Annotated in this window: 99 protein-coding genes (1 of these 99 running past the window's edge); 47 read left to right on the plus strand and 52 right to left on the minus strand. The window is 65.7% G+C overall.

From position 1 onward, the window contains the following. The 10 genes from AC3FKH_RS14505 to AC3FKH_RS14550 all read right to left on the minus strand — a co-directional run. On the minus strand, nucleotides 1-850 hold the 5' portion of the coding sequence (locus AC3FKH_RS14505; RefSeq protein ID WP_488676535.1) for a phosphotransferase. Its footprint begins 212 nt before the window's first position; the window shows 850 of its 1062 coding nt (coding positions 1-850); the start codon lies at nucleotides 848-850; its stop codon lies beyond the left edge, outside the window. Continuing rightward, nucleotides 843-2039 (minus strand): acyl-CoA dehydrogenase family protein, encoded by a 1197-nt coding sequence (locus AC3FKH_RS14510; protein WP_488676537.1) that lies wholly within the window; start codon nucleotides 2037-2039, stop codon nucleotides 843-845. The genes AC3FKH_RS14505 and AC3FKH_RS14510 overlap by 8 nt, the downstream gene beginning before the upstream one ends. Nucleotides 2040-2061: 22 nt before the next feature. Continuing rightward, a complete protein-coding gene (locus AC3FKH_RS14515; RefSeq protein WP_488676539.1) occupies nucleotides 2062-2853 on the minus strand; it encodes an SDR family NAD(P)-dependent oxidoreductase in 792 nt (263 codons plus the stop codon). A gap of 42 nt (nucleotides 2854-2895) precedes the next feature. Then, nucleotides 2896-4362, minus strand: a complete 1467-nt coding sequence (locus AC3FKH_RS14520) for an NAD(P)(+) transhydrogenase (Re/Si-specific) subunit beta (RefSeq protein ID WP_488676541.1) — start codon at nucleotides 4360-4362, stop codon at nucleotides 2896-2898. Continuing rightward, nucleotides 4359-4718, minus strand: a complete 360-nt coding sequence (locus tag AC3FKH_RS14525; protein ID WP_011295852.1) for an NAD(P) transhydrogenase subunit alpha part 2 — start codon at nucleotides 4716-4718, stop codon at nucleotides 4359-4361. Before AC3FKH_RS14525 ends, AC3FKH_RS14520 begins: the two co-directional genes overlap by 4 nt. A 10-nt stretch (nucleotides 4719-4728) precedes the next feature. Continuing rightward, nucleotides 4729-5847, minus strand: a complete 1119-nt coding sequence (locus tag AC3FKH_RS14530; protein ID WP_488676544.1) for a Re/Si-specific NAD(P)(+) transhydrogenase subunit alpha — start codon at nucleotides 5845-5847, stop codon at nucleotides 4729-4731. A gap of 99 nt (nucleotides 5848-5946) precedes the next feature. Then, the gene (locus tag AC3FKH_RS14535) at nucleotides 5947-6741 is read right to left on the minus strand and encodes a TauD/TfdA dioxygenase family protein (protein WP_488676789.1); all 795 of its coding nucleotides are present in this window, start codon (nucleotides 6739-6741) and stop codon (nucleotides 5947-5949) included. Between the two features lie 24 nt (nucleotides 6742-6765). Next, complete coding sequence (locus AC3FKH_RS14540) at nucleotides 6766-7737, minus strand: zinc-binding dehydrogenase (RefSeq protein WP_488676546.1); 972 nt, start codon at nucleotides 7735-7737, stop codon at nucleotides 6766-6768. A 63-nt stretch (nucleotides 7738-7800) separates the two neighbouring features. Further along, a complete protein-coding gene (locus AC3FKH_RS14545; protein WP_488676548.1) occupies nucleotides 7801-8166 on the minus strand; it encodes a hypothetical protein in 366 nt (121 codons plus the stop codon). After that, nucleotides 8156-8617, minus strand: a complete 462-nt coding sequence (locus tag AC3FKH_RS14550) for a hypothetical protein (RefSeq protein ID WP_488676550.1) — start codon at nucleotides 8615-8617, stop codon at nucleotides 8156-8158. Before AC3FKH_RS14550 ends, AC3FKH_RS14545 begins: the two co-directional genes overlap by 11 nt. 207 nt (nucleotides 8618-8824) lie before the next feature. Here AC3FKH_RS14550 and AC3FKH_RS14555 point away from each other — a divergent pair, with 207 nt between their 5' ends. From AC3FKH_RS14555 to AC3FKH_RS14590, 8 genes are all read left to right on the plus strand, one after another. Next, a complete protein-coding gene (locus tag AC3FKH_RS14555) occupies nucleotides 8825-9115 on the plus strand; it encodes a UxaA family hydrolase (protein WP_483712884.1) in 291 nt (96 codons plus the stop codon). A 5-nt stretch (nucleotides 9116-9120) separates the two neighbouring features. Then, nucleotides 9121-10275: a UxaA family hydrolase gene (locus AC3FKH_RS14560; RefSeq protein WP_488676551.1), complete on the plus strand. Its 1155-nt coding sequence runs from the start codon at nucleotides 9121-9123 to the stop codon at nucleotides 10273-10275. Nucleotides 10276-10281: 6 nt separating this feature from the next. Continuing rightward, entirely contained in the window at nucleotides 10282-10986 is a 705-nt protein-coding gene (locus tag AC3FKH_RS14565) for a GntR family transcriptional regulator (protein WP_488676553.1), read from the plus strand. Continuing rightward, complete coding sequence (locus AC3FKH_RS14570) at nucleotides 10983-12017, plus strand: Ldh family oxidoreductase (RefSeq protein WP_488676555.1); 1035 nt, start codon at nucleotides 10983-10985, stop codon at nucleotides 12015-12017. Before AC3FKH_RS14565 ends, AC3FKH_RS14570 begins: the two co-directional genes overlap by 4 nt. Before the next feature lie 99 nt (nucleotides 12018-12116). After that, nucleotides 12117-15686 (plus strand): indolepyruvate ferredoxin oxidoreductase family protein, encoded by a 3570-nt coding sequence (locus tag AC3FKH_RS14575; protein WP_488676557.1) that lies wholly within the window; start codon nucleotides 12117-12119, stop codon nucleotides 15684-15686. Between the two features lie 74 nt (nucleotides 15687-15760). Further along, on the plus strand, nucleotides 15761-16732 hold the full coding sequence (locus AC3FKH_RS14580; protein WP_488676559.1) for a tripartite tricarboxylate transporter substrate binding protein: 972 nt from the start codon (nucleotides 15761-15763) through the stop codon (nucleotides 16730-16732). A gap of 5 nt (nucleotides 16733-16737) precedes the next feature. Next, nucleotides 16738-16908, plus strand: coding sequence for a hypothetical protein (locus tag AC3FKH_RS14585; RefSeq protein WP_488676561.1), 171 nt, complete (start codon nucleotides 16738-16740; stop codon nucleotides 16906-16908). 120 nt (nucleotides 16909-17028) lie between these two features. Then, a complete protein-coding gene (locus AC3FKH_RS14590) occupies nucleotides 17029-18357 on the plus strand; it encodes an MFS transporter (protein ID WP_488676563.1) in 1329 nt (442 codons plus the stop codon). Between the two features lie 25 nt (nucleotides 18358-18382). On the opposite strand, the gene AC3FKH_RS14595 is transcribed toward AC3FKH_RS14590, so the two are convergent. Beyond that, nucleotides 18383-18733, minus strand: coding sequence for a type II toxin-antitoxin system ChpB family toxin (locus AC3FKH_RS14595; protein WP_488676565.1), 351 nt, complete (start codon nucleotides 18731-18733; stop codon nucleotides 18383-18385). Continuing rightward, nucleotides 18727-18978, minus strand: coding sequence for an AbrB/MazE/SpoVT family DNA-binding domain-containing protein (locus tag AC3FKH_RS14600; RefSeq protein ID WP_488676567.1), 252 nt, complete (start codon nucleotides 18976-18978; stop codon nucleotides 18727-18729). The genes AC3FKH_RS14595 and AC3FKH_RS14600 overlap by 7 nt, the downstream gene beginning before the upstream one ends. 241 nt (nucleotides 18979-19219) lie before the next feature. Here AC3FKH_RS14600 and hpnJ point away from each other — a divergent pair, with 241 nt between their 5' ends. Both hpnJ and AC3FKH_RS14610 read left to right on the plus strand, forming a co-directional pair. Further along, nucleotides 19220-20641, plus strand: coding sequence for a hopanoid biosynthesis associated radical SAM protein HpnJ (gene hpnJ, locus AC3FKH_RS14605; RefSeq protein ID WP_488676569.1), 1422 nt, complete (start codon nucleotides 19220-19222; stop codon nucleotides 20639-20641). A 39-nt stretch (nucleotides 20642-20680) separates the two neighbouring features. Then, nucleotides 20681-20845 (plus strand): hypothetical protein, encoded by a 165-nt coding sequence (locus tag AC3FKH_RS14610; protein ID WP_488676571.1) that lies wholly within the window; start codon nucleotides 20681-20683, stop codon nucleotides 20843-20845. A gap of 327 nt (nucleotides 20846-21172) precedes the next feature. Here AC3FKH_RS14610 and AC3FKH_RS14615 read toward each other — a convergent pair whose 3' ends face one another. The 5 genes from AC3FKH_RS14615 to AC3FKH_RS14635 all read right to left on the minus strand — a co-directional run bounded on the left by AC3FKH_RS14615 (nucleotide 21173) and on the right by AC3FKH_RS14635 (nucleotide 27550). After that, the gene (locus tag AC3FKH_RS14615; RefSeq protein ID WP_488676573.1) at nucleotides 21173-22594 is read right to left on the minus strand and encodes a multidrug effflux MFS transporter; all 1422 of its coding nucleotides are present in this window, start codon (nucleotides 22592-22594) and stop codon (nucleotides 21173-21175) included. A gap of 11 nt (nucleotides 22595-22605) precedes the next feature. After that, the gene (locus tag AC3FKH_RS14620) at nucleotides 22606-23703 is read right to left on the minus strand and encodes a CaiB/BaiF CoA transferase family protein (protein WP_488676575.1); all 1098 of its coding nucleotides are present in this window, start codon (nucleotides 23701-23703) and stop codon (nucleotides 22606-22608) included. Between the two features lie 15 nt (nucleotides 23704-23718). Beyond that, a complete protein-coding gene (locus tag AC3FKH_RS14625) occupies nucleotides 23719-24723 on the minus strand; it encodes a tripartite tricarboxylate transporter substrate binding protein (RefSeq protein WP_488676578.1) in 1005 nt (334 codons plus the stop codon). Between the two features lie 78 nt (nucleotides 24724-24801). Continuing rightward, nucleotides 24802-25983 carry an acyl-CoA dehydrogenase family protein gene (locus AC3FKH_RS14630; RefSeq protein ID WP_488676580.1) on the minus strand — a complete coding sequence of 394 codons (1182 nt, stop codon included), beginning with the start codon at nucleotides 25981-25983 and terminating at the stop codon, nucleotides 24802-24804. A 13-nt stretch (nucleotides 25984-25996) separates the two neighbouring features. Further along, on the minus strand, nucleotides 25997-27550 hold the full coding sequence (locus AC3FKH_RS14635) for an AMP-binding protein (protein ID WP_488676582.1): 1554 nt from the start codon (nucleotides 27548-27550) through the stop codon (nucleotides 25997-25999). A 114-nt stretch (nucleotides 27551-27664) separates the two neighbouring features. On the opposite strand from AC3FKH_RS14635, the gene AC3FKH_RS14640 reads away from it, so the two are divergent. Both AC3FKH_RS14640 and AC3FKH_RS14645 read left to right on the plus strand, forming a co-directional pair. After that, nucleotides 27665-28555 carry a LysR family transcriptional regulator gene (locus AC3FKH_RS14640; protein WP_488676584.1) on the plus strand — a complete coding sequence of 297 codons (891 nt, stop codon included), beginning with the start codon at nucleotides 27665-27667 and terminating at the stop codon, nucleotides 28553-28555. 87 nt (nucleotides 28556-28642) lie between these two features. Then, nucleotides 28643-29491: an IclR family transcriptional regulator domain-containing protein gene (locus AC3FKH_RS14645; protein ID WP_488676586.1), complete on the plus strand. Its 849-nt coding sequence runs from the start codon at nucleotides 28643-28645 to the stop codon at nucleotides 29489-29491. Between the two features lie 66 nt (nucleotides 29492-29557). On the opposite strand, the gene AC3FKH_RS14650 is transcribed toward AC3FKH_RS14645, so the two are convergent. The 6 genes from AC3FKH_RS14650 to AC3FKH_RS14675 all read right to left on the minus strand — a co-directional run bounded on the left by AC3FKH_RS14650 (nucleotide 29558) and on the right by AC3FKH_RS14675 (nucleotide 34050). Then, on the minus strand, nucleotides 29558-29959 hold the full coding sequence (locus AC3FKH_RS14650; protein WP_488676588.1) for a type II toxin-antitoxin system VapC family toxin: 402 nt from the start codon (nucleotides 29957-29959) through the stop codon (nucleotides 29558-29560). Next, entirely contained in the window at nucleotides 29956-30198 is a 243-nt protein-coding gene (locus AC3FKH_RS14655) for an antitoxin (RefSeq protein WP_488676590.1), read from the minus strand. The genes AC3FKH_RS14650 and AC3FKH_RS14655 overlap by 4 nt, the downstream gene beginning before the upstream one ends. Nucleotides 30199-30393: 195 nt before the next feature. Next, on the minus strand, nucleotides 30394-31176 hold the full coding sequence (locus AC3FKH_RS14660; RefSeq protein WP_488676592.1) for a flagellar brake protein: 783 nt from the start codon (nucleotides 31174-31176) through the stop codon (nucleotides 30394-30396). A gap of 213 nt (nucleotides 31177-31389) precedes the next feature. Then, on the minus strand, nucleotides 31390-31971 hold the full coding sequence (gene thpR, locus AC3FKH_RS14665; RefSeq protein ID WP_488676593.1) for an RNA 2',3'-cyclic phosphodiesterase: 582 nt from the start codon (nucleotides 31969-31971) through the stop codon (nucleotides 31390-31392). A gap of 19 nt (nucleotides 31972-31990) precedes the next feature. Then, nucleotides 31991-32524, minus strand: a complete 534-nt coding sequence (locus tag AC3FKH_RS14670; RefSeq protein WP_488676595.1) for a methylated-DNA--[protein]-cysteine S-methyltransferase — start codon at nucleotides 32522-32524, stop codon at nucleotides 31991-31993. Then, the gene (locus tag AC3FKH_RS14675) at nucleotides 32521-34050 is read right to left on the minus strand and encodes a DNA-3-methyladenine glycosylase 2 family protein (protein ID WP_488676596.1); all 1530 of its coding nucleotides are present in this window, start codon (nucleotides 34048-34050) and stop codon (nucleotides 32521-32523) included. Before AC3FKH_RS14675 ends, AC3FKH_RS14670 begins: the two co-directional genes overlap by 4 nt. 141 nt (nucleotides 34051-34191) lie before the next feature. On the opposite strand from AC3FKH_RS14675, the gene AC3FKH_RS14680 reads away from it, so the two are divergent. Together AC3FKH_RS14680 and AC3FKH_RS14685 are read left to right on the plus strand one after the other, a co-directional pair. After that, nucleotides 34192-37017, plus strand: coding sequence for a M16 family metallopeptidase (locus AC3FKH_RS14680; protein WP_488676598.1), 2826 nt, complete (start codon nucleotides 34192-34194; stop codon nucleotides 37015-37017). A gap of 140 nt (nucleotides 37018-37157) precedes the next feature. Beyond that, complete coding sequence (locus AC3FKH_RS14685; protein ID WP_483712850.1) at nucleotides 37158-37535, plus strand: PHA-granule associated protein 4; 378 nt, start codon at nucleotides 37158-37160, stop codon at nucleotides 37533-37535. A gap of 163 nt (nucleotides 37536-37698) precedes the next feature. On the opposite strand, the gene AC3FKH_RS14690 is transcribed toward AC3FKH_RS14685, so the two are convergent. The 3 genes from AC3FKH_RS14690 to AC3FKH_RS14700 form a co-directional block, all read right to left on the minus strand. Next, nucleotides 37699-38247: a hypothetical protein gene (locus AC3FKH_RS14690; RefSeq protein WP_488676601.1), complete on the minus strand. Its 549-nt coding sequence runs from the start codon at nucleotides 38245-38247 to the stop codon at nucleotides 37699-37701. Then, nucleotides 38247-39404: an acyl-CoA dehydrogenase family protein gene (locus AC3FKH_RS14695; protein ID WP_483712847.1), complete on the minus strand. Its 1158-nt coding sequence runs from the start codon at nucleotides 39402-39404 to the stop codon at nucleotides 38247-38249. Before AC3FKH_RS14695 ends, AC3FKH_RS14690 begins: the two co-directional genes overlap by 1 nt. A 110-nt stretch (nucleotides 39405-39514) precedes the next feature. Then, nucleotides 39515-41296, minus strand: a complete 1782-nt coding sequence (locus AC3FKH_RS14700; RefSeq protein ID WP_488676603.1) for an OPT/YSL family transporter — start codon at nucleotides 41294-41296, stop codon at nucleotides 39515-39517. Nucleotides 41297-41433: 137 nt separating this feature from the next. Here AC3FKH_RS14700 and AC3FKH_RS14705 point away from each other — a divergent pair, with 137 nt between their 5' ends. The 3 genes from AC3FKH_RS14705 to AC3FKH_RS14715 are packed head-to-tail and all read left to right on the plus strand — an operon-like array spanning nucleotide 41434 to nucleotide 43768. Continuing rightward, nucleotides 41434-43119 (plus strand): FAD-dependent oxidoreductase, encoded by a 1686-nt coding sequence (locus AC3FKH_RS14705; RefSeq protein ID WP_488676605.1) that lies wholly within the window; start codon nucleotides 41434-41436, stop codon nucleotides 43117-43119. Further along, nucleotides 43109-43282, plus strand: coding sequence for a hypothetical protein (locus tag AC3FKH_RS14710; RefSeq protein ID WP_483733392.1), 174 nt, complete (start codon nucleotides 43109-43111; stop codon nucleotides 43280-43282). The genes AC3FKH_RS14705 and AC3FKH_RS14710 overlap by 11 nt, the downstream gene beginning before the upstream one ends. A 27-nt stretch (nucleotides 43283-43309) precedes the next feature. After that, a complete protein-coding gene (locus tag AC3FKH_RS14715) occupies nucleotides 43310-43768 on the plus strand; it encodes a MarR family winged helix-turn-helix transcriptional regulator (protein WP_488676607.1) in 459 nt (152 codons plus the stop codon). Here AC3FKH_RS14715 and AC3FKH_RS14720 read toward each other — a convergent pair. Continuing rightward, nucleotides 43765-44220, minus strand: coding sequence for a YccF domain-containing protein (locus AC3FKH_RS14720; RefSeq protein WP_488676609.1), 456 nt, complete (start codon nucleotides 44218-44220; stop codon nucleotides 43765-43767). The genes AC3FKH_RS14715 and AC3FKH_RS14720 overlap by 4 nt on opposite strands. A 347-nt stretch (nucleotides 44221-44567) precedes the next feature. Between AC3FKH_RS14720 and AC3FKH_RS14725 the strand changes: the two genes are divergently transcribed. Continuing rightward, complete coding sequence (locus AC3FKH_RS14725) at nucleotides 44568-45500, plus strand: 2-hydroxyacid dehydrogenase (protein ID WP_488676610.1); 933 nt, start codon at nucleotides 44568-44570, stop codon at nucleotides 45498-45500. A gap of 13 nt (nucleotides 45501-45513) precedes the next feature. Here AC3FKH_RS14725 and AC3FKH_RS14730 read toward each other — a convergent pair whose 3' ends face one another. Genes AC3FKH_RS14730 through zwf form a run of 5 tightly spaced genes read right to left on the minus strand, consistent with a single transcriptional unit; the run spans nucleotide 45514 to nucleotide 50720 of the window. Next, complete coding sequence (locus tag AC3FKH_RS14730) at nucleotides 45514-46845, minus strand: sensor histidine kinase (protein ID WP_488676612.1); 1332 nt, start codon at nucleotides 46843-46845, stop codon at nucleotides 45514-45516. Beyond that, the gene (locus AC3FKH_RS14735; RefSeq protein WP_488676614.1) at nucleotides 46845-47543 is read right to left on the minus strand and encodes a response regulator; all 699 of its coding nucleotides are present in this window, start codon (nucleotides 47541-47543) and stop codon (nucleotides 46845-46847) included. The genes AC3FKH_RS14730 and AC3FKH_RS14735 overlap by 1 nt, the downstream gene beginning before the upstream one ends. A 3-nt stretch (nucleotides 47544-47546) precedes the next feature. Next, nucleotides 47547-48566: a glucokinase gene (locus AC3FKH_RS14740; RefSeq protein WP_488676616.1), complete on the minus strand. Its 1020-nt coding sequence runs from the start codon at nucleotides 48564-48566 to the stop codon at nucleotides 47547-47549. A gap of 8 nt (nucleotides 48567-48574) precedes the next feature. Further along, a complete protein-coding gene (gene pgl / locus AC3FKH_RS14745) occupies nucleotides 48575-49255 on the minus strand; it encodes a 6-phosphogluconolactonase (protein WP_488676617.1) in 681 nt (226 codons plus the stop codon). A gap of 16 nt (nucleotides 49256-49271) precedes the next feature. Continuing rightward, nucleotides 49272-50720, minus strand: a complete 1449-nt coding sequence (gene zwf / locus AC3FKH_RS14750; RefSeq protein WP_488676790.1) for a glucose-6-phosphate dehydrogenase — start codon at nucleotides 50718-50720, stop codon at nucleotides 49272-49274. 258 nt (nucleotides 50721-50978) lie between these two features. Between zwf and edd the strand changes: the two genes are divergently transcribed. Then, on the plus strand, nucleotides 50979-52814 hold the full coding sequence (gene edd / locus AC3FKH_RS14755) for a phosphogluconate dehydratase (RefSeq protein ID WP_488676618.1): 1836 nt from the start codon (nucleotides 50979-50981) through the stop codon (nucleotides 52812-52814). Here edd and AC3FKH_RS14760 read toward each other — a convergent pair. Both AC3FKH_RS14760 and AC3FKH_RS14765 read right to left on the minus strand, forming a co-directional pair. Beyond that, nucleotides 52811-53719: a mechanosensitive ion channel family protein gene (locus AC3FKH_RS14760; protein WP_488676620.1), complete on the minus strand. Its 909-nt coding sequence runs from the start codon at nucleotides 53717-53719 to the stop codon at nucleotides 52811-52813. The genes edd and AC3FKH_RS14760 overlap by 4 nt on opposite strands. Before the next feature lie 254 nt (nucleotides 53720-53973). After that, nucleotides 53974-55224 (minus strand): MFS transporter, encoded by a 1251-nt coding sequence (locus AC3FKH_RS14765; protein ID WP_488676621.1) that lies wholly within the window; start codon nucleotides 55222-55224, stop codon nucleotides 53974-53976. 180 nt (nucleotides 55225-55404) lie between these two features. Here AC3FKH_RS14765 and AC3FKH_RS14770 point away from each other — a divergent pair, with 180 nt between their 5' ends. Next, on the plus strand, nucleotides 55405-55809 hold the full coding sequence (locus AC3FKH_RS14770) for a TonB-dependent receptor domain-containing protein (protein WP_488676623.1): 405 nt from the start codon (nucleotides 55405-55407) through the stop codon (nucleotides 55807-55809). Here the strand turns inward: AC3FKH_RS14770 and AC3FKH_RS14775 are convergent. Continuing rightward, nucleotides 55784-57385, minus strand: coding sequence for a peptide chain release factor 3 (locus AC3FKH_RS14775; protein WP_488676625.1), 1602 nt, complete (start codon nucleotides 57383-57385; stop codon nucleotides 55784-55786). The two genes, AC3FKH_RS14770 and AC3FKH_RS14775, sit on opposite strands and share 26 nt — an antisense overlap. 120 nt (nucleotides 57386-57505) lie before the next feature. Continuing rightward, complete coding sequence (locus tag AC3FKH_RS14780) at nucleotides 57506-58429, minus strand: YihY/virulence factor BrkB family protein (protein WP_488676791.1); 924 nt, start codon at nucleotides 58427-58429, stop codon at nucleotides 57506-57508. A gap of 1127 nt (nucleotides 58430-59556) precedes the next feature. Between AC3FKH_RS14780 and AC3FKH_RS14785 the strand changes: the two genes are divergently transcribed. Beyond that, nucleotides 59557-59952: a hypothetical protein gene (locus AC3FKH_RS14785; RefSeq protein ID WP_488676627.1), complete on the plus strand. Its 396-nt coding sequence runs from the start codon at nucleotides 59557-59559 to the stop codon at nucleotides 59950-59952. 119 nt (nucleotides 59953-60071) lie between these two features. Here AC3FKH_RS14785 and AC3FKH_RS14790 read toward each other — a convergent pair whose 3' ends face one another. The 3 genes from AC3FKH_RS14790 to AC3FKH_RS14800 all read right to left on the minus strand — a co-directional run bounded on the left by AC3FKH_RS14790 (nucleotide 60072) and on the right by AC3FKH_RS14800 (nucleotide 63896). Continuing rightward, a complete protein-coding gene (locus AC3FKH_RS14790) occupies nucleotides 60072-61442 on the minus strand; it encodes a sigma 54-interacting transcriptional regulator (protein ID WP_488676629.1) in 1371 nt (456 codons plus the stop codon). 101 nt (nucleotides 61443-61543) lie between these two features. Then, nucleotides 61544-61855, minus strand: a complete 312-nt coding sequence (locus AC3FKH_RS14795) for a hypothetical protein (protein ID WP_488676631.1) — start codon at nucleotides 61853-61855, stop codon at nucleotides 61544-61546. A 682-nt stretch (nucleotides 61856-62537) separates the two neighbouring features. Further along, nucleotides 62538-63896, minus strand: coding sequence for an NCS2 family permease (locus AC3FKH_RS14800; protein ID WP_488676633.1), 1359 nt, complete (start codon nucleotides 63894-63896; stop codon nucleotides 62538-62540). 415 nt (nucleotides 63897-64311) lie between these two features. Here AC3FKH_RS14800 and AC3FKH_RS14805 point away from each other — a divergent pair, with 415 nt between their 5' ends. Both AC3FKH_RS14805 and AC3FKH_RS14810 read left to right on the plus strand, forming a co-directional pair. Next, nucleotides 64312-64515 (plus strand): cold-shock protein, encoded by a 204-nt coding sequence (locus AC3FKH_RS14805; protein WP_006159057.1) that lies wholly within the window; start codon nucleotides 64312-64314, stop codon nucleotides 64513-64515. Between the two features lie 1524 nt (nucleotides 64516-66039). Next, nucleotides 66040-67134, plus strand: coding sequence for a replication protein RepA (locus AC3FKH_RS14810; RefSeq protein WP_483712826.1), 1095 nt, complete (start codon nucleotides 66040-66042; stop codon nucleotides 67132-67134). A 92-nt stretch (nucleotides 67135-67226) separates the two neighbouring features. On the opposite strand, the gene AC3FKH_RS14815 is transcribed toward AC3FKH_RS14810, so the two are convergent. Then, nucleotides 67227-67430, minus strand: a complete 204-nt coding sequence (locus AC3FKH_RS14815; RefSeq protein WP_042880443.1) for a cold-shock protein — start codon at nucleotides 67428-67430, stop codon at nucleotides 67227-67229. Between the two features lie 377 nt (nucleotides 67431-67807). Here AC3FKH_RS14815 and AC3FKH_RS14820 point away from each other — a divergent pair, with 377 nt between their 5' ends. Next, entirely contained in the window at nucleotides 67808-68467 is a 660-nt protein-coding gene (locus tag AC3FKH_RS14820; protein WP_483712825.1) for an AAA family ATPase, read from the plus strand. 3 nt (nucleotides 68468-68470) lie between these two features. Continuing rightward, the gene (locus AC3FKH_RS14825) at nucleotides 68471-69481 is read left to right on the plus strand and encodes a ParB/RepB/Spo0J family partition protein (protein WP_488676635.1); all 1011 of its coding nucleotides are present in this window, start codon (nucleotides 68471-68473) and stop codon (nucleotides 69479-69481) included. A gap of 64 nt (nucleotides 69482-69545) precedes the next feature. Here the strand turns inward: AC3FKH_RS14825 and AC3FKH_RS14830 are convergent, their stop codons facing one another. Further along, complete coding sequence (locus tag AC3FKH_RS14830; RefSeq protein ID WP_488676636.1) at nucleotides 69546-71111, minus strand: phage integrase family protein; 1566 nt, start codon at nucleotides 71109-71111, stop codon at nucleotides 69546-69548. A 332-nt stretch (nucleotides 71112-71443) separates the two neighbouring features. Between AC3FKH_RS14830 and AC3FKH_RS14835 the strand changes: the two genes are divergently transcribed. From AC3FKH_RS14835 to AC3FKH_RS14845, 3 genes are all read left to right on the plus strand, one after another. After that, the gene (locus AC3FKH_RS14835; protein ID WP_488676638.1) at nucleotides 71444-72667 is read left to right on the plus strand and encodes an RtcB family protein; all 1224 of its coding nucleotides are present in this window, start codon (nucleotides 71444-71446) and stop codon (nucleotides 72665-72667) included. A gap of 191 nt (nucleotides 72668-72858) precedes the next feature. Beyond that, complete coding sequence (locus AC3FKH_RS14840; RefSeq protein WP_488676639.1) at nucleotides 72859-73965, plus strand: ligase-associated DNA damage response exonuclease; 1107 nt, start codon at nucleotides 72859-72861, stop codon at nucleotides 73963-73965. After that, a complete protein-coding gene (locus AC3FKH_RS14845; RefSeq protein ID WP_488676640.1) occupies nucleotides 73962-75662 on the plus strand; it encodes an ATP-dependent DNA ligase in 1701 nt (566 codons plus the stop codon). Before AC3FKH_RS14840 ends, AC3FKH_RS14845 begins: the two co-directional genes overlap by 4 nt. Here AC3FKH_RS14845 and AC3FKH_RS14850 read toward each other — a convergent pair. Then, nucleotides 75620-75808 carry a DUF1484 family protein gene (locus AC3FKH_RS14850; RefSeq protein ID WP_488676641.1) on the minus strand — a complete coding sequence of 63 codons (189 nt, stop codon included), beginning with the start codon at nucleotides 75806-75808 and terminating at the stop codon, nucleotides 75620-75622. The genes AC3FKH_RS14845 and AC3FKH_RS14850 overlap by 43 nt on opposite strands. A gap of 1570 nt (nucleotides 75809-77378) precedes the next feature. Between AC3FKH_RS14850 and AC3FKH_RS14855 the strand changes: the two genes are divergently transcribed. The 11 genes from AC3FKH_RS14855 (at nucleotide 77379) to AC3FKH_RS14905 (ending at nucleotide 91897) form a co-directional block, all read left to right on the plus strand. Further along, nucleotides 77379-78236 (plus strand): response regulator transcription factor, encoded by an 858-nt coding sequence (locus AC3FKH_RS14855; RefSeq protein WP_488676643.1) that lies wholly within the window; start codon nucleotides 77379-77381, stop codon nucleotides 78234-78236. Nucleotides 78237-78460: 224 nt separating this feature from the next. Further along, entirely contained in the window at nucleotides 78461-78931 is a 471-nt protein-coding gene (locus AC3FKH_RS14860) for a DNA-binding response regulator (RefSeq protein ID WP_488676644.1), read from the plus strand. Nucleotides 78932-79027: 96 nt separating this feature from the next. Further along, on the plus strand, nucleotides 79028-79306 hold the full coding sequence (locus tag AC3FKH_RS14865; RefSeq protein WP_488676792.1) for a hypothetical protein: 279 nt from the start codon (nucleotides 79028-79030) through the stop codon (nucleotides 79304-79306). A 594-nt stretch (nucleotides 79307-79900) separates the two neighbouring features. Continuing rightward, nucleotides 79901-80884: a DUF1839 family protein gene (locus AC3FKH_RS14870; RefSeq protein ID WP_488676793.1), complete on the plus strand. Its 984-nt coding sequence runs from the start codon at nucleotides 79901-79903 to the stop codon at nucleotides 80882-80884. Next, entirely contained in the window at nucleotides 80881-82998 is a 2118-nt protein-coding gene (locus tag AC3FKH_RS14875) for a glycoside hydrolase family 2 protein (protein ID WP_488676645.1), read from the plus strand. The genes AC3FKH_RS14870 and AC3FKH_RS14875 overlap by 4 nt, the downstream gene beginning before the upstream one ends. A 320-nt stretch (nucleotides 82999-83318) precedes the next feature. After that, nucleotides 83319-84041: a Crp/Fnr family transcriptional regulator gene (locus AC3FKH_RS14880; RefSeq protein ID WP_483712814.1), complete on the plus strand. Its 723-nt coding sequence runs from the start codon at nucleotides 83319-83321 to the stop codon at nucleotides 84039-84041. Between the two features lie 92 nt (nucleotides 84042-84133). Then, complete coding sequence (locus AC3FKH_RS14885) at nucleotides 84134-86545, plus strand: polysaccharide biosynthesis tyrosine autokinase (protein ID WP_488676646.1); 2412 nt, start codon at nucleotides 84134-84136, stop codon at nucleotides 86543-86545. A 309-nt stretch (nucleotides 86546-86854) separates the two neighbouring features. Further along, entirely contained in the window at nucleotides 86855-87106 is a 252-nt protein-coding gene (locus tag AC3FKH_RS14890; protein WP_483712812.1) for an acyl carrier protein, read from the plus strand. After that, nucleotides 87103-88302 carry an acyl-CoA dehydrogenase family protein gene (locus tag AC3FKH_RS14895; protein WP_488676648.1) on the plus strand — a complete coding sequence of 400 codons (1200 nt, stop codon included), beginning with the start codon at nucleotides 87103-87105 and terminating at the stop codon, nucleotides 88300-88302. The genes AC3FKH_RS14890 and AC3FKH_RS14895 overlap by 4 nt, the downstream gene beginning before the upstream one ends. A gap of 11 nt (nucleotides 88303-88313) precedes the next feature. Beyond that, nucleotides 88314-89318 (plus strand): amino acid--[acyl-carrier-protein] ligase, encoded by a 1005-nt coding sequence (locus AC3FKH_RS14900; RefSeq protein WP_488676649.1) that lies wholly within the window; start codon nucleotides 88314-88316, stop codon nucleotides 89316-89318. Nucleotides 89319-89338: 20 nt separating this feature from the next. Continuing rightward, nucleotides 89339-91897, plus strand: coding sequence for a beta-mannosidase (locus AC3FKH_RS14905; protein WP_488676650.1), 2559 nt, complete (start codon nucleotides 89339-89341; stop codon nucleotides 91895-91897). A 77-nt stretch (nucleotides 91898-91974) separates the two neighbouring features. On the opposite strand, the gene AC3FKH_RS14910 is transcribed toward AC3FKH_RS14905, so the two are convergent. Further along, the gene (locus tag AC3FKH_RS14910) at nucleotides 91975-93009 is read right to left on the minus strand and encodes a DUF1839 family protein (RefSeq protein ID WP_488676652.1); all 1035 of its coding nucleotides are present in this window, start codon (nucleotides 93007-93009) and stop codon (nucleotides 91975-91977) included. A gap of 257 nt (nucleotides 93010-93266) precedes the next feature. Between AC3FKH_RS14910 and AC3FKH_RS14915 the strand changes: the two genes are divergently transcribed. From AC3FKH_RS14915 to AC3FKH_RS14925, 3 genes are all read left to right on the plus strand, one after another. Continuing rightward, a complete protein-coding gene (locus tag AC3FKH_RS14915) occupies nucleotides 93267-94385 on the plus strand; it encodes an acyltransferase family protein (protein WP_488676654.1) in 1119 nt (372 codons plus the stop codon). A gap of 231 nt (nucleotides 94386-94616) precedes the next feature. Beyond that, nucleotides 94617-95234: a sugar transferase gene (locus tag AC3FKH_RS14920; RefSeq protein WP_488676656.1), complete on the plus strand. Its 618-nt coding sequence runs from the start codon at nucleotides 94617-94619 to the stop codon at nucleotides 95232-95234. A gap of 117 nt (nucleotides 95235-95351) precedes the next feature. Continuing rightward, a complete protein-coding gene (locus tag AC3FKH_RS14925; RefSeq protein WP_488676657.1) occupies nucleotides 95352-95993 on the plus strand; it encodes a phosphatase PAP2 family protein in 642 nt (213 codons plus the stop codon). A gap of 12 nt (nucleotides 95994-96005) precedes the next feature. Here the strand turns inward: AC3FKH_RS14925 and AC3FKH_RS14930 are convergent, their stop codons facing one another. From AC3FKH_RS14930 to AC3FKH_RS14945, 4 genes are all read right to left on the minus strand, one after another. Beyond that, a complete protein-coding gene (locus AC3FKH_RS14930) occupies nucleotides 96006-96674 on the minus strand; it encodes an acetyltransferase (RefSeq protein WP_488676658.1) in 669 nt (222 codons plus the stop codon). 90 nt (nucleotides 96675-96764) lie between these two features. Next, entirely contained in the window at nucleotides 96765-98993 is a 2229-nt protein-coding gene (locus tag AC3FKH_RS14935) for a polysaccharide biosynthesis tyrosine autokinase (protein WP_488676659.1), read from the minus strand. Then, nucleotides 98990-99454, minus strand: a complete 465-nt coding sequence (locus tag AC3FKH_RS14940; protein WP_488676660.1) for a low molecular weight protein-tyrosine-phosphatase — start codon at nucleotides 99452-99454, stop codon at nucleotides 98990-98992. The genes AC3FKH_RS14935 and AC3FKH_RS14940 overlap by 4 nt, the downstream gene beginning before the upstream one ends. Before the next feature lie 14 nt (nucleotides 99455-99468). Next, on the minus strand, nucleotides 99469-100623 hold the full coding sequence (locus AC3FKH_RS14945) for a polysaccharide biosynthesis/export family protein (RefSeq protein WP_488676794.1): 1155 nt from the start codon (nucleotides 100621-100623) through the stop codon (nucleotides 99469-99471). A 407-nt stretch (nucleotides 100624-101030) separates the two neighbouring features. Between AC3FKH_RS14945 and AC3FKH_RS14950 the strand changes: the two genes are divergently transcribed. From AC3FKH_RS14950 to AC3FKH_RS14965, 4 genes are all read left to right on the plus strand, one after another. After that, nucleotides 101031-102299, plus strand: a complete 1269-nt coding sequence (locus AC3FKH_RS14950; RefSeq protein WP_488676661.1) for an oligosaccharide flippase family protein — start codon at nucleotides 101031-101033, stop codon at nucleotides 102297-102299. Continuing rightward, nucleotides 102300-103505 (plus strand): glycosyltransferase family 4 protein, encoded by a 1206-nt coding sequence (locus tag AC3FKH_RS14955; protein ID WP_488676662.1) that lies wholly within the window; start codon nucleotides 102300-102302, stop codon nucleotides 103503-103505. 24 nt (nucleotides 103506-103529) lie between these two features. Next, nucleotides 103530-104864, plus strand: a complete 1335-nt coding sequence (locus AC3FKH_RS14960; protein WP_488676663.1) for a hypothetical protein — start codon at nucleotides 103530-103532, stop codon at nucleotides 104862-104864. A gap of 334 nt (nucleotides 104865-105198) precedes the next feature. After that, complete coding sequence (locus tag AC3FKH_RS14965) at nucleotides 105199-106032, plus strand: hypothetical protein (protein WP_488676664.1); 834 nt, start codon at nucleotides 105199-105201, stop codon at nucleotides 106030-106032. Nucleotides 106033-106080: 48 nt separating this feature from the next. Here AC3FKH_RS14965 and AC3FKH_RS14970 read toward each other — a convergent pair whose 3' ends face one another. The 5 genes from AC3FKH_RS14970 to AC3FKH_RS14990 form a co-directional block, all read right to left on the minus strand. Further along, nucleotides 106081-107394 (minus strand): glycosyltransferase family 4 protein, encoded by a 1314-nt coding sequence (locus AC3FKH_RS14970; RefSeq protein ID WP_488676665.1) that lies wholly within the window; start codon nucleotides 107392-107394, stop codon nucleotides 106081-106083. A 16-nt stretch (nucleotides 107395-107410) separates the two neighbouring features. Continuing rightward, nucleotides 107411-108538, minus strand: coding sequence for a non-hydrolyzing UDP-N-acetylglucosamine 2-epimerase (wecB, locus tag AC3FKH_RS14975; protein ID WP_488676795.1), 1128 nt, complete (start codon nucleotides 108536-108538; stop codon nucleotides 107411-107413). Between the two features lies 1 nt (nucleotide 108539). Then, nucleotides 108540-109646 (minus strand): UDP-2-acetamido-2,6-beta-L-arabino-hexul-4-ose reductase, encoded by a 1107-nt coding sequence (gene wbjC / locus AC3FKH_RS14980; RefSeq protein WP_488676666.1) that lies wholly within the window; start codon nucleotides 109644-109646, stop codon nucleotides 108540-108542. Beyond that, complete coding sequence (locus tag AC3FKH_RS14985) at nucleotides 109643-110683, minus strand: polysaccharide biosynthesis protein (protein WP_488676796.1); 1041 nt, start codon at nucleotides 110681-110683, stop codon at nucleotides 109643-109645. The genes wbjC and AC3FKH_RS14985 overlap by 4 nt, the downstream gene beginning before the upstream one ends. A 303-nt stretch (nucleotides 110684-110986) precedes the next feature. Next, the gene (locus tag AC3FKH_RS14990) at nucleotides 110987-113023 is read right to left on the minus strand and encodes a polysaccharide biosynthesis protein (RefSeq protein WP_488676667.1); all 2037 of its coding nucleotides are present in this window, start codon (nucleotides 113021-113023) and stop codon (nucleotides 110987-110989) included. A gap of 549 nt (nucleotides 113024-113572) precedes the next feature. Between AC3FKH_RS14990 and AC3FKH_RS14995 the strand changes: the two genes are divergently transcribed. Further along, nucleotides 113573-114769, plus strand: coding sequence for a DegT/DnrJ/EryC1/StrS family aminotransferase (locus AC3FKH_RS14995; RefSeq protein WP_488676668.1), 1197 nt, complete (start codon nucleotides 113573-113575; stop codon nucleotides 114767-114769). Nucleotides 114770-114946 lie beyond the last annotated feature (177 nt).

Consider the following 114946-nt stretch of genomic DNA (forward strand, 5'->3'; position numbering starts at 1 on the left):
CGTAGGCCGCCTCATCGGGCAAGCCCGCCGCAGCGAGATCACGCCCCGCGATGCCGCCCAGGATATCGGGCGGCATGCGGAACATCATCGCGTGGTAGGCAAAATCGGCAAGCGGGTCGCCCAGGGTCGACAGTTCCCAATCCAGCACTGCCAGCACGCGCGGCTCGGTCGGGTGGAAGATCAGGTTGTCGGCACGGAAATCGCCATGGGTGATGGCAACATCGTCGGTAGCGGGCAGATGCCGAGGCAGCCATTCGACCAGCTTATCCATCGCCGGATGCCGGCCAGCGAGTTCGTCGTTCAGGTACTGCGCGGACCAGCGCGCCACCTGTCGGGCCACATAGCCGCCAGCCTTGCCGTAGTCGCCGAGCCCGATGGCCTGCGGGTCGATCGTATGCAGCCTGGCCAGCGTCGCATTCATGGCATCCATGTACGCGGCACGGTCGACACGTGGCACATCGGCAAAGCCGGCATCCCAGAAGATGCGTCCCTCGACCATGTCCATCACGAAGAACCAGCTGCCGATCACGGCATCATCGGTGCAGAGTCCATGGATGCGCGGCACCGGAAAACCCGCCCGCCCCAGCGCCGCCATCACGCGCGCCTCCCGTTCGACGGCATGGGCGCCCTTGAGCAGTTCGCCGGGCGGCTTGCGCCGCAGCACATAGCTGTGGCCCGGCGTGCGAAGGCGGTAGGTCGGGTTGGATTGGCCGCCCTTGAACTGGTCGATCGTCAGCGGCCCGGCATAGCCCTCGACGTGCTGCGTCATCCAGCGCTCCAGGGAGGCCTGGTCGAAACGGTGCTGCTCGCGGACCGGCACGGTGCCGGCGAAATCGTTTGCCTCAGCCATGGCGCGCCTCGCCGGTCAGGGCCGTGCGCTTGATCATCTTCGCCAGCGACCACTTGTGGACTTCGGTCGGGCCGTCGTAGATGCGGAAGGCGCGCACTTCGCGGAACACCTGCTCGACGATCGAATCGCGCGAGACGCCCATGCCACCCATGACCTGCACGCAGCGGTCCGCGACGCGGTACACGGCCTCGGACACCGCGACCTTGGCCATCGAGCTCTCCGTGGTGCCGAGCACGCCGCCATCGAGCACGCCGGCGCACCAGTCGATCATCAGCGCCGCCTGCTGCAGGTCGATCAGGTTCTCGGCCAGCATGAAGCCCACGCCCTCATGGTCGATCAGAAGCTTGCCGAAGGCCTTGCGCCGCGTCGCGTAGTCCGTGGCGATCTCGTGCGCGCGCGTGGCGCAACCATGCCAGCGCATGCAGTGCGACAGCCGCGCCGGGGACAGCCGCACCTGCGCATAGCGGAAGCCTTCATCGACCTCGCCCAGCACCTGGCTGGCCGGCACGCGCAGGTTGTCGATGACGATCAGCGCATGGCCGCCCGGCATCGAGTTGTCGATGGTGTCGAGCACGCGTTCGACGCGGATGGCGGGATCCGGCAGGTCCACCAGGAACATCGTCGAGCGGACCTTGTCGTCGCCACCCGTGCGCGCCATCACGATGCCGACCGAGGCGCCCTGCGCGCCGGTGATGAACATCTTGCGGCCATTGATGACCCAGTGGTCGCCCTGCTGCACGGCAATGGTCTGCAGCATCGACGGATCGGAACCCGCGCCGCCATCCTCGGCGGGCTCGGTCATGAAGAAGGCCGAGCGCGCCTCGCCGCTCACGAGCTTGTCGAGGAACCGCCGCTTCTGCTCCGGCGTGCCGACCTTGCCGAGCAGGTACATATTGCCTTCGTCCGGCGCCATCGTATTGACGGCCACGGGACCCAGCGGCGACAGCGCGGAGCGCTTGAGCACCGCAGCCGTCTCCAGCTGCGTCAGGTGATCGCCATCGGGCAGGATGTGCGGCGTCATGACGCCGGCTTCGCGCGCCTTGGCACGCAGTTCGCGGACCAGGTCCTCGGTGGGACCGTGGCCGGCATTGCGCGGATCGCGCTCGTAGGGCACGACGACCTTGCGCACGAAGGCCTCGACGCGCTCGGCGATGGCCTGGCTGCGCTCGGTGGGGCAGGGAGTGAACATGGGAGCTTGCCTCGAAGCGAAATTAGAGCGAATTGATGGAATGGCCGCCGTCGACGGGCAGCACCGTGCCGGTCATGAAGTCGGAGGCGTCGGAGGCCAGCAGCAGCAGCGCGCCGTCGAGCTGGCGCGGCTGCCCGAGCCGGCGCTGCGGAATGCGCCGGATCAGCGCCTGTCCGCTTTCCGTCTCGAAGAAGCTGCGGTTGATCTCGGTCTCGAAATAGCCCGGCGCCAGCGCATTGACGCGGATGCCATGGCGCGCCCACTCCAGCGCCAGCGAGCGCGTGAGGTGGATCAGGCCGGCCTTGGCTGCCGTGTACGCCGGCACCTGCTGGGCCACGCGCAAGCCGAGGATCGACGCGATGTTGATGATGCTGCCGCCCGTCTCGTGATCGCGCATCATGCGCGCGGCGCGCTGGGCGACGCGCCAGGCGCCGTTCAGGTTGGTGTCGATCACGCTCTGCCACTGCGCCTCGTCGACCTCCATGGCCGCACCCGTGGTCGCGATGCCGGCGCTGTTGACGACGATCTGCACGGGTCCGAGCTCGCGCCTGGCGCCCTCGAACGCCGCGTCGACCCAGGTGGGGTCCCTGACGTCGAGCGCCACCACGCAGCCCTCGCCGCCGTGCTTGCGCAGTTCGGCCAGCAACGCCTCGCCTTCGCCCACGCGCCGTCCGGCCAGCGCCACCTTGCAGCCCGCGCGCGACAGGGTCTTCGCGAAATGCAGGCCAAGCCCGCCGAAAGCGCCGGTGACCAGCGCCACCTTGCCCTCCAGGTCGGCAAACGGTTCCAGGCCGCGCCCATCGTGCTGCTTCATTGCCATGTCTCCTGTGTACTGTGTTATCGCTTGCAGCGCGGCTTATGCAGCCTTGACCATGTCCTCGACCACCTTCTTGGCGTCGCCGAACACCATCATGGTCTTGTCCATGTAGAACAGTTCGTTGTCCAGGCCGGCATAGCCGGCAGCCATCGAACGCTTGTTCACGATGATGGTCTTGGCCTTGTAGGCCTCCAGGATCGGCATGCCTGCGATCGGGGACTTCGGATCGGTCTTGGCCGAGGGATTCACCACGTCGTTGGCGCCGAGCACCAGCACCACGTCGGCCTGGCCGAACTCGCTGTTGATGTCTTCCATCTCGAAGACCTGGTCATACGGCACCTCGGCCTCGGCCAGCAGCACGTTCATATGGCCCGGCATGCGGCCCGCCACCGGATGGATCGCGTACTTCACGGTCACGCCCTTCTCGGTCAGCTTCTCGGTCAGTTCCTTGAGCGCGTGCTGCGCGCGCGCCACGGCCAGGCCATAGCCCGGCACGATGATCACGGTCTCGGCGTTGCCCATCAGGAACGACGCGTCATCGGCCGAACCCGACTTCACATTGCGCTGCACCTGCGCGCCACCGGCACCGGCTGCGGCGGCATCGCTGCCGAAGCCGCCGAGGATCACGTTGAAGAACGAGCGGTTCATCGCCTTGCACATGATGTACGAGAGGATCGCACCGGACGAACCCACCAGCGAGCCGGCGATGATCAGCATCGGATTGTTCAGCGAGAAGCCGATGCCCGCTGCCGCCCAGCCCGAGTACGAGTTCAGCATCGACACCACCACCGGCATGTCGGCGCCGCCGATCGGGATGATGATCAGCACGCCGAGCACGAAGGCAATGGCCAGCATCACCAGGAACGGCATCCAGTCTTGCGTCATGAAGAACGCAATGCCGAAGCCGACCATCGCGACGGCCAGTGCCAGGTTCAGCATGTGCTGGCCGGCGAACACCACCGGCGCGCCCTGGAACAGGCGGAACTTGTAGCGCCCGGCCAGCTTGCCGAACGCGATCACCGAACCGGAGAACGTGATGGCGCCGACAAAGCAGCCGATGAACAGCTCGATACGGTTGCCCATCGGGATCTCATGCGAGCCCGCCGCTGCGATGCCAAATGCGGCAGGTTCCGCGACGGCTGCCACGGCAATGCACACCGCCGCCATGCCGATCAGCGAGTGCATGGCGGCCACCAGTTCGGGCATCTTGGTCATCTCGACCTTCTTCGCCACGTAGGCGCCGATACCGCCGCCGACCACCAGCCCCGCGAGAATCAACGCCAGGCCCGAACCCGCGCCCGTGCCACCGTCGGCAGCAAGGAATTCGCTCTTGAGCTTGGCGATCAGCGCCACCGTAGTGAGCGCCGCCACCGCCATGCCGATCATGCCAAAGGCATTGCCCTTGCGGGCCGACGCCGGATGCGAGAGCCCCTTCAAGGCCTGGATGAAGCAGACCGACGCACCCAGGTAGAACAGCGTCACCATATTCATGGACAGGGCATTCATCGCGGCATCTCCACCAGTTCGCCGCCGGCATGCGGGGCCTTCGCGTTGCCTTCGGCTTTCACCTTGGGCGCCTTCTTGCGGAACATTTCCAGCATGCGTTGCGTGACCAGGAAGCCGCCGAACACATTGACGGCGGCCAGTGCCACCGCCAAGGTGCCCATCGTGCGGCCCACGCCGCCTTCGGTCAGGCCGGCCGCCAGCATGGCGCCGACGATGATGATGGCCGAAATGGCGTTGGTTACCGCCATCAGCGGCGTATGCAGGGCGGGCGTTACCGTCCACACCACGTGGTAGCCCACGTAGATCGCCAGCACGAAGATGATCAGGTTGATCACCGTGTGGTTCACCATTTCCATCGAACTCTCCTTAGCAGGCCAATGCCTCTTCTTCCCGCCGTGTCATCAGGCAAGCGGCGACGATGTCGTCGTCCGGGTTGAGCGTGAACTGGCCTTCCTTGTCGATGACGAGCTTGAGGAAGTCCAGCACGTTGCGCGCATAGAGCGCCGAGGCATCGGCCGCGACCATGCTGGCGAGGTTGGTGTGACCGACGAAGGTCACGCCATGGCGCTCGACCACTTCGTCTGCCACGGTCAGCGGGCAATTGCCGCCTTGCGCGGCGGCAAGGTCGACCACCACCGAGCCGGGCTTCATCTGCTGCACGGTGGTTTCCTGCAGCAGCACCGGTGCCTGGCGGCCCGGGATCAGCGCGGTGGTGATGATGATGTCGGCCTGCTTCGCGCGCTCATGCACCAGTTCTGCCTGGCGACGCATCCAGTCCGGCGGCATCGGCCGGGCATAGCCGCCCACGCCTTGCGCGATCTCGCGTTCTTCGTCGGTGATGAACGGCACGTCCAGGAACTTGCCGCCGAGCGATTCGATCTGTTCCTTCACGGCCGGGCGCACGTCCGAGGCCTCGATCACCGCGCCCAGGCGCTTGGCCGTGGCGATGGCCTGCAGCCCGGCCACGCCGGCGCCGAGGATCAGCACGCGCGCCGCCTTGACGGTGCCCGCGGCGGTCATCAGCATCGGCATGAACCGTTGATAGTGGTGCGCGGCCACCAGCACGGCCTTGTAGCCGGCGATATTGGCCTGCGAGGAGAGCACGTCCATGCTCTGCGCGCGCGTGGTGCGCGGCGCGGCTTCGAGCGCGAACGCGGTAATGCCGGCGGCGGCCATGCGCGCCTTGTTTTCGGCATCGAACGGATTGAGCATGCCGACCAGCACCGCGCCCGGCTTCATGTGGGCCAGCTCGGTGATCTCGGGTGCGCGCACCTTCAGCACCAGTTGCGCGCCAAGCGCCTCGACCGCGCTGCCGATGCGCGCGCCCGCAGCCTCATAGGCGGCGTCCGGCTGGCTGGCCCGCACGCCGGCGCCCGCCTGCACCACGACCTGATGGCCCTGTGCGACGTATTTCTTGACCGTCTCCGGCGTGGCGGCGACGCGCGCCTCCCCCGCCCGAGTCTCAGTCGGAATTCCTATCTGCATGCTTCACTCCTGTGGTCCGCGCCGTCCTGCGTGGGGCAGTGCGCCGGGCCACGCCACCGGCCAACAGCGGCCGGGGCGGTGCCGGTTTGGTGGTGCCGCTTAGCGGGGCACGTCGCCTTCGAGCGTCACGCGGTTGAGCACGCGCTCGGCATTGCCGTAGTCATGCACGGCGTAGTGCATGGTGTTGCGGTTGTCCCACATCACTACATCGCCTTCCTGCCACATGTGGCGGTACACGTTGTCCGGCGTGGTGGAGTGCTCGTAGAGGAAGTCGAGCAGCGGGCGGCTTTCCGCCTCGGTCATGCCTTCGATGCACAGCGCGGTATCCGGGTGGCCGACATACAGCGCCTTGCGGCCGGTTTCCGGATGCGTGCGCACGATCGGATGCACCGCCGTCGGCACCTTGTCGGAGCCGGTCATCTTCGCGAGGCGGCCACCGCTGAACGTGGCGCGCAGGCCTTCAATCAGGCGCTTCAGCGTCGGCGACAGCCGGTCGTACGACAGATACTGGTTGCACCACATGGTGTCGCCACCCACCGGGATGGTGACGGCCGACAGGATGGAGATCTTCGGCGGCACGGCGGTGTAGATCGAATCCGAATGCCACGCTTCGGTAGATGCGGTTTCCTTCGGGATCTTGGTGACCTGGAACAGTTCCGGAAACTCCGCCAGGCCCTTCAGCAGCGGGTTGCCCTGCACCGGCGTGCCCCACAGGCGCGCGAACGCCACCTGCGCCGCCGGCTGCAGGAACTGGCCGCGGAACACCAGCATGCCGTGCTCCAGGAAGGCCTGGTGCAGGACCTGGAAGGTGGCGTCGTTGATCGGGTCGTTCAGGTTCACCCCGGTGATCGCGGCGCCTACGGAGCCGGTCAGCGGCTTGATTTCGATAGTCATCATGTCTCCTCGTTTGTCGATGGCTCAGTCGACCAACAGCACGATCTTGCCGACGTGCTGGTCCTGCTTCATGTATTCGTGGGCGGCGCCGATGTCGGTCATGGCAAAGGTGCGGTCGATCGGCAACCGCACGCGGCCGGCGCGCAGGAACGGCAGCATGTCGCGCGCGCACGCCTGGATGCATTCCAGCCGCTCCTGCTCGGTGCGGGTACGGAAGGTCACGCCGATCAGCTGCAGGCGCTTGAGCCACAGCAGCGACAGGTCGATCTGCGCCGTGGCCGAACCGAGCCGCGCGATATTCACGAAGCGTCCCTTGACCGCCAGGCTCTTCATATTGGCCTCGAACACCGGGCCGCCGACCGTGTCGATGATGACGTCGACGCCCTTGTTGCCGGTGGCCGCCATGACGGCTTCGACCTGGTCGTCCTTCGAAGCATCGATGCCGACGTCCACCCCGTACTGGCTGATCTTGTCCAGCTTGGCCGCCGACCGCGACGTGGCGATCACAGGCTTGGCGCCCATGAGCGCGGCAATCTGGATCGCGGCCAGCGCGACGCCGCCCGAGGCGCCGTTGATCAGCACCGACTCGCCGGCCTTGAGCTGCCCGTTGACCACCAGCGCGTCGTGCGCGGTGATGAAGACATTGGGGAATGCCGCGGCGTCGATCCACGACATGCCGTCCGGCACCGCGATCAGCGCCATCGGGTCGGCAATCACGAATTCGGCCTGGCAACCTTTGCCGTGCCCCATGACCCGGTCGCCCTTGCGCCAGCCATGCACGCCTTCCCCAACCTCGGCCACCTCGCCCGCGAACTCGACGCCGGTGGTGATGGTGTTGCCGGTGCGCAGCTCTTTCGCCTGGTTGATTTCCCCGCGGTTCAGGCCCGATGCGCGGACCCTCACCAGCACCTGTCCCGCCGCCACGACGGGTACGGGAATATCCTGCACTTCGACCTTGCCGCCCTCCGGGCCCGGTACTACGCGGACTGCCTTCACTGTTCGCTCCTTGTCTGACTCTGTCGTTGTCTTTGAATCTGTCTGCGGCTCAAACGTTACCGTTCACGTTGCGCCGAGCGCCGCGGCGCGGATCAGCGAAAGCAGCGTCAGCGCGCGTTCGGCCGCGGCCTCGCCGCCGGCATGATTGCCCCGCACGAACGGCGCGCGGCTGTCTTCTATCGCGGCCAGCGCGGCGAGCGGCTTTTCCGCCGCCACGGCAAGCCGCCGGAATTCATTCACCGTCAGCAGATAGCTGTGGAACACGTCCTGCGTCGACGGCGTGGCGGCACACTTGTGCAGCAGGACATTCAGCCAGTGCGTGCCAGCCAGCATCGCGGCTTCGATCGTCATCTCGTAGTCCGTGGCCTGGCACTTCTGCATCGACGCCTCGATGCGGCGCGCAATCGCCATGTGCGCTTCAATGTCCATGCGCGGCTCCTTCCATGCGGCGGTTCAGCACGCCCAGGCATCGTTGCAGCGCCGCGTCGCAGCTCTGTGCAATCGCCTGCGTCGGCGCCAGGCCTTCCCGCAGGCACGGATCGCGGTAGTGCTCGATCCGCTCCATGTCTTCCATCATCGCCGCGATATCGGCGGGCACTGGCGCTTCGACCTTCGGACGGCCGACATGCAGCACGTCCCCCAACGGGCGGAAGGCCGCCTTCAGGTTGCCGTCCGGCTGCGGCACCAGATAGACCCCGGGCTGCGTCGCGAACATCTCGTCGTCGAGCGTGATGCCGGCGTGGTGCAGTGCTGCATTGACCGCATGCGTGCCCGCGGTCATGCCTGCCCAGAACCACAGTTCGAAATCCTCGAGCGGATCCAGGCGTTCACGCAGCGCCTGGAGCTTCGCAATTTTCACGAGGTGTGATGCCACCTTCATGCCTGTCCTCTTGTGTTGGGAGCGGGTGCCGCATCCGGGCGGCGCCGTTGTTATGACGATAGACATGCGCATGGACGATGTCAACAACTTCTATATAGGACTTACACTGAGGAGTAGTGGTTTTCTCGGGGATGACCTTGTTTCTTCTTGACTAATGCCATGTCGATTCTCTACATTGCATCTCAACACCTATACAGGAGTTGATCAATGCCCCGAGCCATCGTACTGAACCCGGCCGACAACGTGGCCACCTTGCTGGACGCCGGCCATGCCGGCGACGCCTGCGCCCTGGAAGGCGAACGAACCGGGAAGCTGGTCCTGCTGCAGGACGTTCCGTTCGGCCACAAGGTGTGCGTCACCGAGACCACGGCAGGCCAGGACATCCTGAAGTACGGCCAGATCATCGGCCGCGCCAGCCACGCGATCCGTGCCGGCGAACACATGCACGTTCACAACATCGAGTCGGCGCGTGCGCGCGGCGACCTGCACAAGGGCTAACACAGATGGCAACCACCTTTCTCGGTTACCCGCGCGAAAACGGCGCGGTCGGCGTGCGCAACTGGGTCGCCGTCGTCTCGGTCATGGACAACTGCAACCCCGTGACGCGCACCATTGCGCGCACCGTGGGCGGCTGCATCCCGGTCACGACGCTGTTCGTGCGCGGCCAGTTCGGCGCCGACCTGGATTTCGCCTTCGAATCGCTGGCGGGACTGGGCCGCAACCCCAACATTGCGTCGGTGCTGCTGGTGGGCCTGGAGCCGTCTTCCACCGAGGAAGTCGCGCGACGCATCAAGGCCAGCGGCAAACCCGTGGAACAAGTGCATTTGCAGCCCAACGGCACCGTCGATTGCATTGCCGAAGGCACGCGCAAGGCCACGCGGCTGTCCCTGCAGGCATCGCGCGCACGGCGCGTGCCGTGCCCGGTATCGTCGCTGGTGCTCGGCGTCGAATGCGGCGGATCGGATACCACCTCGGGCCTGAGCTGCAACCCGGTGATCGGCCGCATGGCTGATCTCGTGATCGCGGAAGGCGGCACGGTCATCATCTCCGAGACCTCCGAGTTCATCGGCGCCGATCACCTGTTTGCCGACCGGGCCACCGACGCTCGCGTGCGCGAGGCCTTTGTCACCGCCGTGCGCAATATGGAAAACCTGGCGATTTCGCGCGGCGTCGACATGCGCGAGGACCAGCCTTCGCCCGACAACAAGCGCGGCGGCCTGACCACGGTCGAGGAAAAAGCGCTCGGCGCCCTGGCCAAGGCGGGCACCACGCCGCTGGTGGGCGTCCTGCGCTATGGCGAGGCACCGCAGAAGAAGGGCCTGCATTTCATGGACGCCCCGGCCGCGGCAGTGGAAAATCTGACTGCGCTTGCCGCCGGCGGGTGCCAGCTCACGTTCTTCGGCACCGGAGTGGGCAACCCGATCGGCAGCATGGTGGCACCGACCGTCAAGGTATGCGGCAACGTCAATACGCTGCAGACCATGGCCGACAACATAGATTTCGACGTCAGCGGGATCCTTCAGCACGGAGAAAAAATCTCCGATCTCGGCGATCAGCTCTATGCCTATGCGATGGACGTCGCATCCGGCACGCAGCTGACCAGCGAGGTGCTCGATATCCGGGAGACCGCGATCAGTCGATTCGCACTGAGCCTCTGAGCAACCATGACCAAACTCAACAGCGTCTCCGACGCGATCATCCGCTCCATCGAATCCGGCGCCCTGCGCGAGGGCGACCGCCTGCCTTCGGAAGGCGAGCTGGCCGCGATCCATGGCGTGAGCGTCGGCACGATCCAGAAGGCGCTGATCCGTTTGACGCACTCGGGACTGATCACGCGCGAGCAGGGACGCGGCACCTTCGTGTCCGGCACGCGCGTGGCGCCCGCCGATGTCCGCTACCTGCGCTTTCGCGATGAAGACGGCAACGAGCTGCCGTCCTACGTCCATGCGCGTTCGGTCAAGCGCATCAAGCGCAAGGGCCCGTGGGCGGACTTCCTCGAAGGCGACGGCTACGTGCGCATCGAGCGCGTGATCAATGTCGGCGGCCGCTTCGACCTGTACAGCGAGTTCTGGCTGCGCGAGGAAGACTTCGCGCAACTGGGCGGCCTGGACCGCGAGGCGCTGGAGAAGAACCTGCGCGAACTGATCGGCCAGCGCCTGTCGCTGCCGACGCTGCGCGTGGACCAGTGGATCCGCTTCGGCCCGCCGCCGGCCATCGCCGCACGCGAGCTGGGGCTCGACGCCGAAGCGCCTGCCTTCATCATGGAAATGCGCGGCTACACGCTGCGCGACCAGCCGCTGTATTACCAGTCGGTCTATGCCGCCCCGTTCACCGAGCGGCTGATGATCGTACGGGAGAAATCTTCATGACCACACGCTGGACCGCCCTAAACCTGGAGCGCTGGACGTCTGCCGTATTCGAATCGTGCGGCGTGGCGCCCAAACATGCCGTCGAGGCCGCCACCGCGCTCGTGCGCAGCGAACTGCGCGGCTACAAGACGCATGGCATGACGCGCGTGCCGTCCTATGTCGATCGCCTGCGCGCCGGTGACTTCAACCCGCGCGCCAATATGTCGCACCGCACGTTCCCCGGCGGCATCGTGCTGGACGCCGATGGGGCCATGGGCCAGGTCGCCGGGCCGCACGCCGTGCAACTGGGCCTCGAAGCGCTGGAATCGAGTGCCAGCGTACTGGTTGCCGTGCAGTCGTGCGGCCACCTGGGCGCACTGGGCATCCACGCGTTGCTCGCGGCCGAAGCCGGTGCATTCTGCATCGTCGGACAGCGCACGCCGCCCGTGCTCGGCATGGAAGGCTTTGCCCGTCCCGCCATCGGCCACAACCCCATCGCCTTCGGCTGCCCGTTGCCGGGCCACGCGCCGATCGTGTTCGACGTGGCCTGCAGCGTTGCCGCGCGCGGCCACATCCTGCTCGCCGCGCGGGAAGGCAAAGCCATTCCCGAGGGCTGGGCGCTCGATGCGGACGGCGAACCGACCACCGATGCAGAGCGCGCGCTGAAGGGCTCGCTGTTGCCGACCGGCGGCCACAAGGGCATCGGCATCGCCATGATGGTCGAGTGCCTGGCCGGCGCGCTGTCGGCTACCGCGGACTCGCTTGACCCCGAGCGCAACAGCGTCGGCAGCGGCGGCGCGGTCGGACGCCAGGGCGGCTTTGTGTGGCTGGTGCGGCCCGAGGCATTTTCCGGCCGGGAGCTGTTTGCCGACTACATGGCGCAGTGGACCGGCAACTATCTCGCAGCCGGCGGCACCGACGCCAGGCTCCCCGGCCAGCGCGGCGACAAGCTCGAACGCGAGGGCCGCGAGCGCGGCATTGCACTGCCCGAAGCCATCGCCCGCGAGCTGGGCGAACTTGGCCGGACCTTAGCCATCCCGTTCCCGGCGTAGCCGGATCTTCGGCGACATCAACGCGACATCAACGATATCCGGGCTACCGGCAGACGCTGGCCGCCCCTACCCCACCAACACACAGGCTGAATCCGTCCCATGAACGCCCCAATACTCCCCGACGAAGCCCGGAAGGCCATGGAGGCCGTGTCGATCGACGACAAATACGCGCTCGAATCCGGCCGCGCCTTCATGAGCGGCGTGCAGGCCCTGGTGCGCCTGCCGTTGCTGCAGCGCCGGCGCGATGCGCTGGCGGGCCACAACACCGCGGCATTCATTTCCGGCTACCGCGGATCGCCGCTCGGCACCTATGACCAGGCCATGTGGCAGGCCAAGAAGTACCTGGCCGACAACCACGTGGTGTTCAAGCCCGGCGTCAACGAGGAACTCGGCGTGACCGCCGTGTGGGGTTCCCAGCAGCTCGACTTCGACGCGGACAGCAAGAAGTACGACGGCGTGTTCGGCATCTGGTACGGCAAGGGCCCCGGCGTCGACCGCAGCGGCGATGCGCTCAAGCACGCCAACCTGGCCGGCACGTCGCGCCTGGGCGGCGTGATCGCGCTGGCCGGCGACGACCACGTGTCCAAGAGCAGCACGCTGGCGCATCAGAGCGACCACACGCTGATCGCCTGCGGCCTGCCGGTGTTCTTCCCGTCGAATGTGCAGGACATCCTCGACCTGGGCGTGCATGCGTTCGCCATGAGCCGCTTCAGTGGCCTGTGGGCCGGCATGAAGACCGTGCAGGAAGTGGTGGAATCGGGCGCGTCGGTGATCACCGACTCGGACCGCGCGCGCATCATCCTGCCGGAAGACTTCGCCATGCCCGAGGGCGGCCTGCATATCCGCTGGCCCGACGATCCTCTGGCGGCCGAAGCGCGCATGATGGAATTCAAGTGGCCGGCGGCACTCGCCTATGTACGCGCCAACCGCCTGAACCGCAACGTGGTCGAAGGCCCGAACGACCGCCTTGGCATCATCGCCAGCGGCAAGGCCTATAGCGACACGCGCCAGGCCCTGCTCGACCTGGGGCTCGATGACGCGACCTGCCGCGCGATGGGCGTGCGGGTCCACAAGGTCAGCGTGGTATGGCCGCTTGAGCCCGACAGCGTGCGCGACTTTGCTCGCGGGCTGCGCGAAGTGCTGGTGGTCGAAGAAAAGCGCCCGCTGATCGAACAGCAACTGAAGGACGAGCTTTATCACTATTCCGCCGAAGCACGCCCGGCCGTGTTCGGCAAGTACCACCACACCGACGGCGCCGGTGGCGAATGGAGCCACCGCAAGCCGGCCGAGGACTGGCTGCTGCGCGCCAAGGCCGACCTGTCGCCGGCACTGGTCGCCAAGGCCATCGCGCAGCGCCTCAAGGCATTGGGCGTGCCCGCCGACGTGGCCGCGCGCATGGATGTGCGCCTGCAGGAAATCGAGGCCAAGGAGCGCGCCACCGCCCAGGGCGATTCGCGCGCCGCCGACCGCTTGCCGTGGTTCTGCCCGGGCTGCCCGCACAACACCAGCACCAAGGTTCCGGAAGGCTCCGTCGCCACGGCCGGCATCGGCTGCCATGGCATGGTGGTCTGGATGGACCGCTCCACCACGTCGTGGTCGCAGATGGGCGGCGAAGGCGTCCACTGGATGGGCCAGTCGCCGTTCAGCAAGCGCCAGCACATGTTCGCCAACCTGGGCGACGGCACGTACAACCACTCCGGCCTGCTGGCGATACGCCAGTCGATCCACGCCGGCGTGAACCTGACCTACAAGATCCTGTTCAACAGCGCCGTGGCGATGACCGGTGGCCAGCCGGTGGACGGCGGCGAGCTCGATGTCCCCGCGATGTCGCGCGAGCTGCACGCCGAAGGCGTCCGCCAGATCGTGGTGGTCACGGACGAGCCGGAAAAGTACAAGGGGGTCGCCAACCTGGCCGCGGGCGTCACGGTGCGCCATCGCGATGAACTCGACGCCGTGCAGCGCGAACTGCGCGAAGCGAGCGGCGTGACCGCCATCATCTACGACCAGACCTGCGCCACCAAGAAGCGCCGCGAGCGCAAGCGCGGCACCATGCCTGATCCGGCCAAGCGTGTCGTCATCAACGAACTGGTATGCGAAGGTTGCGGCGACTGCTCGGTGGAAAGCAACTGCCTGGCCGTGCAGCCGGTGGAGACCGAGTTCGGCCGCAAGCGCAAGATCAACCAGGACACCTGCAACAAGGACTTCTCCTGCACCAAGGGCTTCTGCCCGAGCTTCGTGACCGTCGAAGGCGGCCAGTTGAAGAAGCCGTCGGCAGGCAGCAAGAAGCAGCCGGTCCCGGCCGACATCCCGATGCCCATGCTGCCCGATGCCGCCACGCCCCGGCGCATCGTCGTGGCGGGCATCGGCGGAACCGGCATCGTGACGATCGGCGGCGTGCTGGGCATGGCCGCGCACCTGGAAGGCAAGGGCGTGATCACGCAGGACGCCACCGGCATGGCGCAGATGGGTGGCTCGACCTGGAGCCACATCCAGATCGCCGCGAGCCCCGATGCCCTGCACGCCAGCCGCGTCGACATGGCGATGGCCGACCTGGTGATCGCCTGCGATACGGTAGTGGCTGCCAGCAAGGCATCGCTCGCCGCGATGTCGCCGCAGCGGACCTACGTGGTGCTCAACAGCCATGTCACGCCGACCGCCGCGTTCGTGCGCAATCCGGACTGGGATCCGCAGACCGCCGAAGCCGTGGGCCGCATTGCGCAGGCCGCCGGCAGCGACAACGTCGGTAGCTTCGATGCCGAGCAGGTCGCGAAGCAGGTCATGGGCCAGTCGATCTACGCCAACCTGATGATGCTGGGCTACGCGTGGCAGAAGGGCCGCGTGCCGCTGTCGCACGATGCACTCATGCGTGCCATCGAACTCAACGGCGTGCAGGTCGACAGCAACAAGGCCGCATTCGAATGGGGCCGGATGTGCGCGCATGACATGTCGCGCGTGCCGCTGAAGGCTGCCAACGCGCAGGTGATCCAGTTCGTGCGCAAGCCGACGCTGGACGATCTGCTGGGCCGGCACGTCGAGTTCCTCACTGTCTACCAGAACCGCGCGTACGCCGCGCAGTACGAGTCCCTGGTCGACCGCGTCAGGAAGGCCGAGACCGTCACGGGCGGGACCCGCCTCACCGAAGCCGTGGCGCGCTCGCTGTTCAAGCTGATGGCCTACAAGGACGAGTACGAGGTGGCGCGCCTGCACACCGACGCCGCGTTCCGCAAGCAGATCGAGTCGATGTTCGAAGGCGACTTCCGCCTGGTGCATCACCTGGCGCCGCCGCTGTTCGCGAAGAAGAACAAGGACGGCGAGCCGCTCAAGGCTGCCTATGGTCCCTGGGTGCGCAAGGCGTTCACGTTGCTGGCCCGCCTCAAAGGCCTGCGCGGCACTGCGTTCGACCCGTTCGGCTACACCGCCGAGCGCCGTGAAGAGCGCGCGCTGATCGCGGAGTACCGCGACTGCATCGCGGCGCTGCTGCCGAAGCTCACCGCGCAGAACGTTGAACTGGCGCTAGAGATCGCACGGCTGCCAATGGACATTCGCGGCTATGGCCACGTCAAGGCACGCAACCTCGCGGCCGCCGGTGCCCGCTGGGAACGGCTGAAGGCGCAGTGGGACGGCAGCGACGTGCGCGACGAAGAAATCAAGCCGACTGTGGCGGCCTGAACCAGACTGGTTAGAGAGGCCCCGCGCTGCAAGGACGGCGTGGGGACCATCCAACGATAACGAGGAGACAAGCCATGAAATCCGTACTGCACCGTGCCCTTGGCGCCATTGCGCTTGCCACCTGTGCCGCCAGCGCGCTGGCGCAGGGCGGCTACCCGAACCGCCCGGTCAAGATCATCGTGCCCTGGCCGGCAGGCGGCGGCGTCGATACCGTCACCCGCACCGTGGCCGAGAAACTGAGCGCAAGCCTGGGCCAGCAGTTCGTGGTCGACAACCGTCCCGGCGCGACGGGAAATATCGGCGCGGGTGCCGCAGCCAAGGCCACGCCCGACGGCTACACGCTGCTGGTCGCGAGCGCGCCGATGGCCATCAACGCGAGCCTGCAGAAGAACCTGCCGTTCGACCTGGGCAAGGACTTCGCGCCGCTCGGCCTGATGGCGAGTTCGCCTTACATGCTCGTGGTCAGTCCATCCGTTGCGGGCTCGGTCAAGGATCTCGTCGCCCGTGCGAAGGCGGAGCCGGGCAAGCTCAGCTACGCATCGGTCGGCCCGGGCACGCAGCAGAACGTGGTCAGCGAACTCTTCAAGGACATGGCTCGCGTCGATATCGTCCACGCGCCGTACAAGGGCGGCCCGCAGGCGCTCACCGACATGGTGGGCGGCCATATCCACATGATGTTCCACGGCGTGCCGGCGGTGATGCCGTTCGTGAAGGGCGGCCAGCTCAAGGGCATTGCGGTGGCGAGCAAGCAGCGCCTGCCGTTGTTCCCGGAGATCCCGACCATGGCCGAGGCCGGCTACCCCGGCATCGAGGCAAGCGAATGGTACGGGCTGGTCGCCCCGGCCGGCACGCCGAAGGACATCGTGGCCCTGCTGGGCAAGGAGATCGAGAAGGCGCTCAATGCGCCCGGCGTGCGCCAGCAGCTGGCGAGCAAGGGGTATGAGCCAGCTGCCCCGGGTTCGCCCGACCAGTTCGGGACCTTCATTGCCGCCGAGCAGAAGAAATGGGCACTGGCCATCAAGCAGACGGGATTCCGGCTGGAATAGCCAGGTTGAGCGGAGAACTGGCCAAGGCCATGCGCAACCCAGCCGTCCGGCAGCGCCTGACGAGCCAGGGCTTCGAGCCGGTTGGCGGTACCCCGCAGGCATTCGCCAGCCTGATCGAGGCGGATCAGAAGAAATGGCCCCTCGCCGTGCGTCGCGCCGGGCTTCAGCCCGAGTAGCGTAGCGGGAAACAAGATTAAGTCGACGGCGCCCGAAAGGGCCGTCATCGGTCAGATTCAGATTGAGACAACGCGGCAGCCGGACAAGACCTGCCGGCCCGCCGCGCCAGGAGAGTTGCAATGCCCCTCGACCCCACCACCATGGCCGCACCGGCGCACCCGCCGGTATCCAGCCACGACACGGACCAGAAGAAACCCATGTCGAAGGCGTCGGCCATTACGGCCATCACCATCGGCGGCGCGCTGGAACTGTATGACTCCGGCGTCTACAACTTCTTCGCCACGCTGATCATTCCGCTCTACTTTCCCGTGGGCAATCCGTTTGGCCAGCTGCTGCTGTCCTTCGGCACGTTCGGCGCGGGCTACCTGATGCGCCCGCTCGGCGGCCTGGTGATCGGCGCCTATGCCGACCGCCGCGGCCGCAAGCCGGCGGTGCTGCTGTCGATGTGGCTGATGGCGTTCAGCGCGCTGATCCTGGTGGTGACGCCACCGTATGCCCAGATCGGTGTCATGGCCCCGATCCTGATGATCGTGGCGCGGCTGGTGCAGGGCTTTGCGATCGGCGGCGAGATGGGCTCGGCCACCGCCATGCTGATGGAGTATGCGGACGAACGCTCGCGCGGCTTCTACACCAGCTGGCAGACGGCCAGCCAGGGCATTGCCGCCGTCTTCGCCGCACTGGTGGCGCTTGGGCTCACCCATTCCCTGAGCCCGGCAGCGCTGGAACACTGGGGCTGGCGCGCGGCATTCCTGATCGGCATTCTCGTGATTCCGGTCGGGCAGGTGATTCGCCGCCGTCTGGAAGAGACGCTGGAGCCGCCCGCCCGCAAGAAGGCGGCCGCCGGTGGCTGGAAGCTGATGCGCCAGCACTGGCGTGAACTGGTGGCCAGCGTGCTGCTGATGACGGGCCTGGCCGCCGCGGTGCACCTGATCGCCTACTACCTGCCCAACTATGCCAGCTTCCAGCTCAACATCCCGCGCGGTGACGCCGTCTGGGCGGGCTTTGTTGCCGCGGGCATGATGGTTATCTTCGGCCCCATCGCCGGCTGGATGAGCGACCGCTACGGGCGCCGCACCATCGTCTGGTGGTCGCGCGTGGCGCTGCTGGTGATGGCGTACCCGGCCTTCGTGCTGATCAACGCCTTCCCGACGCTGACGTGCCTGCTGGTGGTGGTCGGCTGCCTGGCGATCCCGATGGCGATGACCTCGCCCGCCACGCTGGTGCTGGTCAGCGAGGTGCTCCCACAGCGGATGCGCGCCACCGGCATGGCGGTGACCTACTACGTGGCCATCGCGGTGTTCGGCGGCTTCGCGCAGTTGTTCTCTACCGTGCTGATCCATATGACCGGGAGCCCTAATGCGCCGGCGTTCTACCTGATCGGCTGCGGATTGGTCTCGCTGCTGGGGCTGGCGATGGTGCCCGAGACGCTGGGGAGGAAGCTTTCCTGACGGGGCGGCAAGCGCATACTAACGGTTATTCGAGAATCGTTTGAAGACGCGCCAGCGCGTCTTCCACAACCTCCGCCGGTGCTTGTTCGACTTTTCTGGCACCGCACGCCTCGAGATCCAGCGTGCGTACCATGTTCACCAGCACGACACCCTGGGTCTCGGTGCCAGAACCGGACAGCGGCACGGCAAACCCGGCGAAACGCGCGAAATCGCCACCCTGCGTAATCGGCGCCACCAAGGCGACACCTAGTGCATTGAAGGCTGCGGGCGACAGCACGAGCGCAGGACGGAAATCGCCCTGTTGCTCGCGCCCCTCTGTTGGGTTCAAGCTCACCCGCACAATATTGCCGCGGTCATACTTCGCACGCCTCACCATACTTCGCGCCCGACCGGCTTTGCGCCACTCCAGTCGCCCAACTCGTCGGGCATCGGCGCCTTGGGGTCGCACTGAGCGACCAGTTCCTGGAGTGAGTACTTGTGCCGGGCGGGCTTGAGCATGATGCCATCCGGACGAACATCCACCGTTAGCTTGTCACCCAATGCCACCTTGAGTTGCTCGAGCAAGGTAGTGGGCAGGCGCACGGCCGCGCTGTTGCCCCATTTTTGAATCGACAGTTCCATCGCCAGCTCCTTTTTTGCGTAGAGCCATTGTAGACACATGCACGTGGCGGACCAAGTCTTGGTTTCTACATTGTAGATACTTAAAAGTGACAACGTGCCGATGGTGAATTTCTCGCCATACCGGGATCACAAGGGGTAATATTCCCGAGCCGCATCCTGCCCACTCTGTGATTGACGCTGCTCCGCGAGTTCATACCAGTGACGATCGCAGTCAAGCCGACGACTTTCTCCGAGGACAGTTATGAAAACGCTGTTTCTGCAGGCACCTTCATATGACGGCTTCGATGGGGGAGCGGGCTCGCGATTCCAGACCAAGCGCGAGATCCGGTCTTTCTGGTATCCGACGTGGCTCGCCCAGCCCGCCGCGCTGATCCCGGACAGTCGCCTGGTGGATGCGCCCGCAGACGGCCTGTCGCTGGAAGCGACCCTGGACATTGCCGAGCCGTATGAGCTGGTCATCATCCATACGAGTTCTCCGTCGTTCCCGAGCGACATCCAGTTCGCGGAACACCTGAAGCGGCGCAAGCCCGCGATCCTGATCGGCATGGTTGGCGCCAAAGTGGCCGTGGATCCCCACGGCTCCCTGACGGCAAGCGACGCACTCGACTTCGTGTGCCGCGAGGAATTCGACTTCACCTGCCGGGATATCGCGCAAGGCCTGCCGTTCGAATCCATTCCCGGGCTCAGTTATCGCCTGCCCGACGGTGGCATCACGCACAACGAGGCGCGGCCGATCCTGGAAGACATGGACCAGCTTCCGTTTGTCGCGCCGGTCTACAAGCGCGACCTGACGACCCGCAATTACTTCAGCGGCTACCTCAAGCATCCTTATGTCTCGCTCTACACGGGGCGCGGCTGCAAATCACGGTGCACGTTTTGCCTGTGGCCGCACACGGTCGGGGGACATCGTTACCGCACCCGTTCGGTCGACAACGTCCTGGAAGAGGTGAAGTGGATCCGGGACAACATGCCCGAGATCAAGGAGATCATGTTCGACGATGACACCTTCACCGACCTCCGGCCAAGAGCAGAAGAGATCGCCCGCGGCCTGGGCAAGCTCGGGGTGACGTGGTCGTGCAATGCCAAGGCGAATGTGCCCTACTCAACGCTCAAGGTGATGAAGGACAACGGGCTGCGGCTGCTGCTGGTGGGCTACGAATCCGGCGACGACCAGATCCTCGTCAACGTCAAAAAGGGCCTGCGTACCGATATGGCGCGCCGCTTCAGCGAAGACTGCCGCAAACTCGGCATCAAGATCCACGGCACGTTCATTCTCGGGCTCCCGGGCGAGACGCACGAGACCATCAAGAAGACGATCGAATACGCGAAGGAGATCAACCCTCACACCATCCAGGTGTCACTCGCTGCGCCCTATCCGGGGACGGTCCTTCACAAGCAGGCGGTCGAGAATGGATGGCTCAATGACAGCAAGGTCATCACCCTGCTCAATGACTCCGGCACACAGGCTTCGACGATCGGTTATCCGCACCTGTCGCGCGAAGAGATCTATCTTGGCGTCGAAGAATTCTATAAGCGCTTCTATTTCCGGCCATCGAAGATCTGGGAAATCGTGCGCGAGATGCTGATGAGCTGGGACATGATGAAGCGGCGCTTGCAGGAAGGCGTGGAGTTCTTCAGGTTCCTGCGCGCGCGCAAGGCATAGGGGAACGTCATCCAGGCGAAGGGCCGTTGGCTTGGCACGGTGACGCTCGGCGACGCGGAACCGGTATCCGACGCAGGCGGCTGGGCGCTGGCCCTGCGGCTTGAGCACAATGTCCGGCCGCTCTGGCACATTCCCATGCCCACGGGCACGCATGCGCGGCGCTGGGCGAAGATCTTCGCGCTGGCCGCGCTGCAGAAACTCTGAGGCAGGAGGCGTGCGATCGTGGCGACCAGCGTTCCGTCACGTTCAGGTGCCAGCGGACGCCAGGGTAAACAGGGCATAAACCATGGCAATCACCAGCATGGCACCTGCGAAGCCCAGATAGTATCTGGCACCGTGGTGCGGCGGATGAGGGACAAGAGGCTTCATTGGCCTCCCCTTGAAAAAGTTGCCCACGACTGCAGCATATCCCTCGGGTCCGCAAACAACCAAGCCACCGTGTGGCCGCTGCCACGTCGGCTCGCTGCGCTGTGCACCGTTGAGCGGGGATGGCGAGCCACTCGAATGTGACCGTGCGGCGACCGCGTTGGATTACGGAGAAACGGCGACCCTACGTTGCGAAGTCAGGAACATGACCAGGCCGAACAGCTGCAACCCTGCCATGCAGATCGCCGTCTTGACTGGGGAGTCCAGTAGCGGGACCAGCAGCGCCGACAAGAGTAGATTGCCGAACTGCTGGGTCGTGACATAACCACTGGACGCCAGCCCGCGCCGCGTGGGAAAGCAATCGAGCGCCAGAAGTTGCAGACTGGGTTGCGTGATGGTCATCCCGGCCGCAAAGACCGGCAGTGCAACCAGTGCCCAGGGCATGGCGGGGGCGTGCAAGGCGCATACGGCAACGTTGAAGGTACCGGCCAACAGCATGATGGCATGCCCGATCCACACGCTTTGCTCCGGACGGACCTGGCCGGCGATGCGATGCGATGCCAGGGCCCCGAACAGAATGCCTGCCACGATCGGGATGAATACCCAGCCGAACGATTGCGCGCCCAAGCCGAGATACTGGGTCACAAAGCGCGGAGCGGTAAAGACGTAGACATAGATGGCAACATTGACGCCGGCATTGGCTAGCGCCAGGGAGATGAAGCGGCCATGTGCCAGCATGTTCCCATAGGCGAGCGCGAGCGACATGGGATCGAGCGGATGCCGGCGCGCGCGCGGCAAGGTCTCCGGGACCCATAGCCAGCAGGCGGCAAGAAGCGATGCGGACACCAGCGCCAGGAAAACGAAGATGCTGCGCCATCCGATCCACAGCAATAGCCAGCCGCCGCAGACGGGTGCAAGGGCCGGCCCGAGTGCGAAGATCATGGCGACGAGTGCCATGACCTTCTGCGCCTTGATGCCGTGGAAAACATCCCTGACCATCGCGCGGCCCACGATCACGCCAATGCCGGCGCTGCCGCCCTGCAAGGCCCGCCCGACGTGAAGCCCCCAGATGCCGGTGGCACCCGCGCAGACCAGGGATCCCAGCGTGAACAGCGCGCAGCCGAGCAGGATCATCCGCCGCCGGCCGAGGGCGTCGGAGATGGCGCCGTGCCAGGGCATCATCAGCACGAACGGCAGCAGGTAGGCGGTCAGCGACTGCTGCACCTGCGCCCCGGTGACGTGCATGTCATCGGCAATGACCGGGAAGGCAGGCAAATAGCTGGCAATGGCGAATTGCCCGAGCATCGACAATCCGGCGACGACGGCAGCCATGGCAGCGACCCCCGGCATGGGCCCTGTGTGCGGCGTTTCGCCGGATGCCGGCATGGAGGGGGTTTTCATCGGGATGTCATGAGGTTGCCCTTGGCATCCGATGTCGTGGACATCTCCGTCGTAGTCCGGTGATGAACGAGTCGTTGAGTTCCATCGGTCTCCGTGCCAGGCTGGCGAAAGCTCTGCCTCGATCGTACGAGCATCGGAGACCGCAAAGATCACAATAGGCGCCATTGACTTGGCAATTCGCGCCACAAGGCGAGTCGTCAGCCCCCGACCGAGCCCAGCGGGGGTACGGTGTCATCGGCATCCGGCAGGCCCAGCGAGAATTTCACCGGAAACCGCAGCGCGATCGCGCCCTCTTCCGGCAAGTGGCGAATGAGGCCCCGTGCCTGGACGTGCGGATCGTCGAACAATTCCCCCGCCTCCAGCGACGGCGAGAACGGTACATCGAGGGTCGCGAACACCTGTGCCCACGCAGCCAGCGTGCGCGTGCGGAACATGTCCTGGAGCAGGCCATGCACCTCGCGCTTGTGCTGCTGGCGGCCGGCACGCGCGGCAAAGCGCGCATCGCGCAGTGCCGGAAATTCCGCGCCCATGGCTTCGCACAGGTTCGTCCAGAACTTGTTCTCCAGGATCCCAAGCGCCAGGTGGCGGCCGTCGCGGGTTTCGAACAGGTCGTTGTCCGGCATCACCATCGGCGCGTCGGCGGGACGGTCCGCGTAGTCGCGTGCGGCCCATGCCCCTTGCGCGGTCCACGACAGGATCGCGTCGTGGATCGACACGTCGAGATGCTGCCCATGGCCGCTGGCGCGCGCACTCATGATGGCCACGGCCAGCGACAGTGCTGCGTAGCCCGAAGCGGCATAGTCGGAGATGCGCGCGCGCGGCCGCGACACCGTGTCATGCACCTGCACCGGCACCGACCAGTAGCCCGCCAGCGCCAGGTAGTTCAGGTCATGACCAGCATGCTCGGCGTAGGGTCCTTCCTGGCCAAAGCCGGAAATCGAGCACAGCACGATGGCGGGATTCACCTCGGCCAGCGCCGCGTAGTCCAGCCCCAACCGACGCATCACGCCCGGGCGGAAGCCCTCGACTACCGCATCGGCCTCGCGCGCCAGCACCAGGAAGGCCTCGCGGCCCTCGGCAGTCTTCAAATCGAGCGCCACGGAACGTTTGCCGCGATTGAACTGCGCAAACACCGCCTTGCCGAGCTGGCGCGAGGTATCGCCCGTGCCTGGCTGCTCCACCTTGATCACGTCGGCACCGAGCTGCATCAGCAGGCTGGTGGCGTGCGGGCCGGGCAGCAACTGGCTGACGTCCAGGATCTTCACATTCTTGAGGCAGGACCACTCTGGTTTCATCCAACGCTCCCGGATTCAGCTGATATCGCCATTCATGCCGATCGAGCGCATCAGCGCCGCGTAGCGCGCTGTGTCGGCGGCGACCATGGCCTGGAACTGCGCCGGCGACGCGCTGCGGCGCACTTCGCCGGCGTTGGCCTTGACCTGCGCTGCCAGGCGCTGTCCGGACTGCAGCTCCGCCACGGCGGTGAACAGCCGTTGCGTCAGCTCGGCGGGAAAATGCGCCGGCGCGAACAAGCCACTCCAGTTGTCGATGGCAAACCCGGGCGGCAGCACCTCGGCCAGTGTCGGCACGTCGGGAAAGAACGGCGAGCGCGAGGACGAAGACACCGCGAGCGCACGCACTTGCCCGTTGCGCAGGTACTGCGTGGCGGTGGCGAGCACCGGCATGCCGAACTGGGTCTGGTGGCTCAGCATCGCCGAGAGGATTTCCGGCGCGCCCTTGTACGGGACATGCACGGCCTCGCAGCCGGCCTGGTGCAGCAGCGCCTCGACTGCAAGATGCGCGATGCTGCCCTTGCCGCCCGAGCCGTAGTTGAACTTGCCCGGCGCCTTCTTCATCGCCTGGATCAGTTCGGACGCGGTCTTGTAGGGCGAGTCCGCCGGCACCACCAGCGCGGTCGGGCCGCCCGAGATGGCGGAAATCGCGGTGAAGTCGTGCGCCGGATCGTACGGCGGCTGCCGGTACATATGCACGTTGATGACATGCGTATTCGCCAGCAGGCCGATGGTGTAGCCGTCGGCGGCGGCGCGCTTGAGCGCATTGGCGCCGATGATGCCGCCCGCGCCGGGCATGTTCTCGACCACCAGCGGCTGGCCGAGCCGCACGCCGAGTTCGGCCGAAACCGTCCGCGCCGTGTTGTCGGGGGAACTGCCGGCCAGGAAAGGAACGATCAGCCGGATCGGGCGGTTGGGATAAGCGGCGGTCGCGGCGGCCGCGGCCGTCGCCGCGCGCACCGGTGCCAGCACGGAACTCACGGCGGCTGCGCCTGCCGTGGCAAGCCATTGTCGGCGGTTCATGGTTGTCTCCGTGGCGGGCGCCGTGTCCGGCGCCCCCTGATGTCGTGATGGGTTGAAGCAGCCGTGTCGCGCGACGATCTAAGCCGCCGCCGGTGCCGGTTCAAGAATCGCCTTGGCGATGGTGTTGCGCTGGATCTCGCTGGTGCCGGTGAAGACGCGGAACATGCGCAGCTTGCGGAACGCCTGCTCGACCGGATGGCCGCGCGTGACGCCCACGTTGCCGTGGATCTGCACGGCCTTGTCGGCGACCTCGAAGCAGCGCTCCGACACGAACAGCTTGCACGCGGCGGCCTTCATGCGCAGGTCCGCGCCGGCATCGGCCAGCGCTGCGGTCTGCGCGATCATGCATTCGCAAGCCCACAGCGCCGCAGCCATGTCGGCCAGCATGTGCTGGATGGCCTGGAAGCGCGCGATCGGGCCGCCGAACTGGCGCCTGCGTCCGGCGTATTCCACTGATGACCGGTAAGCCTGCGTCGCCAGTCCGAGCATCGACGGGCAGTGCAACAGGCGGTTGACGTTGATGCGAGACATGCCGAGGCGGAAGCCATTGCCTTCGCCGCCGAGGATGTTGGCGCGCGGCACGCGCACGTTGTCGAAGGCGATGTCGGCGTCGATATGCTGGCCTGACATCGGCACATAGGCCTGCGTCACCGTCACGCCCGGCAGGTCGAGGTCGACCAGCACGGCGCTGATGGCCGGCGGCGACACGCTCGCGTCGGTCACGCACATGACGATGGCGAAGTCGGCGAACGGCGCACCGCTGATGTAGTGCTTGCCGCCGTTGATCACCAACTCGTCGCCGTCGGGCACTGCGGTGGTGGCGATGCTTTGCGCGTCCGAGCCCGAATGCGTTTCGGTCAGCGCGAAGCACGTCGACTTCTCGCCGCGGATCACGGGACGGAAGTAGCGCTGGAGTTGATCCGGCGTGGCGTACTTGAGCATATTGCCCACGCGCGGCGGGCCGCCGAGATCGCCCAGCACATGCGGCGCCAGTGTGCAGCCGCTGGCCGCGAGGTCCGCCTTCAGCGCGCACTGCTCGGCGATATTCAGCCCCTTGCCGCCAAGCGCTTCCGGCAGGCACGCGGCATAGAGGCCAAGCTCGCTGGAGCGGCGCCACACGCCGCGCAAGGTCTCGACGGGCCAAGGGTCTTCCGAGCCAAGGCCGAGTTCGCGCTCCAGCGGGCGCAGCTCTTCATCGATAAAGCGCCGGATGGCTGCGCGCGTTTCGAGCAGCGCGGGATTGGTCAGCGTATCGAACATGGTGGTGCTTTCCTCAGTTCACGCGGCGCGATGCGCCGTGCCAGTACGGCTCGCGCACCAGCTTGCGGGCCAGCTTGCCGCTGGCGTTCTTGGGCAGTTCATCGACGAAGTCGACCGAACGCGGCGACTTGTAGTCGGCAATCCGTTCGCGGCAATGCGAGATCAATGCCTGCGCGCTGGCCTCGCGTCCCGGGCGCAGCGTGACCACGGCCTTCACGCTTTCGCCCCAGGTGTCGTCGGGCACGCTGATCACGCAGGCTTCGAGCACGTCGGGGTGCTGGTACAGCGTGGCCTCGACCTCGGTCGGATAGACGTTGAAGCCGCCCGAAATGATCATGTCCTTCTTGCGGTCCACCAGGTAGATATAGCCCTGCGCATCGACACGCGCCATGTCGCCGGTGCGCAGCCAGCCATCGACCAGCACCTCTTGCGTCAGGGCGGGCTCGCCCCAGTAGCCCTGGAACACATCGTCGCCGCGGATCACCAGTTCGCCGATCTGGTCGACGTCGACCTCGCGGCCCTGGTCATCGACCACGCGCACTTCGGTCTCGCCTAACGCACGGCCGCACGAGGCCAGCCGCTCCGGGCACGATGCCATCGCCAGTGCATGGTCGGCGGTGGACAGGCGCGTGACGCCCGAGGTCGACTCGCTCGCACCATAGCCTTGCGACAGCACCGGGCCGATGCGTTCCCAAGCCTCGCGGATCCGTGCCGGCGCCATCGGTGCGGCGCCATAGGCGAGCGTCTTCAGGCTGCTGAGGTCTGCGCCGGCCAGCGTAGGCTCGGCCAGCAGCATGTTGATCATGGCCGGGACCATGAACACGTGCGTGATGCGCAGGCGCGCCACCTCGGCCAGGAAGTGCGCGGGCTCGTATTTCTCGAACAGCACCAGCGTGGCGCCGCAGTACAGGTAGGGCTGCATCAGCATGCCTGAGGCATGCGTAACGGGGCCGATCAGCGCCAGGCGATCGCCGGGACGCGGCGGGCTATCCATGCCCATCAGCATCTTGCGCAGTGCCGCCAGCCGGTTGCCATAGCTCTGCATGGCGGCCTTGATCTTGCCGGTCGAACCGGATGAAAAATGCAGCACGGCAAGGTCATCGGCTGCCGGCACGAGCTCCGTCAATTCGGTTTCCGCCTGGGCGAGCAGCGCTTCATAGCCGGCATAGCCCGGGGCGCCCTCGCCGACGGCGATGAAGGTCTCCACCGAGCCGAAGCCGGGCGTGGTGGACGAGTAGCCGGTGTAGCCCGGCCCCGCGATCAATACACGCGGCTTGCAGTTGTCCACCACGTCAGAGGCTTCGGCAGCCGTGAAACGCGGGTTCAGCGCAGCCTTCACCAGCCCCGCCTTGTACAGCGCGCATTCGATCTCGACCAGCTCCGGGCGGTTGCGTGACTGCACGGCCACGCGGTCGCCCTTGCGCAGCCCCAGCGCGAGTAGTGCGTTGGCGAGCCGCGTCGAGCGTTCATCCAGTTGCCGGTAGGTCAGCACCTGGTCCCGGTAGAGAACGGCCGGCAGGTCGCCCCAGTAACGCGCCGCGCGGCGCAGGAAATACGCAAAGCCCATTGGCGTCTCCGTGCTGTGTGATTCGTGTCTTGTGGTTGGGCTAAGTCTGTAAGATGAACGGCATTACCACAATGCGTTATTGGCTATAAAGTCATAACCGACAGGAATGCCATCATGGAGACACGCGACATCGAATACATCCTGGCCGTGGAACGCTGCCGGGGGATCGGCCGGGCCGCGGACTGGCTGGGCATCAGCCAACCCGCGCTGACCAAGGCCGTGCAGCGCGTGGAGGCGCAGGCCGGCCTGCCACTGTTCGAGCGCACCGCCAACGGCATGAGCGTCACCCACGCGGGTCGGCTCTTTATCGAACGTGCCCGCCGCATCCATCTGGAGTACGAAGACGCACTCAAGGAGATGCAGGGCATCCGCACTGGCGAACTCGGTGTGCTGCGACTGGGGTATTCGCCTTCGTTGCCGAATGCCATCGTGCTGAGCGCCTGCCGCCAGCTCGTGAAGGAGCGGCCGGTGGCGCGCCTGAAGCTGCGCCGCCGCCTGGCCCGTGACCTGATGGACCTGCTCGCGGCCGGGGAGCTTGACCTGGCGGTGGCACCGCTGCCTCGGCATGCAACCGAGGCCTTTGCCATCGAAGCGCTGTTCGACGACCGCCTGGTCGTGGTGGCCGATGAGTCCCATCCGCTGCAGCAGCAGCGCAACCTCGGCCTGGCGGACCTGGCCGGCCAGGAGTGGCTGCTGCCCGAAGGGCATATCGTGCTGCGCCAGCAGGTCGACGAGGCCTTCCGCCGGCGTGGCCTGCCGCCCCCTGCGCTGCGCGTGGAGGTCGACTTCGGCACCGCGTCGTTGTTCGCGCTGGTCTGCGGCACGCCGATGCTGAGCATTTCCAGCGCGCACGTCGAAGCCATCATGCCGGGGCTCAGGCCGCTGGACGTGGGGCTGGATGAACTGGACTTGCGGCGGCGCATCGGCGTGGTCACGCGAGCGGGCGCGTATCTCTCGCCACTGGCACAGCGCATGACCACCTTGCTGCGCGAGCAGGTCGGCTGAGACCGCTACTCTGCTGCGATAGCGAAACCGCTGGCCCGCGGCGCCGACTCCGTTTAAGATGCGCGATTATCGAACAAAACAAGCACCATGGAGACTACCCGCCCCCTTGGCATCGGCCAGGCCCAGGCCGATACGGTCCGAGTTGCCCGCCCCCAGTCCGACCTGCTCGGCAGTTTCTCCGGCGATCCGAACTTCATGCTGTCGCTCGCGCGCGGCCTGACCGTGCTCGAAGCCTTTTCCGAGCGCAAGCGCCCGCTCACGATCTCGCAGGTGGCGCAGCGCACGCAGCTGTCGCGCGCGTCGGTGCGCCGCTGCCTGTACACGCTCGAGCAGCTTGGCTACGTGAGCCAGCAGGACGGGCAGTTCGCGCTGCGCCCGCGCGTGCTGCACCTGGGACATGCGTATTTCTCGTCGACTTCGATGGTGTCGCTGTCGCAGCCGATCCTCGACAACCTGAGCGCGCGCATCCACGAGACCTGCACGCTGGCCATCCTGGACGGCACCGACATCCTGTACCTGGTGCGCTCGGAAGTGCAGCGCGTGGTCAGTTACTCGCTCGGCATGGGCAGCCGGCTGCCGGCCTATTGCACGTCCAACGGGCGCCTGCTGCTGGCGCACCAGCCACCGTCGGTGCTCGATGGCTTCTTCGAGCATGCCGACCTGCGCCCGCGCACGCTGCAGACCAAGGTATCGCGCCAGGAACTGGAAAGCTGCTTCGAGCGCGCGCGGGAGCTGGACTACGTGATCGTCGATGAAGAGCTGGAACCGGGCCTGCGCGCGATCGCGGTGCCGGTGCGCTCGGCCGCCGGCATCGTGCTGGCGGGCATCAGCGTGAGCGTGCGCGCGGCCAAGGTGACCGAGGCAGAAATGCTGACGCGCCTGCTGCCGCCGATGCGCGAAGCGGCCGCGGCCATCGGACGCCTGATCACGTCCTGATCAACGTGTGAACAGCCGGGGGTTTTGGTCACGCTTCGGCCGCCGGTGCTCGCCCGCGCGGCCCGTTTAGTGGCCGTCGGTCTGCCAATCCTCGAACGTCAGGCCGGCCACACGGGCAAACTCTCGCACGTTGTGCGTCACAAGGATCAGGTTGCGCGCACGCGCCTGCCCCGCAATCAAGACATCGTAGGGGCCAATCGGCGTGCCGGCAGCCGCCAGATGAGCCCGAATCTCGCCGGCATGCTGGGCGTCCTCGGCTTCCAACGGTACCACCTCCAACTGCAGGGCCTCGATCCGTGCCAGGTTCGCCGCCGCTCGCTGGCTCTTGTAAGCGCCGTAGTACAGCTCGTGAGCCACGATGGACGGGAGTCCGAAATCAGCCGGGAGCTGCGTGTGCAATCGCGCCAGCATGGCGGGCTCGCCCTTGAGCATCGCAATCACGGCGTTGGCGTCGAGCAGGTACTTCATTCGAACACATCCAGGCCGGGACGGTCCTGCTCTGGGGGCTGTGTGGCAACAGCCGCCTCGAAATCGGCGTCGACGGGGCCGATCAGAGGCGCCAGCCACGCCCAGTCTTGGGGGACGGGCTCGAGGATCACCGCCGCACCATGCCGACGGATCCGGACTTCGGCGCTGTCAAAGCGGAAATCCTTTGGCAGCCGCACGGCCTGGGAGCCTCCATGACGGAAGATCTTGGCACGTTCCATGTTCGCCTCCCACCGTATCTACAAAACATAGATATGTTAAGCAGATGAGGTCGGGGATGCAACTGGATGGCACGCGAGGTGCTTTGGTAGGCGCTTCACTTCTTGCTCCTCGTCGTGCCCGCATAGCATCTGGCGGCTTGAAGCCGCACTGCCACGATAGCGCATGCAAGCGGGCAATCGAGCGCGCCCCCCGCGTCAGCCGCGGTGCGCAAGCTCCAGCGAGAACACCAGCCGCTGCAGGAAGTTCTCCATGCGGCCGTCCGGGCTGACGAAGGCGCAGCCGTAGTGGTGAATGGCGCTGTCGTCGTTGCCGACCAGCCAGTGGCCCACGATCTGGAGGTCGACGTCTAGCTTGCCCAGCTCGCGGAAGTCCAGCCGGCAGCGGCTCACCATGGTGCCGACCGGCAGCTTGTCCACACCCACGGTCCTGGAGCGCAGGCCCACGCCAGAGAGTGACAGGTCGGCGATGTCCAGCGCCAGCACGCTGTTGTCCGGGTTGCGGATCTCGCAGCGGTAGCCCTTGGTCACCAGCGTGCGCGCGCGGAAATGGCGACGGCGCTGGAAGTGGTAGAGCTTCTCGGGAAACTCCACGATAAAGGCCGGACCTTCCTCGTAGCGCGTGGCCGACGGCCGGCCAACCATGAAGTTGACCGGCACGCCGCGCAACAGGCCCGAAAAGGCGTTCTCGTCCGAGGTCATCAGCGCGTGGCGCTCGGCATCGGCGTTGCACCAGTCGAAGATAAAGGTGCGGTTGACCGGGTCCATGTGCAGCACCGACGTCACGAACTGATGGCCCGTGCGCGTGCGCACCGTGATCAGGCACTTTTGCCAGGACAGGTCCCGCAGCACCGTGCCGATCTGCGAGGTATGGGTCAGGCGGTAGCGCTCGTCAGGCAGCGCCGCGCCGGCCTCCGTGTCGGTTTCGTCTTGCGGGCCGGAACCGGCTTGGGTGGACTCGGAGGAATCTTGGAAGCTCATGGAATCACGCAACATCAGAGTGGCAGCACCGCGCGTTGGCAGGGGCGCCGCGGCAGGATCGGCTTGCGGCCCGAGCGCCGCATATTAAGGGGATGCTCCATTGGACGGCAAGACTCATGGCATGGGCTTCGGCATTCTGTGGCGAAACTTGAGCACAGACTTTTGAGGGGTAGCGCTTGCGCCGCTTTCGCGCTGCGGCGGGGCGGATTCCGTTCACGCAGAAACGGGTACGCTTGCCATCGTGTGCGCTTCGCCGGGGTCGACGAGCGGCCACGCGCCGATCGGCGCGTGCGTGGCACCGTGCCGGTCCAGGCGGCTCTCGAACAGGACGAAGCGCCGTGCCTGCCAGGGCGGCATGGCAAGCTCCCGATGCGCGGCCACCCAGTCGCGCAGCATCGCGTCGGGGACGGCCGGGCGGCACCGCGCGAGCGTCAGGTGGGCGCGGAAACGGCGCCGCTCGGGCGCGATGCCTTCAGCCTGCAGGCAATCGGTCACGGCCACATGGAGCGCGTCGAGCGCGGGGCATGGCGCAAGGCCGGCCCACAGCACGCTGCCCTGCTGGCCGCGAAAGCGTCCGGCGCCCGTCACGCGCAGCGCGAAATCCTCGGCCGCCAGCGTATCGAGCGCGGCGGTGATGCGTCCGGACTGCCCCGCATCGCACTCGCCCAGGAAACGCAAGGTCAGGTGCACCTGCGCGGCTGGCGTGGGGCGGATGCCGCTTGCCGCCGGCACGATGCCCACCAGCTGCGCCGCCACCGCCGGCGGTGTTTCCACGGCGATAAACAGGCGGGCCATGCTGGCTGCGCTGCCGCGCCTACGCTAACGCCAGCGCGCACTGCTCCATGATCGGCAGGCGCGCGGCCGCGGCAAAGCCTTCGAGTTTGAGCAGCGCGCGCTTGCGGTCAGTGCCGCCCGCATAGCCAGTCAGGTCCCCGTCTGCGCCAAGCACGCGGTGGCACGGCACGATCACCGACAGCGGATTGCGCCCCACCGCGCCGCCGACCGCGCGGACATGGCCATGCGGCAGTTCGAGCTGCCGGGTCAGCTGGCCGTAGGACACGGTCTCGCCAAACGGAATGGCACGCAGCGCCTCCCACACGCGCATCTGGAAGTCGGTGCCCGCCAGCCGCAGCGGCACCGAGAACGCTTCGAGCGACCCATCGAAGTAGGCGGCGATCTGCGCCGCCACGTCGTCGAACAGGCGCGCGGTGGCTTCGGGCACGGCGCCCGGCACCGCGCCGTGCGGATAGTACTTCTGCCCGTCGAAATAGACACCTGTCAGGAAGCTGCCCTCCGCGCGCAGCAGCATGGCGCCAAGCGGGCTGTCGATCAGGCGGTAGCTGGTCATGTCGTCACCTCGATATCGGAATTGGCAGGAGTCATGGCTGCCAAAGGTACCACTGCGCCGTCGCCCTGTGACTTCATCGCTTCATAGCGATGCCACAGGTGGATGGCGGCATACGCGCGCCACGGCGCCCACTGCGCGGTGCGGGCCTGCATGGCGCGCACGGTGTTCACGCCCAGCACCTTGCGCAACGCATAGTCGGTGCCCGGGAACGCGTCGGGCCAGCCTAGCGCGCGCATGGCGACGTACTGCGCCGTCCAGTCGCCGATCCCGTCGATCTCGCGCAGCGCCGCCACGGTTTCTTCGGGCGCCGTATGCGGCTCCAGCGGCAACGCGCCGCTGGCGACGCGCTGCGCGAGCGCGCGCAGCGTACGCGCCTTGACCGGCGACACGCCGGCGGCGGCCATCGCGGCATCGGGCAGCGCGGCGAGCGCCGCAGGCGATGGAAAGCACTGCTGCAGCGGCGTACAACCATCGATCGGCATCGCCGCGGCTGGCAAGGCATCTCCCGCCGCCTGCGCGAGCCGCGCCAGGATGCGCCGTGCCTGCACCACCGAGATCACCTGGCCGATCACGGCGCGCACCGCGATCTCGAAACCATCGACGCTGCCCGGCAGCCGCATGCCCGGCACATCGCTGGCCAGCTCGCCGAGATGGCGGTCGACGATATCGGGCCGGCAGCCAAGGTCGCACAGCCGCCGCACCTTGCCCAGCGCTTGCGGAATCACGCGCGCGAGCGAGGCCGACAGGGTCACGCGCAGAACCGACCGCGCAGGTACATGGTCCAGCCGCAGCCAGCCGCGATGCATCACGCCGCCGGCTTCCACCGCGAGCGTGCGGGCATAGGCGCCATCGCGCACCTGCTCGATGCCATCGACCGCGCGCACGGCCAGGAAGCCCAGCAGCGCCTGCCACGCCAGCGGCGGGCGGTAGCCCAGCTCGAACACCAACCGGTCGGCCACGCCGTCGGACGCGCGCTTGCGCAAGGCCATCGGCGTCAGCCCGTAGCGCGTGCGCAGCACGTCGTTGAAGCGCCGCACGCTGCCGAAGCCCGCGGCCAGTGCCACTTCGGTGACGGGCAACGCGGTATCGGTCAGCAGGCGCTTGGCCAGCAGCAGGCGCTGCGTCTGCACGTACTCCAGCACCGACACGCCGAACTGCGCCGTGAACAGGCGATGCAGGTGGCGTTCGGTCACGCCGATGCGGGCCGCCAGTGCGGCCACGCCGGCATCGGCCATGAAGCCTTCGTCGATCAGCGTGGCCGCGGCCTGCGCCAGGCGGCCGGACAGATCGGCCAGCCCGTGGCCGGGCGCCAGTTCGGGTCGGCAGCGCAGGCACGGGCGGAAGCCTTGCTTCTCCGCCGCCGCGGCGCTTTCATAGAAGGTGCAGTTCTCGCGCTTCGGGGTACGCACCGCGCACACGGGCCGGCAATAGATGCCCGTGGACGACACGCCGACAAAGAAGCGGCCGTCGAAGCGGCGGTCGTGCGAGGCCACGGCCTTGTAGCAGGTATCGGGATCGAGTTCCATGCAGGCATGCTACCGCTTCAGGCGGGCCCGCACCCGCTGGATTCGGACATTCCGTTCTGGCCAGCGACCGTGCCATGGAGCACAGTTGCAGCTACGCAGTCCGGCTAGAATCACCAGCCTGTGCTGTTTCCCGGAGATTCCATGCGCACCGCAATACCGCTTCCGCTGACCTGCTCGCTCGCGCTCGCGGGGCTGCTATGGCTGGGCTTGCCAGCGGCTGCCTCAGCCGCGCCGGCCACAGCCGCAGCGGCGGCCCAGTCGGCGGCAAGCGCGGTCGAGGTCACCTCGGTCGAGGGCATCACCGAGTACCGGCTGCCCAATGGCCTGCGCATCGTGCTCGCGCCCGATGCGGCCAAGCCGACCACCACGGTCAACATGACCTACCTGGTCGGCAGCCGCAACGAGAACTATGGCGAGACCGGCATGGCGCACCTGCTCGAACACCTGCTGTTCAAGGGCACGCCCACGCTGCCGAGCAAGACCATCCCGACCGAGTTCGCGCGGCGCGGCATGTCATCCAACGGCACCACGGCGCAGGACCGCACCAACTACTTCGAGACCTTCACCGCCAGCGACGACAACCTCGACTGGGCGCTGCGCATGGAGGCGGACCGCATGGTCAACAGCTTCGTCTCGCGCGCCGACCTCGACAGCGAGATGACGGTGGTGCGCAACGAGATGGAGATGGGCGAGAACAGCCCGGGCCGCATGCTGATCCAGCAGATGATGTCCGCCTCGTACCGCTGGCACAACTACGGCAAGGCGCCGATCGGCGCGCGCAGCGACGTGGAGCAGGTCAGCATCGACAACCTGCGCGCGTTCTACCGCCGCTATTACCAGCCCGACAATGCGGTGCTGGTGGTGGCCGGCAAGTTCGATCCGGCGTGGGCGATCGCGCGCATCGAACGTTATTTCGGCCCGATCGCGCGCCCGACGCGCGTGCTGCCGCCCGAGCACACCGTGGAACCGCCGCAGGAAGGCGCGCGCGAACTCGTCGTGACGCGCCCCGGCGACAGCGGGCTGGTGGCGGCGCAGTACCACGTCAGCGCCGGCGCCCACCCCGATACCACCGCGCTGTCGATGCTGACCATCATCCTCGGCGACACGCCCGGCGGGCGCCTGTACAAGGCGCTGGTGGAGCAGAAGAAGGCCACCTCGGTCGGCACCTCGTTCAGTGCGATGAAGGACCCCGGCACGCTGCTCTTCATGGCCGAGACATCGAAAGACCAGTCGCTGGCGGCGGCGCGCGCGGGGCTGATCACGCAGGTCGAGGGCTTCGCCGAAGCGCCCGTGACGCCCGAGGAGCTGGAGCGGGCGCGCGTGCGCATGCGCAACGCCTACGAGCACTACCTGAACGATCCGGGCGCACTCGGCATTGCGCTGTCGGAGGCCATTGCCAAGGGCGACTGGCGCCTGTTCCTGATCGCGCGCGACCGCATCGAGACCGTGACGCTCGAAGACGTGCAGCGCGTCGCGCTCAACTACTTCCAGACTTCGAACCGCACGGTGGGCGTGTTCCTGCCGCAGGACAAGCCGCTGCGCGCGCAGATTCCCGCGACACCCGACGTGGCCGCGCAGGTGCGCGGCTACCAGGGCAAGCCGGCGCTGGCGGCGGTGCCGGCGTTCGATCCGAGCCCGGCCAATATCGAGGCCCACACGCGGCGCCAGACCCTGGCCAACGGCATGCAGCTGGCGCTGCTGCCCAAGCCCACGCGCGGCGGCGTGGTCAACGGCACGCTGATCCTGCGCATGGGCGATGTCCAGAGCCTGCAGGGCCTGACCACGGTGGGCGACCTGACGGCATCGATGCTCAAGCGCGGCGCCGGCAACATGGACCGCCTGCAGCTTGCCGACCGCATCGAGGCCTTGCGCGCGCGCGTGATGGTCTCGGGTGGTTCCGAGCGCGTCACCGTCAGCTTCGAGACCCGGCGCGAACAGCTGCCGGAACTGCTGGCGCTGGTGCGCGACATCCTGCGCGCGCCCACCTTCCCGCAGGCGGAATTCGACACGCTGCGCCGCACCGCCATCGCCGATATCGAAAGCGTGCGCCGGCAGCCGGGCGTGATGGCCTCCGATGCGCTGGGCCGCCATGGCGACCCCTACCCGGTCGGCGATCCGCGCCACGCGCCCTCGTTCGACGAGACCATTGCCGCGCTCAATGCCGCCACGCTGGAGCAGGTGCGCGATTTCCATGCGCGCTTCTACGGGTCGGGCAATGCGCAACTGAGCCTGGTGGGCGACTTCGACGCCGACGCGGCCACCACGCAGGCGGCCGAGCTGTTCGGCGACTGGCGCGCGCAACAGCCGTTTGCGCGCGTGGAGCGGCCCTTCGTGGCGATTGCCCCGGCCGACTTCACGCTCGCCACGCCCGGCAAGGCCAACGCCGTGTACGTCGCCGCCGAACCGATCGACCTGGTCAGCGACCACCCCGACTTCGCACTGATGCTGATCGCCAACCGCGTCTTTGGCGGCGGCTCGCTGCGCAGCCGCCTGGCCGACCGCCTGCGCCAGAAGGAAGGGCTCAGCTATGGTGCGTCGAGCTGGGTGAATGTGGGTGCGCTGGACCGAGCGGGCCGCTTCGGCCTGCAGGCGCAGTATGCCCCGCAGAACCTGGAGCGCCTGCAACGGGCCGTGTCCCAAGAGCTGGAGCGCTTCGTGCGCGACGGCATCAGCGCGCCGGAACTGTCGGAAGCCGTCAGCGGCATCCTGCAGCAGGGCATGGTGAGCCGCAGCAGCGACGGCGCATTGGCCGGCGCCCTCGCCAATCAGCTTTACCTCGGCCGCACCATGGCCTACACCGAAGAACTGGAAGCGCGATTGCGCGCGGCCACGCCCGAGGCGGTGAATGCGGCGATTCGCAAGTACGTGCGCCCGGACGGGCTGTCGCAAGTCTACGCGGGCGACTTCGCTACCGCACCGGCTCCCGATGGCGCCGCGGCAGGCGAGGCGCCGGCTGTGCGCCCGTAGCCGCTGTCACGCAAGCGACAAGGAGACAGGCCACAATCGGCCGACGCTCCGGCATCCGGGCGTGGGAGCGGGGCAGCCCCTTGCCGTGCCCTGGTGTTGACTGTATATTCGTACAGTATAAGTAGAGATAAGAGGTGTGGATGTCAAACGTGCGGGCTGGCAGCAAGGCGGAAGCGCTCCGGCTTCTCGCCGCGGAAGGCGTGCTGGGTCTGGAGCTGGACTACGAGACCGGATGGCAGGACGCCGTCGAACTCGGCAGGCTAGGGGAGAAGCGCGGCATCAAGGTGCAGTATCGCGGCCAGGAGAGTGTCGCCGTACGCTCGCGCGAAGCGCTGATCGAGGGCCTCGCCAAGGTCAAGGCAACGTTCCGGCAACGTAACCTGTACTGCCAGTTCGACCTCGGCACGCTGACGGACCACGAATTGCTCGATCTCGAAGCCCGGGCCACACGGCTTGGCGACTACATTCTTGCCGGACACCTGCTGCGGGACGTGGACTGCGTCTGGCCCGCCGAATAAGGCGCTGACGCCGGTTCCTCCAATAAGGCGCTGACGCCGGTTCCTCCAATAAGGCGCGGGCCCCGCTTCCTCCAATAAGGCGCGGGCGCCGGTTCCGAATCCTCCCAAAACGAACATGCCGCCAACCGGCGGCATGATTGCTTCATAGCGGGCAGCGAGTCACTCAGTGCCAGACGCGCGCGGCATTGGCCCAGCGCGCGGCGGCTGACTGCACCATCGCATTGCCGGCGACTTCCTCGACAACGGCTGCGCACGGGGTTGCCCCCGGCTGGATCGCGGTATGCCAGAGCACCGTCGAGACCAGCGTCTGGCAGTGGCGACGCTCGCCATGGGCGAGCGCCAGCAGGCGCTCATAGCCATCGATCACAATCAGCCGGTCTCCGGCCTGTGGCCGCATTTCCAGCGCATACAGGTGGTCGCATTCGCAATGCATGCGGCCCCCGCTTACCGCCACCACGATCGCGCCGGGCAGGGCGATACCGCTGGCATGCACGTCTTCACGCAGGCGCTCCAGGTGAGCATGCGCGCGCGGATCGCGCGCCGCCGCCAGGTCGCCGGGCATGGCACTTAGCGCCATCAGCTCGGCCGGCGACACCGCCAGCGTGTAGGCCGGAAAATCCGTCCGGTAGGTCGCCACCACGGCGCGCAGGCGACGCACGCCACGGCCATCCTGAGGGCTGCCCGGGTCGCGTCCCGAAGCCGTGACCGTCATCAGTCGCGCAGCAGGTGCTTGGCGATGATGACCTGCTGGATCTGCGTGGTGCCTTCGTACAGGCGCAGCAGGCGCACGTCGCGGTAGAAGCGCTCGGCCGTGTACTCGGCGATGTAGCCGGCGCCGCCATGGATCTGCACGGCACGGTCGGCGATTCGGCCAACCATTTCGGTGCAGAACATCTTGGTGCACGAAGCCAGCATGCTGACTTCCGGATCGCTCTTGCCGGCCGGCTTGGCGTCATAGCGCTGCGCGCAGTCGCGCATCATCGACAGGCCCGCGTACAACTCGGCCTGGCTGTCGGCCAGCATGCCCTGGATCAGCTGGAAGTCGCCGATCGGCTTGCCGAACTGCTTGCGTTCCTTGGCATAGGCCACGGCGTCGGTGATCAGGCGGTGCGCCATGCCGCAGGCCAGCGCCGACAGATGCAGGCGACCGCGGTCGAGCACTTTCATCGCGGTCTTGAAACCCACGCCAGGCACGCCGCCGATGATGTTGGCGGCCGGCACGCGGGCGTTTTCCAGCACCACGTCGCAGGTCTTGGTGCCGCGCTGGCCCATTTTCTTGTCCGGCTTGCCCAGCGAGATGCCCGGGGTGTCGGCCGGCACAATGAACGACGAGATGCCGGAGGCACCGGGACCGCCCGTGCGCGCCATCAGCGTGAAGGCACCGGCGCGCGGCGCGTTGGTGATGAAACGCTTGGTGCCGTTGATGACGTAATGGTCGCCGTCCAGCTCTGCCCTGGTCTGCAGCGAAGCGGCGTCGGAACCGGCGTTCGGTTCGGTCAGCGCAAACGAGATGATCAGCTCGCCGCTGGCGATCTTCGGCAGGTAGGCCTGCTTCTGCGCTTCGGTGCCATCCATCAGGATGCCCTGCGAGCCGATGCCGACATTGGTGCCGAACACCGAACGGAACGCGAACGCGGTGTGGCCCAGGTCGTAGACCACGTCGCATTCCTGCGACATCGACAGGCCGATGCCGCCGTAGTTTTCAGGGATGGAGATGCCGAACAGGCCCATTTCCTTCATGTCGGCGACGATGTCGGCCGGCACGTCGTCGAGCTCTTCGAGCGTGTCTTCAGCCGGCTTCAGGCGTTCGTCGATGAAGCGCTGCACCGAGGCGCGCAGCAGGGCAAAGGATTCCTGGTCAAGGGCCATGTTGGTTCTCCGATCAAGCCAATTCGACAGTATGGGCGCCAATGGTACGCGCACTGCCTGATTTGACAATCCACCCGATATTGGACAGAAGCGTCAACAAAATTTGACATTCAACCGCGTGTGACGGCGAGTAGTCCTGCCAGACCGATGGCCATTGCCGCGAGTGCATCGCCGGCGATCATCCCGCCGCCAACCAGCGACGTGGTGCTCATGTCGTCCGGCATGGACCGGCTTGGCCGGCGTGCCCCGAACCGTTCGGCGAGGCCCGTCACGACGCCGCCAGCCGCCATCCATGCCGCGGCGGGCAGGTTGACGAAGCCGCCGAACGACGAGGCATAGGGAGAAGGCAGCAAGACGGCGTCCAGCGCGAAATCCAACGTCCGGCCCGCTTTGCCCGATTGTGCGAAGCGCCGGTAGCGCGCGTGCGCCCGCAGCCCCTTGCGCAGCACTTCCGTCACCAGGCCAATCGCCACCCCGATAACCACGGCAAGGTGCTGGTAGCCGCGCGCCTCGGCCAGCCCGCGCAGCACGCCGACGATCTTGTAGGTCATGGCCGAGGTCCAGCGCGCCGGCTGCTGCGCGGCCGTGAGCACGGTCTGGTCCAGCGCTAGCACCGGATACGCCTGCATGAACAGCCGCGCCAGCACCACGGCGAGCAGCGCGCCGACGATGATCCCGGCAACCTGGTAGCCGAACTGCACCATGCGGTTGCTGCCCAGGCGCCAGCCGGTGGAGCGGTCCTGCTGCATGTCGCAGGCCTCGGCGGTGGACACCAGCAGCACCGTCGCGGCGATCAGGCCGACATGCGGCGCGCGCAGCCCGGCGGCGGCCATCAGGATCACGCACAGCACGAATGCCGACGAGATCGGGTTCTGGTCGACCATGCCGACGGAAATGCCATTGACCAGCGCGAACACCAGCACCAGCAGCACCGCCATGAGCTGGTAACCGAGCGGCTGGCCGAACCAGGCCACGCCCGCGGCGACCACGGCCGCGCCCCACAGCAGCACCCATGCCGCCACCCAGCGCATGTCAGGCCCGCTGGCTTGCCGCGTCGCGGGCGCGGCGCCGCCACGCCACTGTCGCCACGCACGCACCAGCAGCAGCGAGACGTCGACCACCGCCGCCCCCACGATCATGCCGAGCGCGATCAGGAAGGTGATCTTGCGGAAGGGCTCGCCCGGGGCCAGCCAGCCGATCGAGACGAAGGTCGGGGTCATCGCCCATCCCGCCAGGCCGCCGGTCAGCGCGGCAATGCCGATGCGCGCGCCGACGATCATGCCGGCGCCGAGGGTCGAAGCCGACACATCGAGCGCCGCCAGCGGCGCCAGCCTGGAGAGCCACAGGCCGCTGGCCAGCCCCGCCGCCATGCCGCCCGCCAGCCGCGACACCGAGCGGCGCAAGAGCTGCCGATCGGTCAGCGCGCGCAGGATATTCGCCACTGCCAGCCCGGACGGGAAGGTGAGCTGCATGCGGTCCACCAGCAGCGGCGTGTACAGCATGCCGACGCCGACGCCATACATGCCGATGCACAGCATGTATCCGACCAATTGCCATAGCGGCGGCTGGGCCAGCCCGAGCCAGCTCATCGCCTGGATCACCACGGCCATGCCGCCCATGCCGGCGACCGATGCGGCCGCCGTCTGGATGTAGTTGGCGCCATGCCGCCCCGAAGCACCGTAGCCGCAGGTCACCACCGAGCCAAGGATGCCGGCCAGCACCTGCCCGCCCACGAAAAAGCCGAGCGAGAAGTTCATATAGGCCGCGGCAATGCCGCCCAGCGGCCCGAGCACCAGCATGCCCGCCGCGCCGAGCAGAAGATGGTATGGCCAGCTTCCCGGCGCGGGCAGCCAGTGCAGGCGGGGAGCGGCTTCCGATGGGACTGAGGGCATGGCGAAGGGCGGCGTGCCTGACAAGTGCTTCAGGCAAAGCATAGGCGAGAGCCGGCTCCGCCGGGGTTTTCACTAGTTTCGTGCGCAACTATATTGTCGATATAGTTGCGCCCACAACTACATTGCAGAGGGTGTCCATGCCAGACCTTTCCGTCCCCGCTTGCGCGGCCATGCCCGCGCCGCCTGCCACCGGGCCGCGCCCATGGCCTTCATCCGTCCCGGTTCTCATCGCCGGCGGCGGCCCGGTAGGGCTGGCATTGAGCGCCCTGCTCGCGCGGCAGGGCATTGACTCGCTCGTGGTGGAGGCCGATGACGGCTACTGCGCGGGCAGTCGCGCCATCTGCATGTCGCGCCGTTCGCTGGAAATCCTCGGCTGGGTGGATGCCGACCAGGCCACCGTCGACAAGGGCCTGCCGTGGGTCGGTGGGCGCAGCTACTACCGCGATGCCGAGGTCTTGCATTTCCGCATGCCGAGCGAACCGTGCGAGCGCTTCGCACCGATGGTCAACATCCAGCAGTACTACCTGGAGGCCTTCGCCCACCAGGCCGCGCTGGCCTGCGGTCCGCACGCCGACGTGCGCTTCGGCGCGCGCGTGGCCGCCGTGCGCCACGATGCCGATGGCGTCAGTGTGGACATCGAGACCGCGCAGGGCAGCCGGCAGGTGCGTGCCCAATGGCTGGTCGCGTGCGACGGCGGCCGCAGCACCGTGCGCGAACAGCTTGGCCTGCGCATGGAAGGCGCGCAGTACGAAGGCCGCTACGTGATCGTCGACATCGTGCAGAAGACGCGCCGCGAGGTGGAGCGGCTGGCCTGGTTCGATCCGCCGTCGAATCCGGGCTCCACCATCCTGATGCACCGCCAGCCCGATGACGTCTGGCGCATCGACTACCAGATCCGCGACGACGAGGACCCCGTCGAAGCCGTCAAGCCCGAAAACGTGCTGCCGCGCGTGCAGAGCCACCTCGACATGATCGGCGAGACCGAACCGTGGGAACCGCTGTGGATTTCGATCTACAACGCCAAGTGCCTCACGCTCGATGCGTACCGGCACGGCCGCGTGCTGTTCGCCGGCGATGCCGCACACCTGGTGCCGATCTTTGGGGTGCGCGGGCTCAACTCGGGGCTGGACGATGCCGGCAACCTGGCCTGGAAGCTCGCCTCGGTCATCGCGGGCCGCGCCGACGCGAGCCTGCTCGATTCCTATTCGACCGAACGCGTTCACGCCACGCGGCAGAACATCGCCTACGGCGCCAAGAGCACGGAGTTCATGGCGCCGCCCAATTTCGCCTTCAGCCTGATGCGCGAGGCCACGCTGCGCCTGGCGCTCGATCAACCGGCAGTGCGTTCGCTGATCAACCCCCGCCAGTCGGCGCCGATCGCCTATACGGGCGCGGGCTCGGCGCTGAACGGTCCGTCGGACTTCGGCGACGATTGTCCCGGCGCCGCACCCGGCATGCCCGCGCCGGAAGCGCGACTCGATGGCGAACACCTGACCGCCAGCTTCGGCCAGCGCTTCACGCTGCTGTGGTTCGGCGATCGCGCGTCCGTGCCGGCTGAACTGGCGGCCTTTGCGCAGACGCATGCGGCCAACGTGCAGCTTCGCGTGGTGGTTCCCGCCGACAGCGTGCCAACGGACGGCGCACTGGCCGATATCGACGGCCACGCCTTCACACGCTATGCCGCGCAAGCGGGCACGCTGTACGTGATCCGTCCCGATGGCTATGTGCTCGCGCGCTGGCGCGCGCCGCTTGCGGCGCAGGTACGCGCCGCCCTCGCCCCTTTCCTGCAAACCCGCGCTGACGGAGCCCGCCATGCAAGCTGAAGAACTCGACCTCGCCTACACCCGCTTGTGCGAAGCCGTGGCCGGTGTCGGCCAGGACAAGGCGTCGCTGCTGCTCGCCATGGTTTGCCTGGGCCTGATGAGCCGCCAGGATGCACTGGACCCGGTGCTCGCCTTGATCGAAACCGCCCGGGCGCGGGTGTAAACTTCCGCTCCCCTGCACGGATCCGCTATGAAAGCCCTGCCCCGCCTGGACCAGTTCCTGACTTACCGCCTGCACCAGGTCAACAAACTCAGCGACAAGGACAGCGCCTACGCCTACCTGGAGCAATGTGGCCTGCTGCTCAGCGAAGGCCGCTGCCTGGCCGCCATTGGTGCGTTCGCGCCGCTGTCGGTCAATGCGCTGGCGCAGAAGGCCAACCTGACCAAGGGCCAGGCGAGCCGCTCGGCGCAAGCGCTGGTCGATCGCGGCCTGGTCAGCAAATCCGCGAGCGAGGCGGACGGGCGCGGCGTGGTGCTCGAGCTAACGCCGCAAGGCAAGCCGATGTATCGGCAGGCCATTGCGATGATCGCCCGCCGCAACGAGGAAATCTTTGGCTGCCTGAACGAGCAGGAGCAGGCGGTGCTGGGCGGCTTGCTCGACAAGCTGGTGGCGCACGCCACGCGTGACGACCAGTCCGGCGACGCTTAGCGCCGCAGCCCGTCCACGTGGTCACGCGCCGCGCCGCGTCGCGCGGCCTCGGCCACCTCATTGGGCACCACGGTCTGCCCGATCGGTGCCAGCGCGATGCCGGCCAGCTTCAGGTGCTGGATGGCGAACGGAATGCCGATGATGGTCACGAAGCACGCGATGGCCGACATCACGTGGCCGATCGCCAGCCAGATCCCGGCAAAAAGGAACCACAGCACATTGCCGACCATGCCGAGCGCGCCGGTGCCGATATCGTCGCGCTGGTTCAGTTCGCGCCGGCTGATCGCCTGCTTGCCGAACGGAAAGAAGGTGAAGCTGCCGATCACGAAGCACGCCTTGCCCCATGGAATGCCGATGATCGAGCAGAAGGCCAGCAGTCCGGCGAGCCACCATGCCAGGCCCATGAACACGCCGCCAAGGACGAACCAGAGGAAATTGCCAATCGCGCGCATGCATGGATTCCGTAAGTGAAGAGTTCCCGATGATACGCGCCGGCGAAAGCGTACCCGTTTCTGCGTGCCTGCCTGACGCGCAGAAACGCCCGGGATTTCCGCAGTCAAAGCCTGCACCGGCACGCGCGAACACGTCGCTTTCCTGAAGCACGGCACACCAAAGCGTACCCAATTCTGCGTGCGTACCCGTTTCTGCGGACACCGCTCGGGAGGCAGGCGTACCCGTTTCTGCGTGCCGACATAGAGGCAAGCCGCCCACGCGCATGGCGCTGCAGGGCTAGAATGTGCGCCTCGTCCCCCTTGCGCCCTACGCCGTGACCACGGCAGTCGCTCCCGCAGTCTCCGTCATGAAGCCCGTCCTGCTTGTCCTGAACCCGATGTCGTCCCAACACCTCGCCAGCCTTGGCGAGCGATTCACGGTGCACTACGCGCCGGATGCCACCGCGCGCGCCGATGCCGTCGCCACGCATGGGGGCACGGTACGCGCGGTACTCACGATCGGCTCGATTGGCCTGACAGCGGCGGAGATCGACGCCATGCCGCAGCTGGAACTCGTCAGCGCGCTGGGCGCCGGTTTTGAAAACATCGCGCACACGCATGCCCGCGCGCGCGGCATCGCCGTGGCCAATGGCGCCGGCACCAATGACAGTTGCGTGGCCGATCACGCCATGGCGCTGTTGCTGGCAGTGGTGCGCGCGGTCCCGCAACTGGACCTCGCCACGCGCGCCGGCCAGTGGCGTGACACGCTGCCGCTGAGCCCGAACTTCTCGGGCAAGCGGATGGGCATCGTCGGCCTGGGAACCATTGGCCGCCGCATCGCGCGGCGCGGCGAAGGCTTCGACCTGGAAATCGGCTATCACAACCGCTCGGCGCGAGCCGACACGACGTACCGGTATTTCGACAGCATCACCGCGCTGGCGCAGTGGGCCGACTACCTTGTGATCGCGACGCCCGGCGGAGCCGGCACGCGCCACATCGTGGACGCCGGCGTGCTGGCCGCACTGGGTCCGGACGGCTTCCTCGTCAACATCGCCCGCGGCAGCGTGGTGGACACCGCCGCGCTCGCGCAAGCGCTGCGCGCGGGGACGGTGCGCGGTGCCGGCCTGGATGTTTACGAAACGGAGCCGGCACCGCCAACGATCTTGCTCGATTGCCCGAACGTGGTGTTGACCCCGCACATGGCCGGCTGGTCGCCGGAGGCGATCCAGGCATCGGTGGACCAGTTCATCGAGAATGCCCGCCGACACTTTGCCGGCGAGCCGCTGCTGACGGCGGTCTGAACCGCTTGCCGGCTCAGGCGGCCGGGAACGTCACGCGCACGCGCAGGCCGGGCGCGGCGTCCTCCAGCGCCAGGCTGGCGCCATGCGACTGCGCGATCTCGGCGACGATGGCCAGCCCGAGTCCGCTGCCGCCGGTCGGGGCATCGGGCAAGCGGTAGAAGCGGTCGAAGACGCGCCCGCGCTCGGCGGCGGGAATGCCCGGCCCGTTATCGCTGACCACCAGTTCCACCTGGCCGCCCGGCGACGCCCTCACCTGCACGTCGACGCGGCTGCCGCGCGGAACGTACGCCAGCGCGTTGTCGATCAGGTTGGTCAGCAGGATGCGCAGGGCATCGGCATCGCCGCGTATGCGGGCTGCCGGCAGGCTGTCGGCGTCCATGCCGAGGTCGATTTCACGGTCGAGCGCGGCCTGCGCCATATCGGCCACCACGCCGGCTGCCAGCTCGGGCAGGTCCAGCGGCTCATGCGGCAGCGTCACCGCGCCGGGCTCCTGGCGCGCCAGCGTCAGCAACTGCGCCACCAGATGCGTCAGGCGCTCCAGCCCCTGGCGCAGCTTGCCCACCGCCTCGCGCCGGGCCCGCGGATCTTCGGCGCGCTCCACCAGTTGCGCCTGCAGCTGCAATGCCGTCAGCGGCGTGCGCAGGGCGTGCGCGGCATCGGCCACGAACGCGCGCTGGGTATCGAGCGCGTGCGACAGCCGTCCCAGCAGCTGGTCGAGTGCGGCGCTGAGCGGCGCGATTTCGTCGGGCATGGGGCGCTTGGCCAGCGGCGCGAGCGAACTGGCGTCGCGCGCCCGCACTTCGGTGGCGATCTCGCGCAAGGGCCGCAGCCCGCGGCCCACCGCCATCCATACCAGCCAGGCCAGCAACGGCAGCAGGAGCAGCAGCGGTGCCACGGTGCGCAGCGCCATGCGCGCGGCCAGCGTGCGCCGCGCGCTCATGGGCTGCGCGATCTGGACCACGGCGGGCCCCAGCTGCATGCTGTAGAGCCGCCATTCGCCTTCGCCGGTGGTGACATTGGAAAAGCCCAGCTCCGCCCGTGCCGGCAACGCCGGATGCGCGTGCGAAAGGTACAGGCTGCGGCCCGAGCCATCCCAGATATGGATGACCACGTCCTCGTCCGCGTGCAGGAGGTCGGCGCTGGCGCCCCCTTCCATGATGAACGGCGCCGCCACCGGGTCCGCGAACTGGCTCGGCAAGGCGGCCGCCACCTGCTTCATCTGGTAGTCGAACAGCGCATTGGCCTCCTGGCGGGCCTGCCCGTAGATCAGCACGGTGGCCATGGCAATGCCGGCGAGCAGGCCGGCCGCGAGCCACCACAGCAGGGTTCGCTGGATCGAGCGCATCAGTGTCCTGGTTCCTCTTCGAGCCGGGGCACGACATAGCCCACGCCCCGGATATTGCGGATCAGCGCGGCGCCGAATTTCTTGCGCAGCGCGTGGATATAGACCTCCACGGTATTGCTGCCGACCTCGTCATCCCAGCCGTACAGGCGCTCCTGCAATTGCGCCACCGACCACACCTTGCCCGGACGCGCCATCAGCGCCGAGAGCAACGAGAATTCGCGCGCGGACAGCCGCACGGGCTCGCCGCTCAACGTCACTTCGCGCGTCGCCGCGTTGAGCGAAATCGTGCCGTAGCTGAGGATCGGCTCCGCCCGTCCTTCCGCGCGGCGTGCCAGCGCATGCATGCGCGCGGCCAGTTCCTGCAGGTCGAACGGCTTGACGAGGTAATCGTCGGCGCCCGCATTGAGCCCGGCCACGCGGTCCGCCACCGCGTCGCGCGCGGTCAGGATCAGCACCGGCGTGGATACGCCGCGCGCACGCAGCGCACGCAGTACGTCCAGGCCCGACCGGCGCGGCAGCCCGAGGTCCAGCAGGATCAGGTCATAGCGGGCTGCGTCGCCGGGCCCACCCGCGGGCGTGGCGGCGGCAAGACCGGCCTCGCCGTCCTGGACCCAGTCCACGGCAAACCCTTCCTGACGCAACGCGAGCTTCACGCTGTCGCCGATCATGGCATCGTCTTCCACCAGCAACACACGCATGTCTTATCCGATCGATGGCTGGCCGGGATGAAGCGTATCCGCCAGCGCGCGCGCCAGCCCGGGCAGCGCGGGATAGCTGGCGGTAATCACGTATACCGGCAGCTTGTCGAGGTAGCCCTGCATGCGGCCCTTGGCGGCGAAGCGCGCGTTGAACGTGGACGCCTGCAGCGCCGGCACGAAACGCGGCAGGATGCCGCCGCCCAGGTAAACGCCGCCGAGCGCGCCGAGCACCAGCGCCACATCCGCCGCGACCGAGCCGAGCAGGCCGAAGAATACCGCCATGGTGCGCTCGCAGAGCGGATCGTGGCGCTCGAACGCGCCCGTGGTGACCTGCTCCGGCGTCAGCAGCGCGTCGGGGAGCGTACCCGTTTCTGCGGACAGCGCGGCGTGGATATGCGATATCCCCATGCCCGACAAAAGACGCTCCGCCGACACGCGTCCGAAGGTACGGTGCGCGGCTTGCCAGGCGATCCATTCGTCGTCGGTCACGGGCATCAGCTCGATATGACCGCCCTCTCCCGCCAAGGCCACGGCACTGCCGGCGGGAGACGGCACAAGCCCCGAGACGCCCAGCCCAGTGCCCGGCCCCACCAGTGCGCGCGGCGCACTGGCCACGGCCTGGCCGGGCCGCACCGGCACGAGATCGCTCGCGCGGAGGTAAGGCAAGGCCAGTGCAAGCGAAGTGAAGTCGTTGATGGCGACCAGCCGCTCCAGCCCGACCGCCCGCCGCGTGGCTTCGATCGAGAAAGCCCAGTCGTGGTTGGTCAGCCGCACTTGATCGCCGGTGACCGGATTGGCCAGGCCGACGGCCGCATGACGCGGCAGCGTGGCGCGCGCGGCGCGCAGGCCGTCCAGATAGTGGCGCATGGCCGCTTCGAGCGACGCGTGGTCGGCCACTTTCAGGGCGGTCACCGCGCCAATCTGCATCGGCGCCGTCTCGAGCGCAAAGCGCACGTTGGTGCCGCCCACGTCGGCGAGCAGGCGCGGGTAGGTGTCGTCGACAGACACGGCCGAAGCAGTCATGGCATGGCTCATGCGCGGAAAATATCGAAACCGTGACGCTGGTTGGCCACCACGATGCTGACCGGCAAGGCAGGCGTCGGCCCTTGTTTGGCGCGATCGAGCACCTTGCCTTTGACCTCGCCGGCAATGGCCAGGAACGTCCGCTCGGCGGCCAGTATCGCGGCCATGTTCAGCGTCACGCGGACATGCGGCGCGTTGGTCGGGTGCGTGACGAGGTAGCCAGGCCTGGGGTCGCTCAGCGCAGTCTGCAGTTCGGGCGCGTCGGGAAAGAGCGAACCGGTGTGGCCGTCCTCGCCCATGCCGAGGACGATGACGTCGGGCTGGCGGTACGACTGGTTCAGGCGCGCCACAGCGCGCTCCGGATCGGCCACTTCAGCGGCGTCGGCGATCAGCGGCACGAACGCCGCGCTGGCCGCTGCCTCGCGCAGCAGATGCGCGCGCACCAGCCCGCCGTTGCTGTCAGGATCGTCCGGCGGCACCACGCGTTCGTCGACCAGCGTGACGGTCACGGCTTCCCAGCGCACGGGCCGGTAGCGCAAGCGCTCGAACATGGGGATCGGCGAGCGGCTGCCCGACACCGCGAGCACGGCCCAGCCGTTGACGCGAATCGCCAGGTCCAGCGCATGGCCGATGGAGATCGCCAGCGCCTCGGCCTGGTCCATCACCGTTGCATGTTCGAACTCGCGCATGATGTGTCTCTCCGTGTCAGGCTTCCTCGTGCCACAGCGCGTCGTCGCGCGACATCAGCGCCGACGAGGCGGCCGGCCCCCACGTGCCGGCGGTATACGGCTTGGGCGGCACGTTGCTTTCCTGCCAGGTGTCGAGGATCGGCTCGACCCAGCGCCACGCCTGCACCTGCTCGTCACGCCGCACGAACAGGCCCAGCCGGCCGCGAATCACGTCGAGCAGCAGGCGCTCATAGGCACCGGCGCGGCGCACCTTGAACGAGTTGGCGAAATCGAGATCGAGCGAGGTCGGCGTCAGCTCCAGCGTGTCGCCGGGCTGCTTGACCAGGAAGTACAGCCGGATGCTCTCTTCCGGCTGCAGCTGGATCACGAGCCGGTTCTGCGGCGACAGCGTCAGCGGGCGCGGAAAGATGGCATGCGGCACGTCGCGGAAATGAATCACGATCTCGGCCACGCGCGACTGCATGCGCTTGCCGGTGCGCAGGTAGAACGGCACGCCTTCCCAGCGCCAGTTGGCGATCTCCGCCTTGATGGCGACGAAGGTCTCGGTGCGGCTGTCTGCGGCAATGCCCTTCTCGTCGAGATAGCCTGCCACCGGCTTGCCGCCGATAGCGCCGGCCCGGTACTGGCCGCGCACGGTCTTCTCGGCCACCGCCTGTGGCGTGATCGGCTTGAGCGCCTTGAGGATCTTGATCTTCTCGTCGCGGATGGCGTCTTCGGACAGGCTGGCGGGCGGCTCCATGGCCACCATGCACAGCAGTTGCAGCAGGTGGTTCTGCACCATGTCGCGCAGTGCGCCGGTCTGGTCGTAGAAATCGCCGCGCGTTTCGACGCCGAGCTCCTCGGCAATGGTGATCTGCACGTCCTGCACCCATTCGCGCCGCCACAGCGGCTCGAACAGCGCATTGCCGAAGCGGATCGCCATCAGGTTCTGCACCGACTCCTTGCCTAGGTAGTGATCGATGCGATAGATCTGGTCCTCGGCAAAGAACTTCGCCACGGCGGCGTTGATCGCTTCCGACGATTCGAGGTCGTGCCCCAGCGGCTTTTCCAGCACGATGCGCACATTGGGCGTGTTCAGCCCCGTGCGCGCGAGCTGCTCGCAGATCGGCACGAACAGGTGCGGCGCGGTGGCCAGGTAGCACACCACGACTTCTGGACGGCGCGACAGCACCTTCTCGGCGAGCGCGTCGAAGTGCGCGGGCACGCGTGCGTCGGCCTGCACGTAGCAGATGCGGGCCAGGAACGCGGCCCATGAGTCGGGCGGCGCATGGGCCAGCCCCGGGCGCACGCCCTGCTCCAGCGAATCGAGGTAATCCTGCTGGCTGAGCGGCTGGCTTCCCGTAGCCAGGATGCGCGCCTGCGGATGCAGCAGCCCGGCGTGATGGGCTTCAAACAGGGATGGCAGCAGCTTGCGCCGCGCCAGGTCACCGGTGCCGCCAAACAGCACCATGTCGAAATCAGGCATGCTCACCGTGGACTCCTTGAAGGATGGCGGTCAGAACACTGCGAGCGCTGCGAACGCGGCCCTGCCCGATGCGGCCTCATGGATTGAGTGTCTGCCCGCGGCGCATAAGTTCCGGGCAGTTTACGTGAGTCCCCGCCGCTTGGCGAGGCGCGCGCGCCACAAGCGTACCCGTTTCTGCGTGACCCCGGGCCGAGCCTCTTGTGCGTGCAGCGTGGCGCGAAGTGCGCTAGGCTGGAAGCAACCCCGCAGGAGAATCCTATGCCACGTCACCCAGTCCTCGAACGGGTCACGGCCCGCATCGTCTCGCGCAGCGGCCCTTCCCGGCAGGCCTACCTCGCTCGCACCCGCGCCATGGCGGGCCAGAAAGTCGAGCGCTCCCAGATATCGTGTACCAACCTCGCGCACGCCATCGCCGCCATGCCGGACGAAGCCAAGATCCGGCTCAAGGCCGACGAGCGGCCCAACCTGGCGATCGTCTCCGCGTACAACGACATGTTGTCCGCCCACCAGCCGCTGGCAGCGTTCCCGAAGTGGCTCAAGGAAGCCGCGCTCGAGGCCGGCGGCACCGCGCAGTTCGCCGGCGGCACGCCCGCCATGTGCGACGGCGTGACCCAGGGGCAGGACGGCATGGACCTGTCGCTGTTTTCGCGCGATGTGATCGCGCTGGCCACGGCGGTAGCGCTGTCGCACCAGATGTTCGATGGCGCGCTGTACCTCGGCGTGTGCGACAAGATCGTGCCGGGGCTGGTGATGGGCGCCCTGTCGTTCGGCCACCTGCCCGCGGTGTTCGTGCCCGGCGGCCCGATGACCACGGGCCTCAGCAACGACGAGAAGGCGCATGTGCGCCAGCTCTATGCCGAGGGCAAGATCGGCCGCAAGGAACTGCTCGAAGCCGAGACGCGCTCCTACCACGGCCCCGGCACCTGCACGTTCTACGGCACGGCAAACTCCAACCAGATGCTGATGGAGATGATGGGGCTGCATCTGCCGGGCACGGCCTTCATCAACCCGAACACGCCGCTGCGCGAAGCGCTCACGCGCGAATCGGCACGGCAAGCGCTGCGCCTGGTGCATGGCGGCGAACGGTATACGCCCGTCGCCGAGGTGCTGGACGAGCATGCCTTCGTCAACGGCATCGTCGGCCTGCTGGCTACGGGCGGCTCGACCAACCACACGCTGCACCTGATCGCCATGGCGCGCGTCGCCGGCATCGTGCTGACGTGGGACGACTTCGATGAACTGTCGGCAGCGGTGCCGCTGCTCGCGCGCGTCTATCCGAATGGCAAGGCCGACGTGAACCAGTTCCAGGCTGCGGGCGGGCTCTCCGTGGTGATCCGCGGGCTGCTCGAACTGGGCCTGCTTCATGACGACGTGAACACGGTCGTCGGCCGCGGGCTGGAAGCCTACACGCGCGAGCCGGTGCTGCGCGATGGCAAGCTCGAATGGATCGACGGGCCGGTGACCACGCTGGAGGACACCATCGTGCGCGGTGCCGCGCAGCCGTTTCTGCCGGACGGCGGCATCAAGCTGCTCGATGGCAAGTTGGGGCGCGCGGTGATCAAGACCTCTGCGGTGAAGCCGGAGCACCAGGTAGTGGAAGCGCCTGCGATCGTCTTCGAGCACCAGGACGACGTGATTGCCGCGTTCAAGCGTGGCGAACTGGAGCGTGACTTCGTCGCGGTGCTGCCGTGGCAAGGGCCGGCGTCATGCGGCATGCCCGAACTGCACAAGCTCACGCCGACGCTGACGGTGCTGCAGGATCGCGGCTTCCATGTCGCGCTGGTGACCGACGGGCGCATGTCGGGTGCATCGGGCAAGGTGCCCGCGGCCATCCACGTCTGTCCGGAAGCGCTGAACGGCGGCGGCATCGGGCGCGTGCGAACCGGCGACATGGTGCGCGTCGACGCGCCCGCCGGTGTACTGACCGTGCTGGTGCCCGACGCGGAGTGGAACGCGCGCGAATCCGTGCGCCCCGACCTGAGTGCCAATCGCCATGGCGTGGGCCGCGACCTGTTCGCGACCTTCCGCCGCAACGTCAGCGACGCCGAAGCGGGGGCCTGCACGCTCTTCGCGGATGAAGAGGCGCGCGCCTAGCCCGCGCGGCGCAACGGGTTCGCGCGCGGATCCGGCGTGGCCGCGGCCGGCGTGGTCACGGGCGTCGCGCCCGGGTCCGGCATGCGGACTTCCTGGATGGGCACGGCGATCTTGCAGCCGGCGTCCTCCAGCACATGCTTGATGCGCTCATAGAACGCGTATCGCACGGCCCAGTAGTGTTCGTTCGAGGTCCAGCAGCGCAGGTTCAGCGTAATGCCTTGCTGCGTGTAGTTGACCACCATCGCTTCGGGCTTGGGCTCGGGCAGCAGGCGCGGTTCAGCGGACAGCAGCTTGCGCAGCGCGTCGAGCCCCTTGTGCATGTCGCTGCCGAACGCCACGGTGGTCTCGATGTCCATGCGGCGCGAGGGGTTCTCGCTGTAGTTCGTGATCGCGCTGCCCCACAGCTTGCCGTTCGGCACGCGCAGGCAGACCCCGTCGGCCGTGGTCAGCTCGGTCATGAACAAGCCCGTCTCGCGCACCGTGCCCGCCACACCCTGCGCGTCGATGTATTGCCCGACGCGAAACGGCCGCAGCAGCACCAGCATGATGCCCGCCGCAATGTTCTGCAGCGTGCCTTGCAGCGCCAGCCCGATCGCAAGGCCGGCGGCACCGAGCATGGCGATGATGCTCGCGGTCTGCACCCCGAACTGCGACAGCACCAGCACGATGGTCAGCACGCGAACCGTCCACTGGATCGCGCTGGCGAGCAGCGGCCGTATGGTCTCGTCGACGTGGGTGCGGTCGAGTGCGCGGTGGATGGCCGCGGCCGCGCAGCCGGACAGCCACCAGCCGGCGATCAGGATCAGCAGGGCTGCAATGGCGTTCAGGCCCTGGTGCAGGGAAAACTGCACCAGGAAATTCCAGGCAGTCTCGATTTTGGCGGCGTCGATGTTCCAGTTATTCAAAAGCGGCTCCGGTTGTGGTGGGCGTACCCGTTTCTGCGCGCGTCAATCGGCATGGCGCGACGGTCCGAGACCGCCGCAAAGCCATATATACGCCCCTTGATCGCGTAAAAATGTCGGACATTCACCGACAAAGGACGTGATTGCGCAAGTTTGTCCTGCTTCCAAGAGGACCAGTACAAGGGGGGATTGGTTTCCCGCGTCAGGGCATGCAATCACGCAGAAACGGGTACGCTCACCAACTCACCATCCGGCGTTCAGCCCGGATGGTCGTGCAGGCGGTCGCGGTGGGTCAGTGCCGGGAACATGCGCATCCACAGCGCCACCACCAGCAGCGTGCCCACGCCGCCCAGGACCACCGCGCCGATCGGGCCCAGCAGCGCCGCGGTCACGCCGGACTCGAACTCGCCCAATTGATTGGACGCGCCAATGAAGACCGAGTTGACGGCGCCGACGCGCCCGCGCATATCGTCGGGCGTATCGAGCTGGACCAGCGTCGAGCGCACCACCACGCTGATCATGTCCGACGCGCCCAGCACGACCAGCGCGGTCATCGACAAAGGCAGCCAGTGCGACACGCCGAACACCAGCGTGGCCGTGCCAAATACCGCCACGGCGCCGAACATCACCTTGCCCGCGCGGCGGTTGAGCGGATGCCGCGCCAGCCACAGCGCGGTGACCAGCGCGCCGATGGCCGGCGACGAGCGCAGCAGTCCCAGGCCCCACGGGCCGGTGTGCAGGATGTCGCGCGCATAAATCGGCAGCAGCGCCGTCGCGCCGCCGAGCAGCACCGCGAACAGGTCCAGCGAGATCGCGCCGAGCAGCACCGGGCGGCTGCGAATATAGGCAAACCCCGCAAACAGGGTCTTCACGCTGACCGGTGCGGTCAGCCGCTGCATGGGCTGGCGCAGCGTCAGGCCGCTGACGAGGACCGCGGCGACCGCGAACAGCGTCGCGCTCAGCGCATACACCACGCCCGGACCCGCCACATAGGCAAAGCCCCCGATGGCCGGGCCGATGATGATGGCGGCCTGCGCCGCCGAACTGGCCAGCGCCACGGCGCGCGGCAACTGGCGCGGTGTCACCACGCTGGGCAGCAGCGCCTGCAGCGTCGGCGTCTCGAACGCGCGCGTGGCACCGATCAGTGCGACAAACATGAAGATGTGCCCGGGGTTGATCCGGCCGGAAAGGCTCGCCACTGCCATCGCCACGGCGATCAGCGCTTCGAGCGCCTGGCAGGTACGGACGATGCGCCGGCGGTCGAAGCGGTCTGCCGCGTGGCCCGACATCAGGATCAGCACAACGGACGGCAGAAACTGCACCAGCCCTACCAGGCCGAGCATGAACGCATCGCGCGTCAGGTCGTACATCTGCCATCCGACCGCCACGGTGAAGATCTGGTAACCGATGGTGGTGCACAGGCGCGCGAACCAGAAGCGACGGAACGAGGTATCGCCAAAGATGCGGTCAGACGCATCGATGGCAGCAGGGGCGGCAGGGGAAGACATGGACGGGGATCGCTGGCGGGCAGGGCAGGACAACAAAAGATGCGCCGCTTCGGGCACCCGGTAGGCCGCGTGACGGCAAAAGCGCCATTTTAAGACGCGCCACCGTTCTGCGTGCATGCAACTGCCGACATTCGCACACGACGCGTTTCCCACGTGTCGCAAATGTATCAAACATGATGCATGAAAACGACAGAAGCACGACAAGATTCGCGTTTGGGCTACCGCTTCCTGCCCGAGGCCTCGGAAAAGCAGGCCACGCGCACGGCCAGCTTCGTGCCGGGCAGCACCTTCGACGCCGGCAACGCGCCGATGAACCTGACCTCGGGCAGCGTCGGCGGCACCACGGCCAACGCGGTGTATATCGACGACACCATCGACATCGGCAACTGGACCATCACGCCGGGCCTGCGCTACGACTTCAGCAAGATCGCGCCGACGCTGGCCGGTCTGTCGGCACCTTCTACGTGCAAGCCACGCTGTCGTACTGACCCGGCAAATCCGGTAAAGCAAAACGGCCCGCAGCAATGCGGGCCGTTTCGCCATCTGAGCAACGTTGGCGTCAGACGATCTCGCGCGTTTCCATGAACTGCACGTTCGGGAACTTCTCCTGCGTGAGCCGCAGGTTGACCATGCTCGGTGCCAGGTACACGTGATCGCCCGCACCATCGAGCGCCACGTTGTGGCCCGCCTTGGCAATCAGTTTCTCGATCTCGCCCGGCTCGCCCCGCAGCCAGCGCGCAGTCGCGCATTCGTGCGACTCGAAAATGGCGTCGACACCGTACTCATGCTCGAGCCGGTGCGCCACCACGTCGAACTGCAGGATACCCACCGCGCCCAGCACCAGGTCGTTGGACACCAGTGGGCGGAACATCTGCGTAGCGCCCTCTTCGGCCAGTTGCTGCAAACCCTTCTGCAGCTGCTTGACCTTGAGCGGGTTGTTCAACCGCGCGCGGCGGAAGAATTCCGGTGCGAACGACGGGATGCCCGTGAACTTGAGCGGCTCGCCTTCGGTGAAGACATCGCCCAGGCGGATGGTGCCGTGGTTCGGCACGCCGATGATGTCGCCGGCGTAGGCCTCTTCCGTGGTGTTGCGGTCCTGCGCCATGAAGGTGATGGCGTTGTTGATCGCCACGGTCTTGCCCTGCGCCACGTGCAGCAGCTTCATGCCGCGCTCGAAGCGGCCCGAGCAGACGCGCACGAACGCAATGCGGTCGCGGTGGCGCGGGTCCATATTGGCCTGGATCTTGAACACGAAGCCCGTGAACTTGGTTTCCTGGGGCTCCACCACGCGCGTTTCGGTGTTGCGGGCGAGCGGCGGCGGCGACAGCTGGCACAGCGCATCGAGCAGCGACTGCACGCCGAAGTTGTTGATCGCCGAACCGAAGTACACCGGCGTCTGCTTGCCGGCGAGGAAGGCGTCCTTGTCGAAGGTGTGCGAAGCGCCGCGCACCAGTTCGATTTCGAGTCGCAGTTCATCCGCCTGGCTGCCCAGGATGCGGTCCAGCTCGGGGTTGTCGAGCCCGTCGAGAATCGCCGCCGTGCCCTTGTCGCCGTGCGGGTCGAACAGCTGCACCTTGTCGTCGATCAGGTGGTACACGCCGCGGAACGCCTTGCCCATGCCGATCGGCCAGGTCATCGGCGCGCACTGGATCTGCAGCACGTCCTCGATCTCGTCGAGCAGCTCGATCGGCGAGCGGCCTTCGCGGTCGAGCTTGTTGATGAAGGTGAGGATGGGCGTCGCGCGCAGGCGGCAGACGTTGAGCAGCTTGATGGTCTGCGCTTCCACGCCGTTGACCGAGTCGATCACCATCACGGCCGAGTCGACCGCGGTCAGCGTGCGGTAGGTGTCTTCGGAGAAGTCCTCGTGGCCCGGCGTGTCGAGCAGGTTGACGATGTTCTCCTCGGCCTTGCCGTCGCCGGCTTCACGACGGTACGGGAACTGCATCACCGAAGACGTCACGGAAATGCCGCGCTGCTTCTCCAGCTCCATCCAGTCCGACGTGGCGTGGCGGTCGGCCTTGCGCGCGCGCACTTCGCCGGCCACCTGGATCGCGCCGCCGAACCACAGCAGCTTCTCGGTCAGCGTGGTTTTACCCGCGTCAGGGTGGGAAATGATGGCAAAGGTGCGTCGACGCGCAATTTCGGAAACGAGCGAGCTCACGGCGGATAGGAATCGGGAGGATTGCAGGGCCCGGCATGCGGGGGCTGGCCGGGCAACAGCTAGGACCGCACGCGGGCGGTCGGGCCGGCACTGCGGGCACGCACGAAAGGGAATGTGGCGCTATTTTACCGGTTCGCCGCCCGCCCCGGGAATCGCATCCGCCTGCTGGCCGCGCAAGCTGCCGAACTGCAGCGCGTACTGGCGCGTGAGTTCGGCACCGAAAAAGAAGATCTGTGCCGAGTAATACACCCATAGCATCAGCGCCACGACCGAGCCCGCGGCCCCGTAGGAAGACGCCACCGCGCTGTTGCCGAGATAGAGGCCAATCACGCGCTTGCCGACCGAGAACAGCAGCGCGGTGATGATCGCGCCCATGGTGACGTCACGCCAGGCGATGCGTGCATTGGGCAGCATCTTGAAGATCACGGCGAACAGCAGCGTCACGACGGAGAACGAGAACAGCGTGGACAGCACGTCCGCCACCGGCGCGAACCACGACTGCGTCCACAACTGGCCCCAGAAGCGTTCCACCACGGCCAACGCGGCGTTGACGATCAGCGACACGAGCAGCATGAACGCCAGCACCAGCACCAGGCTGAACGACAGCAGGCGCGAGCGCAGCAGCTGCTGCCATCCCGCGCTGGCCGGCACGGGCACGTGCCAGATATCGTCCAGGCTGCTCTTGAGCTCGACAAAGGCGCTGGTCGCGCCGACAAAGAGGATGCCCGTGGCGATCATGGCGGCCGGGCCGCTGCCGCCAGCACGGTGCGTGGCGGCCAGGATGCCCTGGATCGCGCTGGCGCCCTGCTCGCCGACCAGGCCCTGCAACTGCTCGAAAATTTCGCCACGCGCCGCTTCGGCGCCAAAGAACAGCCCCGCGATGGAAATCACGAGTACCAGGATCGGGGCCAGCGAGAACAGCATGTAGAACGACAGCGCGGCACCCTTGCTGGCGGCACGGTGGGCAAACCACGACAGCACGGCGGCCGTCACCACGCGGACGGTGCGCTGGCCGGTATGGCGATCAGGCAGGTAACGCCGCATGTCCGGGGACGGACGCGGCGCGGGATCGCCGGGGTGGCGATGTCGGTTATCTGGCAGGTTATGTTCTTCAGCAGCCATGCTCGGGAGTCCTTCGCAACACTACCGACAGCACGCAGCAAACGCGGCACCTGCGTTCATGATACTGCGCATCGTTGTGCTTTACCGAGGCCTCGGCGCCATGCCCGGCAGTGCGGAACCAACCTGCTACAGTAAGACAAGGCACGCTTGCCAGCGCCTGCGACGCGACCTGCGCCGCAAGGACTGCGAAAGGAGGCAATGTGACCCACATCACCCCGGGGCGGACCCTGACCGCCCTCCTTCTGCTCGGATTGAGCCTCGTGGCCGGGGGCTGCGAGCGTAGCCAGCCCGGCCCCAAGCCGATTTCGGGCGCCCCGGCGAGCGGTGCCAGCCAGTCGGCGGCCCCGGCGCAACCGACCTCACCACCGCGCTGAAGCGTACCCGTTTCTGCGTCCTGCCGTGCCAGCGTGCAAGTGATACGGACGTGGTCCCTGTATCAGCGCTGTAACCGCGTCCGATTCTTCGGGCTTTGCGCCTGCCGAGGTGTCATGCCGCGCGGGGCGGGGGATCGCGGCATGTGAGTCTTAAGCCCGCTGGCCGTCGCGGTGCACGATTGGGAATGTCGGCGTTGCAGCAACGTAACCGATTCGTCAGCGGCCGCGGCGCAAGCCCGCCATCAGCCCCTCGCACTTCCCCGAAAGCCGCATGAAACAAGCGTTTGCGGCCATTGGCATACTTGTCGCTCTCTGTCTGACCGGGAGTCGTCAAGAGACATAGCAAAATGACCTGCAGCATGCAGGAGGAGCCCCAGCCATGCGTCATCCGCCAGCACGCATGACGGCACGTCGGCGCTCGCACCGGTTGGCAGGACCGCCACCGTCCGTGATCGACCTGTTGTCGGCGCCGTTGCTGCCGTATCCGCGTTTGCCCGTGCCGCCCGTATCGCCTTGCGCGCTGTGGAGCCGGGCGCTTGCGATTTCGGCATACCGGCGCCGGACGGGACACTAGACCTGGACCACGGCGCACCACAGGAGAGCGCCGCAAACCAGCCGGAATTTGTGCTCCGTCCCCCGGCGGGCACTTTTTTCCACCAAGGGAGGGAGCCACCCATGAAAGCCGGATGCCTTGCCGCCGCCCTGGCTCTGTTCTCGACCAGCGCCGCAGCGGCCAGCTATGCCTGGTTCGACCGGCCCGACAATGCCAGCGCCAATTCGCATGCCGCTGTCAGCAACGATGTCTATGTGCGTGGCTTTGGCTGGGCATGGGGCGAACTGCAGTTCAAGCAGGACCCGGGCGCCGCGACGCCGAGTGAGCGGCAGGCACGCGATGGCCTGGACCGCCGCGACGCGGCGCCCGGCCGCCACAACGAAGGCGGCTATGCGCAGCCGCGCCATACGCGCGGCAAGATCAGCATGAACCTGGCGACCACGTCGGCCGCCGGGACGCAAGACACCGCCGGGACGGGGCGCAAGCCATCCGTGCCGGCCAACACCGTTGTGCGCTGACGTGCCGCAAGGCATGGGGAAAGGGGAACCGGCGAGCGGACGTCGCCAGTTCCCCTTTCCCTGGAGCGCCTGGGGTGCGCGACGCCAGCCTCACGACCTGCAGCGTGGCGGGCCCGGTACTACTCGCCTGCGGCAGGCTGCGTTTCCACGCGGATGTTGTGCTTGTGCATGAGCCGGTACAGCGTCACGCGCGACACGTTCAGTTCGCGCGCGGCGGGCACGACGTGAAAGCCGTGGCTGGCCATGACGCTGCGGATCGCCTCGCGTTCGGCTTCTTCGCGAATGGCATCGAGCGTCTTGCGCGGCAACTCCGTTCCGCCATGCAGCTGCAGGTCCTCCGCCGTGATCTTGCGGTTGTCGGTCATGACGATGGCACGCCGCACCCGGTTGATCAGCTCGCGCACATTGCCCGGCCATGCGTACTGCATCATCGCCTGCGTGGCGCAGGGGGAGAATCCGCGGATGCGCCGGTGGGCTTCGTGACCATGCTCGGCCAGCACGACATTGGCCAGCAGCAGGATGTCCTCGCCACGCTCGCGCAGCGCCGGAATGGTCAGCGTCAGCACGCACAGCCGGTGGAACAGGTCCGAGCGAAAGCGGCCATCGGCCTGCGCCGCCACCAGGTCCACGTGCGTGGCCGAGATGATGCGCAAATCCAGTGGAATGGACTGGTGTCCGCCCAGCCGCGTGATGGTGCCCTGCTGCAGGAAGCGCAACAGCGCCACCTGGCTTTCGAGCGGCAGGTCGCCGATTTCATCGAGAAACAAGGTGCCGCCCTGCGCCTGCTCGATCCAGCCGATCTTGCGCTGGTTCGCACCGGTGAACGCGCCCTTCTCGTAGCCGAACAATTCGGACTGCACCAGGTGCGATGGAATGGCACCGCAGTTGATCGCGACAAATGGCCCCTTGCGCCGGCTCGAGGCTTCGTGGATCGCCTGGGCGGCGAGCTCCTTGCCCGTGCCCGACTCGCCGGAAATGAATACCGGCGCTTCGTTGTGCGCGACTTTCGCCAACGAACGGAACATGCTGCGCATGGGCGCGCATTCGCCGATCATCGCGCCGTGCGACGCCATCTCGGTGGCGCGGCCGTGATGCAGGCAGGCCATGCCATGCGCGTGCTTGAGGGTGTACAGCAACTCGTCGTGCGAGAACGGCGTACGCACGTAGTCGACGCAGTAATCGCGGATCAGGATGCGCACGCGCTGGTCCGCCAGCTGGGCGTCGGTGGTGATCGCCACCCACGTCACGTGCTGGTGTTGCAGGCTCTGCTCCAGCTGCGCGAGTTCTGCATCACTGTATTCGGCTTGCAGGTCGATCACGCCCGCCATGGGCGCGCTCCCGCGGACGACCCGCTCGAGGTCGCGCACCTGCTGGATGCGGCGCACGTCCCAGCCCGGCCCGAACTGGGCAGGGGTAAAACCAAAATCCTCATGACGCGACACGACCACGACCTGCGCAGCGCGTGCCGGCGCCTTGCACAGTCGGTCCATAACGATCTCCCGGACGTTGGGCTTATTGTTTATCCCGGTTTCCCGGCGCATTGGCACCGACCCTCCCGGCCGGTGCTCACGCCGCGGACTCGACGTCGGTATCACGAACTGGACTGACTGTGCGCCGGCTCGCCCATGACAGCGAGCGGATCGCTGCCCAGGTGCAGTTCCTCCTGGAGACGGCGGCGGACAATATCGCGCTCGCGCATCAACTCGACGCGCGGCGCCTCGGGCGTCTGCCCGGAATACTGGTAGTACAGCGCCTTGTAAGTCTGCTGGCTCAGGATCCATTCCTGCAGCAGCTCGCGCTGGCGGACCAGCTCGGCTTCAAGCAGCCGATGCCGCCGCAGCAGGTTCTCTACGGCCTGGCGCGTGGTCGAGGACAAATCGCCTTCCTCGAGCAGAGTGGTCACGTCGGACACCGCTGCGCCGTCATGGCGGATCTTGCGGGTCGCTGAATCTCCTGTGGCGTCTCCCAACACTGCCCAGGTTCGATGCATGGAACGATTGGCGGACTCGCTGATGGGCCCGATGGCGGGTCGCCGGATTTCTCCTGCGTTCATATCTGATCCCCGTTGTACAACACCCCCGGCACTACACGTTCGCGTTTACCACTCTTCTGTCTTGAAATTCTTGTTTGTTTGGCGCACGTGTGTCCGCACGCTCTGTCTTCGTGGTGGCGATGCCGTATTGAAATACGGTCTGATCGGATGCGTCCCACGACGGGCGGACTTGCCGAAGATATATCACGGCGCTCGCTGGCGCCTTGCCGGGATGAACCGGAGTCGAGAAGGGGCGCGTCACGCGCCCCTCCGTTTGCCACGTCTCTAGTTCAGTGCATTTGCGGCGGTTTGTCCAGCCCCGAGTGGGGGATGTCCGACCAATCTCATGCTGGACTCATCCTTTGGGATGAAGCGCACATGAAGCATCGCATTCGCTGCATTTTTCGCAAATAGGCGCTTCCACGGCAATATGCCACGGTGTCACCGCCCCGCAGAAACGGGTACGCTTTGTTGCGCCATACCACGCAGAAACGGGTACGCGGCAGTTGCCGCAGCATGCATTTCGGACAGGCGATGCTGCGGCTTTCCAGTGTCAGTGACCGGGCAGATAGTAGAACTTGAAGATAAACACGGCTGCGATGATCCACACCATCGCCGGCACCTGCCGGGCCCGTCCTGTCAGCAGCTTGAGCACCGCGTAGGTGATGAAACCGAACGCCACGCCATTGGCCACCGAGTAGGTAAACGGCATGCCAAGCGCCGTCAGCACGGCCGGAACAACTTCAGTCACGTCATTCCAGTCGATGTCGAGCAGCTCGCGCAGCATCAGGCAGGAAACATAGAGCAGTGCCGGCGCGGTGGCATAGGCCGGCACCGTGCCGGCCAGCGGCGCGATGAACAGGCAGGCCAGGAACAGGACCGCAACGGTCACCGCAGTAAGGCCGGTGCGTCCCCCCGCCTGCACGCCCGAAGCGCTTTCGATATAGGCCGTGGTCGACGACGTGCCGAGGAACGAACCGGCCATGATGGCCGTGCTGTCAGCCATCAGCGCCTTGTTGAGGCGGTCCATGCGGCCGGCCTTGAGAAGGCCGGCGCGGTTGGCCACGCCCATCAGCGTGCCGGTCGCATCGAACAGTTCCACCAGGAAGAAGACCAGCACCACGTTGATGATGCCGATCGACAACGCCGCGGACACATCGAGCTTGAGCAGGGTGGGGCTGATCGACGGCGGGGCAGAGAACACGCCGTGGAACGTATTGCCAGCGAAGAGGAAGCTCAGCACCGTGGTCAGCAGGATGCCGATCAGGATGGCGCCCTTCACCTTCAGCTGATCCAGCGAAACGATGACGAAGAAGCCGACGATCGCGAGCACGGCAGAGGGCTGGTGCAGGTCGCCGATGGTGACGAGCGTGGCCGGGCTGGCGGTGACGATGCCCGCGTTCTTGAGCGCGACGATCGCCAGGAACAGGCCGATGCCCGCCGTGATCGCCACGCGGATCGAATGCGGAATGCCGTTGACGATCATTTCGCGCACGCGGAACAGCGTCACCAGCAGGAACAGGCAGCCCGAGATGAACACGGCGCCTAGCGCGGCTTGCCACGCAAAGCCCATGCCCTTCACCACGGTATACGCGAAGTAGGCATTCAGGCCCATGCCCGGCGCCATGGCAATCGGATAATTGGCGTAGAAGCCCATGATCAGCGTGCCGATCGCGGCCGCCACGCAGGTGGCCACGAAGACCGCATCCTTGGGCATGCCGGCATCCCCGAGGATCGACGGGTTCACGAAGATGATGTACGCCATCGTGAGGAAAGTGGTCATCCCAGCCAGGACTTCGGTGCGCACATCGGTCTGGTGTTCGGATAGCCTGAAGATCCGCTCCAGCAGGGAGGACGTGGGCTGGCCTGCGGCGGGGCCGGCCGCCTTGGAAGCGGGTTCCGGTATCGACATCAAAGGTCTCCTGAAAGTCTGTCGTTATGGCATCGGACTGCCGCATGGACAACGGCCGCCACGCAAAGGGTAGCGGCGGCCGTGACACGTGCAAGCATGGCGCGCCGGACTGCGGCCAGCGTACTCTGGTACAGATTGGCCCCGCAGGTGCGTGCGCCGACGCATGAACGACATGCAAAGCGCGTGATGATCCCACAGCGCAGGAATGTGGTGCCAGCCCCCGTTACGGGCCATCCCGAGCTTGACGGTAGCATCGATCCCCCGTATAAATCGCACTAGATTCAAGCGACGAGGCAACAGTTCATTCGTTAGCCACCGTCTGGTACTTCGGTTGTCCATGGTGTCCTTTCCTTGAGTTCCGTGTAGAGTGGCGCATTCGCCATTCGTTTATTTTATTTTTTCTGGAAAGCAAATCATGCAAACCGGTATCGTCAAATGGTTCAACGACGCCAAGGGCTTCGGCTTCATCAAGCCGGACGCAGGTGGTGACGACCTCTTCGCTCACTTCTCGGAAATCCGCTCGGACGGTTTCAAGTCGCTGCAGGAAAACCAACGCGTGTCGTTCGAAGTCAAGAACGGCCCGAAGGGTCTGCAAGCCGCGAACATCACCCCGCTGTAAGCTGGCACGCGGCGCGCCCCGCGCGCCACGACAAAAAACCCGCCCCTGAGGCGGGTTTTTTTGTGCCCGGCGCCAGCGCACCGCCGGTCGGCGCCGTTTTCATCCCCCCTTTCACCTGGCCCGCTCCGGCCCAGTCCCGATCTGCTACAGCACATTCTTCCGCGGCTAGTTCTCGTTCGCAGAAACGGGTACGCCCGCGCTCGATTCCCGTCCGTTTGAAGTAACGCATTGCGGCGCACCACGCAGAAATGGGTACGCTGCCGCCGCCTCTTGTCCGCAGAAACAGGTACGCAACGGGCCGCACGTGATCCCCCGCCAGAAATTGGCGCGCAGAAATGGGTACGCAGAAGCCGGGATACCGCGCGAAGGAGCCCGCCTGCGTTGCGTAAACACACACGCACCATTTGCGTCGGGCGGCATCACTGTCCCCGCAGAAACGGGTACGCGCCATGTTGCGGCGCGGCATACAGGCGTCAAGAGGTCGATGTTTACGCGCTGCGCAGAAATGGGTACGTCCATTTTGGTTTTCCTGATGACAACGACGCGCAGAAATAGGTACGCGGGACAGCAACGCTATGCCGGGCCGACATCGATTGGCCGCGCCCGGCAGCGTGCGCTTCGCAGAAACGGGTACGGGCCAGATATCTGCATGCAGTCACGTATACGTTGAAAGTGAGCACTGGCTTTTAACCAAGGGTTGATGTATAATAGGACGTGCGATGAAAATTCTGACGTCGCCTCAGAAATATCCGCAGAAACGGGTACGCTAGACTCAACAGGAGTCGGCTTGATGGGCGCAGAAATGGGTACGGTAACGCTGCGTTCCCACATTGGCCGAGATCGCAGAAATAGGTACGCCGCAGAATTGGGTACGCCCGCAAGATCCCAGTGCTGCACCAAGCCTTAGCGCAGAATCAGGTACGCTTTGCCCTGACGTGGCGCAGAAACGGGTACGCTTTGCGGCGGCAGGGCGATGGGTAGATGCCAGCACGAACCCATTTCTGCGGGGATAACTCCGTAAACCCGCCGCCCAGGCGCACTCAAACAGCCGAATCCGCACTTTCATCGCAGAAACGGGTACGCTAACGAGGTGTCTTGCTGTGGAAAAGCCTGTGGGAACAACAGGTTATCCACGCAGAATCCGGTTCGGGGATTCCGCTGAAACAGGTTCGGTCTTGCGCAGATTCAGGTTCGGGCCTTCGCAGAATCGAGTACGGTTCTCCGCAGAATCTGGTTCGCGGGCAGCTCAAATCCGCTTTGAAATCAAGGCCCTGACCTCTCCGTATACGGTTTACAAGTAGTTAACCCGTATCTATATCGTTTACTTGTAGCCAAGGTCTGGCCATCCGTGGACAACCCCTACGGGTTGCCCACCGACAGCCAGCCTGCCGTCAACCAGGTAAACACGGCACCTCAACCCAATCGGCATTCAGGGAAGCACCGTAGAAACGTATACGTACCCGTTTCTGCGTGACAAGGTTTACGGGTTCGCGTAAAAAGGCGGGTAATCCGAAGCACGCCAATATGCCCATCAAACGCTCCCCGGTCGCCGCGGGGGATCGCACCGTCCTGGATATGGACGGCGAGCCATCCCGCATCATTGTTCCTGGCAACGAGAACAGCCTGGTTCCGTCCGAGAAATTTCAACGTCTGTTCGACGAGGCGCAAGCCATGGAGCGCGAGGACGCCTGGCAAAGCGGCGAAGTCGGGTTCCTGAGTCGTGCCAGCGTGCAGGTCACGCTGCCGTATCGCGCGCCCAAAGGCGCGCCTCCCGTGTGGACGCGTACCAGCGGCAACATTTCGCTGATGATCCAGCCTGGCTACTTCACGCAGCAGCGGTCCGAGCGCGCCAGCAATGGCCGGCAGAAGCTTGTTTCCGAAACCGTGTCGCTGGGCTATCCCTATGGGTCGTATCCGCGCCTGATGCTTGCCTGGATCGGCAAGGAAATCATGGCCAAGAAGAAGCGGGGGGAATTCACCGGCACGGTGGAAGACCGACGCATCTCGCTGGGCAATTCCTTGTCGGAGTTCATGTACAACCTCGGCATTCCGATGGCGACGGGTGGCAAGCGCGGCACGATGACGCTGGTCCGACAGCAGATGATCCGCCTGTTCTCGGCGACCATCGCGATCGTCCAGAACAAGTCCACGCCAAGCCAGAACCAGAACAGCAGCCACGAGCCGTTGTCCATCGACCGCGTCGGCTACTTGCTGGCCGATCAGCTGTCGACATGGTGGGATCCCATGCAGCCAGGACAGGGCTCCATGTTCGAGAGCTTCGTGGTGCTCTCAGAGCCCTTTTTCAACGAGTTGGTTAACCGTCCGGTACCGGTCGACATGCGTGCGCTGAAGGCGCTCAAGCAGTCGCCGTTTGCGCTGGACGTTTACTCGTGGCTAACGTACCGATTCTTTACGATCCAGCGACGCACCGAGATTCCGTGGGAAGCCCTGCAGATGCAGTTCGGCACGGAAACCGAAAGCGAGCGCAAATTTCGGGCACTGTTCCGCAAGGCACTCAAGGACGTGCTGGTGGTCTACCCCGGCGCCAAGGTCGATGCGGACTCCTCCAAGGCCCTCATCCTGCAGCCGTCCCGAACCAGCGTCCGCAAGCTGGGCTGATCAAGGCGCGGACGACAAAAAAGGCAAGCACGAGGCTTGCCTTTTTTGTTTTCGGGCGATGGCCACGCAGCAAGCTGCGTGGCCATCGCGCATCAGGCGGGCTTGATGGCCGATGCCTGCAGACCCTTCGGGCCTTGCTTGACCTCAAAGGTCACGCGTTGACCGTCCTTCAGGGTCTTGAAGCCAGCGCCCTGGATTTCGGAGAAATGCGCGAACAGATCCGCACCGCCGTCGTCCGGGGTAATGAAGCCAAAGCCCTTGGTCTCGTTGAACCACTTGACCGTACCGGTTGCCATAGGAATTTCCTTTCGAAGCAAGTTCTCTTGTACACCACGCAAACAACCGTTCAAGCACGTTGATTCTCGTAGATACCGAACGGAAGCCGACGAGGTTGACACGACTTGACTCGACTGTAGGGCGCATCATAACCAGATTTGTCCTGGTCTGTCATGTGCGCCGTAAAGCGCACTACAAATACTTTAGGCGGATTGTCTGCCGCATTTCAAGCGGAAATATCAAATAGCGGTGTTTCGCCAATCGCGGTGAGTGAAAGCACTTACTTGTCTAACTACAAATGTTATAAAAATTTAGAATACGGTTGATGCGCCACCTGGATTTGGCTAAAGTGGCGCCTAAAGTTAACCGCGCTTTCAGCGCTGAAAGAGAGGTCCCTGTGGCAGCAAAAATCATCACAGTCTTCAACCAGAAGGGCGGGTGTGGCAAGACGACGGTGAGCATGCATCTGGCCGGAACGCTGGGCCTGCGCGGCGCGCGCTCGATGCTTGTCGATATGGACGAACAAGGCACGGCGACAAGATGGGCGGCTCAGGCCAGCGACGAGCGTCCGTTCCCCGCCTCGGTAATTGGTTTGGCGCCATCCGGCGGCGCGATGCACCGGGAGGTCCGCAAATTCGTCAATGACTACGACTACATTGTTGTCGACTGCCCGCCAGCCGTGCATTCGGCTGCGCCGTCCAGCGCCCTGCTGATTTCCGATCTGGCCATCATCCCCGTGGTACCGTCACCGCCCGACCTGTGGGCTGCGGTGGCGGCAAAAACTCTCGCACAACACGCGCAAGTCCAGAATGAAACGCTGTTGATTCGCGTGATGGCGAACATGGTGCAGAGGCGTGTTTCGATCGCGCGTCAGGCAATCGAGATCCTTGGTGACGACGGTGAAGTTCCTCTGCTGAATTCGATGATCGGGTCTCGTTCGGCGTTCCGGGAGTGCCAGGCGATCGGTTGCACCGTCCATGGTGTCGCTGGCGCGCGCGAAGCCGTGCAGGAGGTCGACATGATGGTCGATGAAGTGTTGTCTTTGATTGAGCATTAAGGCATGGCTACGAAACTGAAGAGCCTGAAAGCAGGCATGCTGGCCGGCATGGCAGCGGAAAAGACCCGGAACGATTCCATGGACCGTTTTGCGCGCGCGGAGGCCGCAATTTCGCAGCATCCGAACGGGCTGCTACAGGGTCGCCCGCCAGAACCGGCGCTGTCTTTCAGCGCTGAAAGTGCCGAAACGGAGAGCTCCCGCCCCCTGATCCGCATTCTCCTGACCCACCTGCACGACAATCCGCTGAACGCCCGCCGGATCTACGACCCCGCCGTCGTGCAGGAGCGTGCCGCGTCGATCGCCACGCACGGACAGAAGACGCCCGGCCTTGCCGCACCGGACCCATCCCGTCCGGGCCACTACATCCTGATCGATGGCCACTATCGCAAGCGTGCCCTGGCATCCGCCGGCAAGCTTGAGATGGAATGCTTTGTCGAAAATGATCTCAGTGATCTGGACTTCTACCGCCTGTCTTTCATGCTCAACGAGCAGCGGTCGGACCAGTCCGCGCTCGACAATGCGATCGCCTGGCGCCAGTTGCTGGACGAAGGCAAGGTGCAGAAGGAGGAGGACATCTGCGAACTGACCGGCATCTCCGCCGGCACGGTGAACAAGACGCTCGCCTTGCTGCGATTGCCCGAATCGGTGCTCGGTGTCATGCGCGAACGGCCGAACGCTATCGGCATCGCGGCGGGGTACGAGCTGACGCTCTATTTCAAGCTCGCCGGAGAAGACCGCACGCGCGACCTGGCAACGCGCATCATGACCGACGGCTTGTCGAGCCGCGAAGTGGAATCCATCCGCAAGCAGGCCCAGGAAGGCAAATCGCGCAAGGTGAAGGAAATCAGTCGCCAGTACAAGATCCGTACCGATGGCGGCCAGTTGCTAGGCACCATCAAGGAATGGGATTCCGGGCGGGTCATGCTCGATGTGCAGCTTAGCGACCGGGGCGCGCGCGAGGCGCTGGTCGAAGCGCTCAAGACGCGTTTTGGCCTGGACAAGACGTTGCTCTAGGACGTACCGGCTCCGATCCCGCGTTGGGGGAGGGCCCCCTTATGGCGTTCCCTCCTGTGCACCTTCACACTGCCGCCGAACGAATCTGTTTAGGTGTGAACGCGGGCAATGCCTTCGCCTGCGTGCTCGCGTAGGTCTTCCATGCGGCCCGCAACAACTGATCGAGACCACTGGCTCCATAGCCGGCCGCGGACCCCGCCAGGCGCTTCGCGGTGCCACGGCGAGTCGGCGGATAATCGGTCGGCCCCAGAAGCGCCGCGCCACGAGGCGGGGACTCCGTCAGGCCGCGCCGTACCCAATGCTTCCGCAACGCGGCAAGCGTATCCGGGGCCAAAGCGCGAGATCGTGACTTCGCGTCATGCCAACGCAAGCAAGCTTCAGAATCTTCTATTTGCAACGCGTCGCACAGGATGCTGGCAAGTTCACCGAGCCTGAATCCGTCCCGGACCAGCAAGGCGGCAGCGAACGCTGCCTGCCACTTTGACTCGCCTTGCCTGCCCAGCCAGTCCAGGAATTCGTCGATGTCGCTACGCGCAAGACTACGACGTCCATCCGGCTCGACGGCGACACCAGCGTCGATAACCGGCGTGTCGACGAGATCGATGCCGCCCGCAAACGCCTTCGCCATCGACAGCGACTTCAACATGGCACGAATCACCCGCAGTGCCGCCGTCTGAGAACTGGCGCGCAGTGGGCCCTCGAAAGGCCGCCAATGTACGCGATCCCGTGGGCTGGCCGGCCCACACCAGAACGCAGGCGGCTCGGGTGCCCGCAGGAAGGCTACATATCTTTGCAACGATTCCACCGTGAGATCTGCCAGCTGCAGACGCTCTCTCGCCAGCCAGAGCAGTAGCCGTTCGGCTTCCTTTCGGTAACTGCTTCGCGTATGGGGCGACCTCGGCTTGGCGTCCAGCCATTGCCGGACGCGCTCCAGGTCCGATCCCGACGCCTCCGAGGCAGGTTGGCCCGACGGCGGCCCCTGCATATGTTCCAGCGGCACCGGGTACGCCATGTGTGGACCCAATGGAAGCGGCACGATGGCGGGGCGCTGGAAGACCTCGGAAGGCGGCAGGATATAGGCCTCAATAAGTGCTTGATTGTTATCTTTTGTGGCTTTGCGTTGCTCGATCAACCATCGCGTAATGAGCTCCGCCGACTTCGGGCCAATCCGGGGCACCGCGCGCCACCAACTACTGCCGCGGGCATTGGCGAGGCTGGCGAGATCCGAAATCTTGTGAATGCCGGCGGCGGCCAGACGGCGGGCCAGGCTTGGGCCGAACCACAGTCCGACTTCGTGCCCCGAGGCCGGCCGACCCTGCCCTAATCCTTCCAGCGATGAGAGCGCATCGACCCGGCGCGTCATGCCCACGTCGGACCGTCCGCGCAGCGCCTCGAACATCTCTGCGATATCCGGGCGGTCATGCTGCAAGGCAAACTGGACGAGGCGGTCCCGCAACGCGAGGATGCGCGCGATCGCCTGGCTCTCGGTCAGCGCGTCGTCATCGTCCGGATCGGACAGGTAGCGGTTGGCGATGTCGATCGGCCGCATGCCCTGCGCATAGGCACGCACAACGGCGAATTCAGTGCGGGTCAGCTTGGTGGCGGCCGATGCGCCGTGATCTTCGCTCATCCTCGGTTCTTACCTAAGTGACTGATCTATAACAACTTTATTCAAAGTGGATTCCGAGCAGGCCACTTTTGCGACATCAAAGTTAATGTAAATTATTTTTGTGCGAGCTACCATACTTTTTCGCTCGAAACCCGTGATTTCTGAGCGTGTGGCAGCGGCCGGAGGAGAGCTTGCCATGCGGCCGTTCGATCCTGCCGCCGGTCCCCGCACAGGCCCCAACATCGAAAGCGTACCCATTTCTGCGTGGGCGCAGGCGCTTGAGCCAGGCGCTACGGCCGAGCAAACTGAAGGCGCGGCCGATTGCGCAGACGCCGCGCTTTCAGGAAGCCGATATGAGTGAAACCGACTATCAGCTCATGGAGCTTGCCGAGGGCAAGCCCGTGAAGATGTGGACGCAGGGCGTGGCCGTCGAGGAGGAAGCGCTGCGCCAGTTGCGCAACACGGCGAGCATGCCGTTCGTCCATCGCCACCTTGCGGTGATGCCGGATGTCCACTTGGGCAAGGGCTCGACGATCGGCAGTGTCATCCCGACGCGGGGGGCGATCATCCCCGCAGCGGTCGGGGTCGATATCGGCTGCGGCATGATGGCCGTCCGCACGACGCTCAAGGCGGCCGACCTGCCTGATTCGCTGGCCCGCCTGCGCAGTGCGATCGAGCAGGCCGTGCCGCATGGCCGCGCGCCCGGGCGCAACGACCCCGGCGCGTGGAGCGGGCGTGCCCCGCATCGCGTCGACGACGCATGGAAAGCGCTCCTGCCTGGTTTCCGGCGCCTGGCGCAGAAGTACCCGAAGCTGGAGCGCACCAACCACCACGTGCACTTGGGCACGCTCGGCACGGGCAACCACTTCATCGAGATGTGCCTGGACGAGGCGGATAGCGTCTGGTTCATGCTCCACAGCGGCTCGCGCGGCGTAGGCAATGCGATCGGCTCGCTGTTCATCGCGCTGGCGCAGCATGACATGCGCCAGCACATCGCGAACCTGCCGGATCGCGATCTGGCATATTTTCAAGCAGGCAGCCGGCACTTTGACGACTATGTAGAAGCCGTGGGCTGGGCCCAGGAGTATGCACGCCGTAACCGCGAGGTGATGATGGACGCCGTCATGGCAGCCGCGCGCGGCGTGATTCGCCAGCCCTTCGGTCTCGACGAGCAGGCAGTGAACTGCCATCACAACTACGTGCAGAAGGAGCGCCACTTCGGCGAGGAAGTGTTCGTAACCCGCAAGGGCGCCGTTTCTGCGCAGAAGGGCCAACTGGGCATCATTCCCGGATCGATGGGCGCCAGGAGCTTCATCGTGCGCGGCCTGGGCAATCCCGAAAGCTTCTGTTCGTGCAGTCATGGTGCTGGCCGCGCGATGAGCCGCACCGAAGCCAGGCGCCGCTTCACGGTGGCCGACCAGGTCAGGGCCACCGCCCACGTCGAATGCCGGAAGGATGCGGCGGTGATCGACGAGATCCCGATGGCCTACAAGGACATCGACGCCGTCATGGCCGCGCAGCGCAGCCTGGTGGAGGTGGTCCACACGCTGCGCCAGTTGGTGTGCGTGAAAGGATAGGACCACGGTCGGTAGTCGGCCATGGGCAATGCCGCTGGCGGAACCGGTCGGGCCACTTGTCGGCGCGCACCGACACCACAATCATCCTCTGCCGACTTCATTCCCTTCGGTGCCCGGTCGTATGATGCCCAAGTCTCCCCACTCCGGGGCATCGTGGCCGCCTGCCGGTCGCAGCGTATCAGGAGGCACGCTTGGACCCACCCCGACCGTTTCCCCCCGGCACGCCACGCGGCGGCGATCTCATCGTCGCCCGCCCGGAAGGCCTCTACTGCCCGCCCGGAGATTTCTACATCGATCCCTGGCGTCCGGTGGACCGCGCGGTCATCACCCACGCCCATTCCGACCATGCTCGCGTGGGGCACGCGCACTACCTGTGTGCCGAGCCCGGCCGCGGCGTGCTGCTGGCACGGCTGCCCGGCATCCCGCTCGACACGTTGCCCTACGGCCAGCGCATCACCCACCACGGCGTCACGCTGAGCCTGCATCCGGCCGGGCATGTGCTCGGCTCCGCGCAGGTGCGGCTCGAATACGGCGGCCAGGTGTGGGTGGCCTCGGGCGACTACAAGCTCGAGGCGGATGGCACGTGCGACCCGTTCGAGCCCGTGCCTTGCGACACCTTCATTACCGAAAGCACCTTCGGCCTGCCGATCTACCGCTGGCCGCCGCAGGCGGCGCTGATGGCGGAGATCTTCCACTGGTGGCAGGCCAACGCGCAGGCGGGGCGCGCCAGCATCGTCTACGCCTATACCTTCGGCAAGGCGCAGCGCATCCTGCACGGCCTGCTGCGCCACACCGGCGCGGACGGCCTGCCCGGGCCGGTGATCGTCCATGGCGCGCTGGCCATGCTCAACGCCGCCTATGCCGAAGCCGGCGTGGCGCTGCCGCCGATGTCGGTGGCCACCGACCTGCCGCCGCGCAGCCCGCTGCTGCGGCAGGCCCTGGTGGTGGCACCGCCCTCGGCGCAGCGCTCGCCGTGGCTGCGCCGCTTTGGCGATGCCTCCGATGCCTTCGCCAGTGGCTGGATGCAACTGCGCGGCACGCGCCGCCGCCGTGGCGTGGACCGCGGCTTCGCACTGTCCGACCATGCCGACTGGCCGGGGCTGCTGCAGGCGATCGATGCCACCGGCGCCGAGCGCATCATCGTGACCCACGGCAACGTGCCGGTGATGGTGCGCTACCTGAGCGAGCGCGGCTGGCAGGCGCAGGCCTTCGAGACCGAATTCGGCGATGACGACGAATCCGTGCGCACCGAGGCGCAAGCGGAGTCGGCCGCCGACGGCGAGCCAGCGTTGCCATGAAGGCCTTCGCCGATCTCTACGCCGCGCTCGACGGCACCACCTCCACCAAGGCGCGGCTGGCTGCGCTGGTGGACTACCTGCGCGCGGCGCCGCCGCAGGATGCTGCCTGGGCCGTGTATTTCCTGGCCGGTGGCAAGCCGCGGCAGATCGTGCCGGTGTCGATGCTGCGCGAGCTGGCGCGCCAGGCCGCCGACCTGCCGGACTGGCTGTTCGAGGAAAGCTACCAGGCCGTCGGCGACCTGGCCGAGACCATCGCGCTGCTGCTGCCGGCCCCGATGGATGCCGACCGCGCCGGCCTGGCCGAATGGGTCGAGCAGCGCCTGCTGCCGCTGCGCGGCCTGCCGCCTGAAGCCTTGATGCCGCGTCTGGACGCACTGTGGCGGCCGCTCGACGCGCACGGTCGGCTGGTGCTGTTCAAGCTGATCACCGGTGCGTTCCGCGTGGGCGTATCGCGGCTGCTGGTGACGCGCGCGTTGGGCGAGGTGGCGGGCATCGATCCCAAGCGCGTGGCCGAACGCATGGTCGGCTACACGGACTTGTCGGCGCGGCCTGACGCGGCACGATTCCAGGCGTTGATCGCATCGGAAAGCGAAGACGATCGCGCGCTGCGGGCCGATGGCCAGCCCTACCCGTTCTTCCTCGCGCATCCGCTGCAGGCGCCGCTGGAGCAGTTCGACGCTGTGCTGGGCGCGCCCGAAGACTGGTTGGTCGAATGGAAGTGGGATGGCATCCGCGCGCAGCTCGTTTGCCGTGGCAGCCAGACCTGGCTGTGGTCGCGCGGCGAGGAACTGATTACCGAGCGTTTCCCCGAGATCGTCGACGCGGCTGCGGCGCTGCCAGACGGCACCGTGCTTGATGGCGAGATCGTGATCTGGCAGCAGGGCCGCGTGCAGCCCTTTGCGCTGCTGCAGCAGCGCATCGGCCGCAAGACGCTGAATGCAAAGCTGCTGCGCGAAGCGCCGGCCATCCTGATGGCCTATGACCTGCTCGAATGGCAGGGAGAGGACTGGCGTTCGCGGCCGCAGGCCGAACGCCGCGCGCAGCTGGACCAGGTGATCGCCCGGCATGTGCATCCGTCGCTGGAACTGAGCCCGCTGGTCCAGGCCGATGACTGGCCGCACTTTGCCAGGCTGCGCGAGGCCTCGCGCGATCTCGGCGTCGAGGGCTTTATGCTCAAGGCAGCCAGCGCGGCCTATGGCGCGGGACGTACCAAGGATGTGGGCGTCTGGTGGAAGTGGAAGATCGACCCGTACTCGGTCGACGCCGTGCTGGTCTACGCGCAGCGGGGGCACGGCCGCCGCGCCAGCCTTTATACCGATTTCACTTTTGCGGTCTGGAGCGCGCCGCCCGGCACGCCGGGCCGCACGCTGGTGCCGTTCGCCAAGGCGTATTCCGGCCTGACCGATGAAGAGATGCGCGCGGTCGACGCCATCGTGCGCCGGACCACCGTGGAGCAGTTCGGCCCCGTGCGCAGCGTGGAGCCGACGCAGGTATTCGAGCTGGGCTTTGAGGGCATCGCCCGAAGCGGGCGGCACAAGAGCGGCATTGCGGTGCGCTTTCCGCGCATGCTGCGCTGGCGCACCGACAAGCCGATCGAGGAAGCCGATACGCTGGCCACGCTGGAAGCCATGCTGCCGGGCGCCGGCAAGGTGGATCAGGTGGCAAGCCCTGCTGCATCGAGTACGGCATCGAGCTGAGCCTTCAGCAGGCCGAGCAGGCAAAACACGCTGAAGCTGGCCTCCGATCGTTCGCATTGCAGTGCCAACAATTGCAGGACACCGTCGAGACCGGCGTTGACTTGCTCCAGGCTGGCGTTGGCTGCGGACATATCAATCTTGGACATTTGACCTCCATCGTTGTGGAAGGCCTGCCGGATTTGTGTGGAGAGGGTGGCGGGCCTGACGACGAGGGTGGAAAGCGACCCCAGGAGAACGCTCAGCCTTGCGGCTGCCTCGCCGTGGCCCGCCGTAGAAAAAGGCGTGCTTGAGCACGAAGCGTCTTGAGTAGGACGATCCGCTTTGGGGGTCGGGTTTCCACACCCGGTCACCGTTGTGCGATGACGGGGACGAGTGTCGCTTCTTGCTGATCTTGAATCGATAGGACGGTTCGCATTCTTCTCCGGATCATCAACGAGTTTATGATGACTGGCTTGTCGTGCTTGTCGTGCTTGTCGTGCTTGTCGTGCTTGTCGTGCTTGTCGTGCTTGTCGTGCTTGTCGCTCTTGGCAGGCGCGGCTGTTTCGCCGGCGTAGCCGGCGAGTCACTTTTTGTCCGAGCGACAAAAAGTAACCAAAAAGCGCGTTTACTTGCCCTAACGGGCGAATATTGATCGTAGTGTGCGACGAATTTCGTACGGGTACTCGCTTCAGAGTCTTCCCGGCTGCCTGCCGCGTGGAGCGCAACCGCATGCAGGCTCCCGGACAATGATTGAACGAGCCCCGAACCTGTCCGTGGCCCGGCAAGGTCCAGCGATATCGCATCATCGCCTACGGCTGCTGCGCGCTCAGTAAAATCAGAAAAGCGAGGTAACGGAAGCACCGTCGCCAGCGCCGCTGATGTCCCTGACTAACCGACTAGTGAGCCGCGTAGCAGCCGAAGGCGATGATGCGATGACGGTGGAAGCAGGGGCCACGGACAGGTTCGGGGCTCGTTCAATCACGGCTTGGAAGCCTGCATGCGGACGCGCACCACGCGGCAGGCAGCGGGGCACGCTCTGAAGTTCATACCCGTACGAAATTCTTCGCACACTACGATCAATATTCGCCCGTTAGGGCAAGTAAACGCGTTTTTTGGTTACTTTTTGTCGCTCGGACAAAAAGTGACTCGCAGGCTACGCCTGCGAAACAGCCGCGCCCGCCAAGCACGACAAGGCAATCAAATAAGTGGATCAAACGCTGCATTCCAATGCCTTATCCAGACCCCCCTCTTCAGCGGGGAGCCGCCTCAAACTCATCCCACCGCACCACCCGATCGGGGGGCCTCATACTCGCGAACCCGTCATTGATATAACGCATTCTGCACAACACAGCTCGCAACGCAACGACGACACCACATATCCCTCCCCCCACGCATCATGAAAATTGACCATGGGGAAAACCCGCTCCGTCCGGACGCGCCTTGCTTTCCCCCAACCCCTTTCATATGCTGGTTACCAGAGTTACGAAATTTTACATCTGAGTTCAATGGCGTCTAAGAACGCCATCGGGTTTGATAAGCGTCGGATAGACGCAAACGGGGCGATTCAACATCTCCAAGGGAAGGGACCATCAGCAGGCCGGACGGGTACGCTGAAGGGGCTGGAGCGCTGTCGGATCGTAGGGAAAATGCATCCCGCAGGATAGCGAGGCATTTTCCGACCGCAAGTGCGGGTTGTCGCAGGGTTCGCGCTTGCCGCTACAAGAAAAGAGAGCGGCCATGGCCACCATCCTCTTGATCGAGCCTCATCCACTGTTGCGCCTGGGGCTGCGCCATCTGCTGGCGCAAGCACACATCCCCGGGGACCTGATCGATATCGATCCGCTGGCGCCCATTGAATCTGACCTCTGGCTGCATGGCGCAGACCTGCTGGTGTTCGGACTGCCGTCCGACCCCGGCAGCGGCTGCCATCAGCTGGCCGAACTGTGCGAGCGCCTGCAGCCGCAACGCGTGCTGGTGCTGGCCGAGTCTCCGGCCGCTGCGCTGGCCACCACCGGCTTGCCCGAGTCCGTGCGTGGCTGCATGCACAAGCACAGCAGTGCCGCCGCGCTCGACGCAGCGGTGCGCCTGGTGCTGGCTGGTGGCGAGTGTTTCCCGTCCCGCATCCAGATGGAAAGCGCTCCGGCCATGACCGATATGCCGATGACTCACGGCATGCTGTCTGACACGGCGGCCGGCGAGGCCCGCAACGTCGTGGCGCTGCAACGCGGCCATGGTTTGCACGCGACAGGCACCCACATGGAACCGGCACAGCCCGCACCGCGCACCGTGTCGCTGTCGCATGTAGGCGGCTACGAAACACCGTCCGCCGGCGCGCACCTGCTCAACATCACCGAGCGGCAGTACGAGGTGCTCGCACTGCTTGCGCGCGGCTATCCGATCAAGACCGTCAGCCGGATCCTCAACATCTCGGTCGCCACCGCCAAGACGCATGCGTGCACGCTGTACCAGCGGCTGCACGTGCGCAACAAGGGCGAAGCGGTCTACGTCGCGCTGCAGCGCGGTGCCACGCTCAACTGGGCCGGTCCGCCAACGACCGGCCAGCCGCTGATGTCCGCGGGCATGGCGGCGGCATAGTTACCTGACGAGCGGTCTCATCCTTCTGTAGCGCCAGGCTCATCCAAAAGCATGAAGCGGGCGTCGCGGCGGGTTGGTACGTTCTGAGTGAAGGCACTGGCAGGCACCTGGGCACGGCAGCATCGCGCGCCCCGCTTGCCGCGCCGCGCGGGCGGGTACAACGTGCTCCCATTCTCCAACGGTGGTATTGCTTCCGCGGTCAGGGCTGCCGCTCCATACCGTCAATGTCGACCTATCTGATTGCCAGCAATGAAGTGATGTGCCGGGTCCTGGCCCGCCGGCTGCAGGCGCTCAGCCTGCCCAGCCCGATCCGCTGGCGCGCGCCGCAATGGCTCGACGAAGCCGATGCTTGCATCCCTGCCGAGCAAGCCGAAGACCCCGCCGACATGGCGCTGCTCGATTGCAGCGGGGTCGAAGGCGATCAACGCGCGCTGCTCGACCGCCTGCACGCCAGGCTGGCGCCGCGGCGCTGGCTTGTTATCTCCGACCGGCTCGACGCTTCGCTGATGCTGCATGCCGCGCTGCTCGGCGCGAGCGGTTGCCTGGCGGCGCCGGTATCGGCGGAGCTCGTGTGCGCCGCCACGGCGCTGATCTGGGCGGGTGGCCAGTGTTTCCCGCGCACCGCGCTCACGCTCGGCGATGGCACGCCGCTGTCCTCCCTCGTTTGCCCGGTGGGGACTACGGCCACCGGATGAGGGCGAACCGCGCGCAACGCAGCTATGCTTGATTTGCCCGCGACAGAAGCTGGTCCCGCTTCAGAGGCCGCCGCCGCGGGAGTGCAAGGGGGTCGTATGGAGTGCGGTCTGGAATTCCTCGTCGTGCGCGGCTTTGCCGTTCGCGAAGGGCGGGGCAAGTGGGCATGTTGCTTCGAAATCCGGCTGGCCACGCAAAGCGATGAACCGCTGCTGTACCGCGGCGAGCTGCATGGCCGGCAATTCGACTGCGAACACGCGGCCGCCGAGGCGGCCCGCGAGGCAGGCGAGCGCGAGGCGCGACTGCGCGTGGACAGCCTCAAGGCTCTCATCATTGCCCAGCACCGCCACCGCGTCCCGGAATCATTTGTTCCGTAAGCTAAGGACACAGCGCGAGCTTTGCGAAAGAAGGGATGGGCGTTAGCGACGTCGATCCGCTCAAGCTTGCCGGCCAGTGCGCCCCGCAGCAGCCGAAGGCGATGATGCAATACCGGTCGCAAAGGCCGCAGCAGGTCGCCACCACCCATCCCCCGGCAGAGAACCAAAAAAGAAGCCCGCCGACCGGGGGACCATGCGGGCTTTGAACCGCGCAGGCCACGCAAAGCGCCTGCACGTCCCATCGACGATAGGCAATCGCCGTCCCGCTCTCCATCCGCCAGAAGCACCATGCGAGCGGGGTCGCGCACCAGGCATTCATTCCTACTTCAACCCTGCAGCAGCCATGCGATGACCCACTTCGCGACCCGCCGCGCGCAGGCCCGCGGGACTCTGTGCGCCGTCCAACAGACTGCCGGGAACACGCCGCGCAATGATCGCCAGCACGACCGGTCATCGCAGCAGCGGATACGGTCGGGGGGAGGCGCGCAGGACAGGAGTAGATGCACGGGCATTCGACTGCAGGCGCGCTGGCGTGTGCAGCCCTGGCCGTGCGCGCCCGCGAACGCAACGTCTTGGCACGCGCGGAGGCCAATGGTGTACGGCGACACAAACATGCGTGGGCGTGGCGGTCCGGGATTGCGCGGTGGAAATCCGGTCTGGTCGCACGTCAACAGCCATGTCGATCTGTGGATCGAACTGCTGCATGGCCTGGACCTGCCACCGATCGCGGCGCTGCCTTGCACCGTGAGGCAGGCGTTTGAAGCGGATCATTTTACGCAGTGCCGGATACCCGAGGCCGATCTCGAGCGGCTGTTCGGCCTGAGCATCCATGCGCTGACCTTGTATGACTCGCTCGAGAACCACGTAGCCGCGCAGACCAGCCGCGGCAATATCGTGGTGATGGAAGTCGACAGCAGCCAGCTCCCGCCTGCTCCGGGCGCTGCTTACCATCGACAGCGCACGCTTTCGTGCATCGGCATCGACGTGATGATTCCCGATGCGCTGGCCGTGGGGTATTTCCATTCGGACGGCTATCACACGGCCAGCGGCGAAGACTACACCGCGCTGTTCGGACGGGTGGCCGGCACCCGCAACCCGGAAGTCCAGATCTTCACCCACGCCGACGTGGTGCGCCGCAATCCCTGCACGCACAGCGAGGCGTCGTTGCTGAAGGCTTCTCTGGAACTCTTTCGCTTTCACCTGGCGAACCGCCCGTCCGACAATCCGGTCAGCACCTTCCGAGCCGCGTTCCCCGAGCATCTCGAGCGCCTGATGGCGCGCGGCGAGCCGGGCTTTCATCACTATGCGGCCGGCGTGCTGCGCCAGCTCGGCGCCAACTTCGAACTGCTTGCGCGTTATCTGCGCTGGCTGGTCGCACAGGGCGAGCCGGTGCCCGACAAGACCGCCGAGGCCTGCTACACGATGGCATCGGAGGCCATGGTCATGCAGTTCCGGCTGATGCGCGCGGTGATCAGCCGCAAGCCCGACACCTGCGAAGATTGCCTGGACCAGCTCGAAGCCTCGTACCAGGCTTGCGTACCGGTGCTGGCGAGGCATTTCGCGGGGAGCAAGACGTGACGACAGTGCCCGCCATGGCCGCGCGCGGGCGCCGCGATGCGCGGTCGCCCGGCGTGCTGCGCGTGCCGGGCGACTGGTCGTGGCTCGAAACACTGCCTGGCGCCGCGGACAGCCCGGCTTGCCTCGACGAGCGCGCGGCGTGGCTGCCGGCGCCGGTGCCGGGCACCGTGGCCGACGCCTTGCGCGTGGCAGGCCGCTGGCGCGAGACCACGTCAGCGATGCATCGGCACGATTACTGGTATCGCCTGCGATTTGCCGGCACCGGGCGCCGGCTGCTGCGCCTGCGTGGCCTGGCCGGCGCGGCGCAGGCCTGGGTGAACGGGCGCCCGATCGCCGCACCGCAGGCCCTGTGCGACGCCTGCGATGCCGAAGTGGAGCTGGCTGGCATCAACACCCTGCACCTGTGCTTCCGCGCCAGCGTGCCGCGCCTGCATGCGGCGCGCGGCACGCTGTGCTGGCGCACCGCACCGGCGTTCCACTCGGCCCGCGTCATCGGACATGCCGCGGCCGAGGACACGCCGCTGCACGCGGTGGGCCTGTTGCAACCCGTCGAGATGCTTGAGCTGGGCGGCAGCGACGTGCTTGCCGATGCCGCGGTGGATCTCCGCGCCGGACTTCAGGATGGCGCGGGCCGTGTGGCGCTGCGCCTGCACCTGCACGGTGAAGCACCGGCGCAGGCGAGCCTGAGCCTTTGCAACGCGGATGGCGCTGTGCATGCGCCGCTCTCGCGCGAGAACGCCTTTACCCTGTCAGCCGATGTGCGCGTGGACGCTCCGCGCTTCTGGTGGCCCCATACGCATGGCCAACCGGCGAAGTATCGCGTGCTGGCCGAAGCGGGCGGACACGTGCTCGATTGCGGGCGGCTCGCCTTGCGCAGCGTGCGCGTCGACCGGCATGGAAGCGATCCCTTGCCTCGCATCAACGATGTGCCGGTGTTCTGCCGGGGCGCGCGCCTGGACGCCGCCGAGCTGGCTGCGCTCGTGTCGTCGCCGCTGGCCGCGCGCCACAGGATGCGCCTTGCGCGCGGGGCAGGCCTGAACGCGTTGGTTCTCGATCGCGACTGCGCGCCGCCTGCCGATTTGCGCAGCGCCTGCGACGCGGTCGGCATCCTGCTCTGGCGCGAAGGCATGCAAGCGCCCGACACCGCATGGTTTCCCGAGATCGCAGCTGTGCCGTGCGCGCGCACGCTCGATGCGCTTGGCCTGTCGCAAGCGCTTGGCGATCCGCGCTGGAAGGCCGGCGTATTGCACCGGAGCGGCACGCTGTGCGATGCCGAGGACGCGCGCGACCGGCACTTGCTCGCGCTGTACGGCGTGGATCCGCCGCAGCTGCGCCGCACGGATCCGCAGCGCTATCTGCGCCTGTCGCGTGCGCTGGCGGCGGAACTGGCGAACGACTTCATTGCCGGTTGCCGTCGCGACGGCAGCCAGTCCGGACTGGCGCTGGTGCCGGCGCTGCGCGATGTGGCGCTGGCCAATGGTGCCGGCGTGGTCGATGTGCTGGGACGGCCCAAGTCGGCCTGGCATGCGATACGGGCCGCATGCCGCCCGCTGCAGGTCCTGCTCGGGACCGATGCCGCGGGCTGCCTCCGCGTGGAGCTGCTGAACGAGACCGCCAGCGCGCGAGACATCCGCCTCAGGGTTTGCTGGATCCGGAACGGCATGCACGTACACGCCGAGTCAATGCAAATGCTGCAGCTGGCGCCCCGTCAGTCGCTCGTGCTGACGCCGCGGCCGCAGCACGGCGGTTCCCCCGAAATGGGCGATATCGTGCTGGCCACGCTGACGGACGCCCGCAGCGGCGCGCCGCTCAGCCAGGCGGCGCACGTGCCCGATCGCCGCGCGCAAGCGCTGCCGCAGGCGGGCCTGCAAGCCGAAGTGCGGCAGGACGCGGGGCACTGGTGGCTGGAGATATCGGCCACGCATTTCGCGCGCTGGGTGCATATCGAGGACGATGTGCTGCGGCCGTCGCAGGACTGGTTCCATCTCGCGCCCGGTGCGCGAACGCGCATCCGACTTTTGCATGAAGGCGGCCATACGTCTCAACCCGGAGTCATGCCGGCCGGCAAGGTCTGGGCCCTGAACCAGGATCGCCCCGCCTGCTACGCCGCCTAGCGGCACCCCTTCCGCCTTCGCATGCGCGCAGCATGTCCGCTTTCCGGCCGACCTACCAATGGATGACGGCGCACCAGCCGTCTGCCTACTGTCCCATTGGCAATCCATGGCGCTAAATACAGACACCGGGTCAGGTGCAATGCCGCAGGGTGCGGGTCCGCGGCAGGCCTGTCCGGGAGGAAACACCAATGCAAAGCGCCGGCACGGCGGGACAAGCCGCCGGCAGGCCGGTCCGGAGCGGCCGAACCCCGTGGCAGCGTGGCGGGGCGGCGACACCGGCAGGTAGATTCTTGCCCGGATACGGGATGGGGGGTACGGAAATGATCACGCATCGCTCGGATCTGAATGCCAACTATCTGCTCAATGCCTTGCCGCGCAGCGAATGGGAATCGCTGGCGCAGCACATCGAGCTGGTGCGCCTGCGTGCCGGCGAGTTGCTGACGGATTCGGGGCAGCGCATCGTCCATGTGTACTTCCCCACCACGTCGGTGGTGTCGCTGCTGTCCTTGCTGGAAGATGGCGCCACCGTGGAAATCGCCGCGGTCGGCAATGAAGGCCTGGTCGGCGTGCCGGTGGTGACCGGCGGCGACACCATGCCCTGCCGCGTGGAAGTGCGCAGCCCGGGCCTGGCCTACCGCGTCCCCGCGCGGCTGCTGCGCAGCGAGCTGCCGCGCACGCCCACGCTGCAACGGATCACGCTGCTCTACGTGCAGGCCATGCTCACGCAGATCGCGCAGACGGCCGCCTGCAACCGGCACCATTCGCTGAACAAGCAACTGTGCCGCTGGCTGCTGCTGGCGGTGGACCGGCTCAGTTCGAACGAGCTGGTGATCACGCAGCAGGTCATCGCGAACATGCTCGGCGTGCGCCGCGAAGGCGTGACCGAAGCCGCCGGCAAGCTCGAAGACCTTGGCCTGATCCATCACAGCCGCGGCCACATCACGGTGCTGGATCGCTGCGGCCTGGAGAAGCATTCCTGCGAGTGCTACAAGCTGGTCAAGCGCGAATACGACCGGCTGCTGCCGGCGCTGGCGCATGCCTGAGGCGGGAACCCGCACAAGAACCGCCATGGCCGGCGCCGCAGCACACGCTGCGTGTCCGGCCTTCATCGCTTTGAGGATGAGGAGTCGTGTCCGTGAGCAGACTGTCCTATGCCGGTGCACCGGCCGACCGGGAGATGCCCCGGCATGAAGCCCCGGTGGCGCGGGCCTTGCGGGCTCGCGTCCTGCTGGACCACCTGGGATGGATCGTCGCCGCCGGAGCGCTCGGCGCGGCCATCGGCGGCATGGCGGCGCTGTCGTCCCCGCTGGAATACCGTGCCCAGGCGCTGGTGCAGGTGGAAGGCAAGGATGGCGCCGCGCGCAATGCCGGGCAGACGCAGCCGGGCGCGCAGTTCGACGCCGGCCTGCTGCGCAGCCGTGCCATCGTGGCGCCGGTGGTCGAGGCACTGCACCTGGACATCACCGCGAAGCCGGTGCGCGCGCCGGTGCTCGGCGCGCTGTTCGAGCGATGGTCCACGCCGGGCCAGCCGCGCGGCACGTGGCTTGGCTATGCATGGGGCGGCGAGCGGCTCTTGCTGGACCGCCTGGCCGTGCCGGAGCGGCTGGTGGACCAGCCCATGATGTTCGAAGTGCTACGGGATGGCAGCTACCGCATCAGCAACCAGGACACCGCGCTGGTCGAAGGCGTGGTCGGCGAGAACGCCGCCGGCAACGGCGTGGAGCTGCGCGTGGCGCGCATCGAGGCCGCGCCCGGCACGCGCTTCCTGCTGACGCGCCATGATCCGGCCCGCACCGCCGATGCGATCCGGCAGGGCCTGGTCGTCGAGAGCGAAAGCGCCGAGTCCGGTGGCAGCACGGTCCGCGTCGCCTGGCAATCTCCGGAGCCGGGCGCCGCCGCCGCGCTCGTCAACGGCGTGACGGCCGCCTACATCAGCGGACAGACCGCCCAGCGCCGCGGCGACGTCGCCGACTCGCTGGCCTTCCTGACCGGCGAGTTGCCGCGCGTGCAGGCCGAACTCGCGCGCGCCGAAGAGGCGCAGAGCCGCTATCGCGCCCGCACCGGCTCGATGCAACCAAGCCGCGACGCGCAATCGTTCCTGAACAACAGCATGGAGTACCAGCGCCAGATCACCGCGCTCAGGATGGAACGGACCAAGCTGCTGCAGCGCTTCACCACGGATGCGAACGAGGTCAAGACCGTCGACAGCCAGATCCAGCAGATGACCCGCGATCGCGCCGAGATCGATGCCCGCATGCAGAGCCTGTCGGCCTCCGAACGCGAATCGGTGGCGCTGGCGCGCGACGTCAAGGTGGCCGAGGACATGTACATGACGCTGCGCACGAAAGTCGAGCAGTTGTCGCTGCAGCGCTCGGACAACTCGAGCCAGATGCGCCTGGTCGACAAGGCCATCGTCCCGGCGCGTTCGGTCGGTCCCGGAGCCTGGCCGTACGTCTGCGGCGGCCTGCTGCTGGGGCTGTGCCTTGGCGTGGCCGGCGTCGGCGTGCGCCAGCGCCTGAAGCCATCGCTGGCCACGGCCAACGATGCCGAGCAGCGGCTTGGCATTGCCATGCTGGGCGATGTCGCCTTCAGCGACGAACAGGCGGAGCTCGAACGCGAGATCGACGCCAAGCGGCGCCTGGGCATTGCCGCGGGCTTTGCCTTGCACGCGAACGGCCGCCTCGAGGCCCCGCGCGCCGGCACGGCGCTCGTCGATGCATCCGCCGCCGGCGAGTCCGACAGCGAATACGCGGAAAGCGAACGGCTGCTCAGGCAGGGACTGCATGACCATTTCCTGCTGGCCCGGCGCGCGCCGCATTCGCTCGCCGTGGAAGGGCTGCGCAGCTTGCGCGCGGCGCTGCATTTCTCGCTGCGTAGTGCGCCCGACGGCGTGGTGGCCGTGACCAGCCCCGCGGTGGGCGCGGGCAAGACGTTCTCCGCGGTCAATCTCGCGGTGCTGTTCGCCGAAGCCGGCCAGCGCGTGCTGCTGGTCGATGCGGACCTGCGCCGCGGAAAGATCGCCGACTGGTTCGACCAGCCGCCCGAAGGCGGGCTTGCCGAAGTCCTGGCCGGCCGCCTGCAGATTGCCGAGGCCGTCCGGCCGACCGTGGTCAGCGGGCTGTTCATCCTCACGCACGGCAAGACGCCAACCAACCCGTCCGAGCTGCTGATGCTGCCAACGCTGGCGGACAACCTGCGCCGCTGCGCGGGCCGCTTCGATTTGGTCATCGTCGACACGCCGCCCGTGATGGCGGTGGCGGACGCGACGCTGGTCGCCAGCCTGGCCGGATCGACGCTGCTGGTGATTCGCGCCGACGTCACGCCGGCGGAGCAGGTCAACGAAACCCTCAAGCGCCTGGCGCGCGCCGATGCGCGGCTGATGGGCGGCATCCTGAATGGCGTGGTGCAGCGGCGTAGCAACCGCGCGGATTTCAACAGCATCAATCCGTACCTCGGGATGCCCTTGCCGCGTTCCGCGATCAAGCATCCGGCGTTGACCAACCATGCCGACAAGGCGGCGGACGCATCGGGTACGAAGGCCGCATGAGGCAGCCCGGCGGCAGCCGGGCGTACCCGTTTCTGCGTGGCCCCATCCGCGTCCATTCGGCTTCCATTCGGCTTCCATTCGGCTTCCATTCGGCGTCAATTCGGCGTGCATTCCGAGTCCGATAGCGATCGGCGCGCGGTCCCATGCACGATCAGCTGTCCCCCGCTCGCGACGATGCACGGCTGCAACATCCGGGGCGAGCCGGTGATTCGAAGATGCAACGTTCGTGTGGCACCGCACCGATTTTTTCACCCGTCTTAGGCCCAATGGGTGAAACACGGGCCACAGGCTCGCCACGGGAGCGCAAGCATGAAAGCAGCCATACGTACCATCCTTTCGGAAGTCGCCCGGCTCGATGTACCGGTGGAGTCGTTGGACGACCAGGCCGACCTGTATGCGGCGGGACTTTCCTCGCTCGCCACCGTACATGTCATGCTGGCGATGGAGAACGAATTCGGCATCGAGATCCCTGACCGGCTGCTGACCCGCCAGTTGTTCCGCAGCATCAACTCGCTGGCCGCCGCGGCCGAGCTGATCAAGCAAGAACAGGAGGCCGCATGAAACCCGTCCTTGCCAGCGTGGAGCTGGCGCATCCGCGGCCCGATGTCATGGATGCCGGCGACTGGCTGGCCGCAGCGCATCGCGCGGTGCCCGAGGCGGCCCGCTTTGCCGACCAGGTTGACGGCGACGCGCGTTTTCCGCACGAAGCCTTCGCGGTGCTGCGCGAGCAGAAGCTGCTCGGCGCCATGGTGCCCGTGGCCTTCGGTGGGGGCGGCGCGTCCCTGGACACCATCGCAGGCGTCTGCCGCATCCTCGGAGGCGCCTGTGCCTCGACCGGGATGATCTACGCCATGCACCAGATCCAGGTGGCGTGCCTGGTCAACCATGCGAGCGACAGCGCATGGCATGCGCAGCTGTTGCGGCGCCTGGCCGGCGAACAGTTGCTGCTGGCTTCGGCCACGTCCGAAGAAGCCATCGGCGGCGCCTTGCGCAACAGCGGCTGCGCCATCAATGTCGACGGCGCCAGCCTGCACCTGCTCAAGATGGCGCCGACCATCTCCTATGGCGCGCACGCGGATGGCATTCTCGTGACCGCGCGGCGCAGTCCCGATGCTTCGCCATCGGACCAGGTCATGGTCAGCGTGCTCAAGCCCGACTATGCGCTGGAAAGCCTGTCCACGTGGGACACGCTGGGCATGCGCGGCACCTGCAGCAATGGCTACCGGCTGGAGGCACGTGGCCATACCGACCAGGTTCTCCCGGTGCCGTTTGGTGAAATCGCCGACGCCACCATGACGCCCGTGTCGCACATCCTGTGGTCCGCGTTGTGGACCGGCATAGCGGCCGATGCGGTGCAGCGTGCCAAGTCGCTGTTCCAGGGCCAGGCCCGCGCCCGCCCCGGAACGCTGCCGCCTTCGGCCACGCGCGTGGCCGAAGCCGTGGCCATCATCCAGATGCTGGAAGGCAGGCTCGCACTCGCGTTGACGCACCAGCGCGAACGTGACGCGGGCCAGAGCATGTCGGCGACTTTCAACCTGGCGGCGGAAATGAATGGCCTCAAGACCAGCGTGTCGGCCATGGCGCTGGAAGCGGTGCATATCGCGATGCTGGTCTGCGGCATGGCCGGCTACAAGCACGGCACGCCCTTCAGCCTGGGCCGCCACCTGCGCGACCTGTGGTCCGCGCCGCTCATGATCAACAACGATCGCATCCTGACCAATACCGCCAACCTGTTGCTGGCGGACCGGTCCGCGTAAGGGAACCGACCATGGAAAATGCCAGCAGCGCTTATGCGCCGGACGACGAATCGCCGGCCGCTTCCGGACACGGCTATACCTCGCCAAAGCCCGCGCCCGATCCGGACGCGGGGCGTCGCGCTTACCGGCAGGCGCTGATCGATGCGCGCGTGCTTTATCCGAGCGCGGTCGACGGCATCTACGGCCGAAGCGGCTTGTTCGAGAGCATTGCCGATGGCCTGAACGCCGCGGTGACCCGGCTTGGCGCCGATCAGCACGCGGAAGTGATGCGCTTTCCTCCGGCCATGCCGCGCCAGGATTTCGAGGCCAGCGAGTACCTCAAGAGCTTTCCGCAACTGGCGGGTACGGTGCATTGCTTCTGCGGCAGCGATCGCGACCACCACCGCCTGCTGGCGCGGCTCGAACAAGGCGAGGAATGGGCGGACCAGCAGCGCCCGACCGATGTCGTGCTGGCGCCCGCGGCGTGCTATCCGGTGTATCCGCTGATTGCGTCGCGCGGACCCATGCCCGTCGACGGGATGGTGGTCGACGTGCTCACGTACTGCTTCCGCCATGAGCCGTCGATTGATCCGGCACGCATGCAGATGTTCCGGCAGCGCGAATACGTGCGGCTTGGTACGGCCGAGCAGATCGTCGCGTTCCGTCAGGTGTGGATCGAGCGCGGCAAGCAGCTTGCCGGCATGCTGGAGCTGCCCCATGAGGTCGATCTGGCGAACGATCCGTTCTTTGGCCGCGGCGGCAAGATCGTCGCCGACAGCCAGCGCGAACTGAAGCTGAAGTTCGAACTGCTGGTGCCGATCAACGATGGCGCGCCCCCCACGGCCTGCATGAGCTTCAACTACCACATGGACCATTTTGCCCATGCGTGGCCCTTGCGCACGGCGGACGGCGAGCTGGCCCACACCGGTTGCGTCGGCTTCGGCATCGAGCGCCTGACGCTGGCGTTGCTGCGCCATCACGGCTTCGAGCTGGCGAAGTGGCCGCGGCGCGTGCGCGAGGCGCTCGGGGGCCTCTGACACGCCGCGACGAGTGCCTCATGACGCAGCACAACTGCCTGGGCACCAGCCGTGTGCCGATCTGGGGCGCCGTGCCGGCCGGCCGGCCAGGGATCGGCATCGTCAGTGCCCCGCTCGACGGGGCATGGACCTGGGCGCAAATGGCCGCCGGCGCCGCGCAAAGCCCCGCGGCCTTGCCGGCGGGCATTGCGTGGTTGCCGGCCCCGGTGCCGGGCACCGTCGCCGGCGCGCTGCGCGCCGCAGGGCGCTGGGACGACGCGGCACCGCCGCCCTTGCACGTGCACGACCATTGGTATCGCACGGCATTCGCCGGCCAGGGCCGCAAGACGCTGCGCTTCAACGGCCTGGCCACGGTCGCCGAAGTCTGGCTCAACGGCACGCTGGTCCTGAGCACGCGGCACATGTTTGTCGCGCACGAGGTCGAGGTCGACCTCGCCGGCGACAACGTGCTGCATATTTGCTTTCGCGCGCTCGAACCGTGGCTGCGCAAGCAGCGCGGTCCGGTGCGCTGGAAGCCAAGGATGATCGTGCCGCCGCAGTTGCGCGCGGTGCGCACCACGCTGCTCGGCCACATGCCGGGCTGGTGCCCGCCGGTCCATGCGGTCGGGCCCTGGCGGCCCGTGGAACTGCTTGACCCGGCCAGCGGCGATATCCTGCACGGCCTGCGCGCCGACCTGCGCACGCGCGTGCAGGAACGCGGTGGCGTGGTCTCGGTGCGCCTGCATTTTCCGGCCACGGCGCCCGCGTCGGGATCGTTCGAGGTCAGCGACGAATCGGGAAGCCGCCATCGGGGCGCGTTGACGCGAATCGATGGCCACACGCTGGAAGGTGCCATCCATATCGATCGCCCGCGGCTATGGTGGCCGCATACGCATGGCGAACCGCATCTCTACGGCGTCGAAGCGAGCATTGAAGGGCGCGGCGTCCACTGCGGCCGCGTGGGCTTTCGCAGTGTCTCGCTCGGTCTGACCGAGGCAACGGGCGAGTTCGCCCTGCACATCAATGGCGAGCGGATCTTCTGCCGCGGCGCCTGCATTTCCAGCGTGGACCTGCCCGGCCTGGCCGATACCGAAGAAGCGTCCAGGCGCTGGCTGGCACTGGCGCGCGCGGGCGGCATGAACATGGTTCGCGTGAGCGGCGTGACGTGCTATCCGGGCGACGCCTTCTATCGGGTTTGCGATGAACTGGGCGTGCTCGTCTGGCAAGACTTCATGTTTGCCAACTTCGATTACGGCAGCATCGGACCGGGCGTAGGCCTGACGGAAGATGCGGCGCGCGAAGTGGCCGAGTGGCTGACTTCGACCCGCACGCATCCGTCGATCGCGGTGGTCTGCGGTGCCAGCGAAGCGGAGCAGCAGGCCGCCATGCTAGGGGCCGCGCGCAGTGACTGGAAGCAACCGCTGTTCGATGCCTTGATGCCGGACCTGGTTGCCACGCATCGGCCCGATGTCGTGTACGTCGGCAACTCGCCCAGTGGCGGCGCCTTGCCGTTCCAGCCCGATACCGGCGTCAGCCACTATTACGGCGTCGGGGCCTACCAGCGGCCGCTGGCCGACGCGCGGCTGGCGCAGGTACGGTTCGCCTCCGAATGCCTGGCCTTCTCCAATGTCCCGTGCGACCGCACGCTCGCGGAGAGCGGTTCGCCCCCGCTGCATTCGCCGCGCTGGAAAGCAAGGGTGCCGCGCGATGCCGGCGCCTCGTGGGACTTCGAGGATGTGCGCGAACACTACCTGCGCACCTTGTATGACGTCGATCCCGCGCGCCTGCGCTATGAACAGCCGCAGCGCTACCTGATGCTGTCGCGCGCGGTGGTGGCCGAAGTGATGAGCGATGTCTTCGCCGAATGGCGGCGCGTCGGCTCGAGTTGCGCGGGCGGGCTGGTCTGGCAGTTCCAGGATCTGCTGCCGGGTGCCGGCTGGGGCATCGTCGATGCGTGCGGCAGGCCCAAATCGGCCTGGCACGCGCTGAGGCAGGCGTGGCAGCCGCTTCAGGTTCTGATCACCGATGAAGGCCTGAACGGCCTGCACCTGCACGTGCTCAACGAAACGGCGCAGGCGCGTGCGTTGTGGCTGGAGCTGCGTTGCCTGCGCGATGGCGAGGTCGTCGTGGCACAGGCGCGCCAGCGGGTCGAGCTGCCTGCCCACGGCGCGGCCTGCGTAGAGGCGGCCGCGCTGCTCGACCGGTTCTTCGATTTCACCTATGCCTACCGCTTCGGCCCGCCCACGCACGACGTGGTGCAGGCAACGCTGCGCGCGGAGGAGGGTGGCGCGCCGCTGAGCCAGGCCGTGTACCTGCCTGATCGTCGCGCCGCCGCACTCAAGGCGCCGGATCTGCAGGCCCGGCTCGAACGCGTGGATGACGACTGGTGGCTCACCGTCACGGCCCGGCGCTTTGCGCGCTGGGTGCATATCGAAGACCGCAGCTACGACGCCAGCGAGAACTGGTTTCATCTCGCGCCGGGCGACAGCCGGCGGCTTCGACTCGTGTTCGATGGCAAGGCCGGCGGCGATGCCGCGCCGGCGCCCTCTGGCGAAATCTACGCGCTCAACGCCGAGCACCCGCTTGGCTACGACGGATAGCGGCTCGGCTCACTGCATGCCCGATGTGGTGCGCGTGATTCCCGTCGGCGGCGAGGCGACGAGAATTGCCGAAGGCTTCAGGCGGCCGCCGCGACTGCGGGGCCGAAGGCCGCAACCAGGTTGTCGACGGTCTTCTCGTAGCCGGATTCCAACGCCTCCAGGCTCTGCGTGCAAGGATCGGCGCGGCGACGCGCGACGGCACGGGCCAGGCGGAACTGCAGCACCTTTGCTTCCGTCGCGATGGCGCTTGCCGTCTCGGCGGCCTCGGCCGTCAACGGTGTACCGCGGCCCTGCTCGCCGAGCCACCGCAGCCAGTGATGCAGCATCTCGAAGTTCGCACCGAGCTGACGGGGCAGGTTGAAGGTGTAGAGGTGGAAGTAGGCTTCGTCACGCGCCAGCAGCGTGTCCATGTGCGCGTCGAATTCCTGCCGCCAGTGGCTGACCGGATTGATGACGGGCAGCCGCTCCAGGTGCTGGCGCATCAGCGCGACCGCGGCATCTGCCATGGCCGGCATGGCCAGCGCCGGCCGTACGCGCTTGGCGCATTCGGCATAGGGAAAGAGGATGTTGCCGTTGCCGCTCAGTTCCGGCGACAGCCGCAACAGGCCGCGATAGTCCTCGTCCTGCGCGCTGTGATAGCCCAGGCTGTGGAAATACGAGAGCCGTTGCGCCTGGGGATTGATGTAGTCGATCGCCACCGTGGTCTTGACGTGCTCGCGCCGGTACGCCGTGGCGTGCGTATCGGGCAGGTAGAAGCTGTCGACCTCGACCAGCACCGTATGGCCGCGCTCGACCTGCGCGACGACATGCGCCAGCAGCGTGTCATAGACCGCCATTTCCTGGACCACCGTGCCGTACAGCGTTTCCAGGTCGGCTTGCGGATACTTGAAGAAGGTGAAGTGGTCGCCTTCGAAGTCCTGCGCCACCGTGAACGGCAGCGCGGCGCGCGGATCGAGACCCCACGCGTGCAGCAGTTCGACCCACAGGTCGATATAGCAGTTGGTTTCCTGCCAGATCGCATCGGGACCGTGCAACGGGTGGGGGGGAAGAGCGACGGGCGTGGTGGCGTCGAGTCCGCCACCGCCTTCGCTGGGTACGGTCGTAGATTTCATTTGGATCCTCTGCACCGGTCAACGTCGGGCGCGCGGCAAGCCCGATCGTCGAGGCTGACTGTACCGATGCAGGCGGGTGGCATCGGTGCGCTCTCCAACAGATGCCCGGCGCCTCGCAGGCATGGGCATACCGGAACACCACCGCATGTGTGGGACGGGCAACAGTGTTGCCGTTTGCCGAGCGCCAGAATGTCAGGACAAAGCCCCCGTTCGGGGCATACATAGCCGTCCAGGCCACGATCGGGAGCGCACGAACCATGTCCAAGCCAATGCTGTCTTCCGTCCAGTGCCTGCGTGCCATCGCAGCGATGGCCGTCGTTGCCTACCATTGCGCTGCCACCATACAGATCCACGGCTGGAAACCGGGGATCGTGAGCCACGCGTCCGCGTGGGGATGGGCGGGCGTCGACATCTTCTTCTTTATCTCCGGCTTCGTCATGGTGATGACGACTGCGGGGCGAGACCGGGGCATGGTGGCGACAAGGGAATTCATGGCCGCCCGGATCGCGCGGATTGCCCCGATGTACTGGCTGCTCACGAGCCTGATGCTGGCGATCGTGTGGTTCGTGCCGGGCCTGAAGACGACGGAGTTCACGCTGACGCAAGCGGTGACTTCGTATCTCTTCATTCCCTATGAGGTCCGGGAAAGCGGCAGCTATTACCCGATCCTCTATGTTGGCTGGACGCTGACCTACGAGATGTTTTTCTATGCGGTGTTTGCCGTGTCGATCTGCTTTGCGGAATCACGCAGCCGGCTGGTCCTCATCGCTTTCTTCGCGGGGCTTTCGGCCCTGTCATTGACGCGGCCGTCGGCGTACATCTTCAGGTTCCTGACCGATCCGTTGTTGCTGGAGTTCATATTCGGCTGCGTCTTCGCCTGGGCCTATCGATCCGGCTTCAGAGTCTCCGCGCGGACGTCGGCCATCATCATTGCCGCCGGTGTGCTGGGGTTCTGCGTCGGGACGCCTAGCTCCGACATGGCGCACAGGGTCGTATGTGCGGGGATTCCGGCAGCGCTATTGGTCTCTGGGGTGATCCTCCGGGAAGCCGCGGGCGGCTGGAAAGGTAGTGACCTCCTGCAGCAGGTCGGGGACGCATCATATTCACTGTACCTGCTGCAGGCGTTCACGATTCCTGCGTTTGCACGGGTGCTCGCCGGAGCGGACAAACATCGCTTCCTGCCAGGGGACCTGATCTGTCTATCGCTCGTGTTTGCGTCGGTGCTTGTGGCGGCCTTTGTCTATCGCACCGTTGAACGTCCTGTCGATATCAGGGTACGCGCGTGGATCCGGGACTATCGGCAGGTGCGTGCCGCCGATCATGCCGCGCTGGCGAAACAGGCGGCCGGGGTCACGCAGCGCGACCACGGGATGTAAGGGTGAAGTGCACACTGTGCCCGCCGCCACATATCGTTCATCGGGAGGCGTTTGCGCTCGATTATATTTATCGAATGGTGCAGATCGGCCAGGGTCTGTCTTTGCGCAGAGGGCCGGCGCACGATATCAGGCGGGTGACGAGCCTCGTCTTGCGGTGTTCCGCATCCAGGCTGCGAACGTAGTGGCTTGCCTCGCCAAAAGGCCGACTTTCAATGATTGGCAGGAAGCATCATGAAGCGCATCTTTGACATCGTCCTCTCCGTGGTGGGCCTGTTGCTGCTCGCCATTCCTCTTCTTGTCCTGATCTGCGCCGTCCGCCGCAAGCTGGGCACGCCGGTCTTCTTCCGGCAAGTGCGGCCAGGACTGCATGGCCAGCCCTTTCATATCGTCAAGTTCCGCACCATGACCGATGCGCGCGGGCCGGATGGCGAGTTGCTGCCCGACCCGGACCGGCTCACGAAATTCGGTGCGTTCCTTCGCGCTACCAGTCTCGACGAGCTGCCCGAGCTCTGGAACGTCCTCAAGGGAGATATGAGCCTGGTGGGTCCGCGTCCGCTGTTGATGGAGTACTTGCCGCTTTACTCGCCGGAACAGGCGCGTCGCCACGACGTTCGTCCAGGCATCACCGGGCTGGCACAAATTAGCGGGCGCAACGCGATCAGCTGGGAGGAGAAATTCAGGCTGGATGTGTGGTACGTGGACCATGTGTCCGTCTGGCTGGATATCGTGGTGCTGTGGCGGACGGTCAACAAGGTGCTGGCGCGGGACGGGATCAGTGCGGCGGGAGAGTTTTCAGCGCCGCGGTTCAGGGGGAGCCCGCGGCATGCGGCGGATGCCGATGTTGTGTGACACCGGGGCCAATGGCCGAAGGAGCGGAGTATCGCGCGGCACCAACAACAATGAGCTGGAGGAGCCGTAGTGCAGCTTTCCTGGCATATGGTTGTGCATCTCGGAGAAGCCTCGCTCATGTTCCCGCTCGCCGGAGTCATCGTGTTCCGGTTCGCCTGGCAGGGCCACTGGCGCAGGGCGTTCCGCTGGGTTTTTTCGCTGGGGGTGGGCACCGCCGCCATCCTCCTCGGCAAGCTGGCATTCGAGCTAGGCGGATGGTCCGTACCGTCCGCAAACGTCTACAGCGTCAGCGGACACGCCATGCTTACCGCGGCGGTCTATCCTGTCCTGTTCGCAGTATCCGGTGAAGCCTGGAGTTCCCGCGCCGCGCGGCTGGGTGCGCTTTGCGGCGTAGGCATGGCCCTGATGGCGGCCGTGGCCTTGGTCGCGGGGCGCTATCACACGGTTTCGGAAACACTGATCGGCATGAGCGTGGGATTCATCGTGGCGTGGGCGAACCTGCGCCGCCCGCGGCGCTGGCTGTCGATCGACCGACCTCCTGCGATCGCACGGCTGGTGCTGTGCGCGGTTCTGGTCGTGATGATCCCCGTGTCGCTGTATCCCATCAGGACCCGCCTGTTGTCGCATGGGATGACCTGGCTGGGCGTTTCCGAGCGCTATACCAGGATCATCGGCATTGACCCGGCCTCCGGCCGCACCATCGTGACGGTGGTGCCGCTGCCGCTGCCTTCATACCGGAAGACTTCCGAGCTGTTCTGATGCCCGTGCCCGTCACGCCTCGCGAATGCGGCGCGACGTGATCTGGTACGCGCCGGAGGTGATGAACTGACGGTCCTTCGTGCTGGCCGAGACGCCGGTGTGAGAGTCAACGGTGCACTCGGCGCCGATCTTCACACCGGGATAGAGCGTGGCGCGGGTACCCAGGAAGCATCCGGGGCCAATCGCGGTGTCGCCATTGAGCACCGCATAGGGCGACAGGACCGAGCAGGCCCCCACGCGGGAACCGTGGCCGACTCCGCAAAAGACGTTGGTGACGACGCCGTCCTCCACGATCGCGTTGCGGCTGATCACGGTGAAGGGCAAGACCAGCACGCCAACGCCAAGGGTTGCGGTATGCGATACAAGAGCGGTGCCGTGGATGTATGACGGAACGGCTATTCCATGCTCCAGCATCCATGCGAGTACAGCCTGCCGCGCCGCGGGAGATCCGATTGCGACCAGGACGGCCTGGTGTGGTGCGGGACGGAACGGCTTGATGGGCCCCAGATAGGGCAGTGCGATGCCGGCCGGGACGGCGCCCGGCCTGTCATCGATAAACCCCGCGACATCGGGGCCACCATCGGCGGCTTCGCTCTGCAGATAGTCGTAGAGTTCCAGACCAAGGCCGCCGGAACCGGCAATGACTAAGGACGAAATCCTGGATGCATGAACAAGTGGCATGGCTGCGTGACTCCCGGGCGATACGAGGCTCGTCGGCGCCACCGGTGGCGACCCGGGAGCCGGAGTGCTCCAACATGGGCGTTCCGGTCATCACGCACGCTTGCTTTGCACACCACCGTATTCGCTGAGATAGCGATACTTGCTGAAATAGTAATGGGACCGGTACCAGCGCCCTTCGATCACGAGTCCGTTGAACAGCACGCCCTTGACGTCCGAGCCCGCCTGGCGAATCGCCCGTCGCGCGGCGACCAGTTCGCTGATGGTGCTCTGCTCCGCGCGGGCTACGAGGAACACCGCACCGGCCTTGGCGGCCAATATGCCTGCGTCCGCAGCGGCAAGCACCGGAGGCGTATCGATGATAACGAGGTCATAGCGTGAGCGCAGCTGCTCCAGCAGCGAGTCCATGGCCGGGCTTAGCAAGATATCCGCCGCATGCGGCGGTTTGGCGCCGGTAGAGATGAAGTCGAGCCCCGGTGCGACCTGACGCTGCAAGACGCGCTCAAGCGGTGCGCCCATCAACAGCTCGGTCAAGCCTGGTTCGAGCTTGGCATCGAACGAGGTATGCAGGCCGCCTCTGCGCAGGTCGGCATCGATGACGACCACCCGGCGCCCGGCGGCGGCAATGGCGGCGAAGTTGGCACTGATGAAGGATTTGCCGACGCCTGGTGCCGGGCCGGAGATCACGACGGTCTTGCTGTTGCTGCCCGCCAGTGCGAACTGCAGTGCGGTGCGGAAGCTGCGCAGGCTCTCCATGGCCGGATCATCGGGTTGCTGCTCCGCCAGCAACCGGCCGGAAGCCGGCGCAGTCGGCTGCTGTTTGCTGAACGGAATGGTCGCGTAGACGGTCATGCCGGTCTGCCGCTCGATTTCATCCGGGTCGGCCACACCACCGGCCAAGGTATGCCGGCCAATGACCACAAGCAGTCCCGCCATGAGCCCCAGGGCCACCGACATGCCGGCGATCATTCCGCGGTTGGGCCGAACCGGCAGGAACGGCGCTTCGGCCGGATCGACAATGCGTGCGGTCCCGACCTTGCTCGCCTTGACGAGCTTGAGCTGTTGGACGTCATTCAGAAGCGACTGGAGCATCTCGGTGCTGACCTTGACGTCGCGCATCAGGCGCAGCACGTTCTGCTCGACATCCGGCAGCTTCTGGATGCGACCGGACACGCCGTTGAGTTGCGCAGTCAGGCTGGCAATCTGATTGTCGGTCAGTTCAATGGCCGGGTGGTGAGCCGTAAATCGGGCGGCCAGTTCCTGGCGCTTCTGCCTCAGTTCCTGCAGTTTCGTCTGGATCTGCACGGACTGGGACAGGATCAGCCTGGACTCTTCGCTCAGGTCGACGGTCCCGCGCTGGTTGCGCATCGCGTTGTAGCGGGTCTCCGCTGTCTCAACCTGCTGCTTCAGTTGCGGCAGTTGCTGTTCGAGGAAGGCCAGCGACTTTTCCGCCTCCGCGGCTTTGCGTCGAACGTTCTGGTCGACATAGGCCTTGCCGATCTCGTTGAGGATCGCTGCCGTCGTCTCGGCTGAAGCCCCCTCCAGCGTCACGCCGATCACGCCGCTCTGCTTGCCTCGCTCACTGATCACCAGCTGGCTCTGCAACTTCGTAATGGCGGCGCTGCGCGGTATGCTGCGAAGCACGAACTGGCTGCCAGGTCGCCCATCGAGCTGGCTCACCAGCAACTGGACCGTCCCCGATGGGGTCTTGACGGTCAGCGGCACGCCAACCTTTCCGGACGCCTCCACGCCATTGCTCGTCAGGTTGAGCCGATACTGGCCATCGTCGAGTGCGGTCAGCAGGATCTTGCGATTCTCCATCGTCGGCGGCACGTCGAGCTGCGTTACCGTAATCGACTCATGTCCCCACGCGAAGCCACCCATCCCGAACAGCCCCGGCGTGGACAGGTCGGCATTGAGGCTCGCGATGGAGGCGCCAATCAGGGGGAAATACTTAGGGGTCGCCTCGATGAGCAGGCGCAGGTCGTCAACGGCCTTGCCGACCACCATCCGCGAGCGCAGCAGCTCGATCTCCGCGCTGGGCGCCGGCTTGACATCAAACACGGTCGAAAGTCCCGCCGACTGCTTGTTCTGCGGATTGCCGCCGCTGTAGTCTTCGACCTGCACGATCATGTCGGCGCGGTATGCTGGCTTGGCCACGAGTGCATAAACGAGTCCTATGCAGATGACCAGCCCGGCCACTGCGAGGAAGGTGCGTCGATAGCGCACGAGCACATCGACATAGGCGGTCAGATCCACAACAGCGGTGTCCTCCTCGTCGACGTTGTCCGGGACATTGCTCTGCTTCTCCAACGATCTCATGATGCCTCCCCGTTGCGGTCAGTCTGGACCACGGTTCCTAGCTGCGTGGACCACGACGCGACCCCCAGCTTGATCAATTCCAGCACGATGGCAAACATGCCGAGCGAGCATCCGAACGGGTCGGGTACATCGGCGCGCGCAAATTCACAGAGCCGATAGGTCTTCCCCTGCGCCTCCGGATACAGCTGCTCGAGCTCGTCGCGTTGCCTGCTTTCCATGACAAGGATCAGGTCCGCAGTCGCCACCTGTGCGGCATCGACGGCACGCGCGCGGTGGTTGGCCAGCCCACAGCCCTCGCGTCCCAGCACCCTGACGGCGCGCGGGTCAGCGGGCGCGCCGACCGGCGCTGCCAGGCCGGCCGATGCCACCTCGCAATCAGGCAAGGCACGGCTGAGCAGGCACGCCGCCATCGGGCTGCGACAGATATTGCCGATGCATACCACCAGGATTGACCGGACCATTTTCTTGGGTTGTCCTACTTCACGGCCGTAGCCGCGCCAATGATCGGCTGCGTCGATGGAAGCAGCAGGTTGATCACGCGGCTCCAGCGCACCACTTCGCGCGCATCGACGTAAACCACATCCTTTGGCTCGAGCTCGAAGCCTTCCGCGATGGCCAACGCCGCGGGAGAGTTGCCGTCCAGGTGAAAGACCGTGGGCTCTCCGCCAGCGGCTTTCCGGATCACGAAGATCTGCTCCGCATTGGCGGTGCCCGGGTTGACACCCCCCGCATCGCCGAGGGCCTCGTTCAGGGTCATGCGCCCGTTGCGCATCAACAGCGATGCCGGACGCACGACCTCGCCAGTGACGAAGATCTTGTTGTCTTCACGCTGCTCCACGCGCACGAGATCGCCGGAGCGAAGCAGGATGCGAGAGGGATCGACGCCCTTTGCGAGCAATGCCGGCATGTTGACGTACCAGCTGCGCTCGCCGCGCGTCACGCGTACGCGGCTGTTGTCCCCGCTCTGGCTCAGGACACCGCCTGCGCGGTTGATCGCTTCCACCAGTGTCATCGGCGCATCATCGATCGCCTGCGTTCCGGGAATCTTGACTTCGCCATCGACATAGACGCGCTGGCTGCGGAAGCCAAGCACGCGCACGGTCATCTGCGGATCCCGGACCACGCGTGACAGGACACGCGCCATCTGGTCGCGCACCTGGTTGGCGGTCTTGCCGGAGACATGCATGACCCCCGCGTAGGGGAACTGGATGTCGCCCTGCGCACTGACCACATAGCCCGGCACGTTGGACTGGCCACTGGAGGCGGGGATCTCGAACGAGGCGCCGATGCTGTACGTCTGGGTGGGAAAAACGAGTTCCGGATGGTCCCACACCACGACGGAAATGATATCGCCCGGGCCGATCTTGTATGGCTCGGGCTTCGCGAACAGTTCCTCGACGTGCTCGTTGTCCGGTTTGGACTTGTTGCGCAATTCGCGCACCAGGTCGAGCGTGATGGGGGTGATATGCGGCACGGCGTCCGGACCAATCGCGTCCACGGGGGCCTTGGTGTCGAAGTACATGCCTGGCGATGCGGCGCACGCGGCCAGCAATCCGGCCGAAGCGACGATGACGATCCTGGATAAGGCGCTGCGGCTACGCACGGCGCATGCGCGAATGGCCTGGAGCATGAGCGAGTTCATGGAAGTCCCCCTCCTTGTCGGCAAGTCGACAACACGTAAGCCGAGTTTCCTGAGGGAATCGTAGGCAAGCCTATCGGGCTATTCGGTGCGGTGGCTCACATTGCATAAAAGGGGGGAAGTGAAGGACGGGCGGCAGCGTCGCTGCGCAGTGTTGCGTGTAAGGCGCATCTCACCGGGGTCCCCGAAGCGTTTGTCTGCCGACCACGGCTGAGGTGTGCGGGGGCGCTTCAGCGCGACCTTGCCTGGCGAGCGCAAGAGCCGGCCGATGCTGCGTGTGCTAACGCCCATATGCGGATTGCAACGGCAGGCCCCCGCGCGATACTTTCTCGGGCAGTGCAACCCACTCTATCGCGGCCACGATGAAGAGCCTAGGCTTCCTGGTGAGACCTGGCAAGGTGTCCGAGCTTGCCAGGCCAGCGGCATATCTCGCATTGACGACGATGACGCGCGCGCTGAGCGGCCTGGTCGTCGCCAAGCTGATCTCCGTGGCGACCGGGCCTGCCATGTTCGGGCGCCTGTCCCAGTTGATCATTGCCACCGCCCTTGTCGGCATGTTTTCCGGCGGAGGGATCGGGGCAGCGATCACCAGGACCCTGGCAGCCGAGAAGACCGGTGAAGGCAGGGATGCGTGGCTGCGTGTCGCTCTGAGAATCTACGTCGCTGCAACGCTCGCTCTGGCCGTACTGCTCGGTGGCTACGCGCGCGAACTTGCGATATGGGTCCTTGGTGATCCCGAGTACCAATCGATCTTCGTCATACTGGCGATATCGCAGGCGCTGGTCGGTATCTCGAACATCTTGCAGGCCGTCGCGGCAGCCCGGGGCTCGTACAAGTTCATCTTTCAGGTAAACATCCTCGGGGCCGTGTTCGGCATTGGCCTGATCGTGGGGCTCGTAAGCGGGCTCGGATACGCCGGTGCCGCAATCGGCATCGTTGCCACGCCGGCCATGACCGGACTGTTCGCACTCGCCATGGGACGAGGCGAAGGCGGGATGCCGGCGCGTCTTCTCAAGGATTCCATGAAGGGTTGGATGGCAAGCCGGAAAGCGGCCACGCACCTCCTTTCGTACTCCCTGATCACCCTGGCAGGCGCCGGCAGCCTGTCACTTGCGCAAATGGCGACGCGGGATCTTGTTGGCGCAGCTCTGGGATGGCAGCAGGTTGGCTATTGGCAGGCAGTGTCGAGGATTTCGGATGCCTACATGCAGTTCATCAGCCTGTTCCTGATGAGCTACGGCTTGCCGAGATTGGCGAAGCATGGCTCGCTGGTGCAGGCACGTGGGGACCTGTTCCAGCTATCGACGTTCCTGATCGCGAGCCTCGTGCTCGGCGGAGCGGTATTGTGGCTGTGTCGGGAAAGGATCATTGCTCTGTTGTACTCGGCGCAGTTCGTCGAAGCTTCGTACTACATCCTGCCGCAACTGCTCGGCGATGTATTCAGGACGGTCGCAGTCTGCTTTTCCGTGTCTTTCATGGCGTTGAGGGGGCCACGGATATCGATCTGCTATGAGGCCGCCCAGGGATTCGTGCTTTACCTCATGACCTTCCTGCTGATCCGGCCAGCCGGCATCATGGCGCCTTTATATGCACATTGCACGACGTACCTGATCCTGGCGCTTGTCATGGGGGCCCTGTACCGGGCGCATGAGAAAAGGGGCGTGTAAATGCGGATTCTTATCGTCTGTACCAAGTATTCGCTTGACGCCGACAACCCGTCGATGCTCGACGAGTTGGCACGCGCGCTGGGTGAGCAGGGCCATGCTGTCAGCGTGATGGTCGGCGACTGGTCCGGCGCCATGCGCTGTTCGGCGGAAAACAAGGATTCCAACGGCATCGAGGTATTCATAAAGGGCCCGGTCGAGATGGGGTTCGGTCCGCCTGTCCTGCGCAAGGCGGCGAAATGGTCCTTTACCTCCGCAAGGTTGCTGCGGCGGGCGTTGGAGCTGCGACGCACGTTCGAACCCGACCTCGTCATTGGCTCCTCCCCGGCGGTGACCATGCTGTTGCCGCTATTACTGTTGCGACTGACTTCGACGGCACGCGCCTTCTTCATTCAATGGGATTTCTTCCCAATACATCACGTCGAGATAGGGAAGATCAAGAATCCGGCGATGGCGTGGGTGCTGAAGAAGCTTGAGAACTTCATGATGCGCAGGTTCGAGGTCATCGGTTGCATGTCGCCGATGAATGTGGCTTACCTCCAGCGTCACTACCGGTTGAACGACCAGCAGCGGACCATGGTTCTGCCGATCTGGTCTTCCTTTCCACCGTTCACGCGTGCCGACAGGGCCGAGATGCGGCGCAAATATGCCCTGCCTCTCGACATGCCGCTCTTCGTCTTTGGCGGGCAGCTGAATGTTGGGAGAGGGATCGACGACATACTCGATGTTGCCGAGCAGACCTATCGCCGTGGCGTGCAATGTGGCTTTGTTTTCATAGGCTCCGGCTCCGCCGAAGAAAAAATCAGAAGCTACATAGCCATGAAGCGGGGCAGCGTCTTTCTTCTGGACGGAATTCCTCGAAGCTCATACCTGACCTTCCTGTCCGCTTGCGATGTCGGGATCGTCAGCACGGTCAGGGGGGTCTCGGTGCCAACCTTTCCCTCGAAGACGCTGGACTATCTCCATGCGCGGCTGCCCATACTGGCCTCGGTGGAGGAGTGCACGGATTTTGGTGACTTCATTGCGGGTAATGGACTGGGCGTCTCGGTGCCTGCAGGCAACATTGAGGCGTTCGTCACCGCGGTCGAGACGTTTGCCGGTGACGGAAGCAAGCTCGAATTCCCGGGCGGCGAGACGCTGCGCCAGGCCATCGATCGGTTCTACGTCAGTAACGTAGCAAGCCAGATCGTGAACCAATTCCAGTCTTAGTGCGAGGGCGGGACTGAAATGCGAATGACTTCGACAATCTATGACGCAGGCTTGACCAAACCTGTCTCCCGATGGACCTGGAAGGCTGCGTATGCGCCGGCCAATATCATATTCATCTACGTCCTGTCGACGTTGATACTCTTTGATTTCGGCCCTTTCAACTGGAATATTGGCAACTCCGTCGAACTCCATGTCTTTGTCTTCGCTTCGCTGCTGGCGCTGTACTACGGGTATCACGTCGGGGTTTCTGCTCCGCTGAAGAGAAAAACCGTGGCGCGGCGGGGTGTGAGACGGATCCATGCGTACGGTGCCGTGCTTGGCTCGATTATCGTCATCCCGGTGATCTACACCTATACCGGCAAGATGCCGTGGCAGGTTCTTGAGGTGATTCGCGATCAGAACCAGGCGTATCTGGAGATGGGCGATACGCTGGCTAACCTGCTGGCGGAAGGCTCTGGCGGCAGCCGGCTGATCGTGGCCAGTGTCCGGGGATTGATCGCGCCGCTGTCATTCGCGGTGATTCCCCTGACGATCGTGAACTGGGGGCGATTCACGCGAAGGCAAAGAGCGCTCTCCATCATGTTCATCCTTTCCTGTGTCTTGTTGTCGCTCTTCAGAGGTACCGACAAGGAGATCGGGGAAATCATGATCTCCACGTTTTCCAGCGGCCTCGTGCTGCTGGCGAGAAAGGCGGCAGTGCGTTCCACACGGTTGAAAGGAAAACAGATCGCATGGCTGGTGGTGGCGGCACTCATTGTGGTCTCGGTGGCGGGGACACTGTTTGTTGACCGAAAGCAGGCGCGGCTAGGGGCGGTGGATCGGATATGTGTTGCCGATCTCGGCGACGGTCCGCTGACGTGTTCCGATGTCTCGGGCGGGAGCTACGATTTCGCCGTCTCGATCCTCGCGTCCTATGCCTCGCATGGCTACTACGGCTTGTCCATTGCGTTGAAGAATGATTTCGATTTTTCGTTCGGAATCGGGCACTCGTCCTTTCTGGTGAACCAGTATGGTCTGATCACGAATGATCTTTCGCTATATCGACGGACCTATCTGGCAAAAATGGCGGAATCAGGATGGGACGACAAGGCAGTGTGGTCCACCGTCTTTCCCGAAATTGCGAGCGATGTGAGCTTCTTTGGCGTGCCGATGGTCATGCTGATTTTCGGATATCTATGGGGATCGGCGTGGAAACGGGCTGTCAGGCAGTCGGATGACTATGCCCTGGTTTTCTTCTCCATCATGATGGTGTTCATGTTCTATATCCCGGCGAACAACCAGATCGCCCAGACCGCGGATGGATACTTCTCGTTCTGGGTATGGCTGATGCTGTCTGGCGTCCTGACCAGGTTGAAGTAGGCCGCTCGAATGCCGACGCTGAAATGCAGTGCTTCGCGCGCAAAAAGTGCGACCGAGCAGACATGGGGTGACCGTGATGAAATGTTCCACATTGGCGCGAATGCGCACCAGGCTCCCCGTCATATTCGGCGGAATGATACTGTCGATGACTTGCTGCGATGAAGCTTTCCCAGGGCAGGAGGTTCAGGCAACGGAACCCGCCCCGCAAGCCTTGAACTGCCGGGTTGTCCGTGACCAGTATGAGTGCGATGCAAGCATCGGAACCTATACCGTTGCCGTTCCCCGCGACTTGTATGGCCTCATATTCGTCAACCGGAGTATCCGAGACGCGCAAGTGACATCGATCAAGGCTCATCGTCCTGACATGGTCCGCAACCAGTTCCTTGGCGAGTTCTGTGCCAACCTGGACGATAACAATACCTATTGTCCCGAGGCGTTCTCCAAGCCGGCTTCGGGGGCGGCCTGTGCACGGACTGACACGAATCCGAACGGACTGGCGCGGCCCAGCCAGCCAGCGCTGGTGAACCCGTATGCGGGCGAGGTCGGGTGTGCGCGCAAGTACTCGTACGCCACGGACTTCGAGGAGCTCAGATGGGGAAGCGCCGCATCGGGAATTGGTGTCGCGCTTGCAATCGGCGCCAGGATCTCGATGGGCGGCGCCATCTTTGCCGTGCAGGGTGCAAAAGCGTACAAAGTCAATCAGAACTTCACGTACACCATCAAGATTGAACCGGCCGTCAAGCCGGCCTTCCCGCTCCGGATTCCGCAAGCGGATCTGGACCTGGCTTGCACGCCATCCGGAACTTACTATAGGGAAACCAGGAAGAATAATTCCAGGAACACGTGGAGGGTGGTTTCGGCGGCCATTTATGGTGGGACTGGCATCGGCACGGAATCTCTGGATGGAGCGGTTCGCGTCAGTATTCGCAACGCGAAGACCGGCTCCGTTCTCAAGGGATGGTATGAAAAGGCCGGTTCAAAGGTCGATCCGGAAACGGGAATGAAACTACCCATCATCCTTTCGAAAGGCGGATACGCCGACGTTGAGCCGGGTGCCGCCGTCGAGATCCCGCCAGGTCATGAAATTGAAGTCACGGTCCTCAACAAGTGCGCGCCGGCCGCGGGAAGGTGGGGCTACGCCACCTGGCTCAACTACATCGAACAATGATGGGTCGCCGGAGGCAGGGCGGCCTTGCGTCGGCATGCCCCCGCGCCATCAGGTTCCCGATTGCGTGGGAGACTGTGAAGAAGACTGCCCGGAGGAGACCGGTTGGTCCCGTTCCCGGTGCGGCGTGCTCTTCTTGAAAGACCCCGCGGCGCAAGCCTGTTCAAGCAGTGACGCCAGCTTGGCGACGCCGACCTTGATCGACAGCGTTTCCTCGTAGTAGGTCCGTCCACGCTTTCCCATTGCAATCAGTTCGTCTTGCTGCATGGACGCCAGCCTGACCGCGGCATTGGCGATGGAAGCAGAATCTTCAGGTTCGGCAAATACCCCGGCATTCGCCTGCTTCACGAGGTCGGCCGCATCGCCGCGCACAGCCATCAGTATCGGCTTGCCGCTGAAGAGGTAGGCCTGGGTCTTGGACGGTACGGTAATGGAGAAGAGCGGATCATCGCGCAGATGGACCAGCAGCGCGTCCGCCGCCTGCAGGATGCCACCGACCTCGGTAATCGGCATCCTCGGCACGAACATGACGGCGTCGCCAAGCTCCTGCGCCCGCGCCATCGCCTGGAGGTGGGAAACCTGTACCCCGTCGCCGACGAAGACGAACTGGATGCGAGGATCGCAGGCGTGTGCATCGCGTGCGGCGATCAGTACGGCATCCAGTGCCTGTGCGGATCCCATGTTGCCGGCGAAGACAATATTGAAGCGTCCCTCCATGCCGGCGGGCAAGGCGGATTTGGGGCCTGCCACTGTCAACGCCGCCTCGTCGCACCAGTTGTAGACCATGTGCAGCTTTTCGCGTGGAACACCACGATCCAGCAAGAGTTCCTCGAATCCCGGCGACTGCGCGACGATGGCCGCGGCGCGCCGATAAACCACCCGGCACGCCTTGGCGACGATCCCCAGCGCATACCGGTTCGAAACCATCCCCGTCGACTTGAGCGTATCGGGCCAGAGGTCCTGGATGTCGTAGACGAATGGCATTCGGTGCACGAGACCGATGACCGCGGCAGCCATACCGACTGTAAGAGGGGGATGGTAGACGTAGGCAACGTCCGCATTTCCCCGCTTCAGGCTGCCGTAGACTGCGGCGGCTGCCGCAAAGCTGAGATAGTTGAGTATGCGCCCGATGGCCGACCGGCTGTGGCTGGGGAACAGCGGCACCCGCGTGACCCGGATACCGTCGATGATGTCCGTGCGAAGCGGCCTGAGCGGGTAGCCCGGATAGAACACGCCGCCCGGATAGTTCGGGAATCCTGTCAGCACTTCCACCTCATGTCCCATTGCCTTCAGTTCCCGGGCAAACAGCAGCCCTTTGAGCATCGGCTCCGGTTCGAACCATTGAGTAATGATCAGTACGCGCACGTTGGTCACCTGCCGTCTATTGCTTCCACACAGTCCGCATGACGTAGTCCGTGTAGCTGTGAATGATTCGGAGGACCTTGTCGGATACATTGGCGGGACCGTAGTCGCCGACCGGCTGCAGCATGCGCTTGGGTCCTCTTGGCTGATTTTCAAGCAGCGCAAGGCCCTGGAACATGCGCTCCGTACTGAGGCCGGCCATCATCACGGCGGCTTCTTCCATGCCTTCCGGACGTTCATGCGCTTCACGGATGTTCAGCGCGGGGAAGTTGAGGATCGAAGATTCCTCGGTAATCGTTCCGCTATCCGACAATACGGCGCGGGCGTCCATCTGCAAGCGCACGTAGTCGGTAAAGCCCATTGGCTTGAGAAGCTGGACGCATGGATGGAAGGAAGTGCCAAGGGCGTCTATCCGCTTTTGGGTCCGCGGGTGAGTCGAAACGATGATCGGCAGATCGTAGGATTCGGCCAGGGCATTCAGCATGGCCACCAGCCGCGGGAAATTCACGTCGGAGTCGATGTTTTCTTCGCGATGCGCGCTGATGACGAAGAACTGATGGGTCTTCAACTCGAGCCGATCCAGTACCTCGGAGCCGTCAATGCGGGCCCGATGGTAGTCGAGCACCTCCCGCATCGGGCTGCCGGTCTTGATCACCAGGTCGGGCGGCAAGCCTTCGCGCAGCAGGTACTCGCGGGCGATCGTGCTGTAGGTGAGATTGACGTCGGCGGTATGGTCGACAATCCGGCGGTTGATCTCTTCCGGTACGCGCTGGTCGAAGCAGCGGTTGCCGGCCTCCATGTGGAAAACCGGGATCTTCCGTCGCTTCGCCGGCAGGGCGGCCATGCAGCTGTTGGTGTCGCCCAGTATCAGCACGGCGTCGGGCCTGTTCTTCTCGAGCACGAGATCGGTCTGGATGATGACATTGCCGATCGTTGCACTGCCCGATCCACCCGCGGCGTTCAGGAATGCATCCGGCGGCCGGATGCCCAGGTCAGTGAAAAAAATCTCATTGAGTTCGTAGTCGTAGTTCTGTCCGGTATGGACCAGGACATGCTCGGTGTGCTTGTCGAGCTTCGCCATCACGCGCGACAGCCGGATGATCTCCGGACGTGTGCCCACTACGGTCATCACCTTCAGTCGCTTCATGTCAGACCTTATGGCTGATGGTGTCGGGACGTTCGCGGTCGAACGACTCGTTGGCCCAAAGCATGACCACCAGGTCTTCGGTGCCGACGTTCGTGATGTCGTGCGCCCAGCCAGGAACCGTTTCGACGATGACAGGATGTTCACCGGATGTGCTGACCTCGTGAACTTCGTTCGAGACGATATGCCTGAACCCGAAGCGCGCCTCGCCCTTCAGTACCAGAAATTTCTCCGTCTTGGTGTGGTGGTAATGGCCCCCGCGCGTGACACCGGGCTTCGCGGTGAAGAACGAGAACTGCCCGCAATCGGGCGTCTTGAGGACTTCAGCGAAGGCGCCCCGCGGATCCTTGTACGCCGGAATCTCGTAAGCGAAGCGGTCGGGAGGCAGACTGCTCATGTAGGTCGCATACAGGGCGCGGGTCAGGCCCGCGCCGACCCGGTCGGTCACCAGCGTGCCGCGACTCTCGCGGAAACCGCGGATCAGGTCCGCCAGCTCGCCGACGCTGATGGTGTATCGCGGCGTCACCTCTGGCGTCTCCTTGCCATCGCCCTTCCGGTCCATCACCTCGATGAATGTCCGCACGACATCATCGATATACACGAGCGTGATGACATGCGCCGGGTCCACGATGCGGATAGGGAGGTCGCGTGCAATGTTGTGGCAGAACGTGGCGACCGCCGAGTTGTAGTCAGGGCGGCACCATTTGCCAAAGACATTGGGCAGCCGCAGGATGCTGACACTCGCGCCACTGGCCGCGCTGTATCCGTGCAGGACTTCTTCTGCGGCGCATTTGCTCTGGCCATAGGGATTGGCAAGCGCAGCCTGGCTGGAGGATGTGTACAGGACCGGGATTGCCTTGCCTGTGCCCTTCAGCACCTCGCACAGGTCCCGGGTCAGGTCGACGTTGCCGCGCCAGAACTCCGTTTCGTCGGGCGGCCGGTTGATCCCCGCGAGATGGAACACGAAGTCGAGGCTGCCGGCATGGTCCGAGAGGCCGGAGACCGACATGTCCCGCGTGAATGGAACGACTTCAATGTCGGTACGCTCGCGCAGCGCGGCAACCAGGTTCTTTCCAATGAAACCGTTTGCCCCGGTGACAAGGACTTTCATGCCGCCTCCACGAGTTGCGGAGTCTGGCTCGCCAAGGTACGGCGGATGCTGCCAAGCTGAAGCAGCATGTTGCACATGCCGTCGACGTCCAGCTGCTCGGTATTGTGGGAGTTATAGTCGTCGCTGTGCGAGATGCGCCGCTCGCCCTGTTCGACATACTTCTCATAGTTCAGGTTGCGCATGTCCGGCGGGATGCGGAAGTAGCGCCCCTGATCCACCGAACAGGCCATTTCCTCGCGGCTCAGCAGCGTTTCGAACAGCTTCTCGCCGTGACGCGTGCCAATGACATGGACCGGATGCGACGGCTTGTTGAAGAGTCGCAGCATGGCCTGCGCCAGCGTGGCGATCGTCGCAGCGGGCGCTTTCTGGACGAAGATGTCGCCATTGGTGCCATGTTCGAAGGCATGCAGGACCAGGTCTACGGCGCCTTCGAGCGTCATCATGAAACGCGTCATGGCGGTGTCCGTCACCGTCAGCGGATTGCCCGACATCAGCTGATCGAGGAACAAGGGGATGACGGAGCCGCGCGAGCCCATCACGTTGCCATACCGCGTTCCGCAGACCACGATCCGCCTGCCATCAAGGTTTCTGGAGGTTGCCACCATCACCTTCTCCATCATCGCCTTGGAGATCCCCATGGCGTTGATGGGATATACCGCCTTGTCGGTGCTCAGGCAGACGACCCGCTTGGCGCCGCAGTCCACTGCGGCGTGGATGACGTTTTCCGTGCCGAGGATATTCGTCTTGACCGCTTCGAGCGGGTGGAACTCGCAGGACGGCACTTGCTTGAGGGCTGCGGCATGGAACACGAAGTCGACGCCCTTCATGGCACCGGCAATGCTCCGGTAGTCTCGCACGTCGCCGAGATAGAACTTGAGCTTGGGATCCTGGTATTGCTTCCGAAGATCGTCCTGCTTTTTCTCGTCCCGACTGAAGATCCGGATCTCGCGAATGTCGGAATCAAGAAAGCGCTCAAGCACGGCATTGCCGAATGATCCCGTGCCGCCCGTAATGAGTAGTACGCCGCCAGAAAACATGTTTCCCCCCGTTACTCTGCGTCCGCTGACCGCGGCCGCCTTCGATCGAGACAGCCGTGCTCGTGGTAATGCAAGGCGAGATGCCAAGGTGTCGGGACTGCCGCGCACAGACATCCGTGCAGCGCGATGGTGGTCCTGAGCGTATTCGATCCTCCACGGAAAGAAGTATCGTGCGTGGTGGTGTGATTGCAATGCGACAACGTGGGTGAACGAACGCTGACTCGGCTTGCGCAGACCATGTCGCCAGTCCAGGCGTGCTGAGACCTTCGCGAGGAAGCGTGATGCGGGTTCACGCCAGTAGCCTCAGTTTGGCTCGCCGGATCTCGACAACGCCGCGTGTTTCAGTTCCTTCGCCACTTCGGCGGACCGCAACCTGCCAGGCGCGCTTGCACGAAGCGGCAACGGGACGTGTTGCGCGCCCTCCTGCCGCGTCGTGGACGCCTGGCGGTGCGGCGAGTCCAGCGAGCTGTAAGGGGCGTATTCCGGCACCAGGCTCTGCAAGGCGATCTGGATCTCCAGCTGGTCGCGTGTATCGCACGCCGAGAGCAGGCGATCGAGCTTGCCGCGCAGCTCGGCTTCCTCGAGAAAGGGTTCGTTCGAGCACAGAATGCGTTCGTGGCCGCTCGGTGTCACCTCGCCACCAATCAGGAGTTCTTCAAACAGCTTTTCTCCAGGCCGCAGGCCTACCACCTTGATCTCGATATCACCCGCCGGATTCTTGCGCGTCTTCTCCACCAACCCGGACATTTCTATCATCGTCCGTGCGAGGTCCATGATGCGGATTGGCTTGCCCATGTCGAGAACGAAGACCTCACCTCCCTTTGCCATCGCACCGGCCTGGATCACCAGTTGCGCCGCCTCGGGGATCAGCATGAAGAACCGGATGACATCGGGATGCGTGATGGTGATCGGCCCCCCTTCGCGAATCTGCCTGCGGAACAGGGGCACCACCGAACCCGAGGAGCCCAGCACGTTGCCGAAGCGCACCATCGAGAACACCGTGCGCGTGCTGGCCCGCGCGGCCGCGGCCTGGAAGGCGAGTTCGGCGACACGCTTGCTGGCGCCCATCACGTTGGTCGGCCGTACCGCCTTGTCCGTGGAGATCAGCACGCAGGTCTGGACGCCGAAGTGGTCGGCCAGGTTGGCGACTGTGCACGACCCCAGCACATTGTTTCGAATGCCTTCGGACATGTTCCCTTCCACGAGCGGCACATGCTTGTATGCCGCTGCGTGGTAGATGGTGTCGACCTCTTGTCCGCGCAGCGCGGTGGAGACGGCAGCGGCATCGCAGACCGAACCGATACGTGCGGTGATCTGCAAGTCAGGGTAGCGCTGGCGCAATTCCTGTTCGATGGCATAGAGCGCATATTCCGAATGATCGAACAGGATTAGCCGCTGCGGTCCCTGCGAGGCAACCTGGCGGCAAAGCTCCTTGCCGATGGAGCCGCCGGCACCCGTCACCATGACAGTCTTTCGTTGCGTACACTTCGCAAACAGGTCTTCGCGCGGTGGCACCACGTCTCGTCCCAGCAAGTCTTCGACTTCGACGTTGCGGATCGACTGCACCGTGATCTTCCTGTCGACCAGCTCGAGCAGCGATGGCACGGTCCGCACGCTGACTGAATAGCGGTGCAGCCGGTCGATCAGCTGCCGGCGGCGTTCGCTCGACAACGACGGCACGGCCAATACGACTTCCTGGATGGCGTGCTCGGAGATCCGGTTGCGCATCTGGCCGCTGTGGTAGACGGGCAGATCCGCAAAGATGCTTCGGCTGAGCGTCATGTCATCGTCGAAGAAGCAGACGGCCTTGTGGCTCTGACTTGCGCGCATGGCAATGGCCAGCTGGAAGCCGGCTTCACCGGCACCGAAGATGCCAACGCGCAGGGTAGCGGGTCCATTCTCGACGCGTTGCTTCTGTTGCGTGCGCGTCAGCAGCGCGCGCGCGACAAAGCGCGAGATCACGACATACGCAAACGCGATGAACCAGTAGATCAGCAGCCCGGTGCGCGGCAAGCGGTCGAGATGCACGAGGAACGAGAGCGCGTAGGTCAGGCCCACCAGGCAGGCCAGGCTCGCGCCGGTGGTCCACAACACCCGCAGGTCGAAGTATCTGACCACGGTGCGATACAGCCCGCTCAGCGAGAAGACGGGAATCGTGCAGGCCGCAATGATCAGCGGCGGCGTGACGCCATACTGGACGACCAGTTCAAAGGTGCCGGCGCGAAGGAACAAGGCAAAGGCAAAGCACATGGGGAGTGCCACCAGATCCGCCGAAAGCATGAGCGCCACTTTGCGCCGTCTCGGAAGGGCGATCAGCCAGCGCGAGATCAGGTTGGTCATGTGTGGGCCCCGGAATGCATCATCGAGGGTCGAGGCATTGCTGCATCCAGACCTGGTTCCTGACAACAAGGTGTGGTGAACACGAAAGATTGCGCACAGTTCAGCATTGTCTTAAGGCTTGTTCTGATGGAAGGGTCCTGGTGGGTAGCCTGTGCTTCCCGCCATCGGCTCCCGCTTTGCCTTTGCAGCCCCGCTGCGCGCCCCCGATGCTTGGACGCACATCCCGATGGAAGTCATTATTGCTATCGCTACTTGGCGTGCAACGGGCCAACGTGCGCTCGCGTACCAACGGTGGCAGCGCGCAAGGCGCGTCGCGCGGGCCTGGTCATCCCAGGGATCGGCCGAGTGATCTAAGCCTTATGGCGACCTTTGCTTGACGACACAAGTTTGATTAGATGAATGCAAGAGAAAGGTGCTTGACGGCCGTCCCGCGTCCCGATTCCGAAGATCACTGCCGCGGGTGATTGGCGGTCGCCGGCCAATTCTGTCGCCGATCCTGCTTCGCTACATGCAGTCTCTTCAACGCTTGATGCCAGAGGTAGCCCCCCGATGCTAGATACCCAGTTCTCGCCATGGCCCAGCTTCACGCCCGAAGAGATCGCCGCCGTGCAGCAGGTGCTCCAGTCCAATCGGGTGAACTACTGGACCGGAACGCAAAGCCGCGAATTCGAGAGGGAGTTCGCGCATTGGTGTGGCGTGCCCCACGCGGTGGCCCTGGCCAACGGTACGCTGGCACTGGACGTTGCGCTTCGGGCGTTGGGCATCGGACCGGGCGATGAAGTCATCGTCACGCCGCGCACCTTCATGGCGAGCGTGTCCTGCGTGGTCAATGCAGGCGCGATTCCGGTGTTCGCGGATGTCTGTGTCGACAGCGGCAACCTCACCGCCGCGACCATCGAGGCCGTGTTGACGCCTCGCACCCGCGCTGTGATCTGCGTTCACCTCGCAGGCTATCCCTGCGAGATGGACCCGATCATGGACCTGGCCGACGCCCATGGTGTCAAGGTGATCGAGGATTGCGCACAGGCTCACGGGGCGCGCTATCGTGGGCGCGCGGTCGGGACCATCGGCGAGATCGGCGCATGGTCGTTCTGCCAGGACAAGATCATGACGACCGGCGGTGAAGGGGGCATGGTGACGACCAGCAGCGCTGAACTGTGGTCCAGCATGTGGTCATACAAGGACCATGGCAAAAGCTGGGACGCCGTCTATCAGCGCGAGCATCCTCCGGGTTTCCGCTGGCTTCACGAGACCTTTGGCACGAACTGGCGCATGCTCGAGATGCAGGCCGCGATTGGTCGCGTGCAACTCGCGTCGATGCCCGACTGGACGCGGCGGCGCAGCCGGCACGCAATGCTGCTTGCCGAAGCGCTTCAGGACCTGGACGCGATACGGGTTCCGCGGCCGCCGGCGCACGGCGAGCATGCCTGGTACAAGTTCTACGCCTTTGTGCGGCCGGAAGCCCTGCGAAGTGACTGGAACCGCGATCGCATCATGTCGGAGATCATCGCCAGGGGCGTGCCCTGCTACACCGGCACATGCTCGGAGGTGTATCTGGAAAAGGCTTTCGACAATACCGGCTGGCGGCCAGCGCGTCGCTTGCCCGTCGCCCGGCAACTCGGCGAGACCAGCCTGATGCTGCTGGTCCATCCCACGCTGACCGACGCCGAGATCGCGAAGACGGCGGAAGTTGTGCGGGACGTTGTGATCTGCGCCACGCGGCCCGTCGAAGCGACGGTGGCGTGACGGTTCGAGCCGGCTGGCCGGGCTGGCGACGTATTGCGTGAGGAGACTGGAGAATGATCGGAAGCGGCGGCCCTCGGGCTCTGTGAGCCAACACAATCGATTCCTCGACGGGACATGGCAACGCATAACGTTGACAGCCAATGCCCGCGTGCCGGTGCATCGAAGCATTCGTCTCCA

It is taken from the genome of Cupriavidus sp. 21MJTG02-4, assembly GCF_057798975.1.

Bases quoted from the DNA above. Each gene is read 5' to 3' on its own strand.
- AC3FKH_RS14510 (WP_488676537.1), bottom strand. From the start codon at position 2,039: ATGTTCACTCCCTGCCCCACCGAGCGCAGCCAGGCCATCGCCGAGCGC.
- AC3FKH_RS14515 (WP_488676539.1), bottom strand. From the start codon at position 2,853: ATGAAGCAGCACGATGGGCGCGGCCTGGAACCGTTTGCCGACCTGGAG.
- AC3FKH_RS14520 (WP_488676541.1), bottom strand. From the start codon at position 4,362: ATGAATGCCCTGTCCATGAATATGGTGACGCTGTTCTACCTGGGTGCG.
- AC3FKH_RS14525 (WP_011295852.1), bottom strand. From the start codon at position 4,718: ATGGAAATGGTGAACCACACGGTGATCAACCTGATCATCTTCGTGCTG.
- AC3FKH_RS14530 (WP_488676544.1), bottom strand. From the start codon at position 5,847: ATGCAGATAGGAATTCCGACTGAGACTCGGGCGGGGGAGGCGCGCGTC.
- AC3FKH_RS14535 (WP_488676789.1), bottom strand. From the start codon at position 6,741: ATGACTATCGAAATCAAGCCGCTGACCGGCTCCGTAGGCGCCGCGATC.
- AC3FKH_RS14545 (WP_488676548.1), bottom strand. From the start codon at position 8,166: ATGGACATTGAAGCGCACATGGCGATTGCGCGCCGCATCGAGGCGTCG.
- AC3FKH_RS14550 (WP_488676550.1), bottom strand. From the start codon at position 8,617: ATGAAGGTGGCATCACACCTCGTGAAAATTGCGAAGCTCCAGGCGCTG.
- AC3FKH_RS14555 (WP_483712884.1), top strand. From the start codon at position 8,825: ATGCCCCGAGCCATCGTACTGAACCCGGCCGACAACGTGGCCACCTTG.
- AC3FKH_RS14560 (WP_488676551.1), top strand. From the start codon at position 9,121: ATGGCAACCACCTTTCTCGGTTACCCGCGCGAAAACGGCGCGGTCGGC.
- AC3FKH_RS14565 (WP_488676553.1), top strand. From the start codon at position 10,282: ATGACCAAACTCAACAGCGTCTCCGACGCGATCATCCGCTCCATCGAA.
- AC3FKH_RS14570 (WP_488676555.1), top strand. From the start codon at position 10,983: ATGACCACACGCTGGACCGCCCTAAACCTGGAGCGCTGGACGTCTGCC.
- AC3FKH_RS14575 (WP_488676557.1), top strand. From the start codon at position 12,117: ATGAACGCCCCAATACTCCCCGACGAAGCCCGGAAGGCCATGGAGGCC.
- AC3FKH_RS14580 (WP_488676559.1), top strand. From the start codon at position 15,761: ATGAAATCCGTACTGCACCGTGCCCTTGGCGCCATTGCGCTTGCCACC.
- AC3FKH_RS14590 (WP_488676563.1), top strand. From the start codon at position 17,029: ATGCCCCTCGACCCCACCACCATGGCCGCACCGGCGCACCCGCCGGTA.
- AC3FKH_RS14595 (WP_488676565.1), bottom strand. From the start codon at position 18,733: ATGGTGAGGCGTGCGAAGTATGACCGCGGCAATATTGTGCGGGTGAGC.
- AC3FKH_RS14600 (WP_488676567.1), bottom strand. From the start codon at position 18,978: ATGGAACTGTCGATTCAAAAATGGGGCAACAGCGCGGCCGTGCGCCTG.
- hpnJ (WP_488676569.1), top strand. From the start codon at position 19,220: ATGAAAACGCTGTTTCTGCAGGCACCTTCATATGACGGCTTCGATGGG.
- AC3FKH_RS14620 (WP_488676575.1), bottom strand. From the start codon at position 23,703: ATGAAACCAGAGTGGTCCTGCCTCAAGAATGTGAAGATCCTGGACGTC.
- AC3FKH_RS14625 (WP_488676578.1), bottom strand. From the start codon at position 24,723: ATGAACCGCCGACAATGGCTTGCCACGGCAGGCGCAGCCGCCGTGAGT.
- AC3FKH_RS14630 (WP_488676580.1), bottom strand. From the start codon at position 25,983: ATGTTCGATACGCTGACCAATCCCGCGCTGCTCGAAACGCGCGCAGCC.
- AC3FKH_RS14635 (WP_488676582.1), bottom strand. From the start codon at position 27,550: ATGGGCTTTGCGTATTTCCTGCGCCGCGCGGCGCGTTACTGGGGCGAC.
- AC3FKH_RS14640 (WP_488676584.1), top strand. From the start codon at position 27,665: ATGGAGACACGCGACATCGAATACATCCTGGCCGTGGAACGCTGCCGG.
- AC3FKH_RS14645 (WP_488676586.1), top strand. From the start codon at position 28,643: ATGGAGACTACCCGCCCCCTTGGCATCGGCCAGGCCCAGGCCGATACG.
- AC3FKH_RS14650 (WP_488676588.1), bottom strand. From the start codon at position 29,959: ATGAAGTACCTGCTCGACGCCAACGCCGTGATTGCGATGCTCAAGGGC.
- AC3FKH_RS14655 (WP_488676590.1), bottom strand. From the start codon at position 30,198: ATGGAACGTGCCAAGATCTTCCGTCATGGAGGCTCCCAGGCCGTGCGG.
- AC3FKH_RS14660 (WP_488676592.1), bottom strand. From the start codon at position 31,176: ATGAGCTTCCAAGATTCCTCCGAGTCCACCCAAGCCGGTTCCGGCCCG.
- thpR (WP_488676593.1), bottom strand. From the start codon at position 31,971: ATGGCCCGCCTGTTTATCGCCGTGGAAACACCGCCGGCGGTGGCGGCG.
- AC3FKH_RS14670 (WP_488676595.1), bottom strand. From the start codon at position 32,524: ATGACCAGCTACCGCCTGATCGACAGCCCGCTTGGCGCCATGCTGCTG.
- AC3FKH_RS14675 (WP_488676596.1), bottom strand. From the start codon at position 34,050: ATGGAACTCGATCCCGATACCTGCTACAAGGCCGTGGCCTCGCACGAC.
- AC3FKH_RS14680 (WP_488676598.1), top strand. From the start codon at position 34,192: ATGCGCACCGCAATACCGCTTCCGCTGACCTGCTCGCTCGCGCTCGCG.
- AC3FKH_RS14685 (WP_483712850.1), top strand. From the start codon at position 37,158: ATGTCAAACGTGCGGGCTGGCAGCAAGGCGGAAGCGCTCCGGCTTCTC.
- AC3FKH_RS14690 (WP_488676601.1), bottom strand. From the start codon at position 38,247: ATGACGGTCACGGCTTCGGGACGCGACCCGGGCAGCCCTCAGGATGGC.
- AC3FKH_RS14695 (WP_483712847.1), bottom strand. From the start codon at position 39,404: ATGGCCCTTGACCAGGAATCCTTTGCCCTGCTGCGCGCCTCGGTGCAG.
- AC3FKH_RS14700 (WP_488676603.1), bottom strand. From the start codon at position 41,296: ATGCCCTCAGTCCCATCGGAAGCCGCTCCCCGCCTGCACTGGCTGCCC.
- AC3FKH_RS14705 (WP_488676605.1), top strand. From the start codon at position 41,434: ATGCCAGACCTTTCCGTCCCCGCTTGCGCGGCCATGCCCGCGCCGCCT.
- AC3FKH_RS14710 (WP_483733392.1), top strand. From the start codon at position 43,109: ATGCAAGCTGAAGAACTCGACCTCGCCTACACCCGCTTGTGCGAAGCC.
- AC3FKH_RS14715 (WP_488676607.1), top strand. From the start codon at position 43,310: ATGAAAGCCCTGCCCCGCCTGGACCAGTTCCTGACTTACCGCCTGCAC.
- AC3FKH_RS14720 (WP_488676609.1), bottom strand. From the start codon at position 44,220: ATGCGCGCGATTGGCAATTTCCTCTGGTTCGTCCTTGGCGGCGTGTTC.
- AC3FKH_RS14725 (WP_488676610.1), top strand. From the start codon at position 44,568: ATGAAGCCCGTCCTGCTTGTCCTGAACCCGATGTCGTCCCAACACCTC.
- AC3FKH_RS14730 (WP_488676612.1), bottom strand. From the start codon at position 46,845: ATGCGCTCGATCCAGCGAACCCTGCTGTGGTGGCTCGCGGCCGGCCTG.
- AC3FKH_RS14735 (WP_488676614.1), bottom strand. From the start codon at position 47,543: ATGCGTGTGTTGCTGGTGGAAGACGATGCCATGATCGGCGACAGCGTG.
- AC3FKH_RS14740 (WP_488676616.1), bottom strand. From the start codon at position 48,566: ATGACTGCTTCGGCCGTGTCTGTCGACGACACCTACCCGCGCCTGCTC.
- pgl (WP_488676617.1), bottom strand. From the start codon at position 49,255: ATGCGCGAGTTCGAACATGCAACGGTGATGGACCAGGCCGAGGCGCTG.
- zwf (WP_488676790.1), bottom strand. From the start codon at position 50,720: ATGCCTGATTTCGACATGGTGCTGTTTGGCGGCACCGGTGACCTGGCG.
- edd (WP_488676618.1), top strand. From the start codon at position 50,979: ATGCCACGTCACCCAGTCCTCGAACGGGTCACGGCCCGCATCGTCTCG.
- AC3FKH_RS14765 (WP_488676621.1), bottom strand. From the start codon at position 55,224: ATGTCTTCCCCTGCCGCCCCTGCTGCCATCGATGCGTCTGACCGCATC.
- AC3FKH_RS14770 (WP_488676623.1), top strand. From the start codon at position 55,405: ATGAAAACGACAGAAGCACGACAAGATTCGCGTTTGGGCTACCGCTTC.
- AC3FKH_RS14780 (WP_488676791.1), bottom strand. From the start codon at position 58,429: ATGCGGCGTTACCTGCCTGATCGCCATACCGGCCAGCGCACCGTCCGC.
- AC3FKH_RS14785 (WP_488676627.1), top strand. From the start codon at position 59,557: ATGAAAGCCGGATGCCTTGCCGCCGCCCTGGCTCTGTTCTCGACCAGC.
- AC3FKH_RS14790 (WP_488676629.1), bottom strand. From the start codon at position 61,442: ATGGACCGACTGTGCAAGGCGCCGGCACGCGCTGCGCAGGTCGTGGTC.
- AC3FKH_RS14800 (WP_488676633.1), bottom strand. From the start codon at position 63,896: ATGTCGATACCGGAACCCGCTTCCAAGGCGGCCGGCCCCGCCGCAGGC.
- AC3FKH_RS14805 (WP_006159057.1), top strand. From the start codon at position 64,312: ATGCAAACCGGTATCGTCAAATGGTTCAACGACGCCAAGGGCTTCGGC.
- AC3FKH_RS14810 (WP_483712826.1), top strand. From the start codon at position 66,040: ATGCCCATCAAACGCTCCCCGGTCGCCGCGGGGGATCGCACCGTCCTG.
- AC3FKH_RS14815 (WP_042880443.1), bottom strand. From the start codon at position 67,430: ATGGCAACCGGTACGGTCAAGTGGTTCAACGAGACCAAGGGCTTTGGC.
- AC3FKH_RS14825 (WP_488676635.1), top strand. From the start codon at position 68,471: ATGGCTACGAAACTGAAGAGCCTGAAAGCAGGCATGCTGGCCGGCATG.
- AC3FKH_RS14830 (WP_488676636.1), bottom strand. From the start codon at position 71,111: ATGAGCGAAGATCACGGCGCATCGGCCGCCACCAAGCTGACCCGCACT.
- AC3FKH_RS14835 (WP_488676638.1), top strand. From the start codon at position 71,444: ATGAGTGAAACCGACTATCAGCTCATGGAGCTTGCCGAGGGCAAGCCC.
- AC3FKH_RS14845 (WP_488676640.1), top strand. From the start codon at position 73,962: ATGAAGGCCTTCGCCGATCTCTACGCCGCGCTCGACGGCACCACCTCC.
- AC3FKH_RS14850 (WP_488676641.1), bottom strand. From the start codon at position 75,808: ATGTCCAAGATTGATATGTCCGCAGCCAACGCCAGCCTGGAGCAAGTC.
- AC3FKH_RS14855 (WP_488676643.1), top strand. From the start codon at position 77,379: ATGGCCACCATCCTCTTGATCGAGCCTCATCCACTGTTGCGCCTGGGG.
- AC3FKH_RS14860 (WP_488676644.1), top strand. From the start codon at position 78,461: ATGTCGACCTATCTGATTGCCAGCAATGAAGTGATGTGCCGGGTCCTG.
- AC3FKH_RS14865 (WP_488676792.1), top strand. From the start codon at position 79,028: ATGGAGTGCGGTCTGGAATTCCTCGTCGTGCGCGGCTTTGCCGTTCGC.
- AC3FKH_RS14880 (WP_483712814.1), top strand. From the start codon at position 83,319: ATGATCACGCATCGCTCGGATCTGAATGCCAACTATCTGCTCAATGCC.
- AC3FKH_RS14890 (WP_483712812.1), top strand. From the start codon at position 86,855: ATGAAAGCAGCCATACGTACCATCCTTTCGGAAGTCGCCCGGCTCGAT.
- AC3FKH_RS14895 (WP_488676648.1), top strand. From the start codon at position 87,103: ATGAAACCCGTCCTTGCCAGCGTGGAGCTGGCGCATCCGCGGCCCGAT.
- AC3FKH_RS14900 (WP_488676649.1), top strand. From the start codon at position 88,314: ATGGAAAATGCCAGCAGCGCTTATGCGCCGGACGACGAATCGCCGGCC.
- AC3FKH_RS14905 (WP_488676650.1), top strand. From the start codon at position 89,339: ATGACGCAGCACAACTGCCTGGGCACCAGCCGTGTGCCGATCTGGGGC.
- AC3FKH_RS14910 (WP_488676652.1), bottom strand. From the start codon at position 93,009: ATGAAATCTACGACCGTACCCAGCGAAGGCGGTGGCGGACTCGACGCC.
- AC3FKH_RS14915 (WP_488676654.1), top strand. From the start codon at position 93,267: ATGTCCAAGCCAATGCTGTCTTCCGTCCAGTGCCTGCGTGCCATCGCA.
- AC3FKH_RS14920 (WP_488676656.1), top strand. From the start codon at position 94,617: ATGAAGCGCATCTTTGACATCGTCCTCTCCGTGGTGGGCCTGTTGCTG.
- AC3FKH_RS14925 (WP_488676657.1), top strand. From the start codon at position 95,352: ATGTTCCCGCTCGCCGGAGTCATCGTGTTCCGGTTCGCCTGGCAGGGC.
- AC3FKH_RS14930 (WP_488676658.1), bottom strand. From the start codon at position 96,674: ATGCCACTTGTTCATGCATCCAGGATTTCGTCCTTAGTCATTGCCGGT.
- AC3FKH_RS14935 (WP_488676659.1), bottom strand. From the start codon at position 98,993: ATGAGATCGTTGGAGAAGCAGAGCAATGTCCCGGACAACGTCGACGAG.
- AC3FKH_RS14940 (WP_488676660.1), bottom strand. From the start codon at position 99,454: ATGGTCCGGTCAATCCTGGTGGTATGCATCGGCAATATCTGTCGCAGC.
- AC3FKH_RS14945 (WP_488676794.1), bottom strand. From the start codon at position 100,623: ATGCTCCAGGCCATTCGCGCATGCGCCGTGCGTAGCCGCAGCGCCTTA.
- AC3FKH_RS14955 (WP_488676662.1), top strand. From the start codon at position 102,300: ATGCGGATTCTTATCGTCTGTACCAAGTATTCGCTTGACGCCGACAAC.
- AC3FKH_RS14960 (WP_488676663.1), top strand. From the start codon at position 103,530: ATGACTTCGACAATCTATGACGCAGGCTTGACCAAACCTGTCTCCCGA.
- wecB (WP_488676795.1), bottom strand. From the start codon at position 108,538: ATGAAGCGACTGAAGGTGATGACCGTAGTGGGCACACGTCCGGAGATC.
- wbjC (WP_488676666.1), bottom strand. From the start codon at position 109,646: ATGAAAGTCCTTGTCACCGGGGCAAACGGTTTCATTGGAAAGAACCTG.
- AC3FKH_RS14985 (WP_488676796.1), bottom strand. From the start codon at position 110,683: ATGTTTTCTGGCGGCGTACTACTCATTACGGGCGGCACGGGATCATTC.
- AC3FKH_RS14990 (WP_488676667.1), bottom strand. From the start codon at position 113,023: ATGACCAACCTGATCTCGCGCTGGCTGATCGCCCTTCCGAGACGGCGC.
- AC3FKH_RS14995 (WP_488676668.1), top strand. From the start codon at position 113,573: ATGCTAGATACCCAGTTCTCGCCATGGCCCAGCTTCACGCCCGAAGAG.